This is a genomic window from Pseudomonas paraglycinae (assembly GCF_021601625.1).
GTDB classification, from domain to species: Bacteria; Pseudomonadota; Gammaproteobacteria; order Pseudomonadales; family Pseudomonadaceae; genus Aquipseudomonas; species Aquipseudomonas paraglycinae.
In genome coordinates this window covers 1-114,912 of record NZ_BQHR01000021.1, presented here as the reverse complement: position 1 = coordinate 114,912, position 114,912 = coordinate 1, and the positions used below count along the sequence as shown (strand labels likewise).

Genomic DNA, 114,912 nt, shown 5'->3' with positions numbered 1-114,912 from the left:
ACCCAGCGCAATGGCCGGGTCAAGTGGTGGGTGGCCTGCCGCGCTTTGCGGTCGCACCCATCGAAGATGGCCCCTTTTTACAGGTCGATTCTGGTGGCAGCAAGACCGTTTTAATGCCATCCGGTGAATGTGTGGCTTATGCCCGGTGAACGGCTGGCGAATGTCGGTGAATATCTATCCCGGCTTTCTTTTGCTGTTATGGCGTCCCATGCGTCCCACCTTCTTAAAACAAGGTGGGACGTCTGAAAGCCCCGCAGATTGGGGCTTTGCCCCACCGTCCTACTTTTATATCTCTTTTCTCGTGTATAGAGAGAATATTTAAAAACACGCGTGCGCGTGAACACGCGCATTGATGCCCGCTACGCATACACGGGCGGGAGGCATGAAAAAGGTGGGACGGTGGGACAGCCCAACAACGACGGGGCCTGCGCCCGTCCCACCACCGCAAAAAGCAGTGGGACGGAGGCAGGCCAGCGGGACGGCGTGAGCCAGAGTAATGCCCACGATCAAGCCGCTTCCCCCAGGAGGAAGTGCTCAACCACGATGTGAGCGTCATGCAGGCGCTGGTAGTAAAGGTTGCGTGTGCAGCCACTCTCAGCCAGACGCGCAGTCAGAGGCACATCAGGCTGGAAGTAATGCACCTGGACCACCGTCATCAACTCGGGATCAAGGCGTTTCTTGACGATGCGCTCGATGTCCAGGGAGGCCTCCAGCGGCACCCTGCTCCCGCGCCTTCCGCGCACAAGCTGGCCACCGCTTTCCATCATCATCGCGACCATGTTGCCGCCCGAGTAACCGGCGGCGACCTCATCGCTGTGCAGCTCCTGCGCCCATTGCTTGAGGGCCATATCGATTGCCTTAATCATCGAAGCACGGTTCCTCGAACTCAGGTTGTTCCAGCGCCGGCGCCCTGCCCCAACCCTCAGGTTTCTTGTACGCCCAAGGCCGCTGGCCGCTCTTGCTCAAGGCACCCAAACGGAACCGTCGCCACCCAAGCCGATGCAGGATCGCACCCACGCGCATCTGCTCAGGCTTGCCCCAGTGACCGGGATCGAGCTTGAGCGCCTGCCCCATCACTTCACTGCCGGTGGTGGTCTCGCCGATCTGCGATTCTTCGAGCCAGGTCAGGATGGGCGTTTCCCATTCGTCCACTACAAAGCGATCGTCCTGTTCCTCGCTGAACATCGGCGCTTCCTCTCGCGTTACCCACCAGAGATCGCCGGCCTCAAAACAGAACATCGCTTCGGCCCACAGCTGGTCGCGGATCTCGCGCAGCAACGCCACGTCGACCTTGGTACAGGCCACCGGCCAATAGCGGCGGTTGCCGGTGGCATCCTTGAGATACTCGTCCTGGTTGGTGGTACCGACGAAAACACACTGGCGTGGCACGTCCAGCGTTCTGCGGCCATAGCTTTCGCGGTAGGTGTCAGTCGATGCCGAGAAGAACTGCTTGGCCTTGGTGCTCTCGGCCTTGTTGAAGCTGTCCAGCTCGCCGAGCTCGACGATCCACTTGCCGCGGATCGCCTGAAAGCCGTCCTTGTCACCGAGAGCAAACGGCGTATCCATGAACCACTCACCGCCGAGCACGCTCATGGCGGTCGACTTACCGGCGCCTTGTACGCCTTCGAGGATCATCACCGAGTCGGCCTTGCAGCCGGGCTTCATCACCCGCGCCACGGCCGAGATCATCCAGCGTTTGCCGACCTTGGACGTGTAATCGGTTGCCTTCACCCCCATGACATCCGTCAACCAACGTTCCAAGCGCGGCACACGATCCCACTCGAGCTTTTTCAGGTACTCACGCACCGGGTGAAAGGCGTGGTCGTGCGCCACCACGCTCACCGCTTCAATCACGTGCGACGACTTCACACGCAGGTTGTACTGCTGTGCGAGCCACTTCATCACGCGCACGTCGTCGATGTCGGCCCACTCGCCGGTGCCACCGCCATAAGGCGCAGCACGCAGCTTGACGATCTTCGAGCTGAAGGCGCAGTAGCTGATTACCCCGGCCCAGCGTTCGTCGTGAGCGAGGATCAATTCGACGTTCTGCATGTGCGCGATCAGGGCGCCGCTCTCGCTGCGAGCCAGCTGATCTTTCCAGCCACCGGCAGCGGGTGGGCGGACCACGGCTAGCACTTGACGGCGAACAGCTTCGAGGCCTTCGGTGACGTGCAGGTCGTTGAAGTCAGTCCACTTGTCTTGACGCTCTATCGAGAAGATCGGCGAGACCACCTGGGCACCGACGATCAGGGCGGCGTTGCTCGCTTTCTCCTCACCCGGGTTCCACGCATCGCCGTTGGGCTTGGTGGTCTTCCAGTCGTCATCGCGGCAGATGATCAGCGGGCAACCCGCAAAGCGCTCGCGCATGACCTTGCACACTGCTAGCAGGTTGCCCGCATCGAAGGCCACGGCCACCGCAAGCGACGTCGCCATGTGCAGGCTGGCACCGGTGGCGTAACCCTCACACACCAGCACCGGTTCGCCCGGCACCGGATGCGGACCGAGCAGGTGGAACGTGCCCTCCTTTGCCATCCCGTAAGGCCAATAGGATTTGTCGCGGCCGGTGTCTTCCTGTTTGTTCGGGAAGATCACCTGCAGACCCATGATCTGATCACGAGCGTTTTTCATTGGGACCAACACGGCGCCGGTTCGTGGCGCGTAGCGGACGTTGATGCCGACGATCTGTTTGCGGTCCAGGTAATCGCTGCGCCCGGTGGTCGGCATGCGCTCGAACAAACCCTGCGCCCTTTTCGCGGCCCGCCGCGCAGCGTTGTTCGCGATTTCGGCGGCGCGGCGCTTGGCTTCTTCCTGGCGGGCGCGCATCACTTCGCGCTCTTCCGGCGACATTCGACCGGCCTTGACCTTGATCTTCTGCGTCTCGCCCGAACGCCAGTCACCGAAGGCGCCGAAGATCAGGGTGTCGCCCTTCTCCGTGCGCTGCTCGTGGACAACGTACCAGCCGTTCTTTTCCTTGCCCTTGTCCTGCGATGTCTTGCAGCGGGTCAGCTTGCCGAACACCAGCGGTTGCGCTGGCTCCAGACCGTAATCGGCGAATTGGCCCAATACCTCATCGAGCATGCTGAATTCCTCGTTCCGAAAGGGACTGGCAGCTGATGCACTGCGAGCAGCCCGGTTGAGCCAAGCGACGGGCTTCCGGGATCGGGTCGTCACAGGCTTCGCAGAACAGCAAGGAATGAGCAGTGCTTTCGGCTTTGGCAGCGCTGCGCGCCGCCATGGCCTGATCGATGCGTTCCTGCACCAAGTCGTTGGCGAAATCGGCGATGTCAGCCACGGTCAGCACCTCGCGTCGTCTGGTTGACGTAGGTGGCGCGGTTGAACAACCCGAGCAGCCCTTGAATGCCCCGGAACACCTGCAGGCGAATCGCCGCGAGTTCCTGATCGGTGACGACACCGTCGCCGATGCTCTTGGCCCAGGTCTCGGCGAGATCCGCGACTTGGCGGAAGTATTCGGCGATGCCGGTGGTGAGAGTCTCGGGCATGTCGTTGGTATAGGTGTCGGCCAGCTCCTGCCAGATCGTGTCGCCGACCAGCGCATGCACCGCATCAAGAATGCGGCGATCCTTGGTCAGTTCGAGGATCTCACCGAACTCCTGAATGTTGATGGAGTGGCTCGGATGGGTTGGCGATAGTTTGTGCTGCAGCGTGGTCGAGTTACGACCGGTCGTGGCTGCAATGGCAGCAGCGCCGCCCGGGTAATCGCGAGCGGCGTGGTACAGCGCTAAATCGAGCGGCAGGATTTCCCGCTGCGCCCGTTCCAGAGAACTCAGAGCGATACGGCTCATGGCATTAATCCTAAAAGTTGCCAGTGCCGCGCGACAGAAGTTGGTGATACATTTGCCGCGTGGTCTGGAGAGGACCAAAGCCGGCTAGGTTCGTAAGACCAACACCGGCACCGTGCCGGGGCGAACAATCCGTTGTTCACCCCTGGCGCAACAGCTGCCAGCTCTGTGGTAAGAACGGCAGCAACACCAAGGCTTCCGAGCCTTGGAAACGCGATGAAAGTCGGCGGCATGTGGTGTGCTCGCCTTCCGACATCGCGACCCGATAGCATTGTGGTGATGCTGTCGGGAGAAAACAGGCGACCTTTGGGTCGCCTTTTTTCTAGTTTTTTTGGCTGTTGATGAAGTTGATCGGAGCGGGAAAGACTTCTGGTAGATCCGGCCTTAGCTCATGTGCGGATAACGCTCCTCGACAAGCTTTTACAATCAACGGCACCTGCTTAACGGGGACACCTCGGCGCATCCAGTTGAACAGTCGCTGAGGACTAACTCCGATAATTCGAGCGAAAGCCGTAGGAGAGCCAGCAGTGCAACCTATCGCTCTCTCAAGAGCGGAAACGGGTACAGGCCCCACTTGGGGTGAATTGAACGAGCTCATAGATTTACCTCGACACACCAAACACGAAACAAACAATACGTTTGTTATCGGAATACTGCAAGCGGGGTAACATACTGTTTATGAAAACACGGCTGATATCCAACAACGCTGAGCGCTTTGTGAAAGCGCTGGAGCTGACCAACACAGGTGGTACAGAGCTGGCTCGCGTACTCGGGTTAGAAAACGACCAAAATATTACGAACTGGAAAAAACGAGGGGTACCGGCCAATAAAATAAGCGCAGTAGCACTTGCGCTCGGGCTGAGGAGAGAGTGGCTCGAATACGGTGATCTGCCGATGTTTACGGATGATGCCGAGATCGTTTACGGGGTCACGGATGATGGAGAGCCCTATGAAATGACCTCCATTGTTCCATGGAACTCTGATCACTCAATTGAAAAAGATGATCTGGTGTTCTTGCTGACAGACCAGAGCGGAGCGCCTATAGAATCGAGCCAGGTTGACATACACAGCGCTCACAAACGTCATGTCACGCTTGACGTAGCAACTCTTAGAGAATGCGGGGTCAACGCGAATAATGCTGTGTTCATGCTGAACGTTGGGAATAGTAATCAACCCCTTCTTCCTCATGGCGCAGTGCTCGGCATTGACAAAGCTTTTACACGAATTGTCGATAGTGAATTGTATGCACTGACGCACAACGGCACCTTGAGGGTGAGGTTCTTACAGCGGTTATCCAGCGGAGCAATCAGGCAAAAATGCTTCAATCGTGAAGAGTATCCCGACAAAGAATACTCAATGGATCAGGTTCTCGAACAACGGATTGTCATCCTCGGACGCGTGTTTTGGTGGTCAGTAAGCAGACCTTTAGGCTCAGCCTAATCTCAAGAAACCAAACAAACCGCGTTGACCAAGCAGCAAACATATTGTTTACTCGCCTCACTCTTTACCACAGAGCGAGGCAATACCTATGCGCACCACCGCTACCTTACATGTCCATCCGACATGCGTAAGCAATCGCAACCTGATCGAACAACTACAGCTCACAACAGGCTGTCTGGTCGTCATTCATAACAGCAAACCCAAGCTAGTCGCCAAGTCCTGCCAGCCCTCTCCTATCGATCCGAACGGTGGAGGGCAAGCGGCATGATCAAGTACAAGGTCGACAACCGCACACTGCAGTTGCTCAACGCCCAGGTCAACCTGACCGAGACCTTCAACCACGTCCTGCGAACAGCACCGAAGCGTGATTGCCTAGCGTTTCGCCTCAAGGCTGAGCGCGGCACAGTGGAAAGCACTTTTGTCGTCGAACTGGGCAGCGAACGCCACACGCTGACCCTGCACAACGACAAGAAGATGCACCTCAAACTCGCCGACTTCATCGAAGAGATTGCCAACGGTCCGTTCGACGCGAGCAACTCCAGCGACCTGGTACATCGCCCGCATGCCGATCGTCAATACGGCCGTTTTGATGTCCAGGACAAGCAGCGCGTGTTCGAACTGGTGCACACCGGCGGTGTGCTGAGCCTCGACATGGGTTTCGAGCTTCCCCTGCATGTGGCGCTGCATCGCACCCATTCACGCCGGGGCGTCACCGCCATCTTGAGCATCGGCAACAAGAGCCCGCATACGCGTTGCTTCACCCTGTACGACCCCGATGCCGAGATCTACGCAAAGCTCATTGAGTCCATCAACCACCTTGCTGCAGCCGCCACTCCTGCTGCGCATGCTGCTTGAGGAGCCGTTTATGGAACGCACCCTCGCCCAAGCAGCCACTCAACTCGGCCTCACTCGCCCCAAACTGATCGCTCTCATGCGGGAAAAAGGTCTGCTCAAGGGAAACCTGCCGGCGAACCCGAAGCGAGACAAAGCGTACCTGCGGGTCAAGGACAGTCCTTGGTATGACGAGAAACACGGAATGCAGTACAGCCAGTCGACTCGGGTGAAGCAGGCCGGTATCCGTTGGCTGGCCGAGCAGTTGGACATTGATCTTCCTGCCATCCCGGCAGATCGCCGTGACGTGGCCTAGGGAGTACGCCCGCCAGATCATTGCCATGCGCACACGTGAGGAGCGCAACGCCGCGCTCCTCGAAGTGCCCGAACATCTGCGCGAGCTGACCAGACGCCACTGCCTGAACGCCTGGAACCACCCGGCACGACAACAACGCAAGGAGGCTCGACAAGGCCATGAGTAACGCTGCACAGAACCCGCTCCGCCTGCATCCGGCGCCCGAATCGGCCACCGTCGAACTGCTCTATCGCATCTTCGGTGACGTCCTGATCCCGCTGGAAAAAGTCCGCGAGCAGTACTTTCGCAATCTCAACGAGCAGTCGTTCGTGACGGAGATCAACAGCGGCCGGATCCAGCTTCCGATCACCACGCTGGACACCAGCCGCAAGGCGCTGAAGTACGCGCACATCCGCCACGTCGCCTCGCTGATCGACATCCGCGCCTACAAAGCGGATGAAGACATGCAGCGACAGCAGGACGGCCAACACCCTGTTACCCCCACACCACTGACGGCCGTCACCACCGGCCAACGACAATCCCAGGAGCACACCACATGATGACCCCAATACAAATCGGTGCACTCGTCACCCTGATAGTTCTGGCCGCCCTTCTGCTCTGGGGCGGTTACATCATGGGCCGCAGCGATGGCCTGGAGACAGGCCTGCGCGAGGGTGAAGACATCCAGCGCGCCGCAAGCGCCAAAACCATCCGCGAGCTCCAGGCATCCCTGCAGTTCATCCGGGCCGATCACACGCGCTTGGCATACTCCTGCAAACGATTTGAAGCAGGTCCACTCTTCGGCCCGGCCGAGCACCAGGCGCTGGTCGATATCGGCGAGCTACTGCGGATCGCCGCTGAGACCTTCAGCGCCTTTCGTACCGGCAAGAAGCTTGAGCGTGACGCCCGCTCACTGCGCGAACAGGTGCTTGCGATGGCTGCGCAGCTGCAACCAGGAATTCAAGACAACAAGGTCGGACAACCGCTCTCCGGCGCCGCGCAAGTCACTGTGGAGGCTGCGTGAATGAGTTGGCTCTTTTCGCAGGCGCTGGTGGCGGAATACTCGGCGGACACCTCCTCGGCTGGCGCACCGTCTGCGCCGTTGAGCGTGATGCCTACGCCGCACAGGTTCTGGCGCAACGACAAGCCGATGGACTGCTCCCGCCTTTCCCGATTTGGTCAGACGTGTGCAGTTTTGACGGACGACCATGGAGAGGCCTTGTTGACGTGGTTTCGGGAGGATTTCCTTGTCAGGACATCTCGGTTGCAGGCAACGGCCTTGGTATCGGCGGCGCCCGCTCCGGACTGTGGCAGCAAATGGCACGAATTACCGATGAGGTACGACCGCGCTACGTCGAACTGGAGAACTCACCATTGCTTGTGGGAAGAGGACTTGCCGTGGTGCTCGGTGACCTTGCCGAAATCGGGTATGACGCGCGATGGGGTGTTATTAGAGCGGCTGACCTCGGCGCCCCTCATCAGCGGGACAGGATCTGGCTCATCGCAGAAGACACCCGTCAGACGATGGCCAACACCGGTGGCGAGCATGGCAAAGGGATCCTCCCCTGCCGCACTAACTCGCCGATCGGGAGCCGACCGCTCGAACGATCGCATGGATCACGCCGTGATGGCACTGGATGGTGGTCATCTGAACCCGGAATGGGCCGAGTGGCTGATGGGTTGGCCCATCGGGTGGACCGACTTAAGGCCATTGGCAACGGACAAGTTCCAGTCGTGGCAGCAACAGCATTCGAACACTTGTCAGGATTTGAAAATGGGTGAAGGCGCATGAAAACCTTATTTCTGCTAATGGCTCAATACAACGGGCAAACAATCATTTCAATTAATCAAGTTTGTAAAGACTATTTCACACACCTAACAACCGATATGTTTCAGCGCAAAGTAATGGCTGGTCAAATTCGAATACCTATCACGAGACTCGAATCCAGCCAGAAAAGTGCTAAAGGAATTCACATAACAGATTTAGCAGCGTATTTAGACTTGCAGCGGGAGGCCGCGGTAAAGGAATGCAACCAGCTCAACGGAATTCGCCGAGCCAGCTAATTCACTGCTTACCCCAGGCGCCCAGCTTCACGGGCGCTTGAATGATCCTCTCTAACCATGGCCATTCGGCATAGTGGTCACCCTTCCCGCGAAGATGGGTATACCTACGCAACGAGTTCCAGTCACGGTGCCCGGACACGCTGGCCACCCGCGGGATATCCCAATCCATCTCAAACAACCGACTAACTCCGTCGTGTCTCAGATCGTGGAAGTGAAGATCTTCAATCTCCAGAAACTTGCACGCCTTCGCCCAGGCCGTAGAGATCGACGAAGAGTTGTAGGGGAAAATTTCCGCACGCTCTTTTGGCATGCTTTGCAGAATTCTCCAGGCTTCGTCGGGTAGGTGGCACCAAACATCATTGCCAATTTTCTGCCCAGGGTTTTTCATATCTCTCACCAGCACCCGCTGATTCGACCCATCGACGTCGTCCCACACAATTCGGCTTATCTCATCCTGCCGACGCGTGGAAAAAATCGCGAAGCCAATCACCTTCAGCATGTTGATCGAACTAGGTCGACGCTGCTGCATACTGACGAAGTGCTCCAAAAGTTTATCTAGCTCGTCTTTGGCTGGACGGCGATCGCGCTCCCGGCTCTTCATGTTGTAGCCGAGCTTCCTTAACACCTTCCGAGCGTCCGGCATCGCGTGAGGGTCCACCTCATACCCCCAAGCGGGACGCGCAATCGAAAGGACAGCCCCAAGGTGCGCCAAATCGTTACCAGCCGTTTGCGGCTGGACGCCGCCGCCCTCTTTACTCATTCGCCAGAGTGCAAAATCCACCAAGCGCTGACTGTTGATAGCCGAATCAACGGTCTGGCCAAACTCCGTCGCCGCGATAGAATTTAGAGTGGCTTCCTTGGTTTTACCCAACGGCCGGACTTTCTCCATTTCATCCAGGTACTGCTTGATCATGTCCTGTACGGTGACGCCCTTGCGGTTCGCCCGCTCGATCGCACCAGGCTGATCTAGCTCTGCCTCACGTCGCCGCACCCACGCTTGTGCCGCCTGTTTCCGGGCGAAGGTCTGGCTCTCTTGGTAGACTTGCGCTCCATCGCGAAACAGGCGTATCTGTGCCGTGTAACTGACTGAGCCATCGGTGCGTTTTCGTGCTCTGATCGTTGCCATAGTCGACTGGTACAATTCCGAAAGTGGTTGGTACATTGTACCAGCGACATCGAAAAAACGCCTGAAAACGCTTAAAAACACGCTATAAATACGTTGAGCCAAATGGTACCAAATACCCACTCAAGCCCAGTAAACTCAAGCCCTGCGCTGTCTCGGCGGTTCTCCGTTGCGCCCATGATGGATTGGACTGACCGTCACTGCCGGTACTTCCTACGCATCCTGTCGAAAAACGCCCTGCTCTACACCGAGATGGTCACCACCGGCGCTTTGCTCAACGGCGATCACGAGCGCTTCCTCCGTCACAACGAAGCCGAGCACCCGCTGGCCTTGCAGTTGGGCGGTAGTGTTCCGCTGGATCTGGCCGCTTGCGCACGCATGGCGCAGGAGCACGGTTACGACGAGGTGAATCTGAACGTCGGCTGCCCGAGTGATCGGGTGCAGAACAATATGATCGGGGCGTGCCTGATGGGGCATCCGCAGTTGGTGGCGGATTGTGTGAAGGCGATGCGTGATGCGGTGTCGATTCCGGTGACGGTGAAGCATCGGATCGGGATCAATGGGCGGGACAGTTATGAGCAGCTGTGCGATTTCGTCGGGACGGTGCGGGATGCCGGGTGCACCAGTTTTACGGTGCATGCGCGGATTGCGATTCTGGAGGGGCTGTCGCCGAAGGAGAACCGTGACATTCCGCCGTTGCGTTATGACGTGGCGGCGCGGTTGAAGGCGGATTTTCCGGAGCTGGAGTTCATTCTGAACGGCGGGATCAAGACGATGGAGGCCTGCCATGAGCATTTGCAGACCTTTGACGGGGTGATGCTGGGGCGCGAGGCGTACCACAATCCTTATCTGCTGGCCGAGGTGGATCAGCAGTTGTTCGGCAGTACCGCACCGGTAATCAGCCGGGCCGAGGCGCTGGCGCAGTTGCGGCCTTATATAGCCGAGCATTTGCTGGCCGGCGGCGCGATGCATCACATCACCCGGCATGTGCTGGGCCTGGGCACCGGGTTCCCGGGGGCGCGCAAGTTTCGTCAGTTGTTGTCGGTGGATATCCACAAGGCCAAGGATCCGCTGGCGTTGCTGGATCAGGCGGCGGAGTTGCTGGCCGGGCGTTGATCGACGCTTGGAGCGTGTGGGCAACGAATGAGCGTTGCCCGGTGTTTTGCTGTACTGACAGGATGTCTTTTGGTTATGCCCACGTTCAGCTGTGTTTTATTCAAGCGTTTCACCCTCCTCGCTTTACTCTCGACTCTCTATGCAAGCGCCTATGCATCCTGTGATTTTGCGAAGGGGTGCGGCAACGGGGAAAATGGCCCTTTTCAATCTACCCAAATGTCTGGTTTTCTGGTTTTCACGACGACGATGGTCACAGTCGACGGGATGTCGGACATTTCCGGACTGAAAAAACGTGTGTATTCGGTAGAGGAAATAGAAGCGGCACGTTATTTCCTCGCCAGTGACGGCATGCTGCAAGGCGCGTATTTCACCTCGGCGTTGCAGCGGTTTCGTCAGGATTCGCCCGACTCTGAATTGAATGACCTCGCCGTCGCTGCGCTGCTCAGCAGTCAGTAATCAGCTTGCCGCCGCAGCCGTCCAGTTGACCCAACCAAATTGCCAGGTGGCAAGGATCAGCAAGCCGAAGGCGATGCGGTACCAGGCGAAGGTGGCGTAGCTGTGGTTTGCAATGAACTTCAGCAGGCCGCGCACGGCGATCATCGCGAAGATGAACGCTACGACGAAGCCCAGGGCGAAGACCGGCAGGTCGCTGCTCTGGAACAGTTCGCGGTACTTGTAGCCGGAATACACTGCAGCGCCGACCATGGTCGGCATCGCCAGGAAGAACGAGAACTCCGTGGCGGCCTTGCGTGACAGGCCGAACAGCAAACCGCCGATGATGGTGGAACCGGAGCGCGACGTGCCTGGAATCATCGCCAGGCACTGTACGCAACCGATCTTCAGCGCGTCGGCCCACTTCATGTCGTCCACATGGTCGACACTCACTACATGATCCCGCTGCTCGGCCCACAACATCACGATGCCGCCCACGACCAATGCAACGGCAACGGTGATCGGGTTGAACAGGTATTCATGAATCGTGTCGGCGAATAACACGCCGAGAATGACCGCCGGGAAAAAGGCGATCAGCAGATTGCGGGTAAAACGCTGGGCATTACTCTGGGTCGGCAGGCCTTTGACGATCTCGAAGATCTTGGGGCGAAACTCCCAGACCACGGCCAGAATGGCGCCCAGTTGAATGATGATATTGAACGCCATGGCGCGTTCGCCGCCGAACTCCAGCAAGTCGGCAACAATAATCTGGTGGCCCGTACTGGAAATGGGCAGGAACTCGGTCAGCCCTTCTACCGCCCCAAGAATCAGCACCTTGAACAAGGTCAGTAAATCCATTAATCCTCCGTCAGAGCGCTCTTTGCGGGCGCCCTGTTAAATGCATTCAGGCATTGAGTATCTGAAGTAAAACAATTGGCAGATGCACACCCATTGCCCGACTCGGGGACGGAGAATATGTCTTATCAAAAGCCACACTCAAGGCATGTTAATAAACGTCCGTGTGTGAACTTGTCGACGTTATAGCCAAAAGACAGGCCTGCCCATAAAATGTGACCCACCTCACACTGCTCTGATACGTATGCAGTTGAGTGATGGCCAAGGGACATAAAAACAGCTCGCGATAATTACAAAATAGTGGCACCATTCCATATTGCCACCATCTAACGGCCTCAATTCCGTTAGTTCACAGCCCCGAAAAAATCAACTAAAAGCTTGAATCGCTTAATTATTGTTAGAAAACTCGGGAGCCACGTCTAAAATTCGTCCAAATGTTACCAATTGTCAGTCACAGATGAGAACCGGTGCTTTAACATCCCGATGTCAGCACCTTTTCGAGTCAATGCATGATGCTCACAGGTAACTTAGCGACTAGAAGCCCGCGCCGCACAAGCGACGAACCAGGTGTTCTCACCCTGGGTCGTACCCGTGGCGTGGCTGAACACTTTAGCGCGCTAATCGCGAAGCATGTGCAGAGCGGTGTGGCTGTTGAAGCCGACGCCTACATTAGTTCATATCAGCACAACGAATATCACGGCCTGTATCGGGCGATCTTCATTATCATCGACAGCCCTCAGGCACTCGAAGATAACCTTGCGCTGGTGGAAAACCTGCGCAACGACAACTTGAAGCCGATTATTTGTGCAGTGATCACAGGTCGCGGCGCCCACAACAAGATCAAGTACTTTCTGGCCGGTGCCGACTTCTGTATCAAACTCAATACCTTGTCCGATGAAAGCGGCGAACTGCTGGGGGAGTTCTTCGACAGCGAAGAATGGCAACGCGATATCAATCTGGTGCTGGACCCCACCCGCATCTGCCTCTCGGACACCAGCAAGAAACTGGATATCTCCTTTGCCGAAATGAAGATCCTGCAAGCCTTTGCGCAGACCGGCAATCACATTCTCAGCCACGATGAAATCGCCAGTATCATGGGGCTGAACACCCAATTCTACGACCCTCGGGCGCTGGAAAAATCCATCAGCCGCTTGCGTGGGAAAATCAAGGACGTGTACGGTACGAACGCCATACAGAGCATTCGCGGGTATGGCTATCGTCTGATGAGGGGGTTGATCTCAACTCCTTGATTCAGGGAAAACACTCTTTTGCAGCATACGAGGGAACGTCTGATGCAACGCTTCAAACATCCGCTTTCTCATAGTTTTAACCGCGTCACATATCTAATAAAAAGCTGTCAATTGCATGAGCGCTGCAACACTTAAACATAACAATAAACCATTACTCTAACGCAGACCGAGTGGAACTTATCGAGGCCATCTTTGGGCCCAGACCCTGCCTGATCGATTAATTCCGAGGAAAACATTGCTCGCCTGCCATTATTTTTTCGCCAAATTTGGTGTGTACTTTAGGAGAGAGACATGGAAACCAGCACGACCCTCCCAAGAAAATACTTTGTTGTCGTGACTAACAGCTCAGCGTCGCAACGCGAACTCGAGAGCATTCTCTCCAGTGAGCGTTTCAATTCGTTTGGCACGTCTCAGGCACAAATGTTTATTGAAGGTGTTGCTTCGCCCTCTTCCACTCCGATGCTGATGGAGTTCACTTACCCACGCGGCACAAGGAAGCATGTCGCACCCAGCATTGAACATGATACCCAGCGCATATTGGCCACCCTCGAATCGGAATGGCTGGCAGCACAATCGGCGCATTCATTTCACAATTCCACGGCCATGTCCGAAAACCCTACTGACACTTCCCGAACGATCGAATCCGACGCGCCCTGCACCGAAGCCTGGCATCTGGACAATGATCAGGGTGCATTGACGAAAGAAGGCGTCGAGATCAGTCTCACCGGGCTTGAAACCGCACTGGTGCGCAAGATGCTGCACCATGAAGATCGTGTTGTCAGTCGCGACGATCTGATCCTCAGCATCGGCCGCGAGCCGGAGCAATACCGGGGACTGGAAATGTGCCTGAGCCGTCTTCAAGACAAATTCAAGAACGCCAGCAACGGTGAACGATTGTTTCGTGCCGTGCGCAATCGCGGTTATTGCCTGATCCAGGAAGTTGTTGCCTAAACAACATCCCTCACTACAAGACAAACAGATACAAGTGCGATTACAAAAATAAAAAAGCACTCTGTTTGGTTTCACCCCTCCCTGGTTATACCCGCCTCCTGACCCCACCTACGATAGCAAACACAATATTGATTATTCACCCCCTGCCTTTCGACCTTTTCTAACGTTTGAATATTGTAAATTTAAATAAGTTGGCACTGTGCCATCTTGTTAGAACTCGTCAGACAGCATCCCCGGCAATAACTTAGTCTATTGACTGACGACAGTTCCGCATTCCGGCGTTGTTACCTCAGGACACTGACTCAAACAACAATAACAAGTCTGCTTAACAACTCGGTTTTCTACTGTCGAAACCTGAACGGACGTCTTTTGGGGATATCGTATGGATCTTTCTCTTCGTATCAATCGAAACACCGGCCTCAAGGGACTGACCTTTTGGGGCCAATGGGCGCTGGCACAGAGTTTCATTGTTTCCCTGTTGTTCATACTGGCCGAACAGCACACTGGCACCGTCGAGTTCTACTATCGGATGTGCACGATCCTGGCGGTACTGGCCTCGGTGCCGGCTTATACCTTCAGCGGCGCGTATCGAAAGCGAGACAATTATTTGACCGGGCTGGGTCGACTGTTCATGGGCTGGTTCATGACCATGGCCGGGCTGGCGTTCATCGCCTTCATCTGCAAGGCCGATGCGCTGTTCTCTCGCCAGGTCATCCTTGAGTGGGCGGTATACGGTTTCCTCGGTCAGGCGCTGCTGTACGCACCGCTGCATGCGTTCTCGAAGTTCTACCAGCGGTCGCGCAAAAGCGAACACAAGACCCTGATCGTCGGCACCGGCGAACTGGCGTTGGGTCTGGCGAAGAAGTTGAGCCAGCACGAAAACCTGCCGCTGGTTGGCCTGGTCAGCAACGGCGATACCCCGTCGCTGGAAGCGGACGCCCCGCGCGTTGTCGGCGCCCAGGACGAACTGCTCGAGCTGATCCAGACCCACGACATCCGCCGCTTGTACATCACCCTGCCGCTGTCGGAAGCAGCCAAGATCGAGGCGATGTATGTGGACTTGCTGGATGCCAACGTTGACGTGGTCTGGGTGCCGGATCTGAATAGCCTGACGCTGCTTAATCACTCGGTGAAAGTCGTGGATGGCCTGCCGGCGATCTACCTCAACGAAAGCCCGTTGACCAGCCGCCCGACCGCAGCGCTGAGCAAAAGCCTGGTGGAAAAAGCAGTCGCCCTGCTGGCCATCATCCTGTTGAGCCCGGTGCTGCTGGCCGTGGCCCTGGCGGTGAAACTCAACTCGCCGGGCCCGGTGTTCTTCAAGCAGGATCGCCATGGCTGGAACGGCAAGGTGATCAAGGTCTGGAAATTTCGCTCGATGCGCGTTCACGATGACCGTGACGTCAAGCAGGCCAGCCGCAACGATTCGCGCATTACCGCGGTCGGTCGCTTCATCCGTCGCACTTCGCTGGATGAGCTGCCGCAACTGTTCAACGTGCTGCAAGGGCACATGGCACTGGTCGGCCCACGTCCGCACGCCGTGGCGCACAACAACTACTACTCGGGCAAGATCCTCGCCTACATGGCCCGCCACCGAATCAAACCGGGCATCACTGGCCTGGCGCAGATCAGCGGTTGCCGGGGCGAGACAGACACCCTCGACAAAATGGAAAAGCGTGTCGAGATCGACCTGAAGTACATCAACAACTGGTCGCTGTGGCTGGATCTGAAAATTCTGGTGAAGACGCCGTTCACCCTGTTGTCGAAGGATATTTACTGAGAAGCAGGGCTTGAGAAGGCAACACCGCAAGGGGACGAAAGTCCCCTTTTTTGTGGGCGGGATTTGGGGGTTGGCGGAGGGCTCTGCGGCCAAGGAGAGTCTGATGTTTTGATGTCGGCTGAACAGACGCCATCGCGGGCAAGCCCGCTCCCACAGGGATTAGGGAAATGCTGAAGATTGCGACCTCACCCACTAACCTGTGGGAGCGGGCTTGCCCGCGAAGGCGCCGGTTCATTCAACATCAGGTTTGAACCTGGAATACACCGACTCCCACCGCAATCATGGCTGGATCAAGATCCCCCTTCACCACAAACAAAAACGGGAGCCATCGGGCTCCCGCTTTTTCTTCCCGCTCTTCGGAACCTACTCAGTAATCTTCCCGAAGTTGCGGTAGAACATGTCCCCTTCCCGACTATCCGTCATGGAGTGCAGCTGGAAGCTGCGATTAAGCCGCGCGCCACCGTCACGGGTCAGCGGAGCCCACACCAGGTTGGCGCGGCGCATGGTAGACATGCTCATCATTTCGTCGAACGGGATCGACAGGTACAGCCCCTTGTCGAAACTACCCTCGCCATACTCGGCGCTGCCGGCGGTGGTGATCGTCGCCCAGGCGCCAAAGCGCACGCCGTTGAAGAACTCGCGGGAGATATCCACCGTGCCGCCAAAGTCGCCCGCCAGGTAACGCCCGACGCTGACCGCGGCCAACGTGTCGAACGGCAGGTCGGTGTAGCCGGTGATGTGGCCGGTCCAGACTGAGTAATCCTGCAGGCCGAAACCCTGGTCGAATTCACGCTGCCGCACATAGTTCAGGTCCGCACCGATCGACCAGCGCTTGCCGGTCGGACGAAACAGCACCTCGCCCCCGACCCCGGCGAACATCGACTCCAGATAACCGCCGTAGACCATGCCGTACAAATCCTTGTCCAGTTGTTCGGCGTGGCTGACCTGAAACAGCGGCATGGTGGTGTCCGACGTGGTCAGGTACTGACGCAAGTCGGTGCGCACGCGCGGCAGGCCGCTGGGGGCGTCGTAGGTGAACTTGTCGAAGTTGTTGATCAGGTTCTGACTCAGCAGACCGTTCCACCAGGTGTTGCGGTTGAAGCGGTACTCGGCGTCCAGATCCGCCGTGAACTGATAGAGCAAACCATCGGGGCCGCCGACGTTCTGTTTGAAGCCCAGGCCGACGCCGTAATTGAAGTGCTGCGGCGCTTCGGTGTAGAGGGTTTTCTCGTTGCGCGGCATCGCCGGGTTGATCTCGGTGGTGCGGTGCAGCGACTCCAGCGGTTCCTCGTTGTTGAGCACTTCGCGGAAGGTCTGCCGGGGCACGCTGGTTTCTTCCAGCGGCAGGTCGTAGCGTTTGTTGACCACAGTGAACCAGTCGATGTCGTCGTTGACGCTGTTGTCGAGAATCCGGCTCGCGCGGCCGACAGCCTTGGGCGAATGGAAATAGCGCTGCTGCTCGCCGTACACGATCAGTTCGGAGTCGCGCTGAGTGATGCGCTCGACCTTGTAGCCGGCGTTCTGCTGCAAACGCCGGGATACGTCGACCCAGTTGACCTCCTCCATCGTCGTGCTCGGCGCCTTCGCCGGCAGCGGTTCAGCCGGTGGGTCGAAGGTCTTGGCCGGGGCCTTGCGGCTGACGAAATTGGTGTGGAACGTGACGCCGAACATGGCCGTGTTGCCGCGCTCCCAGGCCGCGCTCACATCGACGGAATCGGTCACCTTGAACACCGCGCCGAGGTTGATCGGTGAGTCCTGCTTGATGATGTTGTCTTTGGGCTCGTGCTTGTAGTCGTTGCCTTCGTATTCGAGTTTCAGGCTGAGGCGGTCCCAGGGCGTCTGGTAACTCACGCCGCCGAAAAACGATGGCTTGCCGCGAAAGTACGAGCCGGCGTTGACGTCACCGGTGCCTTCCAGGTCCGGGCGGGTGTTGAAGCGGTCACTGATCGAACCCAACGGGTTGTCGACATCGCCGCGATTACCGATGTAACCCCACGCGATGCCGGCACTGAAATCGAAATTGTCATAGCGCTTGTTGGCGACGAAGAATTCACTGGCAAACAAACCGGTACCGCCGATGTCTCGAAAGCCCAGCGCCACTTCCGGCGCCCAGTGGCTTTCCTGCCACAGCCGGACTTTGGCGTCGACCGCCTTGTCCTTATAGCTCTGGCTGCCGCTCAGCGCTTCGGAACCGTAAGGACGGTTGGTGATGGCGGTGTAGCGAAACGAACCTTCCAGCCAGTCGAGCGGCTGCAACGAAACGCTATATCGGCTGTAAGGTTCGGTGCGGTTGGCGTTGACGCTCAACTCACCGGCGGGCGACATGCGCGCGGTCGGGGTCTGCAACAGACCGACGCCGCCGAAGTCATTCTGGGTAATCCGTGGCTCGGCATGCACCAGGCCACACGGCAATAACAACACAGCTGCAAAACGCAAATTCAACGAACCACCTCAGCCAACTGCGTGGCAATCAATTCGGCCAACTGCTGATTCAGTTCAGGGACAGGCGGATCCAGATCATCGTTTTTCACCGGCACCAGAATCTTGCTGCCGGCCACGGGCATCTGCCCGCTCTCGCGGTTCCAGTGGGCGATGCCGACCCGCCGCGATTCGCCGTTGGGCTGGATCAGCCACAGATAATCGGCATCGGCATCCGCCGTCAGCAACGTGCAGCCCTGCAGGTATTCGCGGGCCTCCTGCAACGGCTGATAAGGCAAGCGGCACGGCTCGGCGACGGCGCCCAGCACTTCGACTTCGTCGACCCGTTTCGGGTAGATCAGTTGATCGCCATCGTCGAGACGGATGTTGCGGGCGAAGCCGACTTCCACCGCCACCGGATCGAGATCGGCGATCTGCCGCCCGGTCACCGGCATCTGCCGGACCTGCTCGGCCAGGCGCTGTGCCAGCGCCGCTCGACTCGGCTTGTCGAACAACATGGCCATGCGCTGCAGCACATCCAGATCGAACAGCACACCGACCTTGAGCCGCGTCTGTTCCTCCAGCAGCGACTGACGCAACAGGACGCCCGCCAGCCAGTAGCCTTCGGCATTCGGCACGGCCTCGCCGATCACGTCGCGCAAGCGTCCGCCCGCCGGCAATTCGATCGGGCCCGGGTTGGCGACATCACCGCTGACGATGACCGCCGCCTCGCTGGCACCGGCAAGCAACATCAGGCACGCCGAGAGCGCTCTGAGCCGCTTCACGGGAGATGCCTGCGGTCAGGGGTCAGTTGCACGATCCTGACCCGCAACTGCGACGTCAGTTGCTGTTCACTCTGCACAATGAAACCGTCCACCGGATCGACCCAGTAACGGTTGGTTGCGCGCAGGCCGATGGCCGGCGCGTCAATCTGCTCATCGACGCGCAGCACGGAGTATTCCTTGTCGAGAATGTCGAGGGTTTCCAGGGATTTTCGGGAGAAGCGGCTGTTGACGATGATCCCGACTTCCTGGCCCTTGTAGAGGTCGATCCAGCGGCGACTGGTGTAGCCGTCGGTGATGCGATGCAGGCCCTGTTTGAACGGCGAGTCATCGGACAGACGCGTGCCGTCCAGATCGCCCTCCACGCCCAGGCCGACAGTGCGCATCGCCAGGCCGTCGCGCATCAGCAGCACCTGCTTGCCGGAGGCGACCCAGAACTGCAGGTCCTCGCGCTCGCGCACCAGCGCCAGCACCCCGGAGCCGGACGGTGTGGTCAGTTTGAGTTGGGGATACTTGACCCCGGCCACCTGCTCCGCCGACACATCGAGTTCATCCGGTCCGATGACGGCGGACTTGAGGTTGTTCAACGAAGCGCTCATCAGCGGATTGCAGCCACTGAGCAACACGGCCGCCATCAGGCACACGCCCACTTTCAACGTTTTCACAGTCGGCGGCCTTATTTGCTGTTGTTACTGTATTCGCTCCAGTTCTTCGCAGCGGAAGCCCCGGTCCCGACAATCGATGCCGACGGCACCAACTGGCTGATCAGGCGATTCCAGCGAGTCACGTTGGCAGGCCCGACATAGACCACGTCCTGAGGCCGCACTTCGAAGTGCGAGGCGAGCGCCATGGCGGTCGGCGATTCGGCTTCCAGCTGATAGATTTTCGCCGGCTCGACGTCGAGGTTTTCCACCCCGCGAATCACATACACGGCGTTGCCGTTGGAGGTGGTCTGGCTCAAGCCACCGACCGACCCGAGCACGTCGGACAGGTTCATGGTGGCGGTCTTGAAACTCAGCGCACGGGGCTGGTTGACCTCGCCCATCACGTAGATGCGCTTGTTGTCGTTGTACGGCAGATACAGCTGATCGCCTCCCTTGAGGTAGACGTTCTGCAATTCGGAATCCTGCTGATTGAGGGCGTCGAGATTGAGCGGATAGACCCGCCCGTTGCGCGTCAGCATCAGCCCGGACAAGTCGGCATTGTTGGTATCGACACCGGCCGAACCGAGGGCTTCGACCACGCTCAGCGGGTTGGTCGAAATCGCCTGGGGACCGGCCTTGGTTACAGCGCCCGAGACCACGACTTTCTGGCTGGCGAAACGCAACACCGCGACATCCACTTGCGGCTCGGCAATGAACGCCGAGAGGCGTTGCTCGATGTCCGAACGCAGTTGCTGGATGGTTTTGCCGGCGGCCTGGACTTCCTTGATGTACGGGTAATACAACGTGCCGTCGGAACGCACCAGACGACCGTTGGCATCGATCTGCTGTTGCGCACCCGAAGGGGCGGTCAGCTCAGGGTGATCCCAGACCGTGATGTACAGCACATCGTTGCTGCCGATGCGGTATTCGGCCGGGGTCGCCAACAACTCCGCCGGCACCGACTCACGCTTGTACGTGGCGCGGTTCATGGCGATGAGCTTGGGGGTGATCGGAATGAGCTCGACCCGGCTGCTTTCGCTGGCGCCCTGGCGCGTGATGCTACTGGTGCTCAGGTACTGGCCGGGGGAGAACATGCAACCTTGCAAAGCGATACTTGCCAACAATAAAAGAGAAAAACGACGGGTCATAATGGCACTACGCTATTCAAGGGCGAATCCAAAAACAAAGTCACCCGACTTTCGTCGGGCGACCCTGTACTGCACCAACAGATACTTCAGTTAGTTGTGCGTGCCGGTTGTACCCGTGGTACCGGTGGTACCCGTTGTACCGCCGTTGGCACTTCCACCACTGTTGGACGCCGCGACAGCACTGGCGACCATGGCAGTACTGGCAGCAGGCGCTGTAGAAGCCGCGACACTGCCAGATACGTTGGTCACTGCTGTAAGCGGCGCTTCAGCTGCGGAGGCCCAGTTGCTCAACATCGTCAACAGGGCGATCGCCATCACTTTCTTCATATCAACTCCTTTCTAACATCGCACCTGAACATCGGGTGTTGGTTAGAGGTGGTAGAGTTCAAGTCGCAAAAAGCGCGAACAAGATCCGTTGTTCTTTCACAGTCTTACCCAACTGATAAAAGTCGAACGGCAGGTTTATATCTACGGACTTGCAAAAGGCATTGCCAGTCTAATTTCCCGACGATATCTAACAACCTGACTGAAACTAACATTGCACTAAAACGCCATCATCCCTGATAACCCCGGGGATGATTCGATTGCCAGCGCCAGGTGTCGGTGACCATGTCCTGCAAGTTGCGTGTGGCTTTCCAGCCGAGTTCCTTCGCCGCTTTCGAGGCGTCGGCCCAGCTCTCGGCAATATCCCCGGAACGCCGTGGCATTACCCGGTAAGGCACCGGCTGCCCGCAGGCCTGCTCGAAGGCCCGCAGCACCTGCAACACGCTGTAGCCGTCGCCGGTGCCGAGGTTCCAGGTATGAATGCCGGTACGGTCGGCGATGGTTTGCAGGGCTTTCAGGTGCCCGTCCGCCAGGTCGACGACGTGGATGTAATCACGCACGCCGGTACCGTCGACCGTCGGGTAATCGTCGCCGAAGATCGACAACTCCTTGAGGCTGCCGACCGCCACCTGGCTGATGTAAGGCACCAGATTGTTCGGAATGCCGTTGGGGTCTTCGCCCATCTGGCCGCTGTGATGCGCGCCGATCGGGTTGAAGTAGCGCAGCAGCGCAATGCTCCAGCGCGGTTCGGACTGGCACAGGTCGCGCAGCACGTTCTCGACGATCAGCTTGGACTGGCCGTAGGGATTGGTCGGAGTGCCGGTCGGGAAATCCTCGCGGATCGGCATCTGCGCCGGCTCGCCGTAGACCGTGGCAGACGAGCTGAACACCAGCCGGAACACTCCCGCCGCTGCCATCGCCTGGCACAGCGTGATGCTGCCGCTGACGTTGGTTTCGTAGTATTCGAGCGGCTTGCGCACGCTCTCGCCGACAGCCTTGAGCCCGGCGAAGTGCAGCACGGCATCGATGGCGTGCTGCTGGAAAATCCGGTCCAGCAGGGCCCGGTCACAGACATCCCCGCGAATCATCAGCGCACTTTTGCCGCAAATGGCTTCCACCGCGTGCAAGGCGGCGTCGCTGCTGTTGCAAAGATTATCCAGAACTACAACTTCATAACCTGCTTCAAGTAGTGCAAGTGTGGTGTGCGAGCCGATATAGCCGGCGCCACCCGTTACCAGAATCTTCATAGCGCGGTCCATAAGTGGGAAAAGTGCCAACTCGCGTGTCAAGCACTGTTTGTTTAATGTGTGTCTTGATTCACACAAACAGCGCGACAACAACCAGAAACAAAAACAGTTCAATCACTGGCTATAAATATTTTTACAAGCCAAACTGTATTGCCTGGTACTTATTAGCACTCCCGCGCATTCATCACTATCAACGGATGCCGACTAAAAATAACCAATAACTGCAAAACCGACATCTCATAACATTGTCGTGTTTTACACTCATTGCTATTTGCCACTCATCTCCCGAGTCAGGTATTAAAGTACAGCTTCAATAACTTGCAACCTTTCGTTATTGCAATAAACGATGGCAGTGCGCCATGAATGACCAGGAAACTTTTATGATCCGTAAATGTTTGTTCCCCGCTGCCGGTTATGGCACGCGTTTCTTGCCGGCCACCAAGGCCATGCCCAAGGAAATGCTGCCGATCGTCAACAAGCCGTTGATCGAATACGCCGTTGAAGAAGCACGGGACGCCGGCCTGCAACACATGGCCATCGTCACCGGACGGGGCAAGCGCGCACTGGAAGACCACTTCGACATCAGCTACGAACTCGAACACCAGATTCGCGGCACCGAGAAAGAGAAGTTTCTGGCCGGCACTCGCGAGCTGATCGACACCTGCACCTTCTCCTACACCCGTCAGGTGGAAATGAAAGGCCTCGGCCACGCGATTCTCAGCGGCCGCCCGTTGATCGGTGACGAACCCTTCGCCGTGGTGCTGGCGGACGACCTGTGCCTGAACCTCGAAGGCGACGGCGTACTGACGCAGATGATCGAGCTGTACAGGAAATTCCGCTGCTCGATCGTCGCCATCCAGGAAGTCCCGCGCGACCAGACCCACAAGTACGGAGTGATCGCCGGCGAGGCGATTTCCGAGGGCATCTACCGGGTCAACCACATGGTGGAAAAACCGGCCCCGCAAGACGCACCGTCGAACCTGGCGATCATCGGCCGCTACATCCTCACGCCGGACATCTTCGACCTGATCGCCGACACCGAGCCGGGCAAGGGCGGCGAAATCCAGATCACCGACGCCTTGATGAAACAGGCGCAGAACGGTTGCGTGCTGGCCTACAAGTTCAAGGGTCTGCGCTTCGACTGCGGCGACGCCGAGGGTTACCTGCAGGCGACCAACTTCTGCTACGACAACGTTTACCTGAAGGGCCGCTGAGCGGCCCCCACTGATTCATTGCAGCACGCACATCCAACGAGGCAACCATGAACATTGCACAACATTCCGCAGAGATTGAACGTGAGGTGGACAACCTCGGGGTGATGAGCTGGTTATCCCGCCATCAGCCATTGCCCAGCGCCAATGGCCCGTGGCTGGGCACCCTGCTGCTGGTCGACCGCCTCGGCGTGTTTCCGTCGTCCGGGGACATACGCCGACCGATGCGTGATCCGTATCCCCTGCTCGCCCACCTGAAACGGATCTACGGCGAACAGGCGCTGGAGGTCGATGACCGCGACGGCCTGAAAGTGATTTTCAGCGACTGGCGTTTTCGCGTGCGGATTTGCTGCAACGACCCGGCGATCATCGTCAACGTGGAAACCCGTTGCGTGACGCAGTTGATGCCGCAGAAAACCGCAGAGCTGCTGAGCCATCTGGATCTGTTCGACAACTGACGGCTACTTCGAAGTCTCGCCACAGCTGTCCTGTGGCGAGACTTTTTGTTGCCCGCCCACGACCCAACGATAGAAGTAATCGGCAATCACCCGCCCGCCCGTGGCCGGCACCGGATGAATCTTGTCCGGCCCGATCATGGCCGCTGCGTAGCGTTTGACGTCCGTACCGAACGCGCATTGCAGATTGGCGTAACCCAGACGCTGCTCACGGGCCCAGGGCTCGATGACCTGCGCATAAGCCGACATCGGATAGGCGCTGGAGCGGGTGGTGTCCTGACGCAGGATCAGGTTGATGCTCGCTGCCGGTTGTATCTCGCGGAGCATGCCGACCAGCCCCTGAACATTCTGCAGATACTGCTCAGGCTTTACGCCAAAACCCTGGTCGTTGCCACCGAGCATGATCAGGTAAATGTCTGCGGGGATCTTCGACACCACGGCTTTCCACTGCGCCTGCCAGCGCGCATCGTCGTGATAGAAATCAGCGGACGCCGCGCCGGACGCGGCCAGTTTCGAGACCCGAACCCCGTTTTGATCGTTGCTCAGCCACAGACCGAACAGGGTCGGCGCGCCCTTCACCACTTCCAGTCTGAAAGCCCAATCGGTCGCGGACGACGTGCCGGGAAGCGGGACTTCCTGAACGCCCTCGCCTGCGAGTTTCAACGGCTGCCAGTCGGCGGAAGGTGACCAGCGATAACGCAATTCACTGGACTCACCGTTGCCGAGGTAGAGCAGTTTCGCCTGAGTGACGGCGGTGTTGATGGCAGGCGTCGGGCTGGCGTTGACTTGCAGCCAGGCGCCGGGGCGCCCAGTCACCGTGCGGCTGTCGGGGCTGGCCTGGCCGAGGCCGGAGACCTGCCAGTCGCCGCCGAAGTATTTCTCGCTGCTGCGGGTGTACTTGAAATGCGTGCCGCCCAGCGCTGCACCGTGGTTGAAGCCGACATAACCCGGCCCGGCAAACCCGACCTCCCCGGCCACCCGCTGCACCAGTTTGTTCAGGTAGAAATCCTGCCCGGCGCTGTAGCTGTCGCCGATCACCGAGATCGACAAGACCTTGCCGGCCTTGCCTTCACGCCACTGGCCAAACCGCTCGCGAGCGTCGCCGATCTGCACCACCGACGCCGCCACTGGCGGCACATCATCAACAGCCAGCATGGATCGCTTCCTTCATGGGATCTGCGCCACCGGCGCGATGGTCGCCGCCGGTTTCTTCTTGGTCGCGGCACGTTCGCCTAGGAACAGCACGGAGGTGAAGTTGAACCGGCTGAAAATCATCGACAACACCACCGGCCCGAGCAAGCCACACGTCACGCCGCAGAACACCAGCACGCTTTCGTCTTTCACGCCCAAGCGGCCGAGGATCGAGCGCGACGTAGCGGCGAACAATACGTGAAAGAGGAAAATCGCGTAGGAGTAACCGCCGAGCCAAGTCAGCGCCTTCGAGCGCATGTCACTCGACAGCAACGCAATGCACGACACGCAGCCCACCGCCAGGCCGATCAGGCTGCGGCGGTCGACGATCAGCTCGCGGTCCACCGACGCCACGTACAGCAGCGTCAGCGAGATCAGCACAAACACCAGCGGACCGATCACCTTGAACGTCTGCTTCAGCTCGCTGACTTTCTCCTGGCCGATCATGCCCGCCACGAAGAACGGCAGCAGATAAATCGCCCCGTTGATGCCGAACGCATCCACGGGAAACGGCGGCAACAGGAACACCGCCGCCGAGAAGGCGAACAACAGGTACAGGCGCGTCGGTGTACGCAGCAACCCGCGCCATTCCAGCAGGCCGACGAACATGAAAATGATGAACACCGCCTGCAGAAACCAGAAGTGGTTGATCGGCACGTAGAACGACAACAACGCATCCATCACGCTGACGTCCTTGTTCACGCCCGGCCCCACCGCCTGCAACACCGAGAACGGCACACCCACGCAAAACAGCGGCACGATCAGGCGCCGCACCTTGCCGCTGAAGAACGCGGAAAAGTCATTGCCGCGAATCTTGTAGAGGGAATAGATGTAGCCGGAGATGAAGGTGAACAGCGGCATGCGCACGTACACCATCGAATCGGCGATCACCCGGAACGGCGAGCCGATGTCGATTTTCAAACCACCGCCCAACGGCCCGATCACGTGATAAAGCACCAGCAACAGGCACGCCAGGCCACGCAGGGTTTCGATCTCCAGGGACTTTTTCTTGCTCGACATAAAGCACCCGCCTCAATTCAGAATTCTTGATTCAACCTTCACCGGTTTGTTCGCCCGCAGCATCAACCCCAGGCCCACGAACAGCACCGGCACCACCATCGAAAAGTGCCGGGCGAACGAACCGAAGTCCGGTTCGAACAAGCCTTGAACCAGCAGGAATGCCAGCGGAATCGCGATCAGTTCCTTGGGTTTGGTCTGGATCGGCGCGCCCTTGTAATCGGTCGAGGTGATGACTTTGAACAGCAGCAGCGCGGTCATGATCATCAACGCCACGAAGATCACCTGGCCCGGCCCGGACAGCAGGATCAGCTCTACGGGGAACGACAAGCGGAAGAAAATGATCATCGAGTCCAGGGCCTGCGAGACGAAGTCGCTGCCGCTGAGCCACGACACGATCAGCGATTTGGACCCCTCTTCGCCCGCCGTGCGCAGTTCGTTGTTGCTGGCGCGAATCGACGACACCGGAAAGCCCAGCGCCAACTGGATCGCCATCGCAACCGCCAGGTAGAACAGGAACAGCATCAGAAAGAAAGTCGTGCGCGAGACGTACTTTTTCATCACGCAGACGCCGACCCAGGACAGCGAAAACAGAATCCAGTAGGGCCGGATCAGCACGCCGTAGATCACCGCCGAGAGGAAAAATCCGCCGCGATATTTGCGTGTCAGCGAGCTGAACAGAATGCTCAACACCGCCACCGACACGATGATTTCCTTGGTCAGGTTTTCCAGGAAAAACGAACGCACGATGCCCCACAGGCACAGGGTTCCGAAGATGGTCAGCGGCATGCGCCGGAACACCACCACGGGAATCGCCGTGAGGAAAAAGTTGCAGAACATCCCGTAGGCCCAGGCGTTGGTCAGGTTGATCCCGGTGGGCCGCAGCAGGAACGCCGAACACTCGTAGGACGAGCGATCCGGCGAGAACGGGTTCCAGAAATTGCAGTTGTCGGCCCGCGCATAGGACGACCACAGGGTCATCGCATCCGGGCCCGGATCGCGCGGCACCAGCAGCGGCATCGCCACGGACAGAAACAGCCCGGTGAACAGGATCAGGAACGACAGCGACGAATCGAGACGGCGGCCGCGAAACTCGATGCACGGCAGTTTCAGGCCCATGACACGACAGCCTTTTTCGCGCGCGTGGCACGAGTCAGCAGCGCAATCACGGCGAGCTGCACGATGATCGCGAAGACGTTGCCCCAGGCCGCGCCGTAGATTGAATAATGCTTGATCAGCAGGTAACTGACCGGCACTGAAACCAGCAGACAAATGGCCGCGCTGGCCAGGGACACTCGACTGTTTTTCGAGGCGATCAACCCGCCCCAGACGATGTCACCAATGGCACGCAGGGCGAAGGAGAAAATCAGCACGCCGAGGATGCCGTTGTCCGGACGCGGAACGCTGGTGGCGACGTAATCGAGCACCACGTTGAAGAACAGATAAATCCCCACCGCGACTGCCGCCGACACCGCCAGCGAACGTGCGACCCACTTGTTCACGAACAACTGCCGGACCGTGAACGGTTGCTGATCGGCCTGATAACGCTTGGCGAGCAGCGGAATGCCGACCACCGCCACCACCGCGTAGGACAGCGCCTGCAAGGTGTTGGCCGCCGACCACGCGTACACGTATTTACCGAGGCTGGCGTAGGGTTCGAGGTCGATGATCAGAAAGCGCTCGGCATACTGACTCAGGGCGATCAGGCCAGTGCCGAGGTAAAACGGCAGCCCGGCTTTCCACACTGTGGCGGTGGCTAGCGTCCCCTCTTCCCGCCCGCGATGAACGTTCACCACGATCAGGTAACCGGCGACGATCACCAACACGTTGGCGATGACCCACAGCCACAACACGCTGGCGATTCCGGACACCCAGCCGAGCGCCATTCCGCCCACCGCCAGCAACGCCCAAAGTCCGGTCTTGATGAAAAACAGCAGCGCACCCGCCGTGGCTTTCTGTGCGGAAAACACGAACGAGTTGATCTCGAACGACAGGTGTTCGGTGAGCAGCACCAGCGTCACGCAAGCGATCAGCGCGGTGGTCGCCTCCACCGACTGGAACAGTGAATAAATCACCACCGTCAGCACCGACAACGCCAGGCCCACGGCCAGGTACAGCAGCAGCACCTTGTCCACGACCCGTCGCGAACTGCCGCCCACGCTGATCAGCCGATTGATTTCGGAACTGAAACCGACGCTGTAGAACTTCGACGCGATCAACGACGCCGCGACCACCACGCCGTAAAAACCCAGCGCCTCGTAACCGAGGTAATGGGTAATGGCGAGCACCAGCAAGAACTTCGCGCCCAGTGCCCCGCCCCGCAGCAACAGCCGGAATATCATCGAATGACGCCCTTGATGATGTCGTCCATGGCCACGGTTTTCGCCTCGATCTCGCGGCAGGTGTCGGTCAGGCGTTTGCCGAAATTCGACAGCGCGTCAGGCGCGTAAACCGTGTCGATGATGGTGTCGACATTGATGTCGCCGCCGTTGATGACCCAGTCTTCGACGCCCATGTCCTGATAGGCGCCGAAGCCTTTGCGTTCATAGCTGATGTGATACGCCGGCACACCCGAGAGCAGCGATTCGATCGCGCCGTGCAGGCGCACGGAAATCACCAAGTCCGGTTGATATTTGGCCAGTGTCGCCTTCAATGGCAGCAGGTCTTCGGTGATGCCCAGTTCGCGATAGAACGCGCCGTCATCGTTACCGCGCACGGCACTCTGTACGGCGCAGACCACTTTGCTTTTGTTCTTCAAGCGCTGCAGCAGCAATTTCAGGTTGGCCACGTAGGCGAGTTTCTTTTCCTTGCTCCACGCGGGCGGCTTGCGCAGTACCACGCACACCGTGGCCGGCGTCGAGGCGCAGCGGGTGAACTTGGGTTGCTGAAGGATCTTGCCGGCCAGAGCCTGCACCGCGAGGTCCGGTGCGCGGTAGACATTTTCACAGGCATCGAACAGCGCTGAGGAACGGTTATCGCGCACGAACACCGCATCGGCGCTGGCGTAATGGCCGACGATCTTGTCGCTGTCGCCGTGGAACGGCCCGATGCTTTGCGGCAGGTACACCGACGGCACTTTGCTGAGGATCGCGGTTTCCAGTTGCTTGGCGTGGCCGAGTTTCAGCTTGATGTGCTCGAAGGCACTTTTGGAGCGCATGTAGCCGCCGCCGACGCCGACGATCAGATCGGTTTTCTTCAACAGATCCGCCAGCCCCGCGTAGGACTGATTGAGGAACACCGCTTCTTTGACCCGGCCCAGACCCTTGGCCGCCATCACCGGCGCGTCGAAACGCGGGTGCGGCAGGTATTTGAAAGAGTCCGGATCGGACGCCACGACGCTGATCGCGGTGTCTTCGCCAAAGTTGCGCTGCACCAGCGCAATGGCCAGATCGACCAGCAGACCATCGCCGGAGTTGGAGGCACTGTAGCCATGCAAAATCGTTACGTTCATGAGCGGAGTTCTACTTAATAAGAGGGAGCGGAATACACGTCGTAGGTCTGGCGGATCATCAACGCGGCGCTGAAACGCTCGCGGACGATGCGCCGACCTTCGATGCCGAGGGCCGACAACGCAGGCTTCTGGATTTTCTTCAGGCGCTCGGCCAGCGCCTGGTGGTCACCGGCAGGGAACACGTAACCGGACACACCATGGGTCACCAGTTCGGGCAACGACGTGCAGTCGCTGGCGATCACCGGCAGGCCCAGCGCCATGCCTTCCAGCGGCACCATGGCAAAGCCTTCCCAGCGGCTCGGCACGATCAGCGCATCGGCTTTCTGATACAGCGCGTGCACTTCGGTCGGCGTTACCCACGGCAGGTATTCCACCCCGTCCAGCGGCGGACATTCGACGACGTCCTCGTTCACCGCACTGCCCACCACCGTCAGTTTCAGGTCGCTGCGTTTTGCTTCGCTGTAGGCCTTGAGCAACACGTCGAAGCCTTTCTGGTAGTCGAGGCGACCGACGAACAGCAGATGAATCGGCTCCGGATCAACGATCTTGCGTTTGTCATCCTTGTGATCGATGCCGTTGTAAATCAGCGTCATGCGCTTGCGCTCGATGCCAAACTTCGCGGCCTTGTCCAGTTCGAACTGGCTGACGCAAATGATCTTGTCCGTGACCTTCTGCAGCACGCGCTCGATCCCCGCATAGACTTTCTGCTTGATCGGCGAGCTTTCCATCAGGAACGAAAACGCATGGGGGCAGTAGACGATTTTCGGCTTGCGCCACGGCCGCAGGAGCACGCACACGCAACGGCCGATCACCCCGGAAAAGGTGCTGTGCAGATGCACCACATCGGGTTTTTCCTTGAGCAGGACCCGCGCCAGTTGCCAGGCAAAACGCAGCAGCGACGGCACATTCCGCCCGCTTCGGGCGAAGGTGCGGATCTGCTGTGCATCGATGCCGTGCAGTTCTTTCTTCTGATCGAGCGGGACCAGATACACCAGCTCATAGCGCCCGTCTTCGGGAGCCGCCGAAATCGTGCGGATGACCGTCGCCACCCCGCCTTTGATCGTTTCCGCCACGTGCAGTATTTTTTTCACAACCCACCCACTTTCATGCCTGTAAGGACCGTCGCTGAGATTCAGGACTGGTCGGACGCGTATTCGTAGTTGTAATAGCTGCCGTTGCCGTAATAGCTGGCCGCACGCTTCTCGACGCCGTTGAACACCGCGCCCTTCAACTCGATACCGTTCTGGGCGAAACGACGGATCGTCATTTCGATTTCCTTGGCCGGGTTCACCCCGAACCGCGCGACGATCAGGCTGATGCCGGCTTCGCGACCGACAATCGCCGCATCGGTCACGGCCAGCAGCGGTGGCGTGTCGATGATCACCACGTCATAGCGCTCGCTGAGTTGCGCCAGCAGTTCGCGGAAATTGGCGTGCATCAACAGTTCGGAAGGGTTGGGCGGAACCTGGCCACGGCTGATGAAGTGCAGGTTGTCGACCTCGACCTTGTTGATCGCCTGATCGAGGGTGCAGCGCTTGACCAGCAGATCCGACAAGCCGTTGGTGATCGGCGTGTTCAGCGTCTTGTGCAGATGCCCCTTGCGCATGTCGGCGTCGATCAGCACCACGCGCTGCCCGCTTTGCGCCATGACCGCCGCCAGGTTGGAAGAGACGAAGGTCTTGCCGACCTGCGGGCTCGGGCCGGAAATCATGATGCGGTTGTTGGTCGAATCCAGCGCCGCGAAGTGCAGGCAGGTGCGCAGGCTGCGGATCGACTCGATGGACAGGTCCGTCGGGTTGCGCAGGGCCAGCAGATACGCCGGCGTGTCCGCCGCGACTTTGGCCCGGACTTTTTTGCTGTCCTCTTCCTGTTGCAGGGCGCTGTAGGGGATCGACGCGTAGACCGGCAAGCCGAGCTGCTCGATGCCTTCCGGCCCTTCCAGGCCCTTGCTCAGGGATTTGCGCAACAGCACCAGCGCCACGCCGACGAAGGCGCCGAGGAAGGTGGCGATCAACACGATCAGGGCTTTTTTCGGTTTGACCGGGCTGGTCAGGTCGACGTCCGCCGTATCCACCAGGCGCACGTTACCCACGGCACCGGCGCGAATGATGTCCAGCTCCTGGGATTTGTTGAGCAACTGGGTGTAGATCTGCGAAGCGACTTCGACATCGCGGGTCAGGTTGAGCAGTTCCTGCTGCGTGGCCGGCAGGTCCTGCACCTTGCCTTCCAGCGAACGCTGCTGCTGGGTCAATTCACCGATCTGGGTCATCAGCGCGCGGTAGGCCGGGTGCTGTTTGGTGAACTTGCGATCCATCTCCGCCTGTTGCAGTTTCAGCTCGGAAATCCGCGTTTCGAGCGCCACGGACTGGCCGAGCACCGATTGGGTTTCCAGCGAGATGTTCACGGTCTTGCCGTGGGTCTGGTAGGCGTTGAGCGCATCGCTGGCCTTGGCCAGATCGCGTTTGACCTGCGGCAACTGGCTTTGCAGGAAGGCCAGGCTCTGCGCCGCTTCGGCCGAAGTGCGGCGCACGTTCTGATCGACGTACAGCGAAGCGATCTTGTTGAGGATCTTCACCGCTTCGGCGGCGTCGCTGCTGGCCAGGGCCAGGCGGATGATGCCCGACTCCTTGCCTTGCTCGGAGATGTCCAGCGCGTCCTGATAACCCTGGATGGTCACGATGCGCGGGTAGCGCACCACTTCGAAACGTGTCCCGGGGTTGGCCAACAGTTGCGCGACCTGCCCTTCTACGCCGTCCTGCGCGAAGGCTTCGCCCGCCACGCCGTCGACCAGCAGGTTGTCGTTGTCGTCGAGCAGTTGAAAGCGATGTTGTTCGCCGGCAATCAGGGTGAGTTTCTTGCCCAGCAGTTCCTTGGGCAGATTGAGCTTCGCAAACTCCAGGCGTTCACCGCCCCAGGCGTAGCTGCTCAGGCCGAAACGCGGCGGCGCGACGCTGAGTTCGCTCTCGCCGCGATAGCGCCGGGAAAGAAAGCCGCCGATCAGCGGAAAGGTGTTGGGGGTAACGTCGATGTCCAGGCGCAGATCGTCGACCGTCTTGCCGATCACCGCGCGGGATTTGATGATGCCGATTTCGGTCACCGACGGCGATTGCCCGCCGAGCATGCTGTTGAGGTCGGAAAAACCGAGCATGTCGTTCTTTTTCGGTTCGACCTGTACCAGCGCGTTGGCCAGATACACCGGCGTGGCCAAGATCGCATAGGCCACACCGGTCATCATGAACGCGCCGGTGAACGCACCGATCAACCACTTCTGATCGATCAGGCTGCCGAAGATGCCGAGAAGATCAATACTGTCTTGATCATTTTCACGGGTGCCGATTACTGACGGTAACTGCATAAGTCTTTCTTACCATTCACTGAACTGAAGAATATTCATCAACGCGCCAGGCGTTGCGCCCATGAGCTAACAGCATCTTCAATCAATGCATGGGCATGAATAAAAGCGGCTTGCCCCTGACGATACGGGTCCTGTATTTCTCGTTCGCTCTGCCACTTGCCCAGCAGAAACACTTTGCCCCTGGCGTGAGAGGCAATCTTCAGTACTTGATTAACATGTTGTTTTTCCATGACCAGAATCAGGTCTGATTCATTGACGATGTCCGCTGTCAGTTGCCGCGCCGTGAACCCTTCGGCACTGTGTCCGCGGTCTTCCAGCACCTGGCGCGCGGTCGACTCCATGCCTTCGCCGACCCGTGCAGACAGGCCTGCGGAGGTCACGCTGATCGCCGAAGGCGTCAGTGCTTTGCGCAACAGAAGTTCCGCTGTCGGACTTCGGCAGATATTGCCTACGCAAACGACAAGAATCTTTTTGAACAAGGTTTACTTTCCCGTGTAATGTCAATCGGCCAACATGCCTTGCACATTCGAATGAACCCGCAAGACCTTCCCTCACTCGGAAATAGATTCACCCTTAATACCGATGCATTAAGTACCACGGCCTCTAAAAGTCCCCCAACCAGAATTACCGGACTAAAAATAACTGTGATTTTCGGGCGAAAGTTTTCCGACAAAAAATAACATTCGTGCACTTCGCGCCCTCTTCGTCATCGAAATACAGGCAACGAGATAACAATTGGCTAGATGTCATTCTCATCAGGAGAGCAGACATGAAATCAGCACATCTCAAACATCTTGGTGCCGCCGCCCTGTTGATGCTCAGTGCTACCGCGCAGGTTCACGCCAGCACGTTGTTCCCGTCACTGCCCGCCAGAACCATCGGCGTTCAGGTCAAGATCCAGAACTTCACCCCGGCCGACGCCGAGCAGATCAAGGCGGCGGGATTCAGTTTCGTGCGCTTCGGCGTGTGGAGCGACAGCCTCGGCGCCAAGGCCTATCAGAAACAGATCAGCGATGCGTTCGCGGCGGCGAGGTCCGCCGGCTTGCCGGTCTTGATGACTGTGCGCGCCACCAAGCCGTTGACCGGCGACCTGACAACCGCCGGTGAAGCGTTCGCCAACGCGGTGAGCGGGCTTGAGCAAGTATGGAGCACACAACTGGTGGGGATCGAAATCTGGAACGAGCCGGATCTCGACACCTACTGGCCCACCGGAGACTTCAAAAACACCTTCGTGCCGTTCATGACGGCCATGTGCAAGACGCTGCAGGGCAAACCGCAATCGACGCCTCTGGTAGGCTTCGGTTTTGCCCGCCCGCCGACGGCCGGTTCCGCCTCGACCGTGGCACTCAACAGCATTCTCGGCACCTATCCTGAGTGCCTGGACGCCATTTCCTACCACCCCTACGGCATGACCGCGACACAGATCATTAACGCGCAGAACTTCATTCAGCAAAACTTCCGTCTGCCGGGCGTCATCAGTGAATGGGGCATCTCGGCGCTCGCTTCAAACGGTGGGCCGGAAGGGCAAGCCAGTAAAATCTCTGCGTTCATCGCGGATGTTAAAAAACTCAACATTCCGCTGACGTCGATTTATGAATGGAAGAACAGCGAGTCGGGGAGCAACGACCGGGAGAAGAATTTCGGCCTGCTGACCTCCGATGGCCAGCCGAAACCGGCACAGGCGGCGGTCTCGACGCATTTGAACGCCGATTAAGCCGTACAGCGGGTCGGTTGCTTTGAACCTGTGGTTCTTTTTGGCATCGTATTGATCGATAACGCGCCCCGCCTTTCAAACAGCCGTTTTCAGGTTGTTGCCACCGGGGCGCTCGATACGCCGACATGCCCTTGAGTGGCTGTCGGCGCTCGGGTAATGTCACCAGACCCATAGGACAGAGCACGCTCATGACTTCCAAGCTGGAACAACTCAAACAGTTCACCACCGTCGTGGCCGACACCGGCGACTTCGAAGCGATTGCCCGGGTCAAACCGGTCGACGCCACCACCAACCCTTCCCTGCTGCTCAAGGCAGCCGCGATTCCGGCCTACGCCGAACTGCTGAACGCCAGCGTGCGCGACTGCAAGGGCGATGTCGGCCTGGCCAGCGACCGTTTCGGCGTCGCAGTCGGTCAGGAAATCCTCAAGGTCATTCCGGGCCGCATTTCCACCGAAGTGGATGCGCGCCTGTCGTTCGACAAGGACGCAGTGCTCAAACGCGCCCACCGCCTGATCGAACTGTACGACAAGGCCGGCGTCGGCCGTGACCGCGTGCTGATCAAGATCGCCTCGACCTGGGAAGGCATCCGCGCCGCCGAGATCCTCGAGAAGGAAGGCATCCAGACCAACCTGACCCTGCTGTTCTCCTTCGCTCAGGCCGCTGCCTGCGCCGATGCCGGCGTGTTCCTGATCTCGCCGTTCGTGGGCCGCATCTACGACTGGTACAAGAAGGCCAACGGCAACGACTACACCGGTGCCGACGATCCGGGCGTGCAGTCCGTGACGCGCATCTACAACTACTACAAGGCCAATGACTACAAGACCGTGGTCATGGGCGCGAGCTTCCGCAACCTCAACCAGATCGAGCAACTGGCCGGCTGCGACCGCCTGACCATCAGCCCGGACCTGATCGACAAGCTGGCAGCCGACACCGGTAAGCTGGAACGCAAACTCGCTCCGGGCCATGCCGGCGAAGCGCGCCTGAGCCTCAACGAAGCGCAATTCCGCTGGTTGTCCAACGAAGACGCGATGGCCACCGAGAAACTGGCCGAAGGCATCCGTCAGTTTGCCCGTGACCAGGAAAAACTCGAGGCGCTGCTGCAAGCCAAGCTGTAATCGGCCGAGCGCAAATGCAAAAAGGGCGAACCCTCACAGGTTCGCCCTTTTTTGTGCCTCGCGTTCTGGCTGATCAGTGCCGTTCGAGGGCATTCACCAGGTCATGGAAGGCTTCGCGGTTGGAGTCGTTCAGGCCCATGAGGATCTTGTGCGCTTCGAGCACCTTGATCCGCACCACCTCTTCCGACTGATCCTGATCCGGCAGGTCATCGAGGCATTCCGGGCACGGCACGGGATGGTTGACGATATTGAACACCTGCTCGAAACCCATCGACTGCAACAGACGGGTGATGTCCTCGTGGGTGGTGACCACGGTCGGCAGCAAGCCGACCTTCTGCCGCGACAGGATCGACAGCTTGGCCAACAGGCCCAAGGTGGTGCTGTCGATGCTGCGGGTTTCGGTCAAATCGATCACGATCGCGTTGAAATTCAGCGCGGTGAAGATTTTTTCAATAGTCGCATCCAACGCCGAACACAGGGTCAGGCGAACTTCACCGACGAACTTCAGGACGAAGGTGCCGTCCTGCTCGGCGAACTGGATTCTACCGGTACTCATCAAAGATTCCTGCTCAACACCAACAGGGCGATATCATCCGGCATCTCCCCTAGCGTGGCCAATCCAAAAACCTGCCGCAGACCATCCAGGCTGCCGCCCGCCGACTTTACCTTTTGCGGTAAAGCGGCTTCTTTCTCTTTGAGTGTGGGCTCTGGCAAAAGATCCAGAATGCCATCAGACATCAGCGTCAGGCTGAACGTCGGTGGCAGTTCGAGCACGTGGTCTTCGTAGGTGGCTTCATTGAAAAGCCCCACGGGCAGACCGCGCCCCTCGAGGTAGCGAACACTGTCAGGCGTGTACAACACAGGCAACGGCAGATGGCCGCCGATGCTATAGGTCAACAAACCGGTCTCCTCGTCGATGACTCCACCGACCATTGTGACGTGTTTACCCAGCTTACAACTGATCAGCCCCCGGTTGATATGACCGAGGACTTCCGAAGGCTTGAATTCCGGCAGCGTGCCGTTGCGCTTGGATTCGAACAGCAGGCGCGTAGTCATGAACTTCAGCAGCACGGTGACGAACGCCGAAGAGGCGCCATGACCCGATACATCCGCCAGATAGAACGCTACCCGGCGCTCGTCGACCCGGAAGTAGTCGACAAAATCACCCGACAGGTACAGCGACGGGATGATCTGGTGCGCAAACCTGAATTCGTCGATGGCCCATGGACTTTCCGGCAGCATGTTCATCTGCACCTGGCGACCGGCGTTCTGGTCTTCCTGGAGCAGGTTCAGGCTGGCTTCGAGTTCGCGGTTGGCCTTTTCCAGTTTCTCGCGATAGCGCTGGTTTTCCAGCAGCAGACGCGCACGATCCAGGGCCCGGCGCACGGAGTGCTCGAGCACGGCCAGATCTTCGAGAGGCTTGATCAGGTAGTCCGCCGCGCCCAGGCGCAGGGCCTCGACCGCGTCGTTCATCACGCCGGCGCCCGAGACAACGATCACCGGAGTCTGCGGTGACCGCTCAGTGACCTGACGGATGAGTTCGAGACCGCCCATCTGCGGCATGCGCAGATCGCAGATGACCAAGTCGGGCGTGTCTTGCTCGAATACCTGAAGACCCTGCTGGCCGTTACTGGCCTGCAAGACGCTGAAACCACTGTCTTCCAAATAGGCCGCGAGGCTCGCGCGCACTACTTCGTCATCATCGATTATCAGCAGCGTGGCACTGGTTTTTGGCATGTGGGCAAACGGCGCCAGAATTAGGTTGGCGTAGCAGGCGGGGCAACGGCCCGGCGCAGACTACTGGATTCGCTTTCTAGCCTCTCTGCTGCACCGCTTCGGAGCGTTTGCCCCGCACACGGTTGCACCAGAGGTGCCCTTCTAAGGCGCAGACGGTACTCCCATCCTTCGAGCGTTTCAAGCATGCGCCGATGGTCGCTTGGAGACTTTGTTTGTCAAATCACTCGCAGTTATAAGAACGGCTTCAACCGTAACCCAATCATTGGACGCGCCCACAAAAAAGGCGACCTCGCGGTCGCCCTTTTGTACCGATCAATCGAGATCAGAAATCGTCTTCGACCTGCCCGTCCTTGACCTTGAACTCGCGGTTCTGCAGGTAGGCGTTGCGGATGAAGGTGTACTTGTCGCCGCTGATCAGCTTCTCGCTCGACAGCAGGCTGGCGCGGGTGTCGACGATGTTCAGGCCGAAAATCGAGTTACGTACCGGCACATCGTTGATGTAGCGGTACGGGCCGGTGAAGCTGTCGACGTACTTGGACGGCGCGTCGCGCAGGGTGCTCGGGCCCATCAGCGGCAGCATCACGTAAGGGCCGCTGCCGACGCCCCAATAGCCGAGGGTCTGGCCGAAGTCTTCGTCGCTGCGGTTCAGGCCCATTTTGGTGCCGACATCGAAGAAACCGAGCAGGCCGAAAGTGGTGTTGAAGATCAGGCGAGCGGTGTCGACGCCAGCGGCGGCCGGTTTGGCCTGAAGAATGTTGTTCGCCAGGTTGGTGACATCACCGACGTTGCGGAACATGTTGTGGATGCCGTCTTCCAGGAATTGCGGAGTAACAAATTCGTACCCCTGCGCCAGAGGCTTCAGCGCATAGGTGTCGACGAAATCGTTGAACTGGAAGATCGGACGGTTGACGCTTTCCCAAGGGTCTTCTTCCGTTGCGGCCTGCGCGGCGAACGGCACCAGCATCACGCTGGCACATACACAAAGCTGAGCAAGAGGATGGCTCCAGCGCATAGAAAACTCCTTGGATAGTACGGACGCAGCACCTGGGCCGCGGCGATTAGTGCGTCAGTATAAGACGGAAACGGCGCTTTAGGCAGTTCCCCCGGTGAAACCCACTGTAGGACGCTTCGTCATTGGCCTGTCATGCAACTGTCACCGACATTGCCTAGCCTGATCGCTATTTCAGGGACGTTTTCCATGCCTCAAGCCGAAGCCTTGCCCCTCGCGGCACCGACGCTGACCGCCGTGCTGTTCGGACTCAGTGGTTGTCTGGTGGACTTCGGCGCTCGCGCTCGTCATCACACCAGCGTCGGCCCGGAACACGCCGACGTCACACCCGGCGCCCTCGACAGCCTGCGCAGCCTGCAACGCCAGCAAATCCCCTGCGCCTGGCTTGATGAGCTGTCCACGGCCTGCACTCAGGTACTCTCATCGGCGCTACCTGACTGGATCAAACCGTCGCAACATTCGGCAACAATCAATCCGTGGCCGGCGCCCGATGCCTGCTGGCAAGCGTTGATGGGCTTGAATGTCGATCGCCTCGACGGTTGCGTGCTGGTCAGCGGCGAACCGCGCCTGCTGCAATCGGGTCTGAACGCGGGGCTTTGGACCATTGGCCTGGCGTCGTGCGGCTCGCTGTGCGGCCTGGCGCCGGGCGAATGGCAAGCCCTGAGCCAGAAGGAGCGCGAACAGCTGCGCGGCAAGGCGACGGTGCAGCTGTTCGGCCTCGGCGTGCACTCGGTGATCGATCATCTGGGCGAACTCGACACTTGTCTGGCGGACATCAGCCTGCGCCGTCTCAAAGGCGAAAAGCCCTGACCGGGATCATGCAGGTTGGCCAAGAGTGGATTAGTCTTAAGGAGAGACATAGACCTTTGGCGCACGGCTGCGGTCTATGCCAGTGCCTCTCGATAAAAGGAAACAACCATGCCCGCTCAAGAACTGCAGAAACAGCTCAATGCCCTGCGCGAGCAACTGGATCAAAATCCTCCGCTGACCGAAGCCGAGCGCGCTGATCTACATGCCCTGATGGAACAGATCGAACTGGAACTTGAACTGGAAACCAAAACCAAGGACTCCAACATTGCCGATGGCGTAAACCTTGCCGTTGAGCGCTTTGAAGTTGATCACCCCACCATCGCCGGCACACTGCGCAACATCATGAATTCCCTGGTCAGCATGGGCATCTGAAACCCGCGAATGCAAAAAAGCCCTGCCATCACTGGCAGGGCTTTTTCATGTCCGCGATGCGGGTTACTGACGAACCAGACGATGGTTCGGCAGTTGCACGCTTTCAGTGCTGCGATAAGGGTTGATGTCCAGCCCGCCCCGGCGCACATAACGCGCGAACACCGCGAGTTTTTCCGGTTTCAAAAGGCGCTGCAGGTCGAGGAAGATCCGCTCCACGCACTGCTCGTGGAAGTCCGAGTGCTGACGGAAGCTGACGATGTACTCCAGCAGGCTGGCGTGATCCAGCGCCGCGCCACGGTATTCCACCACCACGCTGCCCCAGTCGGGCTGACTGGTCACCGGGCAGTTGGATTTGAGCAGATGGCTGTGCACGCTCTCCTCCACCACCCGCGAATCGTCGCAGCGCAGCAGTTCAGGACGCGGGTGTTCGTAGTTGCTGACGCTGATATCCAGATCGTCGATGCACACGCCCGGCAGCGCGACAACGCCTTCGGCTTCGACGTCTTTCAGGCTGCGAACCCGCACGCCCACCGGTTTGCCGGCAGCAGCGGACAAGTCCTTGACCAGCGTCGCTTCAAGGCTCGCGATGTCGGCGAAAGGCGTCTGGTTCAGCGAGTTCAGGTAGAGCTTGAACGACTTGGATTCAATGATGTTCGGCGAATCCGCCGGAATGCTGAATTCACCGATCGCCACCACCGGTTTGCCCGACGGCAGCAGCCACGACAGTTCGAAGCAGTTCCAGAAATCCACGCCTTTATACGGCAGGGTTTCGGCGGTCAGGCCCAGCTCGGCCCATTTCGCGGTGCGCGGGATCGGGAACAGCAGGGACGGCGTGTACGTGGCGATGTATTCGCTGGATTTGCCCAGCGGCGAATGTTCGGCTGCGGGATGCATGGCGGAAACCTGACTGAAGAATCAGCGGATTCTACCAGCCTTTGCTCCCGCCTTTGAGTGCTTACTGACTGACTGTCAGTTTGCCGACCATTCCGGCCTGGTAATGCCCGGGAATGTTGCAGGCAAATTCCAGGTTTACCGCTTTGCTGAAGGTCCAGGTCAACTCGGCGGTCTTGCCCGGCTCCACCAGCACGCTGTTGGGGTCGTCATGCTTCATGCCGTGGCCCATCGAGCTGTGATCCATGCCCGCCATGTCGTGGGACATTTCCTTCATGCCGGTCGGCGTGAGCATGCCGCTTTGCTGCATCTGTAACATTTCCTGCTGATGTTTTGCATGCATCGCCGCGTCGCCGAGGTTGAATTCGTGCAGCAACTGGCCTTTATTCACCAGCACGAAACGAACGGTCTCACCGGCCTTGATCTCGATCGCCTTCGGATCAAAGCTCATGTCGCCCATCACCACTTCGATGCTGCGGGTGGCCTTGGCCGCCGGAGCCGGCTGGCCGAAGTCATAGGTGTGCGCCGGCGATGCCCACAGCGGCGAACTGAGCGCCAGCAGACACGCGGCAAGGGCCAGACGATTGCGCAAAAACATAGTCGTACTCCAACAAATCAAGGTTCAGCCTGTGGGAAACTCTAGCCCGCCTGCGCTGGCAGCGACCTGACAGGGAGATTACAACTTTGTCAGGTTGGCGCGCACCGCGTGAGCCCACGGTATAACGTCCTCGTTCCCGCAACCCGAGTCGCCCATGAAACTGCTCATCGTCGAAGACCAACCCAAAACCGGCCAGTACCTGCGCCAGGGCCTGACCGAGGCCGGTTTCAACACCGAACTGGTGGCCGACGGCACCACCGGCCAGCAATTGGCGTTGAGCGGCGACTATGCGCTGCTGATCCTCGACGTGATGCTGCCCGGTCGCAATGGCTGGCAGATTCTGCAAGCGGTGCGCAGCGCCGGTCTGGAAACGCCGATCCTGTTTTTGACCGCCAAGGACACCGTTGAAGACCGGGTTCACGGCCTCGAACTGGGCGCCGACGACTACCTGGTCAAACCGTTCGCCTTCTCCGAATTGCTGGCGCGGGTGCGCAGCCTGTTGCGCCGCGGCAGTTCCACGCCCCAGGAAACCAGTCTGCGCCTGGCCGATCTGAGCCTGGACCTGATCCGCCGCCGGGTCGAACGCAGCGGTCAACGCATCGACCTCACCGCCAAAGAGTTCGCTCTGCTGGAAATGCTTTTGCGCCGCCAGGGCGAAGTGCTGCCCAAATCGCTGATCGCCTCGCAGGTCTGGGACATGAACTTCGACAGCGACACCAATGTGATCGAAGTGGCGATTCGTCGACTGCGTCTGAAGATTGATGACGACTTCCCCCACAAGCTGATTCACACCGTACGCGGCATGGGTTACGTCCTTGAAGAGCGTGCCGACTGATGCGCCGACTGTCCTTGAGCGGTCGGCTGGCGCTTTTGTTCGCCGGCTGCACCGCCGTGGTTTCGCTGGTCGCCGGGGTCGTTTTCAATCGGGCCAGCGAGGGTCACTTCATCGAGCTCGACCAGCAACTGCTCGAAGGAAAACTGCTCAGCGTACGTCAGACACTGCTGAGTGGTAGCGACGCCGCGCACATCACCGATGAGTTGAGCCAACAGGGCGATGTCTCGCTGCGCATCAGCAGCCCTGAGGGACAACGCTGGTTCGGCCGTTCGTTGCATACGCCGGCGAATCTGCCGCAGCAACCCGGTCTGGCCACCATCAGCGACAACGGCACCGACTATCGCCTGCTCAACGCCGCGCTTGAACCGGAAAAACCGGATTCCCCGCAATTGACCTTGCTGCTGGACATCACCCACCACCAGCACTTCCTGCAACGCATGCAGCATCTGATCTGGCTGACCGTCGGCCTGTCGGCGCTGGCCACCGCGCTGCTCGGCGCCTGGGCGGCCCGCAGTGGTCTTCGCCCGTTACGCCGCATGAGTGCGGTGGCCCGTGGGATTTCGGCGCAATCGCTGAATGCCCGACTGCCGGAAGCGCGGATGCCCGCAGAACTCGCGGAACTGGCCCACAGCTTCAACGCCATGCTCGGACGCCTCGATGACTCCTTTCAGCGACTGTCAGCGTTCTCCGCCGACATCGCCCATGAGCTGCGCACCCCATTGTCGAACCTGCTGACCCACACGCAGGTCACTCTCACCCGCCCTCGCCCCCTCGAAGACTATCGCGAAGCGCTGCACAGCAACCTCGAAGAGCTGCAATGGATGGCGCAACTGGTCAACGACATGCTTTATCTGGCCAAGGCCGACCACGGCTTGCTGGTACCCAAGCGTGAACCGCTGGAGCTGGCGGAAGAAGCCGATGCGTTGCTGGAGTTTTTTGCGCCGCTGGCCGAAGACGCTCAGGTCAGCCTGAGCCGTGACGGTTATGGGCGGTTTGCGGGTGATCGCGCGATGTTGCGCCGGGCGCTGTCGAACCTGCTGGATAACGCGTTGCGCTTTACCCCTGCTAACGGCGAAGTACGCGTGCGGGTAGCCGAGCAGGCGAAATCCTTGAGCGTGACGGTGGAGAACAGTGGCGAAGGGATTTCTGCTGAGTTGCTGCCGCGCTTGTTCGACCGCTTCTACCGGGCGGATCCGGCGCGCCAGGAAGGCAGCAGCGAGCATGCGGGATTGGGGCTGGCGATTACTCAGTCGATCATCCGGGCCCATGGCGGGCAGATTCATTGCGAATCGGCTCAGGGCTGGACGCGGTTTGTGATTGAGTTGCCTCGAAGCTGATCGTTCCCACGCTCTGCGTGGGAATGCAGCCCGGGGCGCTCTGCGCCCCTTAAGAGCCGAACGCGGAGCGTCCGTTGATGCATTCCCACGCGGAGCGTGGGAACGAGCATCGCGTGAACTTACGAATAGCGCAACGCGTGCGCCGGTTCGATCTTCGCCGCTCGCCAGGCCGGGTAAACGGTGGCCAGGAAGCTGAGGATGAAGCCCGCCGAGCAGATCAACAGCACGTCGCCGCCCTGCAATTCCGATGGCAGGTTGCTGACGAAATAAACGTCCGAACTGAAGATGTGCTGCCCGGTCACTCGCTCGACCCAGCCCACCATCTCACTGACATTCAGCGCAGCAATCACGCCCAGCACGCCACCGATGATGGTGCCGACGATGCCGATCACCGTGCCCTGCACCATGAAGATCGCCATGATCTGCCGTGGTGTGGCGCCGATAGTGCGCAGGATCGCGATGTCCGCGCCCTTGTCGTTTACCACCATGATCAGGGTCGCGATGATGTTGAACGCCGCCACCGCGACGATCATCAGCAGCAACAGGCCGATCATGGTTTTTTCCATCTTCATCGCGCTGAACAGGCTGCCCTGGGTGTGGGTCCAGTCGTCAGCCTTGAAGTCGGCGCCGAGGCCGCTGGCGATGTCCGACGAAACCTTCGGCGCGGCGTACAGATCCTTCACCGCCAGACGCACGCTCTGCACCTGATTCGGCTCCCAGTGCTGCATGGTCGCGGCGTCGGAGACGTGGATCAGGCCCATGGAACCGTCGAGTTCGGCACCGACCTTGAACACGCCGACCACGTTCAGGCGCTGCATGCGCGGGGTGATGCCGCCCGGTGCGGTGCTGACTTCCGGCACGATCAGGGTAATCTTGTCGCCGACGTTGAGGCGGAAACGCCGGGCAGTGATTTCACCCAGCACTACGCCGAATTCACCAGGCTTCAAGGCATCGAGACGGCCCTGAACAATGTGCTGGGCAACGATCGACACCTTGCCTTCCTGAGCCGGGTCGACGCCGCTGATCTGGATCGGCTGCATCATGCCCTTGTAGGACAGCATGCCTTCCATCTCGGTGAACGGCACGGCGGCGGTCACTTCCGGGTTCTTCATCGCAGCGGCGGCCACTGGCTGCCAGTCGTCGATCGGCTTGACGCCGACGATGGTCGCGTGAGGCACCATGCCGAGGATGCGCGAGCTCATTTCGCGCTGGAAGCCGTTCATCACCGACAGCACCACGATCATCGCCAGCACGCCGAGGGCGAGGCCGATCATCGAGGTCATCGATATGAACGAAACAAAGCGATTGCGGCGCTTGGCGCGGGTATAGCGCGTGCCGATAAAGATCGATAACGGTCTGAACATTCGCTGGGGCACCGTATAAAAATAAAAGACCCGATGCCTTTTCAGGCACCGGGTTTCAAGCCGTCAGATGGGGGTCAGGCAACCTTCCTGCAATTGCAGGACGCGGTCCATCTGGCGAGCCAGGTTCATGTCGTGAGTCACCACCAGAAACGCCGTGCGCATCGAAGTGCTGAGTTCCAGCATCAGATCCTGAATGCCTTCGGCGGTGTGGGAGTCGAGGTTGCCGGTCGGCTCGTCGAGCATCACCAGCCCTGGATTGTTCACCAGCGCACGGGCGATGGCCACGCGCTGACGTTCGCCACCGGACAGTTCCGCCGGCTTGTGTTCCAGGCGATGGCCCAGCCCCACTCGCTCCAGCAACGCCGTGGCACGCTGACGCGCTTCCGGGATCGCGGTCTTGCCGATCAGCAGAGGCATGCAGACGTTTTCCAGAGCGGTGAATTCCGGCAGCAGGTGATGGAACTGGTACACGAACCCGAGGGCGCGGTTACGCAGCAGGCCACGCTTCTTCTCGCTCAGCGCCGAGAGTTCTTCACCGTCGAGCCAGACACTGCCCTTGGTCGGCGTGTCGAGACCGCCCAACAGGTTGAGCAAGGTACTTTTGCCCGAACCGGATTTGCCGACGATCGCCACCCGCTCGCCTGGATGCAGTTCCAGTTGCAGGTTGGCCAGCACTTCCACCGACTCCGGGCCTTCCTCGTAGGATTTGCCCAGGTTGCGGCAGCTCAAGATTGCTTTTTCACTCATGCCCGACTCACTCATAACGTAGCGCCTCCGCCGGCTGGGTGCGCGCGGCACGCCAGGCTGGATACAGGGTGGCGAGGAAACTCAGGACCAACGCAGCGGCGCAGACCATGACCACGTCCTGGCTCTGCACCTGCGACGGCAGGTAATCGATGAAATACACGTCGGCGTTGAGGAATTTGTGTCCGATCACGCCTTCGAGGGCCGAAATCGCGGCGCTGACGTTGAGCGCGGCGAAGATCCCGACCACGGCGCCGATGGCCGTGCCGACCACGCCGATCACCGTGCCCTGCACCATGAACGTGCGCATGATCGTGCCCGGCGTGGCGCCCAGTGTGCGCAGAATGGCGATGTCGCCCTTCTTGTCGTTCACCACCATCACCAGCGTGGAAATGATGTTGAACGCGGCAACGGCGACGATCAGCAGCAACAACAGGCCAATCATGGCTTTTTCCATGCGGATCGCCTGATACAGATTGCCGTGGGTACGGGTCCAGTCGCGGGCGTAGTAACGGTCTTCGCCGAGGCGTTGAGCGATGTTCCACGCCTCACGCGGCGCCTGGAACAGATCGTCGAACTTCAGGCGCAGGCCCTGTACCTGATCAGGCTTCCAGCGGTGCATCTTCGCCAGATCCTGCAGGTTGGTGACGCCCAGGTAACCGTCGAGTTCACCGGCGCCGACATGGAAGATGCCGACCACGGTGAAGCGTTTCATGCGCGGGAACATCCCGGCCGGGGTCACGCTGACCTCCGGCGCGACGAAGGTGATCTTGTCACCGAGGCCCACGCCGAGCTTGGTCGCGGCCTTGTCGCCGATCACGATGCCGAAGCTGCCCGGCGTCAGATCGTCGAGTTTGCCCTGCTTCATGAAGTTGTCGATGATCGAGACGTTGCGTTCCAGCGCCGGATCGATGGCATTGAGCAACACCTTGGACACCTGGCCGTTGTTGGTCAGCAATCCCTGCATCTGGGTAAACGGCGCAACGGCCGCCACCTGCGGGTTCTGCTTGACCTTGGCGGCCAGGCTCGGCCAGTCGTTGATGGCTTCACCGGACTCGATGGTCGCGTGGGGCACCATGCCCAGCACGCGGGTGCGCATCTCATGATCGAAGCCGTTCATCACCGACAGCACCACGATCATCACGACCACGCCAAGGGCGAGCCCGATCATCGAAGTCAGGGAAATGAATGACACAAAATGATTGCGACGCTTTGCACGGGTATAACGCGTGCCGATAAATACGAAGAGAGGTCTGAACATGTCGGGGCTTGTTCGGAGGGAAAAGGAACGTCCTTGTGGCGGGGGTCGATAACCAGCTTTACACTCAGACCACCGCCGCTACCATGGGTTCGCCATGTCGACATTAGATGAAGAAGATCGCCGCGAATACTACCGTATCGAGGACACGATCGCACTGGAAATTCGGCCCCTGTCCGCTCCCGAAGCCGCAGGCCAGGAAGTGTTGCAGGATGCTTCTCCACTGTTCAACCTGCTCAGCGAATTGCACCTGAGCGAATTCGAGTCGCAGCACCTGCTGCGCCAGATCAGCGAACGCGACCGCGCCATCGCGGCGTTCCTGAAATCCCAGAACAAACGCATCGACCTGCTCAGCCAGGTGGTCGCCCTGAGCGTGCTCGGCCATATCGGCGAGCCGCAACCGGTGATCATTTCCGAGGGCGGCATCGACTTCCAGCACCCGACCCCGATCGCCACCGGCGCCCACCTGTCGGTGAAACTGGTGCTGATGCCCCAGGCGCTTGGCCTGTTGCTGCGCGCACGCGTCACCCATTGCGACCGCAAGGGCGACGGCTACGACGTCGGCACCGAGTTCGAACACCTGACCGACGCCCAGCGCCAGTTGCTCGCCCGCTATATCTTGCAGAAGCAGGCCCAGGAACGACGTCTGGCCCGCGAACAGAACGAATCAGGCATCTAAATTAAGGAAGAACCGTGACCCTTATCTACGGCCACCGCGGCGCCAAGGGCGAAGCACCGGAAAACACCCTGAGCAGTTTTCAGGAATGTCTCAAGCACGGCGTGCGCCGCTGCGAGCTGGACCTGCACCTGTCCAAGGACGGCGAGCTGATGGTCATCCACGACCCGACCCTCAAGCGCACCACCGACCGGCGCGGCAAGGTGGTCGAGCACACCGCCGCCGATCTTGTGACCTACGACGCGCGCAAGGGCGGCCCGGGCTGGATCAAGCCATGCCCGATTCCGACCCTGGAAGAACTGTTCGAAAAGTGCGATTTCGAGCACTGGCAGCTGGAAGTCAAAAGCGCTTCGCGCACCCGCGCCGCGACCACCGTGCTGGCGATCCGTGAAATGGCGGTCAGACACGGGCTGCTCGACAAGGTGACAATCACCTCGAGTTCGCGGGAAGTATTGAAGGCTGCGCTGGATCTGGTGCCCGACGTGTCACGCGGCCTGGTGGCCGAATATGCCTGGCTCGACCCATTGAAGGTCGCGCAAAGTTACGGTTGCGAGATTCTGGCGTTGAACTGGACGCTGTGTACGCCGGAACGCCTGCAAAAGGCGCAGCGTCAGGGGCTGCATGTGTCGGTGTGGACCGTCAACGAGCCTGCGCTGATGCGCAGACTCGCCGACTTCGGCGTTGACAGCCTGATTACAGACTTTCCCGGTTTGGCCACTGCCACCCTCGGGAATTGCTGAAATCGGTCTCCCCGGCCGGCTCAGGCCACCGGCCGGAGCCCGTCAAAAAAGCCGATTGAGGCCGTCGTACGCCGCTACCCGATAGGCTTCGGCCATGGTCGGGTAGTTGAACGTCGTGTTGACGAAGTACTTCAGGGTATTCAGTTCGCCCGGCTGGTTCATGATCGCCTGACCGATGTGCACGATCTCCGACGCCTGATAACCGAAGCAGTGAACGCCCAGCACTTCCAGGGTTTCACGGTGGAACAGGATCTTCAGCATGCCTTGCGGCTCGCCGGCGATCTGTGCACGCGCCATGCTCTTGAAGAACGCCTTGCCCACTTCGTACGGCACTTTGGCCTGGGTCAGCTCCTGCTCGTTCTTGCCGATCGAGCTGATCTCCGGAATGGTGTAGATGCCGGTCGGCACGTCATTCACGAAACGCCAGCTGCCATTGTCGACGATGCTGCCGGCGGCCGAACGGCCCTGGTCGTGGGCGGCACTGGCCAGGCTCGGCCAGCCGATCACGTCACCGGCGCCATAGATGTTCTGCACGCAGGTGCGGTAGTTCTCGTCGACTTCGATCTGACCACGGCTGTTGACCTTGACCCCGATGTTTTCCAGACCCAGCTGGTCGGTGTTACCGGTACGGCCGTTGCACCAGAGCAAGGCGTCGGCCTTGATCTTCTTGCCGGACTTCAGGTGCAGGATCACGCCGTTGTCCACGCCTTCGACGCGGTCATACTCTTCGTTGTGACGCACGGTGATGTTGTTGTTGCTGAAGTGGTAGCTCAACGCCTGGGAGATTTCCGAGTCGAGGAAGCTCAGCAGCTGACCGCGGTTGTCCACCAGTTCGACCAGCACACCCAGACCGCTGAAGATCGAAGCGTATTCACAGCCGATCACGCCGGCGCCGTAAACGATCAGTTTGCGCGGGGTGTGGCCGAGGCTGAGGATGGTGTCGCTATCGTAGATACGCGGGTGGTGGAAATCGATGTCCGCCGGGCGATAAGGACGCGAACCGGTGGCGATGATGATGTGCTTGGCCACCAGTTTCTCGACCACGCCGTTGGCGCAGACCACTTCGATGGTTTGCTCGTCGGCGAAGCTGCCGGTACCGAAGAACACGTCGACGCGGTTACGGGCGTAGTAGCCGGTACGCGAAGCGACTTGTTTGGAAATGACTTTCTCGGCGCTTTTCAACACGTCCGGGAAGGAGAACCAGCGCGGCTCGCCGATCGCACGGAACATCGGGTTGGTGTTGAACTGCATGATCTGCCGCACCGAGTGACGCAGGGCCTTGGACGGGATGGTGCCCAGGTGGGTGCAGTTGCCGCCGACCTGGCGACGGCTGTCGACCATCGCCACCTTGCGCCCTGCTTTGGCGGCGTTCATTGCCGCGCCTTCTCCCGCCGGGCCGGAACCCAGCACCACCACGTCGTAGTTGTAGACAGCCATGCGTACTCCTCAGAACAGGCCGCGGTGCCAGCAGCACCGGCGGCTAAATCACGCCGAACGACGGCGCGAAGGAACAATTGGGGGCCAGTAGAAAACCCGGACACAGTCTATAGAAGCGTCAACGCCGCGCACATTAACCCTTGGTCGCGTCGTAGGCTACTTTTGCCTGCACTACAACGCCAGCTTTCGTACTGTTCTCAGTCAACTTTTGCGCCACTGAGCCGTTCGAAAGCGTGACTGGTGCGTGTGACGAAACCTGTATCGGCACGAATCACAAAGAATGCACCAATGTCGTGTTTTTCCGCATAGTCCCAGGCCCTTTCAGGCCCGAGAATCAGCAACAGCGTCGATAGTCCATCGGCCATCAGCGCTGAAGGATGAATTACCGTGACCGACGCCAGATCGTGTAGGACCGGCGCACCGGTCCGGGCATCGAAGGTGTGGGAATAGCGCCGGCCATCTTGCTGAAAATAGTTGCGGTAGTCGCCGGACGTGGACAGGCCATAGCCATCGACATTGATGACTCGCTCTGCCACCTGCTGATCGTCACGCGGTTCTTCCAGAGCGATACGCCATGGCGAACCATCAAGCTTTTTTCCGGACGCCTTGAGCTCGCCGGTGGCTTCGGCAAGGTAATCATGAATGCCCAGGGCCTCGAGCCGCGTGGCAATGGTGTCGACCGCGTAACCGGCGGCGATGCTGTTGAAATCCACCTCGACCGCCGCGTCCTTGCACAAGCGATCGCCGTCGATGCGCAGGTGCTGATGGCCGACCCGCTGCCGCACTTCGGCCAGCGCCGCCGCATCCGGGACTTTTTCTTCACGCCCTTGCGGGCCGAATCCCCATAGATTCATCAGCGGCTCAACCGTGAGGTCGTAGGAGCCTTCGCTTTGTTGCGACAGCTGCTCGCCCACGTGGATCAATTCAAGGATCGGTGCGGGCATGATCTGACAGCGATCAGCCGGCAATGCATTGAAGCGCGAGATGTCGGTGTCTGCGCGGTAAGTCGACATTTGCCGGTCGACGTCCGCGAGGATTTTTTCCACTTCGACACGCACCTCCTGCGGGGCAGGCAGATTGGCGTGGCGCACGTACTTGATCGAATAGGTGCTGCCCATCGTCGGGCCACCGAAAGTCTCAAGGGAATCGCCGTTGCCACAGCCGGCCAAAACCCAGCCCAGCAGCACGAGAATTCCCCACCGTCCAGTTAACAATTCTTCATCTCCCCGCAAAACCGCGCCGGCCATTATGGGCTACGAGCGCAACGCTTTCTTACAAGATTTAGAGTGAGTACCTACCCATGTCCTCCACGACCGGCAAAGGCAAGGCGATTTTTCGCGTTGTCAGCGGCAACTTTCTCGAGATGTTCGACTTCATGGTCTACGGCTTCTACGCCACGGCCATTGCCAAGACCTTCTTTCCCACCGACAGCGCCTTCGCGTCCCTGATGCTTTCCCTGGCCACTTTCGGCGCCGGCTTCCTGATGCGTCCGTTGGGGGCGATTTTTCTCGGCGCCTACATCGACCGTCACGGCCGCCGCCAGGGCCTGATCATCACGTTGGCCCTGATGGCGGCCGGCACCGTGCTGATTGCCTGCGTGCCGGGCTACGCCACCCTTGGGGTTGCCGCGCCGTTGATCGTGCTGTTCGGCCGATTGCTGCAAGGCTTCTCGGCCGGCGTGGAATTGGGCGGTGTGTCGGTGTATCTGGCGGAAATCGCCACGCCCGGCCGCAAGGGCTTTTTCGTCAGTTGGCAGTCAGCCAGCCAGCAAGCGGCGGTGGTATTCGCCGGGCTGCTCGGTGTCGGCCTCAACCACTGGCTGAGCCCGGAACAGATGGGAGAATGGGGCTGGCGCGTGCCGTTCCTGATCGGCTGCATGATCGTCCCGGTGATCTTCGTCATCCGCCGCTCGCTGGAGGAAACCCCGGAGTTCCAGGCGCGCAAACATCGCCCTACCCTGCAGGAAATCGTCCGTTCGATCGGTCAGAACTTTGGCATCGTCATCGCCGGCATGGCGCTGGTGGTCATGACGACGGTGTCGTTCTACCTTATCACCGCCTACACCCCGACGTTCGGCAAGGCGGAACTGCACCTGTCGGACTTCGATGCGTTGCTGGTGACCGTGTGCATCGGTCTGTCGAACTTCTTCTGGCTGCCGGTGATGGGCGCGGTGTCCGACAAGGTTGGACGTAAACCCCTACTGTTGGCGGCGACGATTCTGGCGATCCTGACCGCTTACCCGGCACTGTCGTGGCTGGTGGCGAACCCGAGCTTCAGCCACTTGCTGATCGTCGAGTTGTGGCTGTCGTTCCTGTACGGCTCGTACAACGGGGCGATGGTGGTTGCCCTCACCGAGATCATGCCGGTGGAAGTTCGTACGACCGGTTTCTCGCTGGCCTACAGCCTGGCGACCGCAACCTTCGGTGGCTTTACGCCGGCGGCCTGCACTTACCTGATCCATGTGCTGGACAACAAGGCGGCACCGGGGATCTGGCTCAGTGGCGCAGCCGTATTGGGCCTGATCGCTACGCTGGTGCTGTTCCGTGGCAACAAGCACGAACTGCGAACGGCACAAGCCGCCACCCCCCGCTGAGACAAATCGCGCACAAACAAAAACGCCCCGACCTAAGTCGGGGCGTTTTCATTTGCAGCTAAAGCTTAGCGCGGGAACGCTGGCGGGTTTACACCGGCCATGTCTTCCATCACGCGGATCACCTGGCAGCTGTAGCCGAACTCGTTGTCGTACCAGACGTACAGAACAACGCGGTTGTCTTGAACGATGGTCGCTTCAGCATCGACCACACCGGCGTGGCGCGAGCCCACGAAGTCGGTCGAAACCACTTCCTGCGAGTTGACGAAGTCGATTTGCTTGTGCAGATCGGAGTGCAGCGCCATGTAGCGCAGGTACTCGTTCATCTCTTCACGAGAGGCGGCTTTCTCAAGGTTCAGGTTGAGAATGGCCATCGACACGTTCGGCGTCGGAACACGGATCGCGTTACCGGTCAGCTTGCCGGCCAGCTCAGGCAGGGCCTTGGCAGCAGCGGTGGCAGCACCGGTCTCGGTGATCACCATGTTCAGCGCGGCGCTACGGCCACGGCGATCGCCCTTGTGGAAGTTGTCGATCAGGTTCTGGTCGTTGGTGTACGAGTGAACGGTTTCGACGTGACCGTTGATGATGCCGAACTTGTCATTCACGGCTTTCAGCACCGGCACGATGGCGTTGGTGGTGCAGGAAGCGGCGGACACGATCTTGTCGTCAGCAGTGATTTCGTTGTGGTTGATACCGTGAACGATGTTCTTCAGCTTGCCTTTGCCAGGCGCGGTCAGAACAACGCGGTCGATACCCGGGCACTGCAAGTGCTGGCCCAGGCCATCGGCATCACGCCATACACCGGTGTTGTCCACCAGCAGCGCATCTTTGATGCCGTACTGGGTGTAATCCACTTCGGTAGGGTTCTTCGCGTAGATAACCTGGATCAGGTTGCCGTTGGCGGTGATGGTGTTGTTTTCTTCATCGATGGTGATGGTGCCGTTGAACGAACCATGTACCGAATCGCGACGCAGCAGGCTGGCGCGTTTGGTCAGGTCGTTTTCGGCGCCCTTGCGCACCACGATGGCACGCAGACGCAGGCCGTCGCCGCCACCGGTTTTCTCGATCAGGATACGCGCCAGCAGACGGCCAATACGACCGAAGCCGTACAGAACAACGTCGGTGCCCTTGCGTGCCGAAGCGTTTTGCTGGCCAACCACGTCAGCCATTTCTTCGCGAACGAACTGCTCGGCGGTACGACCGTTGCCTTCGTTGCGGAATTTGTACGCCAGCTTGCCCAGATCTACCGAGGCCGCGCCGAGCTTGAGCTCGCTCATGGCCTTGAGCAGTGGGAATGTTTCGTGGACGGAGAGTTCGCTGTCGTCGGCAGAACGGTGGCGAGCAAAGCGGTGAGCTTTGAGAATCGCGATGACAGACTGGTTGATCAGGCTGCGGCCATAGATCGAGCTCACCACGTTGTTGTTGCGGTAGAGCTGACCGATAAGCGGAATCATCGCTTCTGCGAGTGCTTCACGGTCGATCCATTCACCAAGACACTGGTCGGGCTTCTGAGTCACGGTAACCTTCCACATGTAGGGGCAGAAAAAAGGGGCTACATTATGCCGCCGAGAACCTCTTGTAGCAATGCGCGCTTGTCGCGCAATCGGTAACAAAAATCCGTCCAAAAAAATAACGCTCCCCGCCAGCCCAGTAAAACCGGGGCTTCCAGCGCAGCCATTTTTTCGACGACTGTTAGACGATGTCTGTAACCCTCCGTAACACCACCAACATTTGGCACTACATAACCGTAAAAAAAGCGCTGGTTTTTATGGTTACCACTACATTTTTTCGAAACAGCGCAGATAGACGCATCCTGCAACTGACAGGCGGCACCGGACGCCGCTACAATTACCGACTTTGTCGCAACGCCTGGAGCTCAACCTTCCGTGCCTGTTCTGCGTCTACCGCTTCTCCCTGCCGCGGCAGGTAAACAGCACTGGGGCAACCTCCCCGGTGCCGCCCTGAGCCTGGCGATTGCCGAGGCTGCCAGCGCTGCCAAGCGCTTCACGCTGCTTTTGACCGCCGACAGCCAAAGTGCCGAACGGCTGGAGCAGGAGCTGAGCTTCTTCGCCCCGGATTTGCCGGTGCTGCATTTCCCCGACTGGGAAACCCTGCCCTACGACCTGTTTTCGCCGCACCAGGACATCATCTCCCAGCGCATCGCCAGCCTTTATAGACTGCCGGAGCTGGAACATGGCGTGCTGGTGGTGCCAATCACCACCGCCCTGCATCGTCTGGCGCCGACCAAATTCCTGCTCGGCAGCAGCCTGGTACTGGATGTCGGGCAGAAACTCGATGTCGAGCAAATGCGCTCGCGGCTCGAAGCCAGTGGCTATCGCTACGTCGACACGGTCTACGAGCACGGCGAGTTCACGGTGCGTGGCGCACTGATCGACCTGTTCCCGATGGGCAGCAAACTGCCCTATCGCATCGATCTGTTCGACGACGAAATCGAAACTCTGCGCACCTTTGATCCGGAAAACCAGCGTTCCATCGACAAGGTCGATTCGGTCAAGCTGCTGCCGGCCAAGGAATTCCCGCTGCAGAAAGACGCGGTCACCCGCTTCAAGGCGCGCTTTCGCGAGCGTTTCGACGTCGACTTCCGTCGCTGCCCGATCTTTCAGGACCTGAGCAGCGGCATCACGCCGGCGGGTATCGAGTACTACCTGCCGCTGTTCTTCGAAGAAACCTCGACCCTGTTTGATTACCTGCCACAGGACACCCAAGTGTTTTCGCTGCCGGGCATCGAGCAGGCGGCGGAAAACTTCTGGAACGACGTACGCAATCGTTATGAAGAGCGCCGCGTCGATCCTTCGCGTCCTTTATTGCCGCCGGCCGAACTGTTCCTGCCGGTGGAAGACTGCTTTGCCCGCCTGAAGAACTGGCCGCGTGTGGTCGCCAGCCAGCAGGACGTTGAAACCGGTGCCGGCCGCGAACGCTTCCCGGCGCAGGCGCTGCCGAATCTGGCGATCGAAGCCAAGGCTACCCAGCCGCTGGCCGCGCTCTCGGCATTCCTCGACGAATTTCCCGGACGCGTGCTGTTTACCGCCGAATCCGCCGGTCGTCGCGAGGTGCTGCTGGAGCTGCTGGATCGCCTGAAGCTGCGACCGAAAACCGTCGACAGCTGGCCGGACTTTGTCGCGAGCAAGGATCGCCTGGCGATCACCATCGCCCCGCTCGACGAAGGCCTGATGCTCGACGACCCGGCGCTGGCACTGGTCGCGGAAAGTCCGCTGTTCGGCCAGCGCGTGATGCAGCGTCGCCGCCGCGAAAAACGCGCCGACGCCAACAACGATGCGGTGATCAAGAACCTCACCGAGCTGCGCGAAGGCGCGCCGGTGGTGCACATCGACCACGGCGTCGGTCGCTATCTCGGCCTGACGATTCTGGAAATCGACAATCAGGCCGCCGAATTCCTGACCCTCGAATACGCCGAGAACGCCAAGCTTTACGTGCCGGTGGCCAACCTGCATTTGATCGCCCGTTACACCGGCAGCGACGATGCGCTGGCTCCGTTGCACCGCCTCGGCTCCGAGACCTGGCAGAAAGCCAAGCGCAAGGCCGCCGAACAGGTCCGCGACGTGGCTGCCGAATTGCTCGACATCTACGCCCGTCGCGCCGCCCGCGAAGGTTATGCGTTTGCCGATCCGAAGGCCGATTACGCAACCTTCAGCGCCGGTTTCCCGTTCGAAGAAACCCCGGACCAGCAATCCACTATCGAAGCCGTGCGCGAGGACATGCTTTCGCCGAAACCGATGGATCGCCTGGTCTGCGGCGACGTCGGTTTCGGCAAGACCGAAGTGGCCATGCGCGCTGCGTTCATAGCGGTACACGGCGGCAAGCAAGTGGCGATCCTGGTGCCGACCACCCTGCTCGCCCAGCAGCATTACAACAGCTTCCGCGACCGCTTCGCCGACTGGCCGGTGACCGTGGAAGTGATGAGCCGCTTCAAGTCGGCCAAGGAAGTGAACGCTGCGGTGGCCCAACTGGCCGAAGGCAATATCGACATCGTCATCGGCACGCACAAGCTGCTGCAGGACGACGTCAAAATCAAAAACCTCGGGCTGGTAATCATCGACGAAGAGCACCGTTTCGGCGTCCGTCAGAAGGAACAGCTCAAGGCCCTGCGCAGCGAAGTCGACATTCTTACACTGACCGCCACGCCGATTCCGCGCACGCTGAACATGGCAGTGTCGGGCATGCGCGACCTGTCGATCATCGCCACGCCGCCGGCGCGACGCCTGTCGGTGCGCACCTTCGTCATGGAGCAGAACAAGAGCACGGTCAAAGAGGCCTTGCTGCGTGAGCTGCTGCGCGGTGGTCAGGTTTACTACCTGCACAACGACGTGAAAACCATCGAGAAATGCGCCGCCGAGCTGGCCGAACTGGTGCCGGAAGCGCGGATCGGCATCGGCCACGGGCAGATGCGTGAACGCGAACTCGAACAGGTGATGAGCGACTTCTACCACAAGCGCTTCAACGTGCTGATCGCCTCGACCATCATCGAGACCGGCATCGACGTGCCGAGCGCCAACACCATCATCATCGAGCGTGCCGACAAGTTCGGTCTGGCGCAGCTGCACCAGCTGCGCGGTCGCGTTGGTCGTAGCCACCACCAGGCTTACGCCTACCTGCTGACCCCGCCGCGCCAGCAAATCACTGGCGATGCGGAAAAACGCCTGGAGGCGATTGCCAATACTCAGGATCTGGGCGCTGGCTTCGTGCTGGCCACCAACGACCTGGAAATCCGTGGCGCCGGCGAACTGCTGGGCGACGGCCAGAGCGGTCAGATTCAGGCCGTGGGTTTCACGCTGTACATGGAAATGCTCGAGCGCGCGGTGAAATCGATCCGCAAGGGCGAACAGCCGAACCTCGATCAACCGCTCGGCGGTGGCCCGGAGGTCAACCTGCGGGTGCCGGCGCTGATTCCGGAAGATTATCTGCCGGACGTGCATGCACGCCTGATCCTGTACAAGCGCATCGCTTCGGCCACCGACGAGGAAGGCCTGAAGGATCTGCAAGTCGAGATGATCGACCGCTTTGGCCTGCTGCCGGAGCCGACCAAGAATCTGGTGCGCATCACGGCGCTGAAATTGCAGGCCGAACAGCTGGGCATCAAGAAAGTCGATGGCGGCCCGCAAGGCGGGCGCATCGAGTTCGCGGCGCAGACGCCGGTCGATCCGATGACCCTGATCAAACTGATCCAGAGCCAGCCAAAACGCTACAAATTCGAAGGCGCCACGATGTTCAAGTTCCAGGTGCCGATGGAGCGCCCGGAAGAGCGCTTTAATACTGTGGAGGCGCTGTTCGAGCGCCTCATCCCGAAAACTGCTTGAAGGACGCCGCATGCGCCTGTTTCGCTCTCTGACTTTGCTACTGACTCTGGTGGCACCTACGGCGTTTGCCGATGACCTCTATCAGGTCGAAATGATTCTGGTACGCCAGAACGCCGTGCCGGCGATTGTCAGCCGCGCTGCACCGGAAGACTGGGCGGCTGGCGCTCAGCGTTTGGGCGATGACAGCAAACGCACCCCGGCGCTGAACGATGTTGTGACCAAACTCACCGCCAGCGGCGAGTACAGCGTGCTGATGCACAAAGCCTGGCAACAGACGCTGGGCGAGACACCGGCCAAAGTTGCGGTCAGCGAAGGTCAGGAGCAGTTCGGCCAGTTCCCCATCGAAGGCACGATTGAAATGAAGCTCGGGCGCTTCACCGACGTGAACGCCGACTTCTGGGTCAATCAGATCGACGCCAACGGCATGGTCACCGCCAGCGAGCGCCTGAAACAGGACAGCCACACCAAGAACGGCCAACTCAACTACCTCGACAACGGTCATCTGGCCCTGCTGATCAAGATCACTTCACTGACGGCGCCCGCGCCTCGGGAAGCGCCTGAAGTCGTTCCGGACTGATCGAAGTCCTTATGCCCCCGCCACTGAGTAAACCGCTGGCCTCCTCCTGGGTCAGCCGATTCAAGGAACAAAGCCTGGAGCGTGGCCGCCGCTACGCGCTGGAAAACCGGGTGCGATTCGTACAGGTCGGCGACGCGACCATTACCGCCAGCTGCGAAGGCTCTGGCGGTAACGTCTACCGTCAGACGATTCATCTGCGCGAGTCAGCCAAAGGCACGCTGCTGATGGTCGACGCCACCTGCACCTGCCCAGTCCACAGCAACTGCAAACACTGTGCGGCGGTATTGCTGCAAGTGCAGGAAACCCTCGAATACCCCGCCGCCGCCAAAGACGCCGAACTGCTGGAAAAACTCCAGGCCGTCCTCGAAAACCGCAGCCCGAAGGCGCCACCGCAAGTGCTGGTGGACAACGTGCAACCGGTGCCACGCCTGTGGCTGGCCAGCGTCGAATTCAGCGCGTTCGAACCGCGCAACGGCAAGATGCAGCGCTACATCCAGCACCGTGCGGCGCTGTCCTTCAGCTATCTCGACGAATACGTCAGCGGCCAGAAGAACAGCGACATTCTGATTCGCCAGGAAGCCCAGACCTTGCGGGTCAAACGCCACCCGGACGTCGAACAAAGCTACCGCGAGCAGCTGCGAATTCTCGGCTTCCGCATCGCCACCCGGCAGAGCAAGGCCCTGCCGGAAAGCGCCGGCGAACTCTACGAGATGGTCAACGACAGCGCGTGGCTGACGTTCACCCTCAACGATCTGCCGAAACTGCGCACCCAAGGCTGGGAGCTGTTGGTCGACGATGAATTCGGTTTCGACCTGACCGCCGTCGACGACTGGTACGCCACTGTCGAGCAGACGCCGGAACGCGACTGGTTCGATCTGGAGCTGGGGATCATCGTCAACGGTGAGCGCCTGAGCCTGCTGCCGATCCTGCTCAACCTGATGCGCTCGCACACGGAAATACTTAATCCGGAACGTCTCGCCCGCCGTCGCGACGATGAGCTGATTCTGGTGAACATCCCGCAACGCAACAGCGAGCACGGACCGTTGCAAGTCGCCCTGCCCCTCGGCCGGCTGAAACCGGTACTGGCGACCCTTGGCGAGTTCTATCTGCAGGAGCCGGGCGAAACCACCCTGCGCCTGAGCAAGGCCGACGCCACGCGCCTGAATTCGCTGGAAGGTATTCCGCTGCTGTGGGAGGGTGGCGAGCAGATTCGCAGCTTCGCCCAGCGCTTGCGTGATATCCGCGATTACAGTGCCAAAGCACCGAAGGGGTTGAATGCGACGCTGCGTCCTTATCAGCTCGAAGGCTTGAGCTGGATGCAGTCGCTGCGACAACTTGAAGTCGGCGGGATTCTCGCGGACGACATGGGCCTGGGCAAAACCCTACAGACACTGGCGCATATTCTCAGCGAAAAGAACGCCGGGCGTCTGGATCGGCCGTGCATGGTGGTAATGCCCACCAGCCTGATTCCCAACTGGCTCGACGAAGCGGCGCACTTCACGCCACAGCTCAAGGTTGTCGCGCTGTACGGTGCCAGCCGTAAAAAGCATTTCGAGCATCTGGCCGACTACGACCTGATCCTCACGACCTATGCGCTGCTGCCCAAGGATGTCGAGCGTCTGGCCCAGCAGCCGCTGCACGTACTGGTGCTCGACGAAGCGCAGTACATCAAGAACCCGAACAGCAAAGCCGCCCAGGCTGCCCGTGAACTCAATGCACGCCAGCGCCTGTGCCTGAGCGGGACGCCACTGGAAAATCACCTGGGCGAACTGTGGTCGCTGTTTCACTTCCTGCTGCCCGGCTGGCTCGGCGACGTCAAAAGCTTCAACGCCGATTACCGCGTGCCGATCGAAAAGCGCGCGAGCGAAGTCAGACTTCAGCACCTCAACGGCCGGATCAAACCATTCCTGCTACGCCGCACCAAGGAACAGGTTGCGACCGAACTGCCGCCGAAAACCGAGATCATCCATTGGGTCGAGCTCAACGAGGCCCAGCGCGACGTATACGAAACCATGCGTCTGGCGATGGATAAGAAGGTTCGCGACGAGATCACTCGCAAAGGTGTGGCGCGCAGCCAGATCATCATTCTCGAGGCATTGCTCAAGCTGCGGCAGGTCTGCTGCGACTTGCGCCTGGTCAACGACGCCACCCTGCCCGCTCGCGGCAGCACATCGGGCAAGCTCGACAGCCTGATGGAAATGCTCGAGGAGTTGTTTGAGGAAGGCCGGCGGATTCTGCTGTTCTCGCAGTTCACGTCGATGTTGTCACTGATCGAGGACGAGCTGAAAAAACGCAATGTCGCCTATGCGCTGCTGACGGGACAGACTCGGGATCGGCGAACGCCTGTGAAGGAATTCCAGAGCGGCAAGCGTCAGATCTTTCTCATCAGCCTGAAGGCTGGTGGTGTGGGTCTAAACCTGACGGAAGCGGATACGGTGATTCACTACGACCCGTGGTGGAACCCGGCGACCGAGAATCAGGCAACCGACCGCGCGTATCGTATTGGTCAGGAGAAGCCGGTGTTTGTCTACAAGATGATTGCCCGGGGCACGGTCGAGGAGAAAATTCAGCTTCTGCAGAAGGAAAAGTCCGACCTGGCGGCCGGCGTGCTGGATGGGCGCAAGGCCGGGGACTGGAAGCTGCAGAGTGATGATATCGAGGCACTGTTTGCGCCGTTGCCGGACAAGTTTGAAAAGCGCTGAGATCCTCAGCGCTTTTCATTCAAGTCATTGCGGAGCCAGAATCAGCCCTTGAGTACGCGCGCCAGCGTCGACTTCACCTTGCCCATGCCATCGTGCAATGCCTGCTCGATCTCGGCCATGGTGATCACTTCAGTGGTCTTGCCCGCCGCCGGGTTCACCACCAGAGACAGGCAGGCGTAATCCAGATCCAGCTCACGGGCCAGCGCCGCTTCCGGCATGCCGGTCATGCCGACGATGTCGCAGCCGTCACGCTCCAGACGCACGATCTCGGCCACGGTTTCCAGACGCGGGCCCTGTGTGCAGGCGTAAACGCCCTGATCGCTGTACTCGCAACCTTCAGCGGCCAATGCAGCAATCAGTTGCTGACGCAGCGGTTCGCTGTAGGGAAAGCTGAAGTCGATGTGTGTGACATGTTCCAGGTCATCGGCGAAATAGGTGTGCTCGCGACCGCTGGTGTAGTCCACGATCTGATGCGGCACGCAGAAATGTCCGGTGCCCATTGCAGGATGAATCCCACCCACGGCGTTGACCGCGATGATCGCTTCGGCTCCGGCCTGCTTCAACGCCCACAGGTTGGCGCGGTAGTTGACCTTGTGCGGCGGGAAGCGATGCGGGTGACCGTGACGAGCGAGGAACAGCACTTCCTTGCCGGCGTACTCACCAATCTGAACCTCGGCCGATGGCGCGCCATAAGGCGTGTCCACCGCCAGCGACTGACGAATGCTCAGGCCTTCCAGCTGGGTCAGGCCAGTGCCGCCGATGATTGCGTAAACCGTCATAACGAAAAATCCTTAATCGATCAGTTGAGCGTCTTTGAGCGCGCCGACAGCGGTCAGCCAGCGCGGATCCTGACGGTATTCGGTGTTGGCGAACGCCTGACCGCGCATACGTGCGATACGCGGCGACGGCTTGACCTTAATGCGCTGCGCGGCGCTCAGGGCCAGTTCGGCGGCCGCGCGATCGTTGCACACCAGGCCCATGTCACAACCGGCACTGAGTGCCGCTTCGATACGGCTGGCGGCGTCGCCAACTACGTGCGCGCCGGCCATCGACAGGTCATCGCTGAAGATAACGCCGTCGAACTGCAGCTCGCCGCGCAGGATGTCCTGCAACCAGCGCCGGGAGAATCCGGCGGGCTGCGCATCAACTTGCGGATAAATCACGTGAGCCGGCATGACGGCGGCCAGTTGCTTGCTGAGTCTGGCGAACGGCACGAGGTCGTTGGCGCGGATCTCTTCGAGGCTGCGCTCGTCGTTGGGGATTGCAACGTGGGAGTCGGCTTCTGCCCAGCCGTGGCCGGGGAAATGCTTGCCGGTGGCGGCCATGCCGGCGTTGTTCATGCCTTTGATGAAAGCGCCGGCGAGTAGCGCGGCGCGCTCCGGGTCGCCTTCGAACGAACGGGTGCCGACGACGGCGCTGCGCTGGTAATCCAGATCCAGCACCGGCGCGAAGCTCAGGTCGAGGCCGACCGCCAGCACTTCGGTGGCCATGATCCAGCCGCACTGCTCGGCCAGATACTCGGCGTTCGGGTTATCAGCAATGGCGCGCATGGCCGGCAAACGGACGAAGCCCTGACGTAGGCGCTGGACGCGACCGCCCTCCTGATCCACCGCCAGCAGCAGGTCCGGACGAATGGCACGGATCGCCGCGCTCAGCTCGCGCACCTGGCGCGGATGCTCGATGTTGCGGGCAAAAATGATCAGGCCGCCCACTTCGGGCTGGCGCAACAATTGGCGATCTTCGGCCGTCAGCCAGGTACCGGCGACGTCCACCATCAACGAGCCTTGCAGGCCAGCAGTCATAGAGATTCCTTGAAAACGAAAAACCCGTCGCCCACGAAATCACCACCTGAGGCATTGCCCGGCGGGTCGGTGATTTCAATGAGAAACGGGTTCAGAACGAGAGTCGACATGGGCGGCTAGCTTAGCGGATGTCAGCTGCCGCGCCCACCCATGGACGGTTAAACCTTGGCAGGTACCGGTGCGGACTTGCTGCGTGGTCGCAACTGCGCGGTGGCCATGGCCGTGTCGGTGACGCCGGTTTCGGCACGCATGCCGGCAGCCAGAAACGGCACCATCAGACGCATCACCTGCTCAATGGAGGTGTTGACGCCGAAGTCGGTCTCGGCAATCGCGCGTAGGGCTTTGATACCCGACATGCTGAATGCTGCGGCACCGAGCATGAAGTGCACGCGCCAGAACAGTTCGATCGGAGGAATTCGCGGGGCGGCTTCGTTCACCAAGAGCATGTAGCGACGGAACACCTTGCCGTACATGTCTTCCAGATAACGGCGCAAGTGGCCCTGGCTCTGACTGAATGCCAGACCGAGCAGGCGCATGAAAATCGACAGATCGTTGCCGCTGCGTGGCTGAACCACCAGCGCTTGCTCGACGAGGATTTCCAGCAGCTCTTCGAGCGAAGGCTTGTTCTCTGGCTTGGCCTGGCGGCGCTCCAGCTCTTTGTCGAGGCTGATGCAGAACGGACCGAGGAAGCGCGAGAAAACCGCCTGGATCAGCGCCTTCTTCGAGCCGAAGTGATAGTTCACCGCAGCGAGGTTGACCCCTGCCTTGCTGGTGATCAGACGCAATGAGGTTTCAGCGAAACCTTTTTCCGCGAACAGCTGTTCTGCAGCATCAAGAATGCGTTCAACGGTTTCCGACTGGGCCATGGCTACTCCGCCTGACAAACACTTGTTTGAAACATACGTTTCAGCCTATGCCTTGTCAAGCCTGCCAGTTCGTTTTGGGAATGGTCGGTCAGTTATTTAACCACAACAAGGACGCCACATTAATCAGCGTCGTCACTGACCGTCCGGCGGCATGGCAAAAAACGATCATTGCCAAGACTGCTTCACTGTATATAATCCCAGTCACTGTATAAAAAGACAGAGCGATCAATATGCTTAAGCTGACGCCACGCCAAGCCGAGATTCTGGCCTTTATCAAACGCTGCCTCGAAGACAACGGCTACCCGCCGACCCGTGCGGAAATCGCTCAGGAACTGGGTTTCAAATCGCCCAACGCGGCCGAAGAGCACCTCAAGGCGCTCGCTCGCAAAGGCGCAATCGAGATGACTCCCGGTGCCTCTCGCGGCATTCGCATCCCAGGCTTCGAAGCCAAGGTCGACGAATCCACCCTGCCGATCATCGGTCGAGTGGCTGCCGGCGCGCCGATTCTCGCCCAGCAGCACATCGAAGAGTCCTGCAACATCAACCCCGCCTTCTTCCATCCACGCGCCGACTATCTGTTGCGCGTCCACGGCATGAGCATGAAGGACATCGGCATTTTCGACGGCGACCTGCTGGCGGTTCACACCACCCGCGAGGCGCGCAACGGTCAGATCGTGGTTGCGCGGATCGGCGACGAAGTTACCGTCAAACGCTTCAAGCGTGACGGCAGCAAAGTCTGGCTGATTGCCGAAAACCCCGAGTTCGCCCCTATCGAAGTCAACCTGAAAGACCAGGAACTGGTGATCGAAGGCTTGAGTGTCGGCGTAATCCGCCGCTAAAGGAGGCTTTATGCAGTTCCCACACGTACCTCAGCAAACACAACTGCCGTTGTTCGAGGCATTTCTGGCGCAGCCCCTCGCCCCCATCCTCAAAGATGTCGTCGAGCGTCCGTGGAATACCGAACCTGAAGCGTTCAGCGAGCTGTCACTGCGCGGCGCGACCGGGAACTGCCTGAGCCTGCTGGCACCGATTCTTCGCGAACTGAGCGAGGATCAGGACGCACGCTGGCTGACCCTGATTGCACCGCCTGCCAGCCTGACCCAGACCTGGCTACGGGACGCAGGATTGAATCGCGAACGCATCCTGCTGTTACAACCGCGCGGCGCTCAAAGCGCCCAGCAACTGGCCTGCGAAGCATTACGCCTGGGCCGCAGCCACACGGTCGTCACGTGGCTGAACACACTGAGCGCAGGGTCACGGCAACAGCTGATCAGCGCCGCCCGCACCGGGGACGCTCAAAGCCTGAACATTCGTTTGGGGTGATTCAGCAACAATGCGCGCCATGTAAAGCGCAGGGCTTCTCCAGGGATAGAGAAGCCGATCTGGAGCAGTAACTGACAGACAGCGGATCAATGAAGAACCCGCGGCCCCTCATCCTTATCGAATTCGCCTTCAACCATACGCCCCGCCATTTGCACGCCGACGCTCAACATCGCCTTGGCAATTTCAACGTGCTGGCCCTGCAGAAACGCCTTGGCATCCTCGGAGAAATCCAGAGTCACCAGAGAACCCTCGTCCTCGGCTCTGCGCAGTTCGATTCGGCCGTCTGGTAGCTCGACAATTTCTAGAAAGGACGTTGGCATATAGGTCTGTTCTCCACGAAAGGCAGGGATTATATAGACATCATTCAGGCTTCGCTCGGGATCTTGACCAGCAGCACGCCTCTCGTCGCCGCCAGTCCAAAGTTCCTCAGCACTCGTTCAAGCCTTCACGGAAGCGAATCGCCAGCCCTTTGAGGTTCTGCCGCCAGCTCTCGAGCTCTTCGCGGCTCAGCTCTTCAACCACCTCTTCTTCATCCAGATTCACGGTCTGAATCAACGGCTGCGTCACATCGCCCTTCGGTTTGTGTGGCACCCGTGGTGGCTGAAACAGCGCCGAGTGCGCAGCCAGCAATTTAGCCAGCCAAGTCTCCGGGTTGCCTGCCAGCTCAATCATTTCCGCCAGCTCTGGAATGGCAATCGACTCCAGCACTTCGCGGGTCAGCAAGGCTTCCGCCCGCGACGCATTGGCTTGCGGCAGACGGTAGAAGCCGGCGATTTCATGACACAGCCCCAACAACGCACCGTAGAGATGAAACAGTGCGGATTCGCGCCCGGCCTGAATCAGCGCCAGCGAATTCATCGCCCGCCCCTCTTCGGCCCTGGCCAGCGCTTCCAGCGACAAACCCGCGAAATAGATCTTCTGATTGGTACGGGTATAGAGCTCGTGGGCCATGTCGGCACTCTCCACAACGAAATAATTGCTTCACACAGGCCGGACAGTGTCATGGATCAGCCGATCCGACCGCAAGCATTAAACAAAAAGGCCGCATGAAAACCCGAAGGTTGTCATGCGGCCTTTTGTGTTGAAGATGCCCAGTCAGGACACCTTCAGATCAACGCCTGCTCAAGCCTTGGCTTTCGCCGGACGCTTGTCTTCAACCGTCCACTTGCCACCGTCAAAGAACGCTTTCCAGCCTGTCGGCTTGCCGTCGACTTCGGTCTGAACGTATTGCTCCTTGGTCTTGCGGCTGTAGCGGATCACGGCTGGCAGACCATCCGGATCCTTCTGCGGCGCTTCACACAGGAAGTGATACTTCGGATCGATCTCGTCCTTGTGCGGCAGAATCTCGATCACCAGCGGAGCACGGGTCTCGCGGTTTTTCGGGAACTGGCTAGCCGCCAGGAACAGGCCGGAAGCACCGTCACGCAGAATGTAGGTGTCGTTGACCTTTTCGCATTTCAGCTCAGGCATCTTCACCGGATCCATCTTCGGCGGCGCCGCGTCACCGCTCTTCAGCAGCTTGCGGGTGTTCTTGCAGGTCGGATTGGTGCAACCGAAGAACTTGCCGAAACGGCCGGTCTTGAGCTGCATCTCGCTGCCGCACTTGTCGCATTCCAGGCTCGGACCTTCGTAGCCCTTGATGCGATAGCTGCCCTCTTCGATCTCGTAGCCGGCGCAATCCGGGTTGTTACCGCAGATGTGCAGCTTGCGCTTCTCGTCGAGCAGGTAGGCGTCCATCGCCGTGCTGCAGATCGGGCAGCGATGCTTGCCGCGCAGTACCAGGGATTCCGACTCACCCTCGTCATCCGCCGCGATTTCGTCGCCCGGCACCAGGTTGACGGTGGCCTTGCAGCGCTCTTTCGGCGGCAGGCTGTAGCCCGAGCAGCCGAGAAACACGCCGGTCGATGCAGTACGGATCTGCATTGGACGGCCGCAAGTAGTGCATGGAATATCGGTCATCACCGGCTGGTTTGCACGCATGCCGGCTTCCGGATTCTCCGCCACTTCGAGTTTTTTCTTGAAGTCGCCGTAGAACTCGTCCAGCACGTTTTTCCAGTCGCGCTCGCCCTGAGCCACGTCATCGAGATTCTCTTCCATGCCGGCGGTGAAGCCGTAGTCCATGAGATTCGAGAAGCTTTCCGACAGACGCTCGGTAACGATGTCGCCCATCTTTTCCGAATAGAAACGACGGTTGTGCAGGGTCACGTAGCCGCGATCCTGAATGGTCGAGATGATCGCTGCGTAGGTCGAAGGACGACCGATGCCGCGCTTTTCCATTTCCTTCACCAGGCTGGCTTCCGAATAACGGGCCGGCGGCTTGGTGAAGTGCTGGGACGGATCGAGTTTGATCAGCTTCATCACGTCGCCCTGCGCCATGTCGGGCAAAACGTCGTCATCGCCAGGCTTGGTGATTTGCGGCAGCACGCGGGTGTAACCGTCGAACTTCAGAATGCGGCCCTTGGCGCGCAGCTCGAAGTCGCCGGCAGCGACGCTGACGGTAGTCGACAGGTACTGCGCCGGCAGCATCTGGCAAGCCAGGAACTGGCGCCAGATCAGCTCGTAGAGGCGCTCAGCGTCGCGCTCCATGCCGGCCAGCTTGGCTGGCGTGGTGTTGGCGTCGGAAGGGCGAATCGCTTCGTGAGCCTCTTGTGCGCCTTCCTTGCTGCTGTAGACGTTCGGCGACTCTGGCAGGTACTTCTTGCCGAATTCGGTTTCGATGTAATCGCGCGCCATCGCCACGGCATCAGCCGAGAGGTTGGTCGAGTCGGTACGCATATAAGTGATGTAGCCAGCTTCGTAGAGACGCTGGGCCATCATCATGGTTTTCTTCACACCGAAGCCCAAGCGGTTGCTCGCGGCCTGTTGCAGTGTGGAGGTGATGAACGGTGCCGACGGTTTGCTGCTGGTCGGCTTGTCTTCACGCTTGACGATGCTGTAGCTGGAGGATTTTAGCTTCTCCAGCGCGGCCGTGGCCTGCGCTTCGTTCAGTGGTTTGAAGGCTTCGCCTTTCTCGCGAGCCACTTCGAAACGCACGGTCGAACCTTTGGCGGTGCCGAGATCGGCATGCACTTCCCAGTACTCTTCCGGGTTGAACGCACGAATCTCACGCTCACGCTCCACCACCAGTTTCACGGCAACCGATTGCACGCGACCGGCAGACAGGCCACGAGCGATCTTGGCCCACAGCAGCGGCGAGACCATGTAGCCGACGACGCGGTCGAGGAAACGACGGGCCTGCTGCGCGTTCACTCGATCAATGTCGAGTTCGCCCGGCTCCGAGAAGGCTTCCTGAATCGCCTTCTTGGTGATTTCGTTGAACACCACGCGCTTGTAGCGGCTGTCGTCACCACCGATGGCTTCGCGCAGGTGCCAGGCAATGGCTTCCCCCTCGCGATCCAAGTCGGTTGCGAGATAGATGGTGTCAGCATCCTTGGCGAGCCGGCGCAGCTCTTCGATGACCTTTTCCTTGCCCGGGAGGATCTCGTACTTGGCTTTCCAGCCATGCTCGGGATCGACACCCATGCGCGAGACCAACTGCTTGCGCGCCTTCTCTTTCGGCGACAGCGCTGGCGCTTCGCCCGCAGCAGCCTTGCCGCGCTTGGCGGCAGGCTCCTTGCTGGCGCTAGCCGAACCGCTGGTGGGCAGGTCTCGGATATGGCCGATACTCGACTTCACCACGTATTGGTTGCCCAGATACTTGTTGATGGTCTTGGCCTTAGCCGGGGATTCCACAATGACCAGCGATTTGCCCATGGATCAGAAAATTCCTGAATTCTAGAAGTGAAAGGCGGTTGGCGCCTGACGCGGCACCGCTATATATAGTGGCTACAAGGTGAGGTCAAGCGCAGGGTTTTGCGCGCACTCGCCTTACGGCTTCGAAAAAAGGCTCGGTTCGGCTTGCACCAAAGCAAAGCGTGGGACCTGCTCCCCGTCAACCTCGACGGACTCCAGGAACATGCTCAAGGGACGCACCCAAAAGCCGTAATCGCCATACAGGGCTTGGTAAAAGACCACTTCTTCTTCGGTCTCGGAATGCCGCGCAACACTGAATACGCGGTACTGCGGACCTTTGTAATGTTGGTAGAGCCCAGGTTGTATCGGCATGCTTCGGCCCTCACTCAAATTTTTTCAAAATAAAAACAAAAATAAATCCGCAAAAACAAAAACCGGGGCACTTGGCCCCGGCTTCCATCGACGAGACGCTTAAACGCGTTCGAAGACGGTGGAGATGCCTTGGCCGAGGCCAATGCACATGGTGGCCACCCCGAAGGTGCCGCCATTCTGCTTCATCACGTTCAGCAAAGTGCCGGAAATACGGGCACCGGAGCAACCGAACGGGTGACCCAGGGCGATCGCGCCGCCGTGCAGGTTAACCTTCTCATTCATCTTGTCGAGCACTTTCAGGTCTTTCAGCACTGGAAGGGCCTGTGCGGCGAACGCTTCATTGAGCTCGAAGAAGTCGATATCGTTGATACCCAGGCCGGCACGTTTCAGTGCTTTCTGAGTAGCCGGTACCGGACCATAGCCCATGATGGCCGGGTCCACACCCGCTACCGCCATCGAGCGAATCACGGCCAGAGGCTGGATGCCCAGGTCTTGCGCACGCTGTGCCGACATCACGATCATGCACGAAGCACCATCGGTGATCTGCGACGAAGTACCGGCCGTTACGGTGCCGCCCTTTGGATTGAACGCCGGCTTCAGAGCCGCCAGACTTTCCAGGGTGGTTTCCGGACGAATGGTTTCGTCGTAGTCGAAGGTTTTCAGGAAACCGTTCTCGTCGTAACCCTGCATCGGGATGATTTCGTCCTTGAACTTGCCTTCCACAGTCGCCTTGTGGGCCAACTGGTGGGAACGCACGCCAAAGGCGTCCTGCTGTTCGCGGGTGATGCCGTGCATTTTGCCCAGCATTTCAGCGGTCAGGCCCATCATGCCCGAGGCTTTCGCCGCGTACAGGGACATGTGCGGGTTCGGATCGACACCGTGCATCATGCTTACGTGACCCATATGCTCGACGCCGCCAACCACGAAAACGTCACCGTTACCGGTCATGATCGCTTGCGCAGCAGTGTGCAGCGCGCTCATCGACGAGCCGCACAGACGGCTGACGGTCTGGCCGGCCGAGGTGTGAGGGATCTGGGTCATCAGCGACGCCATGCGCGCGATGTTCCAGCCTTGCTCCAGGGTCTGGTTGACGCAGCCCCAGATCACGTCCTCGACTTCGGCAGGATCGACCTTGGTGTTGCGTTCCAGCAGTTTGCTGATCAGGTGCGCCGACATGTCTTCGGCGCGGGTGTTGCGGTGCATGCCGCCCTTGGAGCGGCCCATCGGAGTACGACCGAAGTCGACAATCACGACGTCTCTAGGATTCAAGCTCATAAGTTCACTCTCACTCTAGTTGGGGGCGCTTAACCGAAGAAGCTCTGGCCGTTCTTGGCCATTTCGCGCAGCTTCGCGGTCGGGTGGTACAGCGCGCCCAAATCAGCGTACTGGTCGGCCAGGGCAACGAACTCGGCAACACCGATCGAGTCGATGTAGCGCAGCGCACCGCCACGGAATGGAGGGAAACCAATACCGTAGACCAGACCCATGTCGGCTTCGGCGGCGGTTTCGACGATGCCGTCTTCCAGGCAACGCACGGTTTCCAGGCACAGCGGGATCATCATCCAGTTGATGATGTCTTCGTCAGTGACTTCGCGCTGCTCGTAGATGATCGGCTTGAGCACTTCCAGTACCGACGGATCGGCGACTTTCTTCTGCTTGCCTTTCTTGTCGGCCTCGTAGGCGTAGAAGCCCTTGCCGTTCTTCTGACCCAGACGCTTGGCTTCGTAAAGCACGTCGATGGCCGAACGACGGTCGTCCTTCATCCGGTCCGGGAAGCCTTCAGCCATTACGTCGCGACCGTGGTGGCCGGTGTCGATGCCGACCACGTCCATCAGGTACGCCGGGCCCATCGGCCAGCCGAATTTTTCCATGATCTTGTCGATACGGACGAAGTCCACACCGGCGCTGACCAGTTTGGCGAAACCGCCGAAGTACGGGAACAGTACGCGGTTGACCAGGAAGCCCGGGCAGTCGTTGACGACGATCGGGTTCTTGCCCATTTTCTTGGCGTAGGCAACGGTGGTGGCGATGGCCAGCTCGCTGGACTTCTCGCCACGGATCACTTCCACCAGCGGCATCATGTGCACCGGGTTGAAGAAGTGCATGCCGACAAAGTTTTCCGGACGCTTGAGGGCCTTGGCCAGCAGGCTGATGGAAATGGTCGAGGTGTTGGACGCGAGGATGGTGTCCTCTTTGACCTTGTCTTCGACTTCCGCCAGAACGGCTTGCTTGACTTTCGGGTTCTCGACCACGGCCTCAACGACCAGGTCGACGTGACCGAAATCGCCGTAGGACAGCGTAGGACGAATGCCGTTGAGCACTTCAGCCATTTTCGCGGCGGTCATGCGGCCTTTATCAACGCGACCGACCAGCAGCTTGGCGGCTTCAGCCAGACCTTGCTCGATGCCGTGCTCGTTGATGTCCTTCATCAGGATCGGCGTACCTTTGGAAGCCGACTGATAGGCGATACCGCCACCCATGATGCCGGCGCCCAGTACGGCAGCCTGCTTCACGTCTTTGGCGATTTCGTCATAGGCCTTGGCCTTTTTCTTCAGTTCCTGATCGTTCAGGAACAGACCGATCAAGCTCTGCGCGGCAGAGGTCTTGGCCAGTTTCACGAAACCTGCGGCTTCGACTTCCAGCGCCTTGTCACGACCGAAGTTCGCGGCTTTCTGGATGGTCTTGATCGCTTCAACCGGGGCCGGGTAGTTCGGGCCGGCCTGGCCAGCCACGAAACCTTTGGCGGTTTCGAAAGCCATCATTTGTTCAATGGCGTTCAGCTTGAGCTTTTCCAGCTTAGGCTGGCGCTTGGCCTTGTAGTCGAACTCGCCGGAGACGGCGCGCTTGATCAGCTCAAGGGCGGCATCCTGCAGTTTTTCAGGGGCAACCACGGCATCGACGGCGCCGACTTTCAGCGCGTCTTCAGGACGGTTTTCCTTGCCGGCGGCGATCCACTCGATGGCGTTGTCGGCACCGATCAGGCGCGGCAGACGCACGGTACCGCCGAAGCCCGGGTAGATGCCCAGTTTGACTTCCGGCAGACCGATCTTGGCCTTGGTCGACATGACGCGGTAGTCCGCTGCCAGGCACATTTCCAGACCGCCGCCCAGGGCGATGCCGTTGATCGCGGCAACGGTCGGAACGTTGAGGTCTTCGAAATCGCTGAAGATCTTGTTGGCTTCGAGATTGCCAGCAACCAGCTCGGCATCCGGCAGCTTGAAGTTGTCGACAAATTCGGTGATGTCGGCGCCGACGATGAACACGTCCTTGCCACTGCTGACGATCACGCCCTTGATCGAAGCATCTGCCTTGATGGTGTCTACGGCCTGACGCAGTTCGTTCAGGGTAAGACGGTTGAACTTGTTGACGGACTCACCCTTGAGGTCGAATTTCAATTCGACGATGCCACTTTCAAGAGCTTTAACCGTGATGGCTTTACCTTCGTAAATCATCAACTGATCTCCACGATATGGAAGCTGAACAGTACACGTCGGACGCAGGCAAATGGCTCGGCAGGACGTTTTTTCGTCGATGCTGACACTCATCCACCCGGCACACCCGCCAACGCGATAGTCGGGATTCTGTAGGAGCAGTCTGCAATACAAACGCTCAATTCATACGCCCGTTTGATTTGGGTACGCCACCTTCACGGAATTTCCGACAATTGTCAATCGCCCTAAATACGGGTTGAAATTCGACTTTGCGGTCATTTCTGTAGGACGCAGCCCGGCCACACACGCTTGCATGTGAGGGCATTCATAAGATTAATAGTTAGAAAAGTCGCCCTAATTCACCGCAACCCTTGTTTAACAGGCTACGCTGGCTGGACTACGAAGGAAAACAGGCGCAGATTTGCTGACCGGATGACGTCGGTTCAACGCCAAAAAGAATTTCCGGCCTGCCTGGCCAACCCCGCCCGATGAATCATGTCGGGCTTTTTATTGCGCGTCTGCCGGACGTTTCGCACCGTTGCAGCGCGAAAAGTCCGCAAGTCATGCCAGCGCTTTCAGCGTGGCATCAATATCCAGCAAAACCGACGCATCCCCCTTCTCGCCCCAATAGAGGGCGATCATCTGCTTGTCCGCCTCGACTTTGAAAACGTTGCCCGGCAATTTCTCGAAATGATTCAGCAGCAGTGGATCCTCACAAACTTCCTGCCACTGATTCACCCAAACCCCCGGGGATTTCTGCCAATACGTCCAGCGCGCCGGCTGCTTGCCTCGGCGTGGCCGATGGTATTGAGCGCACGGGTTTGGCGGCTCCTGAGACATCCAGTGCGGCCACTCCTGAGGCGCCAGCTGCATGGCCAGACCGATACGTCGAGCCTCAGTGCGCAAGGCTATCCGGCCACTCTGTGCACGTGACGGACGCAACCACGCCAGCGGACTCAACACCACCAGCAGGATTGACACCACCAGCCAGACCGTCATATCTCTACTCCCGTTTTGTCATGAGCCCATTGCGTCACTTTGGAACCAATGCGCTTGAAACCAGCCATACTTAACAATATTGATCCCTCACGAGGAGCACCTCATGCCCTACCACCATATCCTGGTCGCCGTAGATCTGACCGAAGAGTGCGACCCTGTGATCCACCGCGCCCGAGAGCTGTCGGTGAGCAATGGCGCCAAGCTGTCGCTGGTGCATATCGTCGAACCGATGGCCATGGCCTTCGGCGGTGACGTACCGATGGATCTGTCACAACTGCAACAACAGCAATTCGATCAGGCCAAGGAACGCCTTGAACGCCTGAAGCACAAGTACACCGAGCTCGAAGGCGCCAACTGCCACCTGACCTACGGCCAGCCGCGTCAGGAAATCCACCATTTCGCCAAGGAACAGCAATGCGACCTGATCGTGGTCGGCAGCCATGGCCGGCATGGTCTGGCGCTGTTGCTGGGCTCGACCGCCAACGACGTGCTGCACGGCGCACCTTGCGATGTGCTGGCGGTGCATCTGGTCAAGCGCTGATCCCAGGCAATTGTGAAAAGCTAAAAAAGCCCGACGCCCATCACTGGACGCCGGGCTTTTTCATGCCTTGAAACAATCAGGCGTCCAGCTCGGCCCAACGCTCCACCAGTGCATCCAGCTCGGCCTGCAACTGCTCCAGAGAAGCGATCACCTTGGCCGTCTCGGCCGGCGGACGCTGATAGAAGCCGGCCTCGGCCATTTCAGCCTCGACAGCAGCAATCTGCTGTTCTTTAGCGTCGATGTCGCCCGGCAGCGCTTCCAGCTCGCGCTGAAGCTTGTAGCTCAACTTCTTCTTCGCAGCCGGGGCCGCAGCAACCGGCGCAGCGACCGGAGCCGGTTCGGCAGTGACCACCGCCGAATTCAGGTCGGCCTTGCCGGATTTGCTTTCGGTCACGCCCAGCAGTCGCGGCGAACCGCCCTGACGGATCCAGTCCTGATAGCCACCGACGTATTCGCGAACCTTGCCTTCACCTTCGAATACCAGGGTGCTGGTGACCACGTTGTCGAGGAATGCCCGGTCGTGGCTGACCATCAGCACAGTGCCGTTGAAGGTCAGCAGCACTTCTTCGAGCAGCTCGAGGGTTTCCACGTCGAGGTCGTTGGTGGGTTCGTCGAGTACCAGCAGGTTCGCCGGCTTGCTGAACAATTTGGCCAGCAACAGACGCGCACGCTCGCCACCGGACAACGCCTTCACCGGCGTGCGGGCACGCTGCGGGCTGAACAGGAAGTCGCCGAGGTAGCTCAGCACGTGGCGGCTCTGGCCGTCGATATCGATGAAGTCGCGACCTTCGGCGACGTTGTCGATCACGGTCTTTTCCAGATCCAGCTGATGGCGCAACTGGTCGAAGTAGGCCACATCGATCTTGGTGCCCTCTTCCACTTTGCCGCTGGTCGGTTGCAGACCGCTGAGCATCAGTTTCAGCAGGGTGGTCTTGCCGGTACCATTGGCGCCGAGCAGACCGATCCGGTCGCCACGCTGCAGCACCATGGAGAAATCACGGATCAGGAACGGACCGCCAGGATGCGCGAAGCTCACGTTATCCAGCACCATCACCTGCTTGCCGGACTTCTCCGCTGTTTCCAGCTGGATGTTGGCCTTGCCGGTGCGCTCGCGACGCTCGCTGCGCTCCACGCGCAATGCTTTCAGCGCACGTACGCGGCCTTCGTTACGGGTGCGACGGGCCTTGATGCCCTGGCGAATCCACACTTCTTCCTGGGCCAGACGCTTGTCGAACAGCGCGTTGGCGGTTTCTTCGGCGGCCAGTGCGGCTTCTTTATGGACGAGGAAACTGGCGTAGTCGCCGTTCCAGTCGATCAGGCCACCGCGATCCAGTTCGAGGATGCGGGTGGCGAGGTTTTGCAGGAAGGAACGGTCGTGCGTGATGAACAGCACGGCGCCCTGGAAATCCTTCAGCGCTTCTTCAAGCCAGGCAATCGCACCGATGTCCAGGTGGTTGGTCGGCTCGTCGAGCAGCAGCAGATCCGGCTCGGACACCAGCGCCTGCGCCAGCAGCACACGACGACGCCAGCCGCCGGACAGTTCGGCGAGGGTCTTGTCGGCCGGCAGTTGCAGGCGGCTCAGGGTGCTATCGACCAGAGTCTGCAAGCGCCAGCCATCGCGGGCTTCGAGGTCGTGCTGGACGTGCATCAGCTTGTCCAGATCGGCGTCGGTGACGATGTTCTGGCTCAGGTGATGGTATTCGGCGAGCAAGGCGCCAACGCCATCGAGGCCTTCGGCAACCACGTCGAACACAGTCCGCTCGTCGGCCACCGGCAGTTCTTGCGGCAATTCACCGATTTTCAGACCGGGGGCACGCCACACCGAGCCGTCATCAGGCTTCTGGTCGCCCTTGACCAGTTTCATCATGCTGGATTTGCCAGTGCCGTTGCGGCCGATGATGCACACCCGCTCACCACGGGCGATCTGCCAGGACACCTTGTCCAACAACGGCATCGCGCCGAATGCAAGGGACACATCGCTGAATTTGAGCAGGGTCATGAGCTTCTCCAAAAACCGGGCGCGCATTCTACCTGAATCGGGGCCCGAGCAGGCCGGCAATTTCGCCGCTGACGCACTCTGCACAACAATTGTTGCGAACTTGTGCTGCAAGGCCGGCAAAGCTTTCGCCGCCTGCTGGCAAAAGGCTAAGCTACAGACAATTCAGTGCGGGTTTTGGGCCGGCACTTGTCATGATTTCTCTGCCCGGATGTCTCATGCGCAGTCGCCTCTTCAGTGTTTTGTCATGTTTGCTGCTTTCCGCCGCTGCCGTTCAATCCGCCCAGGCGGTGGACCTGTCCACCCAACGCCAGTATTACGATGAAGCCAAGCGCGCCCTGGCCAAGGGCGACACCGGCCCGTATTTCCGTTACAGCCAGGCCCTCGCCGATTATCCGCTGGAACCATACCTGGCTTACGACGAGCTGACCGCCCGGCTGAAAACCGCCAGCAACGCGGAGATCGAAAAATTCCTCGCCGAACACGGTGACCTGCCCCAGGCCAACTGGATGAAGTTGCGTTGGCTGCGCTGGCTGGCCGATCGCGGCGACTGGGCGACGTTCGTCAAGTATTACGACCCCAAGCTGAATTTCACCGAACTCGACTGCCTGAACGCGCAGTACCAGATCAGCCACAACAAGAAGGCCGAGGGCTACGCCAATGCCGAGAAGCTTTGGCTGACCGGCAAATCCCAGCCCGCCGCCTGCGATGCGCTGTTCGGCATGTGGGCCGCCGAAGGTCAGTTGACCGAACAGAAACGCTGGGAACGCGCCAAACTCGCCGCCCAGCACCGCAACTACCCACTGGCCAACAGCCTGGTCAACGGCCTGACCACCCTCGCCCCGCGCGGTCGCCTGCTGGTGGACGTGGCGCAGAAACCGGAACTGCTCAATCAGCCGTCGCGTTTCACGCCGGCCGATGAACCGATGTCGGACGTGGTCAGCCTCGGTCTGCGCCGCCTCGCGCGTCAGGATCCGGACAAGGCCATGTCCCTGCTCGACGGTTATGCCAGCAGCATGCATTTCTCCCGCGATGAAAAAGTCGCGATCGCCCGGGAAATCGGCCTGACCCTCGCTCGGCGTTTCGACAGCCGCGCGCTGGATGTGATGACCAAGTACGACCCGGAACTGCGCGACAACACCGTGTCCGAATGGCGCCTGCGACTGCTGCTGCGCCTGGCGCGCTGGGACGACGCCTATCAACTGACCCGCCGTCTGCCGCAGGATCTGGCGACCACCAACCGCTGGCGCTACTGGCAGGCCCGCAGTCTGGAACTGGCACAACCGCAAAACCCGGAAGCGCAGACGCTGTACAAAAATCTATCGCGGGAGCGGGATTTCTACGGCTTCCTCGCCGCCGACCGCTCGCAATCGCCGTACTCGCTGAACAACAAGCCGCTGGTGCTCAGTCAGGCGCTGATCAACAAGGTGCGCAACACCCCAGGCGTGCGTCGTGCGCTGGAGTTCCACGCCCGTGGGCAGATCGTCGACGGCCGCCGCGAGTGGTATCACGTCAGCCGGCATTTCAGCCGCGACGAAATGGTCGCCCAGGCGAAACTGGCCTACGACCTGAAATGGTATTTCCCGGCGATCCGCACCATCAGTCAGGCGCAGTACTGGGATGATCTGGACATCCGCTTCCCGATGGCCCACCGCGACACTCTGGTGCGCGAAGCCAAGGTGCGCGGCCTGCATTCGAGCTGGGTGTTCGCCATCACCCGTCAGGAAAGTGCATTCATGGACGACGCCCGCTCCAGCGTCGGCGCCAGCGGCCTGATGCAACTGATGCCCGGCACCGCCAAGGAAACCGCGCGCAAGTTCAGCATTCCATTGGCCTCGCCACAGCAGGTGCTCGATCCGGATAAAAACATCCAGCTCGGCGCCGCTTACCTGAGCCAGGTGCATAGCCAGTTCAACGGTAACCGCGTGCTCGCCTCCGCCGCCTACAACGCCGGCCCCGGCCGCGTGCGCCAGTGGCTGCGTGGCGCCGACCACCTGAGCTTCGACGTGTGGGTGGAAAGCATCCCGTTCGACGAAACCCGCCAGTACGTACAGAACGTGCTGTCCTACTCGGTGATCTACGGCCAGAAACTCAACTCGCCGCAACCGCTGGTGGACTGGCATGAGCGGTATTTCGACGATCAGTGATCGGGGCGTGTTTCGCCGATAGATCGACGTAAACAAAAATGCCCGCATCGAGAGATGCGGGCATTTTTTATGGCGCTCTACTGGGTCGGTTACTTAGTCGGTTACTTGGTCGGTCGAAGCCTGATGACCATCACTGAACTGCAACGCCGCCAACCGCGCATACAACGGATTACTCGCAATCAGCTCCTGATGCGTGCCGATCGCAACCAGTTTGCCCTGATCCATCACCGCGATCCGGTCGGCGTTTTTCACCGTGGCCAACCGGTGGGCGATCACCAGTGTGGTGCGGTTTTGCATCAGGCTCGGCAGCGCTTGCTGGATCAGGTGTTCGCTCTGGGCGTCGAGGGCGCTGGTGGCTTCGTCAAGCAACAGGATCGGTGCATCCACCAACAGCGCCCGGGCGATGGCCAGGCGCTGGCGTTGGCCGCCTGACAGGCCGAGGCCGCCGTCGCCCAGGTGGGTCTGGTAACCGTCGGGCATCTGTTCGATGAAGTCGTGGGCGTGGGCAATTTTCGCAGCTTCCCGCACCTGCTCCAGCGTGGCGGTCGGGCAGCCGTAGCGAATGTTCTCTTCGACACTGCCGAAAAACAGCGCCGGAGTTTGCGAGACCAGCGCGAAGCAACGACGTAGGTCCAGCGGATCAAGGCTCGTCAGCGGCACGCCATCAATAAGGATTTGCCCTTCCCGGGGATCGTAGAAACGCAGCAACAAGTCATACACCGTGGACTTGCCCGCGCCGGAGGGCCCTACGAGCGCGAGAGTTTCGCCGGCGTTGATCGTCAGACTCAAGCCATCGACGGCGAGGCTTTCGGGACGCGAAGGGTAGGAAAAACGCACTTCCTGCAGTTCCAGCTCGCCTTCGACCCGTTCCGGCAACGTCACTAGTCCGGTGGTCGGGGGCTGGATGATGTTCTCCGAACGCAGCAGTTCGGCGATGCGCTCGGCAGCGCCGGCTGCTCGCTGCAATTCACCGATGACCTCACTCAACGTGCCAAACGCACTGCCGACGATCAGGCTGTAGAACACGAACGCCGCCAGTTCACCCGCAGAAATCCGCCCCGCAATTACGTCCATGCCGCCGACCCACAACATCACCGCGACGGCGCCGAGCACCAGCACGATCACCAGGGTGATCAGCCAGGCCCGCTGGAAAATCCGTTTGCGCGCGGTTTCGAACGCCTGCTCGACAGTACTGGCGAAACGCTCTTCATCCTGCACCTGATGGTTGTAGGCCTGTACGGTCTTGATCTGGCCAAGAGTCTCCGAAACATAGCTGCCAATGTCGGCGATCCGGTCCTGACTCAGCCGGGAGAGGTTACGCACGCGGCGGCCGAAAATCAGGATCGGCGCAATCACCAGCGGCAGTGCGATCACCACGATGCTGGTGAGCTTGGGGTTGGTGATGAACAGCAGCACCACACCGCCGATGACCATCAGCAAATTGCGCAGGAACAGCGACAGCGACGAGCCGATCACCGATTGCAGCAGCGTGGTGTCAGCGGTCAGCCGCGACTGGATTTCCGAACTGCGGTTGTCCTCGTAAAACCCGGGATGCAGGTACACCAGATGGTTGAATACCTGTCGACGGATGTCCGCCACCACGCGCTCACCGATCCACGACACCAGATAAAACCGCGCAAACGTGCCGACCGCCAGGCCGAATACCAACAGCATGAACAGGCCTATGGATTGATTGAGCAGGTGCGGCGACTGGGTCATAAACCCTCGATCGACCAGCAACTTGATGCCCTGCCCCATCGACAGGGTAATGCCGGCCGTGACGATCAGCGCGAGCAGTGCGCCGAAGGCCGGCCAGCGATAGGGAGCAAGGAAATGACTGGTCAGGCGCAAGGCCCGGCGGTGGCGCGAGGAAAGCATCGGGATCATTCAGATTCACGTCGTGTGCTGATGGATAGGGCCAGCCTACAGACTCAAATGGGGTGGAACTCTGTAAATCACAATGAGTCAGGTTAAATATGACCGGTCCGACTACTCCCTAGATGCTATTGGTCTAAGGTCCGGGTTGAGACAGACGGTCATTTCTGTTTGAGTGGAGATGCCGTTCCGGACCGACCGCAGGGAGTTGTCACAGCCTGGTCACCTGACGGTTTTAATCTAGGCACACAACCTGATGAGGAGACAGGCCATGTCCTTGCAAAACAGCAGCGATGACAAAATTGAAGTGATCCGCACCAAGCCCGGCCAACCTCTGGGTTGCTCGATCATCGATAAGGATGGGCGCGAAGTGCCAATCACTGAAGACATGATCCAGGACGCCTGCCGCGAACTGGAGAAGCGATTGGTCAAGCCTGCCGAACAAGAGTGATATCGCCACCGTCTTCCTGACCCGGCCCCTGCAGGCCGGGTTTTTTCTGCCCGCTGTTTATACGGCCACAGCGCCCAACGCGGTCACGATCTGGCGCAAGGCCGGCGAATCACCGTCGATCCGCACTTTCAAACCTTCGATCTCGCGTCGCGACGGATACTGTTTGCGCAGCAAATCAAACGCGGCACGTTGCTCACCGACGCTGCCCAGCAGCGTGCGACGGAAATCCGCATCGTCCCGGCGCGGGTCGTACACGCCACGGCACAACATCGCCAGCGCCCAGGCCGGATCGCTGTCGGCATGCAGGGAAACTTCCGACAACCATGGTGCCGGCAGCAGATCACCGAGCTGAATGCTGGCGGGCTCACCGATAAATTCGCAGTACGCCTGATAGATCTGCGCGGTGCCGCGCTGTTTGCCGTCGAGGCTGTAACCGGCAATGTGCGGCGTTGCCAGCACGCAGAGTTCGGCCAGCGCGACATCGACTTGCGGCTCGGCTTCCCAGACATCGAGCACCGCTTGCAAGTCTTCACGCTCCAGCAGCACTTCGCGCAGCGCGGAGTTATCCACCACCGGACCGCGAGCCGCGTTGATCAGCCAGGCGCCGGGCTTGAGCTGCTGCAAACGCTGCTCGTCGAACAAATGCCAGGTCGCCCCGTCGCCGCTGCGGGTCAGCGGGGTGTGCAGGCTGATCACGTCGCACTGCGCGATGATCTGCTCCAGGCTGACATAGTCGCCGCCCTCGGCCGCCTGACGCGGCGGGTCACAGACTTTCACGTTCCAGCCCAGGCCTTTGAGCACCTTGATCAGGCGCCCCCCGACTTCACCGGCGCCGATCACACCGTAAGTACGTTCACGCAAATCGACGCCTTCGATTTCAGCCAGGGTCATCAGGCTGCCGAGCACGTAATCGACCACGCCCCGGGCATTGCAGCCGGGCGCGCTGGACCAGGTGATCCCGGCCTCATTGAAGTAATCGAGATCCAGATGATCGGTGCCGATGGTGCAGGTGCCGACAAAACGCACCTTGCTGCCTTCAAGCAGTGCGCGGTTGACGTTGGTCACCGAGCGCACCAGCAATACATCGGCCTGTTCGACCGTGGCCCGGTCGATGGAACGGCCCGGTACCCGGCGAATCTCACCGAAACCGGCAAAAAAGGCATCGAGCAGCGGGATATTTTCGTCGGCAACAATCAGCATGGCGGGGCTCCTTGGGCGGATCGGCAGTGTAGGCGCTGGGACTGCGATGAGCCAGCAGGCTGTTCTTTCTTGATCGGTCGAAGGCGATTACAAATCCGCAACAGAGGATTTTTCCTGACCACAACGTCAGCGGCGTAGAATGCCCGGCCTTGCGCATCAACCCCTGTGGACGCTTTGCCTGTGAATTCCGTGACCGACCGCCCCGCTGCCGTTTCCCTCAACCGCCCTGCCCGGGTTCGCCTGGAGCTGAAGAATCTGCTCGGCCTGGCCCTGCCGATCATGATCGCGCAACTGGCGACCACCGCCATGGGCTTCGTCGATGCGGTGATGGCCGGGCGCGTCGGGCCGAAGGATCTCGCGGCCGTGGCGCTGGGCAACTCGATCTGGGTGCCGGTGTTCCTGCTGATGACCGGCACCCTGTTGGCCACCACGCCGAAAGTCGCTCAGCGCTTCGGCGCCGGCACTCACAGCGAAATCGGCCCGATCGTGCGTCAGGCCCTGTGGCTGGCTCTGGTAGTCGGACTGATGGCGACCACCATGCTGTTCAGCGCGGAACCGATCCTGCACCTGATGAAAGTCGATCCGGAGCTGATCGGCCCGTGCATGCAGTACCTGCACGGCATCGCCAGCGGTCTGCCAGCCGTTGCCTTCTACCATGTGCTGCGCTGCACCAGTGATGGCCTCGGCCGCACGCGGCCGGCGATGGTGCTGGGCCTGTGTGGGCTGGCGCTGAACATTCCGCTCAACTACGTGTTCATTTATGGTCACTTCGGCGTTCCGGCCATGGGCGGCGTCGGTTGCGGCTGGGCCACGGCCATCGTGATGTGGGTGATGGCGCTGGGTCTGGCCGGTTACGAGCGCTGGGCGCCGGCCTACAAGTCGAGCGAACTGTTCAGCCGTTTCGACTGGCCGCAATGGGCGGTGATCAAGCGTTTGCTGGCCATCGGTCTGCCGATCGGCATCGCGGTGTTTGCCGAGTCGAGCATTTTCGCGGTGATCGCGCTGCTGATCGGCAGCCTCGGCGCCACCGTGGTGGCCGGGCACCAGATCGCGCTGAACGTCAGCTCGCTGGTGTTCATGATTCCGTATTCGCTGGGCATGGCCGTGACCGTGCGCGTCGGCCAGGCTCTGGGCCGTGAAGAACCCCGTGAAGCACGTTTCGCCGCAGGTGTCGGCATGGGCACCGCGCTGGCCTACGCCTGCCTGTCGGCGAGCATGATGCTGCTGATGCGCGAACACATTGCGGCGATCTACACGTCGGATCCGATGGTGATTCACATCGCGGCGATGCTGATCGTGTATTCGGCGCTGTTCCAGTTTTCCGACGCGATTCAGGTTACTGCCGCCGGTGCGTTGCGCGGATATCAGGACACTCGCGTGACGATGATCCTGACCCTGTTCGCCTATTGGGGCATCGGCCTGCCGGTAGGTTACGCCCTCGGCCTGACCGACTGGCTCGGCGAGCCACGCGGCCCGAGCGGCTTGTGGGAAGGCCTGATCGTCGGCCTGAGCTGCGCGGCGCTGATGCTGTCGATCCGCCTGACGCGCAGTGCACGCAAACGCATTCGCATCAGCCGTTCGATGGGCTGACCGGCCATAAAAAAAGACCTGCACATGCAGGTCTTTTTTTTGCCTTCCGATCAACCGGACTTCTTGCGAATCCAGTACAGATAGGTCCCGGCTTCTTCGTGCTGCCCCACCAGTTCATGGTCGAGAAACACGCAGAACTTGGGGATGTCGCGACGGGTCGACGGGTCGGTGGCGATCACCTTGAGCAGGCCGCCGGGCACCAGGTCACGGATGTGCTGGTGCAGCATCATCACCGGCTCCGGGCAGTTGAGGCCCGTAGCGTCGAGGGTGCCGTCGACCGGCGTATTGATCATTTCACTCATGATTCACTCCTGAAACTGGCCGGCATTGTCGCCCAATGCCGGGTGTTCGGTCACCTGTCGCGCGCTCAGCGGGCTTTGGCTTTCTTCACGTCATGGCGGCGCAAATGGCAGGTCACTTCCTCGCGGTCGTGGTAAAGCTGCTTGCAGCCGATGTCGACCTTGATCCCGCGGGCCTTGAAACCGTCGGCGATGCGTTCGAGCAGGCGCTTCACTTCAGCGTAACGCTGCTTCATCGGCAACTTGAGGTTGACCACCGCTTCCCGGCAATGCCCCTCGCCGATCCACTCTTCGAGCATCGCGGCATTGCGCGCCGGCTTCTCGACGATGTCGCAGACCATCCAGTCCACCGGTTGCTTAGGTTTGAAGGTAAAACCGTCGGCCATCAAGTGCTGCACCAGACCGGTGTCCATCAGGCTTTCGGCCATCGGGCCGTTGTCGATGGCGGTCACCAGCATGCCGCGATTGACCAGTTGCCAGGTCCAGCCGCCCGGCGCCGCGCCGAGGTCGACGCCGGTCATGTCGCTGTGCAGGCGATCTTCCCACTGATCGCGCGGGATGAAGTGGTGCCAGGCCTCTTCCAGCTTCAGGGTCGAACGGCTCGGCGCCTCACGAGGGAACTTCAGACGTGGAATGCCCATCGGCCACATCGCCGAGTTACCGGCATCGGCCAGACCTAGAAACACTTCACGGCCGCTCTTGAAGGTCAGCAGCAGACGCGGCTTGCTGGCGTCCTCCACCAGTTTGCCGGCGCCGGTCAGGGCCTTGCGCAGCGGGCCTTCGAACTTCTTGCAGAAGTTCGACAGCTCCTTGCCATCGTTGGTGTCGACGACTTCCAGCCACAGGCTGCCACAGACCGGGAATTCCGCCATGTGCGCGAGGATCACGCTGATGCGGTCGGTTTCCGGCAGATCGATGAAAAAACCGCGCGCCCACTGGCGCGGGAAGATCAGCTCGGCGAAACGCTGACCGCGCATCAGGCGTTCGGCGCCGTCTTCTTCGGTGCAGACAAACTCGGCGCAAGCGGTGGCTGGTTTGGCCTTGGCGTAGCCGGCCACGTTCAGTCGGGCGGCGAGGTCGGAAATCTCCGAGCAGACTTCGCCTTCGAAGCCTGGCCGGCAATGCATGAATAGGGTGTTCATTCTTACTCCTGGGCAGAGGGCGATCATTCATCCCCTGCGCGATGCCCAGACCTGCGTTGAAGCAAAGCCTGTCACGAAAACCGGCGCATGATAGCCCATGTCGGAACCTTGGACTTGCCCATAGAGTCCAGTTATTAGCCAGCTACTGAAAACAGGGCTACGTTGATAGCTCTGCCCGTCCCCTCAGTCCGTAGCCGTGCGGACTCAAAGGAGTGATCGTAATGCCGTCCCTCGATAGTCTGAATTCACTGAAAACCCTGAAAGTCGATGACAAGACTTACCACTATTTCAGCCTGCCGGATGCCGCCAAGACCTTGGGCGATCTCGACAGGTTGCCGATGTCGCTGAAAGTCCTGCTGGAAAACCTGCTGCGCTGGGAAGATGAAAAAACCGTCACCGGCGCCGACCTCAAGGCCATTGCTGCGTGGCTCAAGGAACGTCGCTCCGACCGGGAAATCCAGTACCGCCCTGCCCGCGTGCTGATGCAGGACTTTACCGGCGTACCGGCGGTCGTCGATCTGGCCGCCATGCGCGCCGCCATGGCCAAGGCCGGCGGTGATCCGCAACGAATCAACCCACTGTCGCCGGTGGATCTGGTGATCGACCACTCGGTGATGGTCGACAAGTTCGCCAGCGCCAGCGCCTTCGAACAGAACGTCGACATCGAAATGCAGCGCAACGGCGAACGCTATGCCTTCCTGCGCTGGGGCCAGAGCGCCTTCGACAACTTCAGTGTGGTGCCGCCAGGTACCGGGATCTGCCACCAGGTCAACCTCGAATACCTCGGCCGCACCGTATGGACCAAGGACGAAGACGGCCGCACTTATGCCTTCCCCGACACGCTGGTCGGCACCGACTCTCACACCACCATGATCAACGGCCTCGGCGTACTCGGTTGGGGCGTCGGCGGGATCGAGGCGGAAGCGGCGATGCTCGGGCAACCGGTGTCGATGCTGATTCCCGAAGTGATCGGCTTCAAACTCACCGGCAAGCTCAAGGAAGGCATCACCGCCACCGACCTGGTGCTGACCGTGACCCAGATGCTGCGCAAGAAAGGCGTGGTCGGCAAATTCGTCGAGTTCTATGGCGACGGCCTCGCCGACCTGCCGCTCGCCGACCGCGCAACCATCGCGAACATGGCTCCGGAATATGGCGCGACCTGCGGATTCTTCCCGGTCGATGACGTGACCCTCGACTACCTGCGCCTGTCCGGCCGTCCGCCTGAAGTGGTGAAACTGGTCGAGGCCTACACCAAGGCTCAGGGCCTGTGGCGCCTGCCCGGTCAGGAACCGGTGTTCACCGATAGCCTGGCGCTGGACATGGGCAGCGTCGAAGCCAGCCTCGCCGGGCCTAAACGTCCGCAAGACCGTGTCTCGCTGCCGAATGTCGGTCAGGCGTTCAGTGACTTCCTCGACTTGCAATTCAAACCTACCAGCAAGGAAGAAGGACGCCTGGAAAGCGAAGGCGGCGGTGGCGTGGCGGTGGGCAATGCCGATCTGGTCGGCGAAACGGACTACGAGTACGACGGCCACACCTATCGCCTGAAAAACGGCGCCGTGGTGATTGCCGCGATCACCTCCTGCACCAACACCTCCAACCCCAGCGTGATGATGGCTGCCGGCCTGCTGGCGAAAAAAGCCGTGGAAAAAGGCCTGACCCGCAAGCCGTGGGTGAAGAGCTCACTGGCACCGGGTTCGAAAGTCGTCACCGATTACTACAAAGCCGCTGGGCTGACGCAGTACCTCGATCAGCTCGGTTTTTCGCTGGTGGGCTATGGCTGCACCACTTGTATCGGCAACTCCGGGCCGCTGCCGGAACCGATCGAAAAAGCCATCCAGAAAGCCGACCTGACCGTGGCTTCGGTGCTGTCCGGCAACCGCAACTTCGAAGGTCGGGTGCATCCGCTGGTAAAAACCAACTGGCTGGCCTCGCCGCCGCTGGTGGTCGCTTACGCCTTGGCGGGCAGTGTGCGCACCGACATCAGCAGCGAACCGCTGGGCAATGACCAGCAGGGCAATCCGGTTTACCTGCGTGACATCTGGCCGAGCAGCAAGGAAATCGCCGACGCGGTGAATCAGGTCAACACCGCAATGTTCCACAAGGAATACGCCGAAGTGTTCGCCGGTGACGAACAGTGGCAAGCCATCGAAGTGCCGCAAGCCGCGACCTACGTCTGGCAGGCGGATTCGACTTACATCCAGCACCCGCCGTTCTTCGACGACATTGCCGGGCCATTGCCGGTGATCGCCGATGTGAAAGGTGCGCGAGTGCTGGCGCTGTTGGGCGATTCGGTGACCACCGACCACATCTCCCCCGCCGGCAACATCAAGGCAGACAGCCCGGCCGGGCGTTACCTGCGCGAACAAGGCGTCGAGCCACGGGACTTCAACTCCTACGGTTCGCGCCGGGGCAACCACGAAGTGATGATGCGCGGCACCTTCGCCAACATCCGTATCCGCAACGAAATGCTCGGCGGCGAAGAAGGTGGCAACACGATCTACATTCCGACCGGCGAGAAACTGGCGATCTACGACGCGGCCATGCGTTATCAGGCCTCAGGCACGCCGCTGGTGGTGATTGCCGGGCAAGAATACGGCACCGGTTCCAGCCGCGACTGGGCGGCCAAGGGCACCAATCTGCTGGGGGTGAAAGCGGTGATCGCCGAAAGCTTCGAGCGGATTCACCGTTCCAACCTGGTGGGCATGGGCGTGCTGCCGTTGCAGTTCAAGCTGGATCAGAACCGCAAAAGCCTGAACCTTACCGGCAAGGAAACCCTGGATATTCAGGGGCTGAGCGGTGTCGAGTTGACGCCACGGATGAACCTGACCCTGGTTATCACCCGTGAAGACGGGCGTCAGGAGAAAATCGAAGTGCTGTGTCGCATCGACACCCTGAACGAGGTGGAGTACTTCAAGTCCGGCGGGATCCTGCATTACGTGTTGCGCCAGTTGATCGCCTCGTAAAACCTGCAGATGCAGAAACACCGCCAATTGGCGGTGTTTCTGTTTGGGCACGGCACTTTCCTGTGGACGAAAAAAAACCCGCCGAAGCGGGTTTTTCCCAAGACCATTATCGACTCCCTGTCGGCAGCGATCCTTGCTAATGGTCGATCATCCGTGATCCTGAAACACTCCCTGTGCTTCAGTTGATGAGGCTAGATTACGCTGTGGATCCAATCGGCAATAGTCGAAATAGCTACCATCGCGTGTAAGACATTCGCTATAGCGGGCCTTCCGAAAACCCTTAGACGTGTCAGGCATCGAGCGCAGAAGCCGCCAGCTGCGACTTTCAGCTGCCCTTTTGCCGCAGTTTGCTCGTCATCCTCCAGAAACCATGCGGCAGACAGTCCGGCGAACGCCAGTACCCATTGCAGCAGGCGTTTTCGCTCGATTCCCGCTGCTTCGCAGATCACGTCGACTTGTCTCCGAAAGCGCTCGGGGTCGGTGGCGGTGGGCAATTCCGGGTTGCAGATCAGGTTGGCATAGTCATAACCGCGCTCGCCCTGCACCCGCTTGGGGTCGATGGCCAGCCAGCCCCGTGGGCCGAAATCGAGGACGTTGTCGTGGTGCATGTCGCCGTGCAACACCACCACATCCTGCGGTTCGGCAAGCAAGGCCTGGGCGGTTTGCAGGCAATCGGCATATGGGCCGCCGTATCGGGCTGCGGCCACTCGTAATGAAGCGAACCAAGGCGTCAGTTCCACTAACGGCGGTGGCGGCGTTGGTCGCGGTGCGTGTAGGCGCGCCAGCGCTCGGCACATGATCCGCGTGGACTCGTCGTCCTCGCCGTTGAGCGCCATGTGCATCAGCGAGCGCTGGCCCATCGCCCGCTCCAGCAACAGGCCTTCGTCGTGATGGGCGAGCACCCGGGCGGCGCCGTCGCCGTCCCACCAGGTCATCAGCAGGTTGCCGTATTTTTCTTCGTCGTCCACCGCGACTTTCAGCATCGCCGGAGTATCGTCCTGACGCACCGGCAACAGGCGGCTGCCCGGGGTGATGATCGGCTCGCCGTCCGGCGCCAGCGCCCAGCGTTCCAGCCACGGCGTGAACAGGTCGGGATCAGCCACCTTCACGCTCGCGGGCCCGGTCACTCTCCGCGAGGAAGTGCTCAAGTCGACTCAACTGTTCCTCCCAGCCCCGACTGTCCATGTAGTACGCCTCTTTCTGACGCACGTCGGGAATGTGTGCAAAACCTGACTCGGAGACTTTCAGCAGCGTGCCGTTCTCGTAGTCCTGCAGTTCGAATCTGACCAGGGTGGTCGGTTCCTGCGAGTAGTCGATTTTCGGATTTACCGCATAGGGATGCCAGCGGAAGGAGAACAGTTGCTGCGGCTCGACCCGCTCCACCAGCACGTTCCAGAGCACATGTTCATAACCGGGGTATGTGACCTGCCCCTGCGTCCATTCGCCGGCGATAAACCGCCGGCCCTCCAGCGCAACGCCGAACCACTGGCCGAACGCTTCGGCATCGACCAGGGCGCGCCAGACATGGGAGCGCGGCGACCTGAGCATGATTTTACGTTCAAAGCTGTTGGGTACTGGTTTCATACGTCACCTCCTGTTTTGAACAGTAGGCTTGTATGACCACATGTCCAATCCGAAGTTGTATCAATCCGGTGCAACGGTCAGGTCTGATTGAAATATCCGGCAGTATTTTGCGGCGCCGGTTCGTCAGAATGCGCACGGATCAGCGCTGCGAAACTGATAACGTTCGCAGCGAACTGAACGACACAAGGACGTCATCATGCAGCCTTCTCTCCCCGAACGTTACCGTGGCGCCCTCCTCGGCCTGGCCTGCGGCGATGCCGTGGGAACCACCGTCGAATTCCAGCCGCGCGGCAGCTTCCAGCCCCTGACCGACATGGTCGGTGGCGGGCCGTTTCACCTGAAGCCCGGCCAATGGACCGACGACACCTCGATGGCGTTGTGCCTGGCGGAAAGTCTGCTGAACAAAAACGGCTTCGATGCCGCTGACCAGATGGGCCGCTATCTGAACTGGTGGCAATGGGGCTATCTGAGTTCGACCGGCGAATGTTTTGATATTGGCATGACCGTGAGTCAGGCGCTGGATCGCTATCAACACACCGGAGAGGCGTTTGCCGGCTCCACCGATCCCTACAGCGCCGGGAACGGCTCGTTGATGCGACTGGTGCCCGTGGTGCTGTTTTATTTCCCCGATGCCCGGAAAACCAGGCGATTCGCCGCCGACAGTTCACGCACCACGCACGCGGCGCCCGAGGCCATCGAATGTTGCCAGCTGTTTGCCGAACTGCTTGGCAAGGCTCTGGAAGGCGCATCGAAAGCGCAACTGCGCACCCTGCCGCAAACAGCCTTCAGTCAGCCCAAGGTGGCGGCGATTGCCCGGGGCGAGTACCTGCACAAGACCGAGCGCGACATTCGCGGCAGTGGTTACTGCGTCGGATCCCTGGAAGCGGCGTTATGGTGCTTCCAGCACACCGACAGCTTTGCCGCAGCCGTCCTGCAAGCGGCGAATCTGGGCGATGACGCGGACACCACGGCCGCCATCGTCGGCCAGTTGGCCGGCGCCTATTACGGCGTGCAGGGAATACCGTCAGGGTGGCTGGAAAAACTGCATGACGGAGAGGAAATTGCCGCGACAGCGGAGCGGTTGCTCAACGCATCGAGGCAGCATAAATCCTGATGGCGCCACGAAGTCGCTAAACTGCCCGGCACGTTCATTCACCAAAGCGAGATGACTCATGTCCCCACGCCTGCTTCTGGCCCTGACACCCTTTCTTTTCACTGCTGTTGCTCACGCTGCCGTGGACTGCGCCAATGCCAGCGATCAGGCGACGATGAATCAGTGCGCTGCGCAGGAAAACAAGGCGGCGGACAAGGAGTTGAACACGGTTTATCAGCAGATTACCGCCCGGTTGAAGGACAACCCTGATGGCAAGAAACTGCTGGTGAGCGCGCAACGGGCATGGATCGGCTTTCGCGATGCCGAGTGCAAGTTTTCGGCATCCGGCGTGGCAGGCGGGAGTGTTTATCCGTTGATCTACAACAATTGCATCGCCTCGGTGACAAAAACGCGAACCGAGGCGCTCAAACAGTATTTGAAATGCGAAGAAGGTGACATGAGCTGCCCAGTGCCCGGGGCCTGATTTTCGGGGCGGTTTAGAGAGCCCCTTCGCGAGCAGGCCCGCTCCCACATTTGAACCGCATTTCAAATGTGGGAGCGGGCCTGCTCGCGAAGGCGTCATCCCTGACGCCGCTAATTACCGAACAAAAATCTGCGCCGTGGTAATCGCCATATCCCCACCCGGCAATTTGATGCTGCCGGTCTGTTTCATGGTCTCGGCGTCAAAGATCGCCACGTCGTTGAAGGTCCCGGCCAGGTAAATCTTGCTCCCGTCCTTGTTGAACGAAATGCAGTAGTAGGAATGGTCCAGTGTCGCCGCCTGTATCAGCTTTTTCTGCTTGATATCGTACTTGGCCAGACGATTGAGCACGCCGAACATCAGGTTCGGATCCTTGGGCGAGCGCATACCGCTGAAGTAGATCTCGGTCAGCGGGCCGAAATCGGTGGTTTCGGTCTTGCCGGTTTTCAGATCGACGCTGAACAAGCCGTACAGGTATTCAGCGGTGGCCGGGTCCTGCTTCTTGTCCTTGAACCTGGCGGCGGTGTACAGCAGCGAGAAATCGTGGCGGTAAGTCTGCTGGTTCCACACGTAAAGCACGTCCGGCGCGCTGTAGTTCGGGCGTTTCCAGTGACGGCTGGGGATCAGCACGTCGAACTTGCCGCTCTTCACATCGACCTTGTACACATCAGCGCCAGCCACATAGAGCGTGCCGTCATCGCCGCTCTGCATGATCGTCAACTGCCGTGGCGCCGGGAAGCTGCGCACCGGTTTGGCGTCCATCCCGGCGTCGGTGGCGTAGACATCCAGACGCGGTTGTTTGACCTCGTAGCGGTCGTTGAGCATCTGGGTCGGGTTGGCGATGGTGTACAGCTCCTTGCCGTCATGGCTGACGGTAAAGGCGAACATTGACCGCGCTTTCTCCCCCGGCTGCTGGGTGATGCTGGCGTGGAACACCTGCTTGCAACTGTCCAGTTCGACACCGTAGACATCAGCGTAATGGTTGTTCAGCACGTACGCGGTCTTCCGATCCGGCGACAGCTGCACGGTGCCGGGGCCAAAGGCGTCAGGCATCTTGCAGGTCTTGTACAGGCTGTCGGTCGCCAGGTCGATGACGTGCAGGTTGTTCGGATAGTTAGTGGTCAACATGTACTCGTGACCGTCTTGTAGCGCGGTGTTCTCATCGGCCAGAACCGGGAGCGAACAGGCGCTCAGAACCGCGAGTGCGGCAAGGCCGCAGGCTTTGTTGAGGCTAGGCATGCTGGAATCCTTCTTCTTAGCGATCACTTGTCTTTCGGGAAGACAGTGCCGAGGTTGCGCCAGTTGTCGTTGGACGCCTGGGCATCCTTGTTCCAGTCCGGGTAGGTGCTCATCATGTCCGGCACCTGAGCCGGCCACCAGCACGGATCGGAGCAGCCGTAGAGGTCAGCCTCCATCGGCTGGCACAGCGACGACACCCCGCCGAACGCATCGATTTCCCAACCCGGGTCGGTGGTCGAGGCACAGCCGGCGACGGAGCTCATCGCCACCACTTCTTCGATGCGGTTCTCGTCCGCGGCCTGATCCAGCTTCAACGCTTTGTTATTGATTGCCTTGAGATGTTTCATATCAGTGAGCCTTGCGCGGAGTGATGTAGCTGCTGATGAACGCAGGGTTGTTGGCCATGATCCGGGTGTAGACTTCAATGCCGAAGTCGACCCAGTCACGCATCAGTTCGCAGTAGTGATAAGTCGGGTGCGCCGGATCGCCGTAGCGGGCATAACTCTCGTGGTAGCAGCCGCCGGAGCACAGGTTGCGGATCTGACAGTCATGGCAACCGGTGTTGGTGCGATCCAGGCGCTGGGACAGGAAGTCGTTCAACTCAACCTGCTTAACGCCGCTGTGGACGTTGCCAAAGGTCGGCAGCGACGAGCCGGTGAAGCGATGGCACAGGTTGAGTTCGCCCTTGTGATCGACCGCCAGCATCTTCAATCCGGCACCGCACGGCAGGGCTTTTTTGTGGCCTTCGTGGATATCGGTGATCAACTGATGCAGGTTGGAAAAACCAATGTTGCGGTGCTCCAGCGCAGCCTCCAGATAACGCCGACCGAGGCGTTTCATGCTGGCAAAGACTTCGATCAATTCGTCAGTGGTCAGGTTGAAGCTGCTGATATCGCCGGAGGTCACCGGAGCAAATCCGACCTCGGCAAACCCCAACTCGTTGAACAGGTGATCCCAAATGGTTTCAACGTCGGTGACGCCCGTGGTCAGGGTCACCCGCGCACCGACCGGACGGCTGTTGTAACGCGAAAGCAGCATTTCAGCCTTGCGCCGCACCACGTCATAGGTGCCCTGCCCGCCCACGGTGATGCGATTGCGGTCGTGCACGGTTTTCGGTCCGTCGATGCTCACTGACAAGCCGAAGCGGTGGGCATTCAGGTAGTCCACGGTTTCTTCGGTGAGCAGCGTGGCATTGGTGGTCATCACGAACTCGACGAACTTGCCGGCCTCGGCAAACCGCTTTTCGCAGTAATCGACCATGTACTCGATCAGCTTGCGATTGCTCAGCGGCTCGCCGCCGAAAAACACCACGGTGAACCGCTCTTCGTCGGGGGACTCACGCAGCAACATTTCCACCGAGGCGATGGCGGTTTCGACGTCCATCTTCTTGCCGGCGGACGGCTTGTCGAGGTCTTCCTTGTAGCAGTAGGTGCAGCTCAGGTTGCAGCCGGTGTTGACGTTGAGCACCACGGTGTTGATCGCCGTGCGCTCGACACGTTTGACCGCGATGTCCGGCGTCAGCGGCGAGCCGTCGCTGACCAGTTCCAGCGAAATCAGCTCGCGCAGGGTCTCGTTGATTTCCTCGCCGTTGAACCGCGCGCCGAGGCGCTGGATCAGGTCTTCCGAGGAGCAACCGGGGCCGCGCAACGCATCAATGATAGTCCCGGTCAGTTCATCGCTGGCGAACAGCGAACTGCTGGGGATGTGGAACAGCATGCGGTCGGCGTCGACGTGCACTTCGTGCAGATTACGTTCGACCAGATTCAAGATAGCGCCCATTGCAAACCTCCTGTGCAAGCCCCGCTTGGGGGACTTGCGGTCATTCCGAAAAGTGTCTGAATCGCTGTCGCTCAGCTCAACTCACGTTTCAACATCAGGGAATGGGTGGATTGTTCCAGCGTTGCACGGTGACGATCAGGTGGCCTTCGCCGGTCAGGGATTTCCCTGCGTCGTCGACGGCGGCGATCACCTTGAGGTTGCCGGCATTGTTGGTGGACATCTTGCGTGCCGGATTCGGCCCGGCATCGCCCGGGGTGAACACGCCCGCGTCGGTCTGCATGGTGCCGGCGAACTTGACGTCCTCGTCCTCTTTGGCGCGCTCGTCGAAGGCTTCGACTTTCCATTGCGCCGGGAACACGCCGATGCGATACGGCTTGCCGTCGGCACCCTTGCCCCAGGCTTCGGCATCGAAGCGGCCCTGGACTTTCGGCGTCGAACCGCCGCCCTCGCCGATCCGTGCCACCGAGAATTCCGGCACCACTTTGACCGAGGCGATCCTGCTGTACACCGACAGGCTCGGGCCTTTCAGGCTGCCGACGCTGACCGCGCGCAGGCCCGGCTGGGCATTCGCTGCCGCTTTTACTTTGACCTTGATCCGGTCGGCGTTCTGCTCGACCACTTCGACCACGTCCACGCCTTTACCGAAGTTCGGTTTGCCGCTCAGACCGCTGCCGATCAGGGTCACTTCAGTTTCGCTGCCTGCCTTCACATAACCTGGCTGCACCGCCAGCAAACGCTGCGAACCCTGTTTGGCGGCGACAAAGTCCAAACCGCGCTCATCGTGCTCGGCCTCGAACATCCGGCCCTGCATGGCGTTGCCTTGTGCGGCGAACACCTGACGCATGGTCACGCCATCGACGGTCACGTTGCCGCGCCATTCGTAGCCGCTGTAAAGGATTGCGCTGCCATCGCCGTTGAACGGGCTGCCGTCGGCGTACTGACCTTTGACGGCGACCTTGAAGGTGTCACTGCCATCGGCGGTGACGCTCATGGTGCCGGCCAATTCACCCTTGCCCGGCAAGTGGCCGCTGAAGCTCCAGTCGCCGACCAAAGCTTCCGCTTTCGGTGCGGTTTTGATCCAGGACTGCCACGCCGGGTTGTCCAGCGGATAACGCTTGGCCAGCAGCGGGACCATTTCCTTGCGGGCGATATCGAACCAGTCACGATCACGGGACATGGCCTGATATTCCAGCGACGGCCATTGACCGAGGTGGAAATTCACCAGACGTTCCCATTCCTGAGCCGGACGCCGTTGCAGGGCGATCCGCGCGCCGGAGTGGCAGCGTCCGCACATCTGCGCGGTTTTCTCGTCGAACTGCTCGACGGTGTTCAACCGCCGTTCCAGTGCGTAACGCACGCCATCGGTTTCGCTGGGCGCCAGGCCCTGGGTGTCGGCGAGGTATTTGACCAGCGTGCGACGGTCGTCATCACTGATCTGCAAACCGTGCATGGTCTGCATCCGGGCGATGCTCATCAGCCAGCCTTCCGGGGTCTTGCGCTGGTGGCTGATGCGGCTCAACTGGTCGCCGGCTTCAGGGGTGTGACAGCCCTGGCAGGTTTCCTTGAGGATGGTCTGGGCATCGCGGGCTGCCAGACTGTACGGCGAATGCAGGGCCACGCAAGCGGCCACGGCCAGCAGGCTGGCGCTCATGCCTGATCGGAGTTTTCTCTTCATCAACGTCGAACCTCGCACGGTGCTTTCTTATTGTTGTGGCTTATCGTTTTTATGGTTTCTGCCGTTCGTGGCGATGCACGAACGGAGGCAAGCGAAACGTCTGCTGTGAGCAATACACGGAGCGTGCCAGCTTGCCGATAAGCTTTTCAATCAAGCAGTTACGTGAAGATCAAGGCGAAGTGGCGGTGCCGCCGGTGCTTGCCGGCGTCCAATTTCGCGACAACTGTTGCAGTCTGAGACAAGCATAGTTGTTGCGGCGTCAGCGACATTGCGTCACGCGACAGATGACCCGGAGCTGACAGTATCCCCCATGAAAAACCTCCAGAAGAGTGACGCCTGCCGAACCCGCACGAAAACAAGCCCCGCCAATGACGGGGCTCTTGTATTGGTTGTTTACCCGCGCCTAGCGAACAGAGTTGTCCGGGTGAACCTTGTAACGCCCACAATGGTTGCAAACCATCGAGCATTCACAGTGGGCGCCGGCCTTGGCTGCCAATGCCGCGGAATCACGCTGGGCCGCTTGAATTCGACGATCCCGGTGATACGCATACATGAGCAGCATACTGACGCCCATACACCACAGCCCCACAATAAAAGCCGCCATCATTTTCCCTCCATCATGGCAACACCGAATGAGGTAACGATTACGCAAAAACTGGTTGAAGCCATCCACGCACCTGCCCGAATCGTATCGACATCGGTCAAGTCGCCGATCAATAGCGCCGCAATCCCTGTCACCAGAAATCCAGTCCCCACGCCCATCGTAAAATTGGTTAGCCATCGAATGGTTAAGTTGTTCATCGACATCCCTGTGAAGACACTGACCCGCCAAATCCGTGGCAGGAAAACCCTATACACCAAGCAACTTAGCTCGTACCTCATGCCTCCACCAGTCGGTAAAAACTGTCAGACGCGCGACTTTTCCTACACCTGAAACGGCCCGACTTCGCCAAGGCCCCGTGACAGCTGGATTGGCTTTGTAGGACGCGTATCTTGCTTCTCAACGGGTGTCGCGTTTTGAGACAAATTCACCCTCATTGCCACTCAAACTCTTCCTCCTTTCGCCCGTGCAACCGGGCTGTGCGCCACCTTCGAGCATTTGGCACAACCATTGCGAAAGCTCCTCTCGATCCCATCGAACAACAAGAGGTTTCGCCATGCCCCTGCCCTATCTGCTCCCTGCCACCTCGGCCTTTATCCAGCGCCCGCCACGCATGCTGATCGGCGGCGACTGGGTCGAAGCCACCGACGGCCAGACCATGCCGCTGCACAACCCGGCCACCGGTGAAGTGCTGTGCGTGGTACCGCGCGCCACGCCGGAAGATGTCGATCGCGCGGTGCTCGCCGCCCGGCAAGCCTTCGATGATTCAGCCTGGAGCCGAACCCGTCCGCGCGAGCGGCAGAACCTGCTGTGGAAACTCGCTGACCTGATGCAGCGCGACGCCGAGCTGCTGGCGCAACTGGAATGCCTGAACAACGGCAAGAGCGCGGCGGTGGCGCAGGTGATGGACGTGCAACTGGCCATCGACTTCCTGCGCTACATGGCCGGTTGGGCGACCAAGATCGAAGGTTCCAGCGTCGACGTTTCGTTGCCGCTGATGCCCGGCGATCAGTTCCACAGCTTCATCCGGCGCGAGGCGGTGGGCGTGGTCGGCGCCATCGTCGCCTGGAACTTTCCGTTGCTGCTGGCCTGCTGGAAACTCGGCCCGGCGCTGGCCACCGGTTGCACCGTGGTGCTCAAACCGGCCGACGAAACCCCGCTGACCGCGCTGAAACTGGCGGAGCTGGTGCTGGAGGCGGGTTATCCGGAAGGCGTGTTCAACGTAGTCACCGGCACCGGGATCACGGCCGGTTCCGCGCTGACTCACAACCCGCAGGTCGACAAGCTGACCTTCACCGGCTCCACCGCCGTCGGCAAGCAAATCGGCAAGATCGCCATGGACTCGATGACCCGGGTCACCCTGGAACTGGGCGGCAAATCACCGACCATCGTCATGGCCGACGCCGACCTGAAAACCGCCGCGGCGGGTGCGGCCAGTGCGATTTTCTTCAACCAGGGCCAGGTCTGCTGCGCCGGTTCGCGCCTGTATGTGCAGCGCAAGCATTTCGACAATGTGGTGGCCGATATCAGCGACATCGCCAATGCGATGAAGCTCGGCAACGGCCTCGACCCGAGCATCGATATGGGCCCGCTGATTTCCGCGCGTCAGCAGGAGCGGGTCTACAACTATATCGAAATGGGCCGGGAAAGCGGGGCGACCATCGCCTGCGGTGGCGAGCAGTTCGGGCCGGGGTTCTTCGTCAAGCCGACGGTAATTGTCGATGTCGATCAGCGGCATTCGCTGGTGCAGGAAGAGATCTTCGGGCCGGTGCTGGTGGCGATTCCGTTCGATGACGAGGCCGATGCGCTGCGCATGGCCAATGACAGCCCTTACGGATTGGGCGCGAGCATCTGGTCGAACGACCTGGCGGCGGTGCACCGGATGATTCCGCGGATCAAATCGGGATCGGTGTGGGTCAACTGCCACAGCGCGCTGGATCCGGCGCTGCCGTTTGGCGGTTACAAAATGTCCGGGATCGGGCGCGAGATGGGGTATGCGGCGATCGAGCATTACACCGAACTGAAGTCGGTGTTGATCAAGTTGTAATGACTGCGCTCACGGCTCAGGGTTTGAAACCCTGGGCCAACAGCCACCCGCGAACGGCTCGCCCCTGCTCAAGCGTCAATCCCGCCAACACCTGATCCGCCGGTTCATCGCGCAAGCGCCGCACCAGCGGAGCCAGCTCGACACCTTGCACATGCCAGATCCCCAGCGGTTGATCCGCCGTGATCACCACCTCGGCTTCATCGACAAACCCGTCACGCAACACCGGCATTCGTTCGATCCGCAACGCGGAAAAATCCACCGCAGCATGGGCCACTTCAGCGTCCGGCCACTGTCGCCGCGCCTGCCAGAACGGCCGATCGAGCCAGCGCCGTTCATCGGCATAAAAGTCCCGACCGATCCGCGCAAAGCGCAGGAACAACTGCTCCACACGTTGCCGGTGAAAACGTTGCGCCAGCGCCGCCCGCTCAGGTTTACGCAACAGCGTGTTGATCACCACCGGCGCCTGCAACGCCGAGGACAGCGACTGAAAGATCCCGTTGCCCGACAGCGGGTCCACTGCCATCGCTGCATCGCCGACACGAATCCAGTTTTCGCCACAGACCTTCGGGGCAAGGATCGCGGTGCTGCTGCGAGCGTGCAGTTGCAACTCCAATTCCTGCCCGCCGGCGAAGAAGGATTGAGTAAAATCCGAGGCCAGACGTCGCGCGCGGCAGTAATCGAGCAACTGCGCCTTGCCCGGCAATTGGGCGCTGGCCACATCCACTGTCCACTGCCAATAACACTGACCATCGTCCCGTCGAGCCATCCACGCCCAACCGTCCTCGAGGCTTTCCACGGCACTGGCAGTCACACCCGGCGTGCCTTGCCAGCGATTGAGCAGGCTGACCGTCTCCGGCCCGCGCAGACCTTTGCCCGACGCTGGCGCCTGTCGCCCACGGGCTTCCACCAGAAAATCTGCCGTCAGCCTCTGCCCGCCATCAAGTTCTACCTGATGGCCGTCGGCCGAGGACTGAACATTCAAAATCCGCCCTTCAATCACCTCAACTCCGGCCACCCGCAGATCTTCCCGCAAACCGCGATCAAAGGTAGGGCGATCCAGCAGAAACTCGATGTTCTGCGCATGCTGCTGACCGTTCCACGAAACCTGCCTTTGGGACGGCAACGTGGCGTTCGTCAAAGCATGATTCAACCCGGCACCGCGCAACGCCTCCAGCACCCGTTGCGAGACGCCTTCGAGCGCCGCAAACCGCCGCCATTCGCTGACCAGCGTCACGGGGTAACCCAGTCGTCGCAGCCCCAATGCAACCACTGCACCGGCCGGACCGGCACCGAGAATCAGGCTCGCAGTCATGGGCCGAAACGCCGTTCAGGACCACGATAACGAGCGTGCTGTTTCAGCCAGTCGATAACTTCGGCATTGCTCGCCTGCGGATGCTCCAGCAGATAACGGGCAATATGCCCGCTCAACGCTGCACACCCCAGACTGGCCCCGGACTGCCCCGGATAAGTGCCACGAACACACGCGGCAAAATCCGCCTGCGCACTATCGAGCCATGACCATTGCTCATCGGTGCAACGGGCATCGCCGGTCACCCGCAGCACCTGCGGATAACTCGCCGGAAACACCGCCGCGCCCTGTGCCGGGCTCGACGCACACAGCAACACTCCACGGGCCACCGCCGCCGCGCAGGCTTCGCGCAACAGGCTGCGATCCTGGCGCAGGCCGAGGCTCAGATTGATCAGCCGCACGTCCTGCGCCACCAGCCAGTCGATGGCCGAGGCGATCTGCAATGCACTGGTAACGCCGCGCTGATCGAACACCTGGGCCACGCAGATTTTTGCGGCCGGTGCCCGACGACTGATTGCTTCGATCACTGCGCTGCCATGCCCGAGAGGATCGTCGCGCAACTCCGATTCGGCCAGGCCATCCTCCAGCAACGAGAAACGCCGCCCGGCAATCACCTGCACCCGCTGCGCTGCCGAGTGTCCGCTGTCGACCACACCGATACGCAACTCAGGCTTCATGCAGCACCGTTTTCGAAATGAGCACACCGTCGAGCAATTCAAAGCGCAGATCGGCATCGGCCAGGGTCGACGGACGATGGCTTATGAGGATCCGCGTGCGCCCGGCAAACAAGCGGTCGATGGCTTCGATCACCTCGCGCTCGGTAGTTTCGTCGACGGCCGACGTGGCTTCGTCGAGCACCAGAATCAGCGGATCCTGCAACAGCGCCCGGGCAATCGCGATGCGCTGTTTCTGCCCACCGGACAATTGCTGACCGCGCTCGCCCAATGGGCTGTCGAGGCCTTCGGGTAACGACGCGATCAGGCTGTCGAGTTGCGCCAGCCGTGCGACTTCGGCGATGGCTTCGCGGCTGGCGTCCGGCACTGCGTAAGCCAGGTTGTCGGCGAGGCTGCCGCGAAACAGCACGATGTCCTGACTGACCACGGCGATGCGTCGACGCAGCTCGAACAGCTCCAGTTCACGCAGGTCCACTTCGCCGAGCAACACCCGCCCGGCCTGCGGATCGTGATGCCGTTGCAGCAGGTCGATCAGCGTCGATTTGCCGACGCCGGAGCCGCCGCTCAAGGCGACTTTCAAACCGTAGGGAATCGTCGCCTCGATGCCGCTCAACGTACTTGGGCGGCCCGGATGGCTGAAATGAACTGCATCGAATCGCAACTCGCCCGAAGTTGGAAAAGGCTTCGGCGCGGCTGGTGAAAACACCGTGGGTTCTTCGCCGCGCAACTCCATGACCCGACCGAGGCTGACGGTCATGCGCTGGATCGCCACGTACAACCCCAACAAACTTTGCACCGGCCCGACCGCCATCCCCAAATAGGTGGAAAACGCGATCAGCGCACCGAGTTGCCAGGTGCCCTGCACCACCCAATAACCGCCGATCAAAAACGCACAGGCGCGGGACAGCGAGGTCAATGTGCCGGGCACGGCCTGGGTAAAAAACTCGGTGACTTGCAGGCGCAGTAACTGGTTCATGTAGCCTTGCCCGAGGCTTTCCAGACGCCGCGCTTCACGCTGTTGCTGGCCGGCGGACTGGATGAATTTCATCACCGGCAAGGTCTCGACCATGAACGACGACATGTCCGCCGAACGCTCGCGCAACTGCCGCACATCGCGCTCGACCTTGCGCCGCATCCAGCGCAGCCACAGCACATCGAGCGGGATCAGTACCAGCGCCAGCAACGAGAGTTTCCAAGACAGAGTGAGCAGCATCACGATCGCCACCACCAAGCCGATCACGCTCGATACCGCCGAGAACAACGAGTCCACGGCAAAGCGCTGAATCTCCGCCACATCGCCGTCGAGCCGCGACATCAGATCGCCGATCCGGCGCTGACCGTAGAAGCTCGGCGAGAGCTTCTGCAAATGCCGGTAAAGGTCATCGCGCAGGGCAAACAGAATCCGCCCGGACAGGCGCGTGTGCAGATAGCGGTTGATCCCCGACAACGCCGTGCCGAGCAGTCCCGCGATGATCATCAACACCGCGATCAGTACCAGCATCGGAAAGTTGCGCGCCAGCAGCCCGTCGTCGATCAGCAGTTTGATCAGCCACGGCTGCACCAGCACCAGCAGCGACGCGCACACCGAAAGACCGAGCAGGCCGGCAATGGCCAAACGCTGCGGCCGCACGAAACCGTACAGCCAACGCAACGCCGCTTGCAGTGCGGCGGGGTTCTGGCTGTCGATCAGCCGCACGAACAGGCGCTGCATCACGAGCGCAACTGTTTGAGTTTGCGGTACAGAGTCGCGCGGCTGATGCCGAGGGCGTCGGCCGCGGCCGAGACGTTGCCCTGATGGGTGTCGAGGGACTGGCGGATCATCTCCAGTTCGTTCTCGCGAATGCTGCCGGTCTGGGGTTTCTCGGTGGCGGACAGTTCGTCGAGCATGCTGTCGGGCAGATGATCGAGGGTCAGCACCGTTTCACCGGGTTCGCGCATGGCCAAAGCGGTGCGCAAGACCATTTCCAGTTGGCGGATGTTGCCCGGCCAGTGATAACCCGCGAGCAGGCGATTGAGGTCGTCGTGCAGTACGGCGTTCGGCGCGTCGAGTTTATTCAGCAGCCGAGTGACCAGCGCGCTGAAGTCATCGCGCTCACGCAGGGCCGGGAGCATCACGCTGATGCCGTTGACCCGGTAGAACAGGTCCTCGCGAAATTGCTTGTCTTCGACCTGACGCTTGAGGTCGCGGTGGGTGGCGCAGATCAGCGCGACGTCGATGTCCTGCTCTTCCCCGGCACCCAGCGGCGCGACCTTACGATCCTGCAAAACGCGCAGCAAACGCGCCTGCAAGGCCAGCGGCATGTCGCCGATTTCATCGAGGAACAAGGTGCCGCCGTGGGCCTGTTGCAGGCGCCCGATCATGCCGCCCCGGCGCGATCCGGTGAATGCGCCTTCGCGGTAGCCGAACAGTTCCGACTCGATCAGGCCTTCGGGAATTGCCGCGCAGTTCACGGCCACGAACGGTTTGTCGCTGCGGCTGCCGGCCAGGTGCAGGGCACGGGCGATCACTTCTTTACCGGTGCCGGTTTCGCCGAGCAACAGCACCGGCAATTCATTGGCCAGACCTTGGCGAGCCATGCGCAGGGCTCGGGCGTAGCGAGCGTTGTTGCCGGCCAGTGCTTCCAGATCCGGCTGTGCCTTGGCGGTTTTCGCCACGCTGCGCGGCGGGCCGCCGAGGTTGACCGAACGCGCTGGGGCTCGCAGGGTCTTGTAGAAAAATTCACCCTTGGCGGTCTGCACACTGCCGACGCCGCCCTGTTGCAAACGGGTCAGCAATTGCACGCCATCGACTCCGAGAAACTCTTCGCAACGTTTGCCGACCAGCGCCGAACGCTCGGCCCGCAGCAACTGACAGGCCTGGGCGCTGACCGCCAGAATCTGCCCGCCGAGACTGACCGCGAGCAGGCCTTGCCATGGCGATTCGAGATACTGGCGGCGACTGTGGAAGGCGAGGACGATTTGATCGGGAAAGCTGTTGTTGAACACCCGGCTCTCGATCTGGCTGACCGCCATGCTCAGCAGCGCCGTGCTGTCGTGAACGCGGCCGAGCGGGCCTTCGCGGGTCAGGTCGAGGACGCCGAGAATTTCGCCTTGGGGGCAATGGATCGGCACCGAGGTGCAGGAGAAGTCGGTGAGGCGGTCGAGGTAGTGTTCGCCGCAATCGATCAGGGTGGGCCGCGCTTCGACCAACGCCGTGCCGAGGGCGTTGGTACCACGAGCGGCTTCGCTCCAGCAGGCGCCGAGGGTTATGTCCTGCAGACCGCTGCCCTTGAGCCGGTCGGCACGTCCCTCGACCGCAAGGATGGTGGCGTCTGAATTGGCGAGGATGATCAGGCCTTCCTTGCCCTGACGTTCGGCCAGGTAATCGATAGCCGGTATCGCCGCATCGATCAGCAGGCGATTGCTCGCCAGCAACACATCGAGACTGGCGCTCGACTCCAGTGCCAACTCATGTTTGCCATTGAAATGCACGCCGTGGCTCAGGCTGCGCCGCCACGAAGCATCGATCTCCGCACGCAACACGCCATCCGGGACCTGCCCTTCGAGATGGAGTTTTTCCCGGGCCAGCCGGGCTTCGTGGTGAGACTTGGGATCGGTTGTTTTTATAAGAGTCATCAAGCGCTCCGGAGCGGTCCGCTTTGCGCTTTTTTACATCAGCGCCCTGACGCCAATGTTTACGTTAACGTCAGGGCGATGGCAAGCACCACAGGGCGCTTCGTCAGGTGGATTGCCTCAGTGCTGCCACACCTCGCCATTCACGAAAAACGCCCGGGCGTTGTCTTCGAGACTTTCCAGGTGATAACCGCCCTCCTGCACGATCAGGCATGGCAGGCCCAGGCTGCGGATCCGCTCGCCCAGCACCGCAAAGCCTTCACGGGTCACGGCAACTTTGCTTTGCGGGTCCAGCTCATAGATATCGAAGCCCAACGACAGCACTAGCACCTCGGCGCCGAACTCGCGTACCGCGTTCAATGCGACGTCAAGTTGCCCGAGGAAGTCCGCTTCGCTTGAACCATGGGCCATCGGCAGATTGAGGTTGAAGCCCTCCCCCGCGCCGCTGCCGCGCTCGTCAGCAAACCCGGCGACGCCCGGATAGAAGTTGGTCGGATCGCCATGCACCGAGACGTAGAGCACGTCATCGCGGTCGTAGAAAATCTCCTGGATGCCCTGACCGTGGTGCATGTCGGTGTCGAGCACGGCGACTTTTTCAAACTTGTCGCGCAGCACCTGCGCCGCCACCGCTGCGTTGTTCACGTAGCAGAAACCGCCCGCCGCTTCGGCCCGGGCATGATGCCCCGGCGGACGGCACAAGGCGTAGGCTGCCGGCTCGCCATCAATCAACGCCTGCGCCCCGGCCACTGCGCTTTGCGCCGACCAGTAGGCCGAGCGCCAGGTCTGCTCGCCGACCGGGCAACTGCCGTCCGCCAGATAGCGCGCCGCCTGGGCGAGGATGCCGCGCAAGGCGTTGGGCTCGCGGACGAAGATGTTCGACATGACTTCATCGCCCCAGTCTTCGGGGATTTCTTTCCAGCGTGCGTGCGCTTCCTGAAGAAAGGTCAGATACGGCGCGCCATGCACCGCCAGCAACGGTGCGAGGCCGGCATCGGCGGGTTGCTCGACACTGAAGCCCAAGCCATGGGCGGCTTGCACCAGACGTTGCGCACGCTCGGGCACTTCCTGCGGCGTACGCATCTGCCCGCGCGAGTAATAGCTGCGTGGATGGTGGAGCAATTGTTCGGGGTGGAAAAAACTGCGCATGGTTCAGGTTCCCTGTTCGATTCGACCGGCGCGGGCCAGCACGGCGTTGAGCAATACATCGGTGCCCTGCTTCACGTCTTCGGGCAACACGTCTTCGGCTTCGTTGTGGCTCAGGCCGCCAACGCACGGGATGAACACCATCGCCGTCGGGCAGTAACGCGCGAGGTGAATCGCGTCATGGCCGGCGCCGCTGACAATCGACTGCTGAGCGTAGCCCAGCGCATCCACCGCCTCTTGCACGGCCGCCACACATTCGGCGTCGAACGGCGTGGCCGGGCTGATCCAGTGCGGGGTGATCGTCAGGTTCAGGCCTCGGCCGTCGGCGATGGCCTGCAAGCGGGCACGGACCTGTTGTTCCATGGCGGCAATCGCTTCGTCCCGGTGATGACGCAGATCGACGGTGAAATTCACCAACCCCGGAATGGTATTGCGCGAGGACTTGTTGATACTCAACTCGCCGACCGTGGTCAGGCCTTCGGGGGCAAAATCTGCGGCCAGACCTTCAATCGCCTGAATCATCCGCGCCACACCGTACAGCGCATCTTTGCGCAGCGGCATCGGCGTGGTGCCGGCGTGGGCGGCCATGCCTTCCACGCGCACATCGAGCCAGCGGATCGCCTGACCGCCCGTGACCACGCCGATGCTTTTGGCGTTGTCTTCGAGAATCGGGCCTTGCTCGATGTGCGCTTCAAAATACGCATCCACCGCGCCGCCCAACGGGCGATCACCGGCGTAACCGGTACGCTGCAAAGCTTCTGCGACGCTGATGCCATCGACATCACGCACCGCCAGAGCGGCGTTCAGCTCCATGATCCCGGTGAACACCGCCGAGCCGAACATGGCCGGGGTGAAGCGTGCGCCTTCTTCGTTGGTCCACACCGCCACTTCCAGCGGTTTGCGGGTCTGGATGTTCAGATCGTTGAGGCAACGCACCACTTCCAGCCCGGCGAGCACACCGTAGACGCCATCGAAACGCCCGCCTTCGGGCTGGGTGTCAAGGTGGCTGCCCATCATCACTGGCGCGGCGTCCGGATCGGTGCCGGCGCGACGGGCGAACAGGTTGCCGATGGCGTCCACGCTCAGGGTCATGCCGGCTTCGCGGCACCAGTGGGCGAACAGTTCGCGACCGGCCTTGTCTTCGTCGCTCAATGCCAGACGGCAGCTGCCGCCCCGGGCTGTCGCACCGATTTCGGCCATGGCCATCAGGCTCGCCCACAGGCGTTCGCCATTGATTTTCAACATGAGGTTCTCCTGAAATTCCGGGTCAGGCACGGGCCATTTCCGCGCGATGGGCGCTGGCGTGACGACGAGCGAGGGACAGCACGCAGATCAGAGAAATGCCGGCGATCAGGCTGTAGAACACCGCCATCGGCCACCATTGCCCGGTGAATTTGTGCGCCAGCATCGTGCCGATCAGCGGCGTCAGCCCACCGGCCACCGCACCGCAAATCTGATAGGCCAGCGAGATCGCGGTGTAGCGCACGCGGGTCTCGAACATGCCGCTGACGTACCCGGCAATCACCGCGTAGAACGAGGCCATGCACACCACCGCCAGCGCGATGCCGAGGATGATCAGCGGCGCCTGGGCCGAACTGACCAACACGAACATCGGGTACGGCGAGACCATCGCCAGCAGCGACACCAGACACAGGAAACGCGTCGCGCCGATCTTCTCCGCCGTCCACGCGGCCAGCGGCTGAATGCAGAACTGGATGATCGCGACGAAGAACAGGCATTCGAGAATCAGCGAACGCGGCAGCGCCAGTTGCTGAGTGGTGTAGGCGATCATGAAGGTGTTGGTGAAATACACCCCGGCGATGCCCAGCGTGTTGGCGCCGATGCACAGCAACAGCGGACGCCACGCGGTGCGCAGGACTTCCATCACCGGCGCCTGTTCTTTCTTGATCTGCTTGCTGGCCTGCTCGCGGCTGGCGAGGAATTCCGGTGACTCGTTCACGCCCAAGCGAATCGCCAGGCCCACCAGCAGCAACAGCGCACTGGCGAGGAACGGCAGACGCCAGCCCCAACTCATCAGGTCTTCTTCCGGCAAACGGGTGACCGCACTGAACGCCAGCAGCGACAAAATCAAACCCGCCGGGCTGCCCAGTTGCGCGAACGAAGCGAAAAAATTGCGCCGGCCCTTCGGCGCATGCTCGCCGGCCATCAACACCGCCCCGCCCCACTCGCCACCCACGGCGATGCCCTGGACGATGCGCAACAGAATCAGCAGCACCGGTGCGGTTGCGCCGATCTGCGCGTAGGTCGGCAACAGACCGATGCACACCGTGACCACGCCCATCATCAACAGCGTGATGATCAGCGATTTCTTGCGGCCGATGCGGTCACCGATATGACCGAAAATGATCCCGCCCAACGGCCGGGCAAAGAAGCCCACCGCGAAGGTGCCGAATGCGGCCATGGTGCTGAACAGCGGATCGTCGGAGGGAAAGAACAGCGCGCCGAACACCAGCGCGGCGGCGGTGGCGTAGATGTAAAAGTCGTACCACTCGATCATGGTGCCGATGAAGGCTGCGGCCGCCGCACGGCGCGGCTGGTTCGAAGCGTGGGGCTTCATGGGGTCGGGCTCCTTTGATTGTTTTTTTGGCAGGAGGAAAACGCTAAATCCGAGGCGCTCTGGCGGCGCCTGTCGTGGGGTGATTTATCGTCCCGGGGCTATGATTAGTCAATTTTCTATTTATTATTCCGATTATTACCTCATCTTATAATCGAGAGTCGCCATGGCCGAACGTGATGTGCAACGCCTGCTCAACGACCGCCTCGACTGGAACCTGCTGCGCACCTTTCGGGTGATCGGCCAGGAGCTGAGCATCAGCCGCGCCGCCGCGCGTCTGCACCTGACTCAACCGGCGGTGAGCCAGGCGCTCAAGCGTCTGGAGGAGCAATTGGGTCGCCAGTTGATTGCCCGACGCGGCCCGCGCTTTGCCCTTACCGAAGTCGGCGAGCAGATCTTCGAACTGGCCGGCGAGATCTACGGGCAGATGTCTCAGGTCAGCAGCCTGCTGGAGCAACCGGCCGACGAAGTGATCGGCAAAGTGCGACTGCTGATCATCAGCCGGATCTTTTCCGATCGCTTCGATGACTTCCTCGCCGACTTCCATAGGCTGTATCCACGAGTCGATCTGGAGGTCGACGTGATGCGCAGTTCGGACATCGTCAGCGCCCTCCAGGAGAAAACCGCGACCCTTGGCCTGAGCCTCAATCGCCGCCCGCAACCGCGTCTGGAACAGCGTCTGTTTCTGCGTCAGCGCTATGCGTTTTTCTGTGGCAAGCACCATGCACTGTTTGGCCGGCAGGACGTTGGTGAAGGCGACTTGCAGCGGGAGAACTTCGTCAGTTTCACCAGTGACCAGATTGGCGGCATGCTCTCGCCGCTGACGATTTTTCGCGATCAACAGGGCTTCAGCGGACGCATCGTCGCGTCATCGCCGAGCCTGGAAGAAGTGCGGCGACTGGTGATCGCCGGGTTCGGCATCGGCTGTTTGCCGGAGCACGTGGTGGCGGCGGACGTCGACGCCGGATTGCTCTGGCGCCTGCCGCCCCACGAGGGGATTGCCGATGTCGACATTCATCTGTTGTGGAACCGCGAGCAGCGCATGAGCCGCGCCGAAACGCTGTTCATCGAACGCTTGCAGGCCTGTCTGGCGGATCAGTAACCGAGCAGTCGATCCGCGCTGTTGAGCAAAGGCTCACCGGCATTCAGACGGCGGAAGTTCTCGGCGATCTGCTCGGCGATGCAATCGTGGGAGGCCGCCGAAGCCATGTGCGGGGTGATGGTCACGCCCGGGGTTTTCCACAACGGATGGTCGCTGGGCAGCGGTTCCTGTTCGAAGACATCGAGCAGCGCCCCGCGCAATTTTCCACGGGCCAGCGCCTGTTGCAGATCCTCGATGTTCAGGTGACCGCCGCGCCCGACGTTGACCAGTGCCGCGCCGTTGGCCAGCCGTTCGAAGGTCTGGCGATTGAGGATGCCGCGAGTCTCGTGGGTGAGCGGCAACAGGTTGATCAGCAACTCGACGCCGTCGAGAAACGGGTTGAAAGCTTCGCAGCCGGCGTAGGTCTGCACGCCCGATAAATCCTTTTTGCTGCGCGCCCAGCCCCGCACGTCGTAACCGGCACTGGCCAGGTCCTGGGCAATCGCGCTGCCGAGCGAGCCGAGCCCCATCACACCGATCCGAAACTCATGGGCCGGGCGTTGCAGCGGTCGCTCCCAATGCTGTTGGCGCTGTTGCTCCAGCACTTGATCGAAGCCGCGATGAAAGTGAATCACCGCCCAGCGTACGTACTCGGTCATGCCTTGGCGGTGGCCGGGATCAACCACGCGGCACACCGGCAAATCGGGGCAAGACGGATCGTGCTCCAGGTGATCGATCCCGGCGGCGACCGAGTGAATCACTTGCAGATTGGGTAACGCGGCGAGGCTGTCCGGCAGCGGAAACCAACAAGCCGCGATCTGCGCATTCGCCGCCCGGGGATCGTCGGCCAGCACCGCCGAAAGCTGCGGCGCGCGGCGTGCAAAGGCCTCCTGCAATTGCTTGAGCAACAGCGTGTCGCGGGACATCAGTGCAACGGTGTTCATGACAGATAGGACTCGCGCTGGGATTCGATCAGGGTCAGTGCGGCCTCCCAGGCCAGGTCGATGATGTTGTCCTGCTCATCACGGTCGAACTGCTCGGCGGTGTGGGCGCAGACTTCCGGCGACGGGAAATGCAGCTCGCAACCGCCGGCCAGCGCCTGCACTTGGGCCTGGCAGGCACGCTCCAGAAAGTGGATTTCCTGGAATGCCTGAGCCACGCTTGAACCACCGACCAGCAGGCCGTGATTGCGCAGGATCATCGCCCGGTGTGGACCGAGGTCGGCGATCAACCGATCGCGCTCGTCCAGCGACAAGGCGATGCCTTCGTAGGTGTGGTAAGCGAGTTTTCCGTAGAACTTCAGCGCGTGCTGACTGATCGGCAGCAGGCCTTGTTTCTGTGCAGCGACGGCCATGCCGGCAGCGGTGTGGGTATGGATCACGCAGTTCAGATCCGGCCGCGCCATGTGGATCGCCGAGTGGATCACGAAGCCAGCGGCGTTGACCCGATGCCCGGCGTATTCAGGGTCGACGATGCGTCCATCCTGATCGATACGCACCAGATCGGAAGCGCGCATGCGGTCGAAAATCACCCCGTAGCGGTTGATCAGAAAATGATGCTCCGGCCCCGGAATCCGCAGGGTGATGTGGGTGTCGATCAGGTCGGTCATGCGAAAGTGCGCGATCAGGCGGTACAGCGCGGCGAGCTCGCAACGGGCTTGCCATTCGATCGGGTCAATGTGGGCGGGCTTACTCACGAATACACCTCTTTGCTTGTGTGAAGGACGACCGGGTTGGCCCGCAGACGCGCGAGGCCACAGACACCGATCAGCGACAGGGCCGACAGCAGCGTGAAGAACACCGCCAATGGCAGCCACTGTCCGGAGAACTTGCTGGCCAGCAGCGTGCCGATCAGCGGCGTGGTGCCGCCGGCCAACGCGCAGCTCAGTTGATAAGCGATGGAAATACCCGAGTAGCGCAGATGCACCGGGAAGGCCTGGGTCATGTACCCGGCGATCACCGCATATAAGGCCGAGAGAATCACCACCGCGACGGCGATGCCGAGGGTCATCAACAGAATGTTTTGAGTGCCGACCAGCAGGAACATCGGGTACGGCGTGACCATGCACAGCAACGCCACCAGCATCAGGAATCGCCCTTCGCCAATGCGTTCGGCGAGCAATGCCGATACCGGTTGCGATAGCAGTTGAATGACGGTCACCAGAAACAGGCAGTCGAGAATGGTCGAACGCGGGATGCCCTGATATTGGGTGACGTAGGTGATCATGAAGGTGTTGGTGAAGAAGAAGCCGGCCGAACCGATGGTGACGGCGGCGGCGGCAAACAGGATCTGCCGCCAGCACTGACGGATCACGTCTTTCACCGGGTACTTCGCCGTCTCGTTGTTGTCCTTGGCCTTGGCGAATTCCGGCGATTCATGCACCCCGGAGCGGATCATCAGACCAACCATCATCAGCACGCCGCTGGCGAGGAACGGCAGACGCCAGCCCCAGGCGAGGAAGTCTTCCGGCGACAGCGACGTCACCAGTCGGAACGCGATCAACGCCAGCAGCAAACCCGCCGGGCTGCCGAGCTGGGCGAACGAGGCGTAGAAGGTTTTGCGTTTGGCCGGAGCGTGCTCACTGGCCATCAACACTGCCCCACCCCACTCGCCGCCGACGGAGATGCCCTGAATCAGGCGCAACACGATCAATCCGATCGGCGCCCAGATGCCGACGCTGGCGTAGCTTGGCAACAGACCGATACCCGCCGTGGCCAGGCCCATCAGCGCCATGGTCACCAGCAGCATTTTCTTGCGACCGAGGCGATCGCCCAGATGGCCGAACACCATGCCGGCCATCGGGCGGGCGATGAAGCCGACGGCGAAACTGCCGAACGCGGCGAGCGTGCTGGTCACCGGGTCGCTGCTGGGAAAGAACACCTGCCCGAGCACCAGTGCGGCAGCGGTGGCGTAGATGTAGAAATCGTAGAACTCGATGGTCGTGCCAATGAAGGCAGCGGCCGCGGCGCGACGCGGCTGAGCGGTGGTGTGCAGGCAAGAACCCTGTGTATTTATAGTTTTGGGCAGGTGTCGAGGCGGCTGACGCTCGCGCTCTGTGGCGCTTGTGGGCTTTATCGCTTCCGTGACAGGATTAGTCAATTTTCAAAAACTTATCTTTACTATTAGCGTGGCTACTACATGAATACTTCCAACTCATGGGTCGGTCGGCGTTTTCTCAATGACCGGCTGGACTGGAACCTGCTGCGCACGTATCTGGTGATCGGTCAGGAAGGCAGCATGAGCCGTGCTGCTGCGCGATTGCACATCACCCAATCAGCCGTCAGTCAGGCGTTGAAACGTCTCGAGGAACAACTGGATTGCGTGTTGATTGCCCGCAGCGGACGGCGCTTTGATCTGACGGTAACCGGGGAGGAAGTTCTGCGGATTGCGGCGGATATCTACGGCGATATTTCCCGTTTGGGCACCGTGGTCGAGAACCGTCATGACGACGTGGTGGGCAAGATCCGCATCCTCACCGTCAGTGGCGTGCAGGCGCGGCATTACGATGAGTTCCTTGCGGACTTCCACGAAACTCACCCGAAAATCGAGCTGGAAGTCGAGGTGATGGGCAGCTCGAACATCATCAGTTCATTGCTGCAAAAGACCGCTACGGTGGGAGTGGGATTATGTCGCCTGCCACAGCCTCGGCTGGAGCAACGAGTGCTGTTCCGAGAGCGCTACGCATACTTTTGCGGGCAGCGGCATCGACTGTTCGGGCAGCAGAATCTGACGCTGGAGCAACTGGCGGCGGAGAACTTTGTCAGCTTCACCAGCGATCAGCTCGGCGGCAATCTTTCACCGTTGACGCTGTTTCGTGACCAACAGGGGTTTACCGGCAAGATCGTCGCCTCCTCCACCAGTTTCGAAGAGATTTATCGTCTGATCTGTGCGGGGTTCGGGATTGGCTGTCTGCCGACTCACCTTGTACGGCGGGATGTCGAACAGGGTCTGCTGTGGCGCTTGCCGCCGGAGGACGGGGTGGTGGATTTCGATATCCAGCTGCTGTGGAATCGCGAACAGAAGATGACTCAGGCGGAAACGGTGTTCCTCGACAGCTTCCAGCACATGCTCAGCTTGCGTGAGCCTGTGCTGTGAAGCTGTGGCGGGTTAAACGTGGGGATCGCCCGGCGCCTTGGTCGGCGCCGCGTATTGCGGCTTGAGATGACCGTCCTGATCGAGTAGCCAGGCGTCCATGATCTGCCGCACCACAGGACCTGCGACTCGGCCACCGGCTTCGCCGTTTTCGATCATCACCGAGATGGCGATCTTCGGATGCTCGGCCGGGGCGAAACCGACGAACAACGCGTTGTCACGATGGCGCTCGAGGGTTTTCTCGCGGTTGTAGCGCTCGCCCTGCTTGATCGCCACCACCTGCGCCGTACCACTCTTGCCGGCGATGCGGTATTGCGCGCCGGCCGCCGCAGCACGAGCAATACCTCGGGCATCGTGCATCACCATCTGCATGCCGTGGTTGACCTGCTCCCAGTCACGCGGATCCTTGAGCAAGATGTTCGGCATCGGGTGTTCGTCCACTGGTGCCACCCCGTCGACGGTCTTGGCCAGATGCGGACGGTTCCAGATGCCCTTATTGGCAATCAATGCAGTGGCTTGAGCCAGTTGCAGCGGCGTGACCTGCATGTAGCCCTGACCGATGCCGAGGATCACTGTTTCGCCGGGGAACCAGGCCTGCCGGCGCGTGGCGCGCTTCCAGGCCTGGGACGGCATCAGGCCGGGAGATTCCTCGAACATGTCGAGTGAGACTTTCTCGCCGAGGCCGAACATCGCCATGTAATCGTGCAAGCGATCGATGCCGAGCTTGTGCGCCAGATCGTAGAAGTAGGTGTCGTTGGAACGCATGATCGCTGCGTCCATGTCCACCCAGCCATCGCCGCTATGGTTCCAGTTGCGGTACTTGTGGTCGAAGTCCGGTAGTTGGTAGTAGCCAGGATCGAAAACCCGGGTTTGTGGCGTGACGACACCAGCGTCTAGGCCAGCGATGGCCACTTCCGGCTTGATCGTCGAACCGGGTGCATACAGGCCGCGCAGTACGCGGTTAAACAACGGGCGGTCGATTGAGTCGCGCAGCGCGGAATATTCCTTGGAACTGATACCGGTCACGAACAAGTTGGGGTCGAAGCTGGGGTTGCTGACCATGGCCAGCACTTCACCGGTCGATGGGTCTAGTGCAACGACCGAGCCGCGACGGTCGCCGAGTGCGGCTTCGGCGGCTTCCTGGAGTTTGACGTCGAGGCTCAGGACGATGTTTTTGCCGGGTACCGGATCGGTGTGTTTTAGCACGCGCAGGACGCGGCCCTGAGCATTGGTTTCTACTTCCTCGTATCCGACGTGGCCGTGCAGCTGTGGCTCGTAGAAGCGTTCGATACCGGTCTTGCCGATCGATTGGGTGCCGCGGTATTCGACGGAATCGAGAGTCTTGGATTCTTTCTCGTTGATGCGGCCGACGTAGCCGATCGAGTGTGCGAAGTGTGCGCCCAGCGGGTAGTTACGAACGAATTGCGGCTCGACATCCAGGCCGGGCAAGCGGAACTCGTTGACTGCCAGCACGGCGATCTGTTCTTCGGTCAGTTCATAGAACAGCGTTACGGGTGTAAACGGGTGACGCGACTGCTTCATGGCCTTGTCGAAGACTGCGCGGTCTTCGGCGGGCAGGTGCAGGAGGCTAATGACTTCATCCAGCTCCTGGTTGACGTCGGTCGCGCGTTCGCGGGTGATGGTCAGGTTGTAGCTGGGACGGTTGTCGGCCAGCAATACGCCGTTGCGATCGTAAATCAAGCCGCGTGTCGGCGGGATCGGCAGGACATGGACGCGGTTGTTTTCGGAGATAGTCGAGTGGTAGTCGAACTCGACGACTTGCAGGATGTACAGGCGCACAACCAGGGCGCAACTGACAGCGAAGACGAACAAGGCACAGGCGATCAGGCGTTTGTTGACCAATCGCGTCTCTTTTTCGTGATCCTTGATAGGGATGGGTTCGGGCATTTCTGCAGCCACTCTTTGACAAAAAATGAGCGCCGATCCTTGGGCGTGACATCAGTCCGTTAAAAAACGAGCTGCACCATACCAAAAACGGAGCGGTCATTTCAGAGGGATTTCCCCAATGGTTGCAGTAACGGCGGTCGGACCACTTTCCTGCGGGCAAAACAAAACCCCAACTGCTTTCGCAATTGGGGTTTCGGAATTTAATCTTGACGATGACCTACTCTCACATGGGGAAACCCCACACTACCATCGGCGATGCATCGTTTCACTT

The 114,912-nt window shown here is 60.2% G+C and carries 104 protein-coding genes and 1 pseudogene; 40 read left to right on the top strand and 65 right to left on the bottom strand.

Going from position 1 to position 114,912, the window contains the following annotated elements; translation table 11 throughout:
• Positions 1 to 506: 506 nt before the first annotated feature.
• From L6D82_RS25295 to L6D82_RS28775, 5 genes are all read right to left on the bottom strand, one after another.
• On the bottom strand, positions 507 to 866 hold the full coding sequence (locus tag L6D82_RS25295; protein ID WP_093099975.1) for a PA0613 family protein: 360 nt from the start codon (positions 864 to 866) through the stop codon (positions 507 to 509).
• Positions 859 to 3,078 carry a VapE domain-containing protein gene (locus L6D82_RS25290; protein WP_236191884.1) on the bottom strand — a complete coding sequence of 740 codons (2,220 nt, stop codon included), beginning with the start codon at positions 3,076 to 3,078 and terminating at the stop codon, positions 859 to 861. The genes L6D82_RS25295 and L6D82_RS25290 overlap by 8 nt, the downstream gene beginning before the upstream one ends.
• A complete protein-coding gene (locus tag L6D82_RS25285) occupies positions 3,068 to 3,292 on the bottom strand; it encodes a TraR/DksA family transcriptional regulator (protein ID WP_093099971.1) in 225 nt (74 codons plus the stop codon). The genes L6D82_RS25290 and L6D82_RS25285 overlap by 11 nt, the downstream gene beginning before the upstream one ends.
• The gene (locus L6D82_RS25280; RefSeq protein ID WP_108224732.1) at positions 3,285 to 3,803 is read right to left on the bottom strand and encodes a phage regulatory CII family protein; all 519 of its coding nucleotides are present in this window, start codon (positions 3,801 to 3,803) and stop codon (positions 3,285 to 3,287) included. Before L6D82_RS25280 ends, L6D82_RS25285 begins: the two co-directional genes overlap by 8 nt.
• 319 nt (positions 3,804 to 4,122) lie before the next feature.
• Positions 4,123 to 4,398: a YdaS family helix-turn-helix protein gene (locus L6D82_RS28775; RefSeq protein ID WP_373870917.1), complete on the bottom strand. Its 276-nt coding sequence runs from the start codon at positions 4,396 to 4,398 to the stop codon at positions 4,123 to 4,125.
• Positions 4,399 to 4,478: 80 nt separating this feature from the next.
• Here L6D82_RS28775 and L6D82_RS25275 point away from each other — a divergent pair, with 80 nt between their 5' ends.
• The 9 genes and pseudogenes from L6D82_RS25275 (at position 4,479) to L6D82_RS25235 (ending at position 8,430) form a co-directional block, all read left to right on the top strand.
• The gene (locus L6D82_RS25275; RefSeq protein WP_093099965.1) at positions 4,479 to 5,240 is read left to right on the top strand and encodes a LexA family transcriptional regulator; all 762 of its coding nucleotides are present in this window, start codon (positions 4,479 to 4,481) and stop codon (positions 5,238 to 5,240) included.
• A gap of 264 nt (positions 5,241 to 5,504) precedes the next feature.
• Positions 5,505 to 6,095, top strand: coding sequence for a hypothetical protein (locus L6D82_RS25270; RefSeq protein WP_093099961.1), 591 nt, complete (start codon positions 5,505 to 5,507; stop codon positions 6,093 to 6,095).
• 10 nt (positions 6,096 to 6,105) lie between these two features.
• The gene (locus L6D82_RS25265) at positions 6,106 to 6,387 is read left to right on the top strand and encodes a phage antirepressor KilAC domain-containing protein (RefSeq protein WP_236191883.1); all 282 of its coding nucleotides are present in this window, start codon (positions 6,106 to 6,108) and stop codon (positions 6,385 to 6,387) included.
• Between the two features lie 25 nt (positions 6,388 to 6,412).
• The gene (locus L6D82_RS25260) at positions 6,413 to 6,553 is read left to right on the top strand and encodes a hypothetical protein (RefSeq protein ID WP_164486587.1); all 141 of its coding nucleotides are present in this window, start codon (positions 6,413 to 6,415) and stop codon (positions 6,551 to 6,553) included.
• The gene (locus L6D82_RS25255; protein WP_236191882.1) at positions 6,546 to 6,926 is read left to right on the top strand and encodes a pyocin activator PrtN family protein; all 381 of its coding nucleotides are present in this window, start codon (positions 6,546 to 6,548) and stop codon (positions 6,924 to 6,926) included. Before L6D82_RS25260 ends, L6D82_RS25255 begins: the two co-directional genes overlap by 8 nt.
• On the top strand, positions 6,923 to 7,390 hold the full coding sequence (locus L6D82_RS25250) for a hypothetical protein (protein ID WP_236191881.1): 468 nt from the start codon (positions 6,923 to 6,925) through the stop codon (positions 7,388 to 7,390). Before L6D82_RS25255 ends, L6D82_RS25250 begins: the two co-directional genes overlap by 4 nt.
• Positions 7,387 to 7,830 (top strand): annotated as a pseudogene (locus L6D82_RS25245) (DNA cytosine methyltransferase); the annotation flags it as partial. The gene L6D82_RS25250 and the pseudogene L6D82_RS25245, both read left to right, overlap by 4 nt.
• A 148-nt stretch (positions 7,831 to 7,978) precedes the next feature.
• Complete coding sequence (locus tag L6D82_RS25240; RefSeq protein WP_236191880.1) at positions 7,979 to 8,158, top strand: hypothetical protein; 180 nt, start codon at positions 7,979 to 7,981, stop codon at positions 8,156 to 8,158.
• The gene (locus L6D82_RS25235) at positions 8,155 to 8,430 is read left to right on the top strand and encodes a pyocin activator PrtN family protein (RefSeq protein ID WP_093099948.1); all 276 of its coding nucleotides are present in this window, start codon (positions 8,155 to 8,157) and stop codon (positions 8,428 to 8,430) included. Before L6D82_RS25240 ends, L6D82_RS25235 begins: the two co-directional genes overlap by 4 nt.
• 1 nt (position 8,431) lies before the next feature.
• On the opposite strand, the gene L6D82_RS25230 is transcribed toward L6D82_RS25235, so the two are convergent.
• Positions 8,432 to 9,556 (bottom strand): site-specific integrase, encoded by a 1,125-nt coding sequence (locus L6D82_RS25230; RefSeq protein ID WP_236191879.1) that lies wholly within the window; start codon positions 9,554 to 9,556, stop codon positions 8,432 to 8,434.
• Positions 9,557 to 9,658: 102 nt separating this feature from the next.
• On the opposite strand from L6D82_RS25230, the gene dusA reads away from it, so the two are divergent.
• Entirely contained in the window at positions 9,659 to 10,669 is a 1,011-nt protein-coding gene (dusA, locus tag L6D82_RS25225) for a tRNA dihydrouridine(20/20a) synthase DusA (RefSeq protein WP_236191878.1), read from the top strand.
• 75 nt (positions 10,670 to 10,744) lie between these two features.
• Positions 10,745 to 11,125: a DUF2388 domain-containing protein gene (locus L6D82_RS25220; RefSeq protein WP_236191877.1), complete on the top strand. Its 381-nt coding sequence runs from the start codon at positions 10,745 to 10,747 to the stop codon at positions 11,123 to 11,125.
• Here L6D82_RS25220 and L6D82_RS25215 read toward each other — a convergent pair whose 3' ends face one another.
• Positions 11,126 to 11,959, bottom strand: coding sequence for an undecaprenyl-diphosphate phosphatase (locus L6D82_RS25215; protein WP_103386753.1), 834 nt, complete (start codon positions 11,957 to 11,959; stop codon positions 11,126 to 11,128).
• A gap of 506 nt (positions 11,960 to 12,465) precedes the next feature.
• Here L6D82_RS25215 and L6D82_RS25210 point away from each other — a divergent pair.
• The 3 genes from L6D82_RS25210 to L6D82_RS25200 all read left to right on the top strand — a co-directional run bounded on the left by L6D82_RS25210 (position 12,466) and on the right by L6D82_RS25200 (position 15,934).
• Entirely contained in the window at positions 12,466 to 13,206 is a 741-nt protein-coding gene (locus tag L6D82_RS25210) for a winged helix-turn-helix domain-containing protein (protein ID WP_236191876.1), read from the top strand.
• Positions 13,207 to 13,497: 291 nt separating this feature from the next.
• Positions 13,498 to 14,157: a winged helix-turn-helix domain-containing protein gene (locus L6D82_RS25205; RefSeq protein ID WP_129973245.1), complete on the top strand. Its 660-nt coding sequence runs from the start codon at positions 13,498 to 13,500 to the stop codon at positions 14,155 to 14,157.
• Positions 14,158 to 14,539: 382 nt separating this feature from the next.
• Positions 14,540 to 15,934 (top strand): undecaprenyl-phosphate glucose phosphotransferase, encoded by a 1,395-nt coding sequence (locus tag L6D82_RS25200; protein ID WP_074689221.1) that lies wholly within the window; start codon positions 14,540 to 14,542, stop codon positions 15,932 to 15,934.
• Between the two features lie 363 nt (positions 15,935 to 16,297).
• Here L6D82_RS25200 and L6D82_RS25195 read toward each other — a convergent pair whose 3' ends face one another.
• The 6 genes from L6D82_RS25195 to galE all read right to left on the bottom strand — a co-directional run bounded on the left by L6D82_RS25195 (position 16,298) and on the right by galE (position 22,497).
• Positions 16,298 to 18,376 (bottom strand): YjbH domain-containing protein, encoded by a 2,079-nt coding sequence (locus L6D82_RS25195; protein WP_236191875.1) that lies wholly within the window; start codon positions 18,374 to 18,376, stop codon positions 16,298 to 16,300.
• On the bottom strand, positions 18,373 to 19,137 hold the full coding sequence (locus L6D82_RS25190; protein ID WP_371855520.1) for a capsule biosynthesis GfcC family protein: 765 nt from the start codon (positions 19,135 to 19,137) through the stop codon (positions 18,373 to 18,375). Before L6D82_RS25190 ends, L6D82_RS25195 begins: the two co-directional genes overlap by 4 nt.
• Positions 19,134 to 19,799 carry a YjbF family lipoprotein gene (locus L6D82_RS25185; RefSeq protein ID WP_129973242.1) on the bottom strand — a complete coding sequence of 222 codons (666 nt, stop codon included), beginning with the start codon at positions 19,797 to 19,799 and terminating at the stop codon, positions 19,134 to 19,136. The genes L6D82_RS25190 and L6D82_RS25185 overlap by 4 nt, the downstream gene beginning before the upstream one ends.
• 11 nt (positions 19,800 to 19,810) lie before the next feature.
• A complete protein-coding gene (locus L6D82_RS25180) occupies positions 19,811 to 20,926 on the bottom strand; it encodes a polysaccharide biosynthesis/export family protein (protein WP_172829496.1) in 1,116 nt (371 codons plus the stop codon).
• 90 nt (positions 20,927 to 21,016) lie between these two features.
• Positions 21,017 to 21,253, bottom strand: coding sequence for a hypothetical protein (locus L6D82_RS25175; RefSeq protein ID WP_003226528.1), 237 nt, complete (start codon positions 21,251 to 21,253; stop codon positions 21,017 to 21,019).
• A gap of 227 nt (positions 21,254 to 21,480) precedes the next feature.
• Positions 21,481 to 22,497, bottom strand: coding sequence for a UDP-glucose 4-epimerase GalE (galE, locus tag L6D82_RS25170; protein ID WP_039772766.1), 1,017 nt, complete (start codon positions 22,495 to 22,497; stop codon positions 21,481 to 21,483).
• A gap of 380 nt (positions 22,498 to 22,877) precedes the next feature.
• On the opposite strand from galE, the gene galU reads away from it, so the two are divergent.
• Together galU and L6D82_RS25160 are read left to right on the top strand one after the other, a co-directional pair.
• Entirely contained in the window at positions 22,878 to 23,711 is an 834-nt protein-coding gene (galU, locus tag L6D82_RS25165; protein WP_085613139.1) for a UTP--glucose-1-phosphate uridylyltransferase GalU, read from the top strand.
• A gap of 47 nt (positions 23,712 to 23,758) precedes the next feature.
• A complete protein-coding gene (locus L6D82_RS25160; RefSeq protein WP_085748361.1) occupies positions 23,759 to 24,166 on the top strand; it encodes a phosphohexomutase domain-containing protein in 408 nt (135 codons plus the stop codon).
• Between the two features lie 3 nt (positions 24,167 to 24,169).
• Here the strand turns inward: L6D82_RS25160 and L6D82_RS25155 are convergent, their stop codons facing one another.
• Genes L6D82_RS25155 through L6D82_RS25120 form a run of 8 tightly spaced genes read right to left on the bottom strand, consistent with a single transcriptional unit; the run spans position 24,170 to position 33,656 of the window.
• Positions 24,170 to 25,318 carry an SGNH/GDSL hydrolase family protein gene (locus tag L6D82_RS25155; protein WP_236191874.1) on the bottom strand — a complete coding sequence of 383 codons (1,149 nt, stop codon included), beginning with the start codon at positions 25,316 to 25,318 and terminating at the stop codon, positions 24,170 to 24,172.
• Between the two features lie 12 nt (positions 25,319 to 25,330).
• Positions 25,331 to 26,374, bottom strand: coding sequence for an acyltransferase family protein (locus L6D82_RS25150; protein ID WP_236191873.1), 1,044 nt, complete (start codon positions 26,372 to 26,374; stop codon positions 25,331 to 25,333).
• Positions 26,375 to 26,386: 12 nt separating this feature from the next.
• Entirely contained in the window at positions 26,387 to 27,490 is a 1,104-nt protein-coding gene (locus L6D82_RS25145) for a hypothetical protein (RefSeq protein WP_011335164.1), read from the bottom strand.
• Positions 27,481 to 28,713 carry an MATE family efflux transporter gene (locus tag L6D82_RS25140; protein ID WP_236191872.1) on the bottom strand — a complete coding sequence of 411 codons (1,233 nt, stop codon included), beginning with the start codon at positions 28,711 to 28,713 and terminating at the stop codon, positions 27,481 to 27,483. Before L6D82_RS25140 ends, L6D82_RS25145 begins: the two co-directional genes overlap by 10 nt.
• Positions 28,710 to 29,822, bottom strand: coding sequence for a polysaccharide pyruvyl transferase family protein (locus L6D82_RS25135; RefSeq protein WP_236191871.1), 1,113 nt, complete (start codon positions 29,820 to 29,822; stop codon positions 28,710 to 28,712). Before L6D82_RS25135 ends, L6D82_RS25140 begins: the two co-directional genes overlap by 4 nt.
• A gap of 14 nt (positions 29,823 to 29,836) precedes the next feature.
• A complete protein-coding gene (locus tag L6D82_RS25130; protein ID WP_236191870.1) occupies positions 29,837 to 30,913 on the bottom strand; it encodes a glycosyltransferase in 1,077 nt (358 codons plus the stop codon).
• Positions 30,914 to 30,954: 41 nt separating this feature from the next.
• Positions 30,955 to 33,177 carry a polysaccharide biosynthesis tyrosine autokinase gene (locus L6D82_RS25125; RefSeq protein ID WP_236191869.1) on the bottom strand — a complete coding sequence of 741 codons (2,223 nt, stop codon included), beginning with the start codon at positions 33,175 to 33,177 and terminating at the stop codon, positions 30,955 to 30,957.
• A gap of 38 nt (positions 33,178 to 33,215) precedes the next feature.
• A complete protein-coding gene (locus tag L6D82_RS25120) occupies positions 33,216 to 33,656 on the bottom strand; it encodes a low molecular weight protein-tyrosine-phosphatase (RefSeq protein ID WP_102718175.1) in 441 nt (146 codons plus the stop codon).
• Between the two features lie 290 nt (positions 33,657 to 33,946).
• Here L6D82_RS25120 and L6D82_RS25115 point away from each other — a divergent pair, with 290 nt between their 5' ends.
• Positions 33,947 to 34,891, top strand: coding sequence for a glycosyl hydrolase family 5 (locus L6D82_RS25115; protein ID WP_236191868.1), 945 nt, complete (start codon positions 33,947 to 33,949; stop codon positions 34,889 to 34,891).
• Between the two features lie 188 nt (positions 34,892 to 35,079).
• Positions 35,080 to 36,006: a transaldolase gene (tal, locus tag L6D82_RS25110; protein WP_236191867.1), complete on the top strand. Its 927-nt coding sequence runs from the start codon at positions 35,080 to 35,082 to the stop codon at positions 36,004 to 36,006.
• 73 nt (positions 36,007 to 36,079) lie between these two features.
• Here the strand turns inward: tal and rssC are convergent, their stop codons facing one another.
• The 3 genes from rssC to L6D82_RS25095 all read right to left on the bottom strand — a co-directional run bounded on the left by rssC (position 36,080) and on the right by L6D82_RS25095 (position 38,755).
• Positions 36,080 to 36,562: an anti-sigma factor antagonist RssC gene (gene rssC / locus L6D82_RS25105; protein WP_003226553.1), complete on the bottom strand. Its 483-nt coding sequence runs from the start codon at positions 36,560 to 36,562 to the stop codon at positions 36,080 to 36,082.
• Positions 36,562 to 37,743 carry a two-component system response regulator RssB gene (gene rssB / locus L6D82_RS25100; RefSeq protein WP_041475374.1) on the bottom strand — a complete coding sequence of 394 codons (1,182 nt, stop codon included), beginning with the start codon at positions 37,741 to 37,743 and terminating at the stop codon, positions 36,562 to 36,564. Before rssB ends, rssC begins: the two co-directional genes overlap by 1 nt.
• Positions 37,744 to 38,065: 322 nt before the next feature.
• Positions 38,066 to 38,755, bottom strand: coding sequence for an MlaA family lipoprotein (locus L6D82_RS25095; RefSeq protein ID WP_011335174.1), 690 nt, complete (start codon positions 38,753 to 38,755; stop codon positions 38,066 to 38,068).
• Positions 38,756 to 38,941: 186 nt separating this feature from the next.
• Between L6D82_RS25095 and L6D82_RS25090 the strand changes: the two genes are divergently transcribed.
• Both L6D82_RS25090 and L6D82_RS25085 read left to right on the top strand, forming a co-directional pair.
• Positions 38,942 to 39,562, top strand: a complete 621-nt coding sequence (locus tag L6D82_RS25090) for an HAD superfamily inactivated hydrolase PcrP (protein ID WP_102718173.1) — start codon at positions 38,942 to 38,944, stop codon at positions 39,560 to 39,562.
• A gap of 108 nt (positions 39,563 to 39,670) precedes the next feature.
• A complete protein-coding gene (locus L6D82_RS25085; RefSeq protein WP_039772780.1) occupies positions 39,671 to 39,934 on the top strand; it encodes a DUF4404 family protein in 264 nt (87 codons plus the stop codon).
• A gap of 63 nt (positions 39,935 to 39,997) precedes the next feature.
• On the opposite strand, the gene queF is transcribed toward L6D82_RS25085, so the two are convergent.
• Together queF and copI are read right to left on the bottom strand one after the other, a co-directional pair.
• The gene (queF, locus tag L6D82_RS25080; RefSeq protein WP_236191866.1) at positions 39,998 to 40,828 is read right to left on the bottom strand and encodes an NADPH-dependent 7-cyano-7-deazaguanine reductase QueF; all 831 of its coding nucleotides are present in this window, start codon (positions 40,826 to 40,828) and stop codon (positions 39,998 to 40,000) included.
• Between the two features lie 61 nt (positions 40,829 to 40,889).
• Complete coding sequence (copI, locus tag L6D82_RS25075) at positions 40,890 to 41,423, bottom strand: copper-resistant cuproprotein CopI (RefSeq protein WP_102688110.1); 534 nt, start codon at positions 41,421 to 41,423, stop codon at positions 40,890 to 40,892.
• A gap of 154 nt (positions 41,424 to 41,577) precedes the next feature.
• On the opposite strand from copI, the gene L6D82_RS25070 reads away from it, so the two are divergent.
• Together L6D82_RS25070 and L6D82_RS25065 are read left to right on the top strand one after the other, a co-directional pair.
• On the top strand, positions 41,578 to 42,258 hold the full coding sequence (locus tag L6D82_RS25070; RefSeq protein WP_007951608.1) for a heavy metal response regulator transcription factor: 681 nt from the start codon (positions 41,578 to 41,580) through the stop codon (positions 42,256 to 42,258).
• Positions 42,258 to 43,595, top strand: coding sequence for a heavy metal sensor histidine kinase (locus L6D82_RS25065; RefSeq protein WP_102688109.1), 1,338 nt, complete (start codon positions 42,258 to 42,260; stop codon positions 43,593 to 43,595). The genes L6D82_RS25070 and L6D82_RS25065 overlap by 1 nt, the downstream gene beginning before the upstream one ends.
• 119 nt (positions 43,596 to 43,714) lie before the next feature.
• Here L6D82_RS25065 and L6D82_RS25060 read toward each other — a convergent pair whose 3' ends face one another.
• The 3 genes from L6D82_RS25060 to L6D82_RS25050 all read right to left on the bottom strand — a co-directional run bounded on the left by L6D82_RS25060 (position 43,715) and on the right by L6D82_RS25050 (position 46,964).
• Positions 43,715 to 44,959, bottom strand: coding sequence for a lipoprotein-releasing ABC transporter permease subunit (locus L6D82_RS25060; protein WP_011335181.1), 1,245 nt, complete (start codon positions 44,957 to 44,959; stop codon positions 43,715 to 43,717).
• Positions 44,960 to 45,022: 63 nt separating this feature from the next.
• Positions 45,023 to 45,706: a lipoprotein-releasing ABC transporter ATP-binding protein LolD gene (lolD, locus tag L6D82_RS25055; protein WP_167443782.1), complete on the bottom strand. Its 684-nt coding sequence runs from the start codon at positions 45,704 to 45,706 to the stop codon at positions 45,023 to 45,025.
• A 7-nt stretch (positions 45,707 to 45,713) separates the two neighbouring features.
• Positions 45,714 to 46,964, bottom strand: coding sequence for a lipoprotein-releasing ABC transporter permease subunit (locus L6D82_RS25050; protein WP_039772786.1), 1,251 nt, complete (start codon positions 46,962 to 46,964; stop codon positions 45,714 to 45,716).
• A 94-nt stretch (positions 46,965 to 47,058) separates the two neighbouring features.
• Here L6D82_RS25050 and L6D82_RS25045 point away from each other — a divergent pair, with 94 nt between their 5' ends.
• Entirely contained in the window at positions 47,059 to 47,640 is a 582-nt protein-coding gene (locus L6D82_RS25045) for a PilZ domain-containing protein (protein WP_236191865.1), read from the top strand.
• Positions 47,641 to 47,654: 14 nt separating this feature from the next.
• Positions 47,655 to 48,377 (top strand): glycerophosphodiester phosphodiesterase, encoded by a 723-nt coding sequence (locus L6D82_RS25040; protein ID WP_007953017.1) that lies wholly within the window; start codon positions 47,655 to 47,657, stop codon positions 48,375 to 48,377.
• 42 nt (positions 48,378 to 48,419) lie between these two features.
• Here the strand turns inward: L6D82_RS25040 and sthA are convergent, their stop codons facing one another.
• Positions 48,420 to 49,814 (bottom strand): Si-specific NAD(P)(+) transhydrogenase, encoded by a 1,395-nt coding sequence (gene sthA / locus L6D82_RS25035; protein WP_007953019.1) that lies wholly within the window; start codon positions 49,812 to 49,814, stop codon positions 48,420 to 48,422.
• 197 nt (positions 49,815 to 50,011) lie between these two features.
• Positions 50,012 to 51,061, bottom strand: a complete 1,050-nt coding sequence (locus L6D82_RS25030) for an FAD:protein FMN transferase (protein WP_236191864.1) — start codon at positions 51,059 to 51,061, stop codon at positions 50,012 to 50,014.
• 53 nt (positions 51,062 to 51,114) lie between these two features.
• On the opposite strand from L6D82_RS25030, the gene tcuC reads away from it, so the two are divergent.
• Positions 51,115 to 52,407, top strand: a complete 1,293-nt coding sequence (gene tcuC / locus L6D82_RS25025) for an MFS transporter (RefSeq protein ID WP_236191863.1) — start codon at positions 51,115 to 51,117, stop codon at positions 52,405 to 52,407.
• 65 nt (positions 52,408 to 52,472) lie between these two features.
• Here tcuC and L6D82_RS25020 read toward each other — a convergent pair whose 3' ends face one another.
• On the bottom strand, positions 52,473 to 53,936 hold the full coding sequence (locus L6D82_RS25020; protein WP_007953026.1) for a glyceraldehyde-3-phosphate dehydrogenase: 1,464 nt from the start codon (positions 53,934 to 53,936) through the stop codon (positions 52,473 to 52,475).
• Between the two features lie 354 nt (positions 53,937 to 54,290).
• Between L6D82_RS25020 and mfd the strand changes: the two genes are divergently transcribed.
• From mfd to L6D82_RS25005, 3 genes are read left to right on the top strand one after another with little or no spacing between them, the layout of a single operon-like run.
• The gene (mfd, locus tag L6D82_RS25015; protein ID WP_236191862.1) at positions 54,291 to 57,740 is read left to right on the top strand and encodes a transcription-repair coupling factor; all 3,450 of its coding nucleotides are present in this window, start codon (positions 54,291 to 54,293) and stop codon (positions 57,738 to 57,740) included.
• Between the two features lie 10 nt (positions 57,741 to 57,750).
• Positions 57,751 to 58,317 carry a CsiV family protein gene (locus L6D82_RS25010; protein ID WP_007953029.1) on the top strand — a complete coding sequence of 189 codons (567 nt, stop codon included), beginning with the start codon at positions 57,751 to 57,753 and terminating at the stop codon, positions 58,315 to 58,317.
• 11 nt (positions 58,318 to 58,328) lie between these two features.
• Positions 58,329 to 61,019 carry a DEAD/DEAH box helicase gene (locus L6D82_RS25005; protein ID WP_134022739.1) on the top strand — a complete coding sequence of 897 codons (2,691 nt, stop codon included), beginning with the start codon at positions 58,329 to 58,331 and terminating at the stop codon, positions 61,017 to 61,019.
• A 41-nt stretch (positions 61,020 to 61,060) separates the two neighbouring features.
• Here the strand turns inward: L6D82_RS25005 and L6D82_RS25000 are convergent, their stop codons facing one another.
• The 3 genes from L6D82_RS25000 to psrA form a co-directional block, all read right to left on the bottom strand.
• A complete protein-coding gene (locus L6D82_RS25000; protein ID WP_007953033.1) occupies positions 61,061 to 61,798 on the bottom strand; it encodes an S-methyl-5'-thioinosine phosphorylase in 738 nt (245 codons plus the stop codon).
• Between the two features lie 12 nt (positions 61,799 to 61,810).
• Positions 61,811 to 62,809, bottom strand: coding sequence for a beta-N-acetylhexosaminidase (gene nagZ / locus L6D82_RS24995; protein WP_236191887.1), 999 nt, complete (start codon positions 62,807 to 62,809; stop codon positions 61,811 to 61,813).
• 170 nt (positions 62,810 to 62,979) lie between these two features.
• Positions 62,980 to 63,687, bottom strand: coding sequence for a transcriptional regulator PsrA (psrA, locus tag L6D82_RS24990; RefSeq protein ID WP_085613122.1), 708 nt, complete (start codon positions 63,685 to 63,687; stop codon positions 62,980 to 62,982).
• A 230-nt stretch (positions 63,688 to 63,917) separates the two neighbouring features.
• On the opposite strand from psrA, the gene lexA reads away from it, so the two are divergent.
• Positions 63,918 to 64,526, top strand: a complete 609-nt coding sequence (gene lexA, locus L6D82_RS24985) for a transcriptional repressor LexA (protein WP_007953044.1) — start codon at positions 63,918 to 63,920, stop codon at positions 64,524 to 64,526.
• Positions 64,527 to 64,536: 10 nt separating this feature from the next.
• Positions 64,537 to 65,010, top strand: coding sequence for an SOS-induced cell division inhibitor SulA (gene sulA / locus L6D82_RS24980; protein WP_085748343.1), 474 nt, complete (start codon positions 64,537 to 64,539; stop codon positions 65,008 to 65,010).
• 86 nt (positions 65,011 to 65,096) lie between these two features.
• On the opposite strand, the gene L6D82_RS24975 is transcribed toward sulA, so the two are convergent.
• The 7 genes from L6D82_RS24975 to L6D82_RS24945 all read right to left on the bottom strand — a co-directional run bounded on the left by L6D82_RS24975 (position 65,097) and on the right by L6D82_RS24945 (position 73,544).
• Entirely contained in the window at positions 65,097 to 65,330 is a 234-nt protein-coding gene (locus tag L6D82_RS24975) for a hypothetical protein (RefSeq protein ID WP_007953047.1), read from the bottom strand.
• Positions 65,331 to 65,436: 106 nt separating this feature from the next.
• Positions 65,437 to 65,961, bottom strand: coding sequence for a DUF6586 family protein (locus L6D82_RS24970; RefSeq protein ID WP_085748342.1), 525 nt, complete (start codon positions 65,959 to 65,961; stop codon positions 65,437 to 65,439).
• 171 nt (positions 65,962 to 66,132) lie between these two features.
• The gene (gene topA / locus L6D82_RS24965; RefSeq protein WP_007953057.1) at positions 66,133 to 68,763 is read right to left on the bottom strand and encodes a type I DNA topoisomerase; all 2,631 of its coding nucleotides are present in this window, start codon (positions 68,761 to 68,763) and stop codon (positions 66,133 to 66,135) included.
• Between the two features lie 114 nt (positions 68,764 to 68,877).
• On the bottom strand, positions 68,878 to 69,114 hold the full coding sequence (locus tag L6D82_RS24960) for a DUF1653 domain-containing protein (protein WP_007953059.1): 237 nt from the start codon (positions 69,112 to 69,114) through the stop codon (positions 68,878 to 68,880).
• Positions 69,115 to 69,213: 99 nt separating this feature from the next.
• Positions 69,214 to 70,389, bottom strand: coding sequence for an acetyl-CoA C-acyltransferase FadA (gene fadA, locus L6D82_RS24955; RefSeq protein ID WP_007953060.1), 1,176 nt, complete (start codon positions 70,387 to 70,389; stop codon positions 69,214 to 69,216).
• A 29-nt stretch (positions 70,390 to 70,418) separates the two neighbouring features.
• Positions 70,419 to 72,566: a fatty acid oxidation complex subunit alpha FadB gene (fadB, locus tag L6D82_RS24950; protein ID WP_085748341.1), complete on the bottom strand. Its 2,148-nt coding sequence runs from the start codon at positions 72,564 to 72,566 to the stop codon at positions 70,419 to 70,421.
• Positions 72,567 to 73,106: 540 nt separating this feature from the next.
• Positions 73,107 to 73,544, bottom strand: coding sequence for a hypothetical protein (locus tag L6D82_RS24945; RefSeq protein WP_236191861.1), 438 nt, complete (start codon positions 73,542 to 73,544; stop codon positions 73,107 to 73,109).
• A gap of 103 nt (positions 73,545 to 73,647) precedes the next feature.
• On the opposite strand from L6D82_RS24945, the gene L6D82_RS24940 reads away from it, so the two are divergent.
• On the top strand, positions 73,648 to 74,085 hold the full coding sequence (locus L6D82_RS24940) for a universal stress protein (protein WP_011335197.1): 438 nt from the start codon (positions 73,648 to 73,650) through the stop codon (positions 74,083 to 74,085).
• A gap of 76 nt (positions 74,086 to 74,161) precedes the next feature.
• Here the strand turns inward: L6D82_RS24940 and L6D82_RS24935 are convergent, their stop codons facing one another.
• A complete protein-coding gene (locus tag L6D82_RS24935) occupies positions 74,162 to 76,084 on the bottom strand; it encodes an ATP-binding cassette domain-containing protein (protein ID WP_011335198.1) in 1,923 nt (640 codons plus the stop codon).
• A 215-nt stretch (positions 76,085 to 76,299) separates the two neighbouring features.
• On the opposite strand from L6D82_RS24935, the gene L6D82_RS24930 reads away from it, so the two are divergent.
• Positions 76,300 to 78,228, top strand: a complete 1,929-nt coding sequence (locus L6D82_RS24930; protein WP_236191860.1) for a transglycosylase SLT domain-containing protein — start codon at positions 76,300 to 76,302, stop codon at positions 78,226 to 78,228.
• A 93-nt stretch (positions 78,229 to 78,321) separates the two neighbouring features.
• Here the strand turns inward: L6D82_RS24930 and L6D82_RS24925 are convergent, their stop codons facing one another.
• Positions 78,322 to 80,115 carry an ABC transporter transmembrane domain-containing protein gene (locus L6D82_RS24925; RefSeq protein ID WP_236191859.1) on the bottom strand — a complete coding sequence of 598 codons (1,794 nt, stop codon included), beginning with the start codon at positions 80,113 to 80,115 and terminating at the stop codon, positions 78,322 to 78,324.
• A 259-nt stretch (positions 80,116 to 80,374) separates the two neighbouring features.
• Here L6D82_RS24925 and L6D82_RS24920 point away from each other — a divergent pair, with 259 nt between their 5' ends.
• A complete protein-coding gene (locus L6D82_RS24920; protein ID WP_102688099.1) occupies positions 80,375 to 80,554 on the top strand; it encodes a PA1571 family protein in 180 nt (59 codons plus the stop codon).
• A gap of 57 nt (positions 80,555 to 80,611) precedes the next feature.
• Here L6D82_RS24920 and pdxB read toward each other — a convergent pair whose 3' ends face one another.
• On the bottom strand, positions 80,612 to 81,754 hold the full coding sequence (gene pdxB, locus L6D82_RS24915; RefSeq protein WP_129973223.1) for a 4-phosphoerythronate dehydrogenase PdxB: 1,143 nt from the start codon (positions 81,752 to 81,754) through the stop codon (positions 80,612 to 80,614).
• Between the two features lie 180 nt (positions 81,755 to 81,934).
• Here pdxB and L6D82_RS24910 point away from each other — a divergent pair, with 180 nt between their 5' ends.
• Positions 81,935 to 83,344 (top strand): MATE family efflux transporter, encoded by a 1,410-nt coding sequence (locus L6D82_RS24910; RefSeq protein ID WP_007953077.1) that lies wholly within the window; start codon positions 81,935 to 81,937, stop codon positions 83,342 to 83,344.
• 50 nt (positions 83,345 to 83,394) lie between these two features.
• Here L6D82_RS24910 and tusA read toward each other — a convergent pair whose 3' ends face one another.
• On the bottom strand, positions 83,395 to 83,646 hold the full coding sequence (gene tusA, locus L6D82_RS24905) for a sulfurtransferase TusA (protein ID WP_011335204.1): 252 nt from the start codon (positions 83,644 to 83,646) through the stop codon (positions 83,395 to 83,397).
• A gap of 65 nt (positions 83,647 to 83,711) precedes the next feature.
• Positions 83,712 to 84,785 (bottom strand): 23S rRNA (cytidine(2498)-2'-O)-methyltransferase RlmM, encoded by a 1,074-nt coding sequence (rlmM, locus tag L6D82_RS24900; RefSeq protein WP_085748336.1) that lies wholly within the window; start codon positions 84,783 to 84,785, stop codon positions 83,712 to 83,714.
• Positions 84,786 to 85,006: 221 nt separating this feature from the next.
• On the opposite strand from rlmM, the gene acnA reads away from it, so the two are divergent.
• A complete protein-coding gene (acnA, locus tag L6D82_RS24895; protein WP_236191858.1) occupies positions 85,007 to 87,748 on the top strand; it encodes an aconitate hydratase AcnA in 2,742 nt (913 codons plus the stop codon).
• Positions 87,749 to 87,939: 191 nt separating this feature from the next.
• Here acnA and L6D82_RS24890 read toward each other — a convergent pair whose 3' ends face one another.
• Together L6D82_RS24890 and L6D82_RS24885 are read right to left on the bottom strand one after the other, a co-directional pair.
• Positions 87,940 to 88,836 carry an aminoglycoside phosphotransferase family protein gene (locus L6D82_RS24890; RefSeq protein ID WP_236191886.1) on the bottom strand — a complete coding sequence of 299 codons (897 nt, stop codon included), beginning with the start codon at positions 88,834 to 88,836 and terminating at the stop codon, positions 87,940 to 87,942.
• A gap of 7 nt (positions 88,837 to 88,843) precedes the next feature.
• Positions 88,844 to 89,332, bottom strand: a complete 489-nt coding sequence (locus L6D82_RS24885; protein WP_039772808.1) for an SRPBCC family protein — start codon at positions 89,330 to 89,332, stop codon at positions 88,844 to 88,846.
• Between the two features lie 196 nt (positions 89,333 to 89,528).
• Between L6D82_RS24885 and L6D82_RS24880 the strand changes: the two genes are divergently transcribed.
• Together L6D82_RS24880 and L6D82_RS24875 are read left to right on the top strand one after the other, a co-directional pair.
• Positions 89,529 to 90,446 carry an ADP-ribosylglycohydrolase family protein gene (locus tag L6D82_RS24880; protein WP_236191857.1) on the top strand — a complete coding sequence of 306 codons (918 nt, stop codon included), beginning with the start codon at positions 89,529 to 89,531 and terminating at the stop codon, positions 90,444 to 90,446.
• Between the two features lie 58 nt (positions 90,447 to 90,504).
• On the top strand, positions 90,505 to 90,909 hold the full coding sequence (locus tag L6D82_RS24875) for a lysozyme inhibitor LprI family protein (protein WP_236191856.1): 405 nt from the start codon (positions 90,505 to 90,507) through the stop codon (positions 90,907 to 90,909).
• Positions 90,910 to 91,023: 114 nt separating this feature from the next.
• Here the strand turns inward: L6D82_RS24875 and peaD are convergent, their stop codons facing one another.
• From peaD to L6D82_RS24850, 5 genes are all read right to left on the bottom strand, one after another.
• Entirely contained in the window at positions 91,024 to 92,145 is a 1,122-nt protein-coding gene (peaD, locus tag L6D82_RS24870; protein ID WP_102718163.1) for a quinohemoprotein amine dehydrogenase subunit beta, read from the bottom strand.
• A gap of 23 nt (positions 92,146 to 92,168) precedes the next feature.
• Complete coding sequence (gene qhpC, locus L6D82_RS24865) at positions 92,169 to 92,492, bottom strand: quinohemoprotein amine dehydrogenase subunit gamma (RefSeq protein ID WP_008016081.1); 324 nt, start codon at positions 92,490 to 92,492, stop codon at positions 92,169 to 92,171.
• Between the two features lies 1 nt (position 92,493).
• Entirely contained in the window at positions 92,494 to 93,924 is a 1,431-nt protein-coding gene (peaB, locus tag L6D82_RS24860) for a quinohemoprotein amine dehydrogenase maturation protein (protein WP_085608195.1), read from the bottom strand.
• A gap of 94 nt (positions 93,925 to 94,018) precedes the next feature.
• Positions 94,019 to 95,599 (bottom strand): quinohemoprotein amine dehydrogenase subunit alpha, encoded by a 1,581-nt coding sequence (peaA, locus tag L6D82_RS24855; protein ID WP_085748331.1) that lies wholly within the window; start codon positions 95,597 to 95,599, stop codon positions 94,019 to 94,021.
• Between the two features lie 603 nt (positions 95,600 to 96,202).
• On the bottom strand, positions 96,203 to 96,400 hold the full coding sequence (locus L6D82_RS24850; RefSeq protein WP_236191855.1) for a hypothetical protein: 198 nt from the start codon (positions 96,398 to 96,400) through the stop codon (positions 96,203 to 96,205).
• 356 nt (positions 96,401 to 96,756) lie between these two features.
• On the opposite strand from L6D82_RS24850, the gene L6D82_RS24845 reads away from it, so the two are divergent.
• Positions 96,757 to 98,247, top strand: coding sequence for an aldehyde dehydrogenase family protein (locus L6D82_RS24845; protein ID WP_129973215.1), 1,491 nt, complete (start codon positions 96,757 to 96,759; stop codon positions 98,245 to 98,247).
• Positions 98,248 to 98,263: 16 nt separating this feature from the next.
• Here the strand turns inward: L6D82_RS24845 and qhpG are convergent, their stop codons facing one another.
• The 7 genes from qhpG to L6D82_RS24810 form a co-directional block, all read right to left on the bottom strand.
• Positions 98,264 to 99,559, bottom strand: a complete 1,296-nt coding sequence (qhpG, locus tag L6D82_RS24840) for a flavin-dependent monooxygenase QhpG (RefSeq protein ID WP_236191854.1) — start codon at positions 99,557 to 99,559, stop codon at positions 98,264 to 98,266.
• Positions 99,556 to 100,233 (bottom strand): subtilisin-like serine protease QhpE, encoded by a 678-nt coding sequence (gene qhpE / locus L6D82_RS24835; RefSeq protein WP_236191853.1) that lies wholly within the window; start codon positions 100,231 to 100,233, stop codon positions 99,556 to 99,558. Before qhpE ends, qhpG begins: the two co-directional genes overlap by 4 nt.
• Positions 100,223 to 101,941 carry an ABC transporter ATP-binding protein gene (locus tag L6D82_RS24830; RefSeq protein WP_236191852.1) on the bottom strand — a complete coding sequence of 573 codons (1,719 nt, stop codon included), beginning with the start codon at positions 101,939 to 101,941 and terminating at the stop codon, positions 100,223 to 100,225. The genes qhpE and L6D82_RS24830 overlap by 11 nt, the downstream gene beginning before the upstream one ends.
• Entirely contained in the window at positions 101,941 to 103,845 is a 1,905-nt protein-coding gene (locus L6D82_RS24825) for a sigma-54-dependent Fis family transcriptional regulator (protein ID WP_236191851.1), read from the bottom strand. The genes L6D82_RS24830 and L6D82_RS24825 overlap by 1 nt, the downstream gene beginning before the upstream one ends.
• 117 nt (positions 103,846 to 103,962) lie before the next feature.
• Entirely contained in the window at positions 103,963 to 104,988 is a 1,026-nt protein-coding gene (locus L6D82_RS24820; protein ID WP_236191850.1) for a histone deacetylase family protein, read from the bottom strand.
• A gap of 3 nt (positions 104,989 to 104,991) precedes the next feature.
• Positions 104,992 to 106,230, bottom strand: coding sequence for a Zn-dependent hydrolase (locus tag L6D82_RS24815; RefSeq protein WP_236191849.1), 1,239 nt, complete (start codon positions 106,228 to 106,230; stop codon positions 104,992 to 104,994).
• Positions 106,231 to 106,252: 22 nt separating this feature from the next.
• The gene (locus L6D82_RS24810; RefSeq protein ID WP_129973208.1) at positions 106,253 to 107,563 is read right to left on the bottom strand and encodes an MFS transporter; all 1,311 of its coding nucleotides are present in this window, start codon (positions 107,561 to 107,563) and stop codon (positions 106,253 to 106,255) included.
• 163 nt (positions 107,564 to 107,726) lie between these two features.
• Between L6D82_RS24810 and L6D82_RS24805 the strand changes: the two genes are divergently transcribed.
• Positions 107,727 to 108,662: a LysR family transcriptional regulator gene (locus tag L6D82_RS24805; protein ID WP_129973207.1), complete on the top strand. Its 936-nt coding sequence runs from the start codon at positions 107,727 to 107,729 to the stop codon at positions 108,660 to 108,662.
• Here the strand turns inward: L6D82_RS24805 and L6D82_RS24800 are convergent.
• The 3 genes from L6D82_RS24800 to L6D82_RS24790 are packed head-to-tail and all read right to left on the bottom strand — an operon-like array spanning position 108,656 to position 111,635.
• Positions 108,656 to 109,585: a 2-hydroxyacid dehydrogenase gene (locus tag L6D82_RS24800; protein ID WP_134022701.1), complete on the bottom strand. Its 930-nt coding sequence runs from the start codon at positions 109,583 to 109,585 to the stop codon at positions 108,656 to 108,658. The genes L6D82_RS24805 and L6D82_RS24800 overlap by 7 nt on opposite strands.
• Positions 109,582 to 110,337: a class II aldolase/adducin family protein gene (locus L6D82_RS24795; protein ID WP_064598177.1), complete on the bottom strand. Its 756-nt coding sequence runs from the start codon at positions 110,335 to 110,337 to the stop codon at positions 109,582 to 109,584. The genes L6D82_RS24800 and L6D82_RS24795 overlap by 4 nt, the downstream gene beginning before the upstream one ends.
• Positions 110,334 to 111,635 (bottom strand): MFS transporter, encoded by a 1,302-nt coding sequence (locus tag L6D82_RS24790; protein ID WP_134022699.1) that lies wholly within the window; start codon positions 111,633 to 111,635, stop codon positions 110,334 to 110,336. The genes L6D82_RS24795 and L6D82_RS24790 overlap by 4 nt, the downstream gene beginning before the upstream one ends.
• Before the next feature lie 144 nt (positions 111,636 to 111,779).
• Here L6D82_RS24790 and L6D82_RS24785 point away from each other — a divergent pair, with 144 nt between their 5' ends.
• Positions 111,780 to 112,736, top strand: coding sequence for a LysR family transcriptional regulator (locus L6D82_RS24785; protein ID WP_102688078.1), 957 nt, complete (start codon positions 111,780 to 111,782; stop codon positions 112,734 to 112,736).
• Positions 112,737 to 112,748: 12 nt separating this feature from the next.
• On the opposite strand, the gene mrdA is transcribed toward L6D82_RS24785, so the two are convergent.
• Positions 112,749 to 114,641, bottom strand: coding sequence for a penicillin-binding protein 2 (gene mrdA / locus L6D82_RS24780; RefSeq protein ID WP_236191848.1), 1,893 nt, complete (start codon positions 114,639 to 114,641; stop codon positions 112,749 to 112,751).
• Positions 114,642 to 114,912: the final 271 nt, after the last annotated feature.

Coding starts and splice junctions, on each gene's coding strand:
- qhpC (WP_008016081.1), bottom strand. CDS start 92,492: ATGAAACATCTCAAGGCAATCAATAACAAAGCGTTGAAGCTGGATCAG.
- L6D82_RS24960 (WP_007953059.1), bottom strand. CDS start 69,114: ATGCCGATACAACCTGGGCTCTACCAACATTACAAAGGTCCGCAGTAC.
- rssC (WP_003226553.1), bottom strand. CDS start 36,562: ATGAGTACCGGTAGAATCCAGTTCGCCGAGCAGGACGGCACCTTCGTC.
- tcuC (WP_236191863.1), top strand. CDS start 51,115: ATGTCCTCCACGACCGGCAAAGGCAAGGCGATTTTTCGCGTTGTCAGC.
- L6D82_RS25135 (WP_236191871.1), bottom strand. CDS start 29,822: ATGAACGTAACGATTTTGCATGGCTACAGTGCCTCCAACTCCGGCGAT.
- L6D82_RS25220 (WP_236191877.1), top strand. CDS start 10,745: ATGCCCACGTTCAGCTGTGTTTTATTCAAGCGTTTCACCCTCCTCGCT.
- L6D82_RS25020 (WP_007953026.1), bottom strand. CDS start 53,936: ATGTGGAAGGTTACCGTGACTCAGAAGCCCGACCAGTGTCTTGGTGAA.
- L6D82_RS24940 (WP_011335197.1), top strand. CDS start 73,648: ATGCCCTACCACCATATCCTGGTCGCCGTAGATCTGACCGAAGAGTGC.
- L6D82_RS25030 (WP_236191864.1), bottom strand. CDS start 51,061: ATGGCCGGCGCGGTTTTGCGGGGAGATGAAGAATTGTTAACTGGACGG.
- L6D82_RS25295 (WP_093099975.1), bottom strand. CDS start 866: ATGATTAAGGCAATCGATATGGCCCTCAAGCAATGGGCGCAGGAGCTG.
- L6D82_RS25210 (WP_236191876.1), top strand. CDS start 12,466: ATGATGCTCACAGGTAACTTAGCGACTAGAAGCCCGCGCCGCACAAGC.
- L6D82_RS24875 (WP_236191856.1), top strand. CDS start 90,505: ATGTCCCCACGCCTGCTTCTGGCCCTGACACCCTTTCTTTTCACTGCT.
- L6D82_RS25255 (WP_236191882.1), top strand. CDS start 6,546: ATGAGTAACGCTGCACAGAACCCGCTCCGCCTGCATCCGGCGCCCGAA.
- L6D82_RS24820 (WP_236191850.1), bottom strand. CDS start 104,988: ATGCGCAGTTTTTTCCACCCCGAACAATTGCTCCACCATCCACGCAGC.
- rssB (WP_041475374.1), bottom strand. CDS start 37,743: ATGCCAAAAACCAGTGCCACGCTGCTGATAATCGATGATGACGAAGTA.
- L6D82_RS24805 (WP_129973207.1), top strand. CDS start 107,727: ATGGCCGAACGTGATGTGCAACGCCTGCTCAACGACCGCCTCGACTGG.
- L6D82_RS25095 (WP_011335174.1), bottom strand. CDS start 38,755: ATGCGCTGGAGCCATCCTCTTGCTCAGCTTTGTGTATGTGCCAGCGTG.
- L6D82_RS24935 (WP_011335198.1), bottom strand. CDS start 76,084: ATGACCCTGCTCAAATTCAGCGATGTGTCCCTTGCATTCGGCGCGATG.
- qhpG (WP_236191854.1), bottom strand. CDS start 99,559: ATGACTGCGAGCCTGATTCTCGGTGCCGGTCCGGCCGGTGCAGTGGTT.
- topA (WP_007953057.1), bottom strand. CDS start 68,763: ATGGGCAAATCGCTGGTCATTGTGGAATCCCCGGCTAAGGCCAAGACC.
- copI (WP_102688110.1), bottom strand. CDS start 41,423: ATGTTTTTGCGCAATCGTCTGGCCCTTGCCGCGTGTCTGCTGGCGCTC.
- rlmM (WP_085748336.1), bottom strand. CDS start 84,785: ATGAACACCCTATTCATGCATTGCCGGCCAGGCTTCGAAGGCGAAGTC.
- L6D82_RS25180 (WP_172829496.1), bottom strand. CDS start 20,926: ATGACCCGTCGTTTTTCTCTTTTATTGTTGGCAAGTATCGCTTTGCAA.
- L6D82_RS25270 (WP_093099961.1), top strand. CDS start 5,505: ATGATCAAGTACAAGGTCGACAACCGCACACTGCAGTTGCTCAACGCC.
- L6D82_RS25085 (WP_039772780.1), top strand. CDS start 39,671: ATGCCCGCTCAAGAACTGCAGAAACAGCTCAATGCCCTGCGCGAGCAA.
- L6D82_RS25060 (WP_011335181.1), bottom strand. CDS start 44,959: ATGTTCAGACCGTTATCGATCTTTATCGGCACGCGCTATACCCGCGCC.
- queF (WP_236191866.1), bottom strand. CDS start 40,828: ATGCATCCCGCAGCCGAACATTCGCCGCTGGGCAAATCCAGCGAATAC.
- L6D82_RS28775 (WP_373870917.1), bottom strand. CDS start 4,398: ATGAGCTCGTTCAATTCACCCCAAGTGGGGCCTGTACCCGTTTCCGCT.
- L6D82_RS25250 (WP_236191881.1), top strand. CDS start 6,923: ATGATGACCCCAATACAAATCGGTGCACTCGTCACCCTGATAGTTCTG.
- L6D82_RS24885 (WP_039772808.1), bottom strand. CDS start 89,332: ATGAAACCAGTACCCAACAGCTTTGAACGTAAAATCATGCTCAGGTCG.
- L6D82_RS24815 (WP_236191849.1), bottom strand. CDS start 106,230: ATGTTGAAAATCAATGGCGAACGCCTGTGGGCGAGCCTGATGGCCATG.
- L6D82_RS25145 (WP_011335164.1), bottom strand. CDS start 27,490: ATGGGCCTGAAACTGCCGTGCATCGAGTTTCGCGGCCGCCGTCTCGAT.
- L6D82_RS24845 (WP_129973215.1), top strand. CDS start 96,757: ATGCCCCTGCCCTATCTGCTCCCTGCCACCTCGGCCTTTATCCAGCGC.
- L6D82_RS25045 (WP_236191865.1), top strand. CDS start 47,059: ATGTCGACATTAGATGAAGAAGATCGCCGCGAATACTACCGTATCGAG.
- L6D82_RS24975 (WP_007953047.1), bottom strand. CDS start 65,330: ATGCCAACGTCCTTTCTAGAAATTGTCGAGCTACCAGACGGCCGAATC.
- L6D82_RS25065 (WP_102688109.1), top strand. CDS start 42,258: ATGCGCCGACTGTCCTTGAGCGGTCGGCTGGCGCTTTTGTTCGCCGGC.
- L6D82_RS25175 (WP_003226528.1), bottom strand. CDS start 21,253: ATGAAGAAAGTGATGGCGATCGCCCTGTTGACGATGTTGAGCAACTGG.
- L6D82_RS25200 (WP_074689221.1), top strand. CDS start 14,540: ATGGATCTTTCTCTTCGTATCAATCGAAACACCGGCCTCAAGGGACTG.
- L6D82_RS25125 (WP_236191869.1), bottom strand. CDS start 33,177: ATGCAGTTACCGTCAGTAATCGGCACCCGTGAAAATGATCAAGACAGT.
- L6D82_RS25115 (WP_236191868.1), top strand. CDS start 33,947: ATGAAATCAGCACATCTCAAACATCTTGGTGCCGCCGCCCTGTTGATG.
- L6D82_RS25215 (WP_103386753.1), bottom strand. CDS start 11,959: ATGGATTTACTGACCTTGTTCAAGGTGCTGATTCTTGGGGCGGTAGAA.
- L6D82_RS24830 (WP_236191852.1), bottom strand. CDS start 101,941: ATGCAGCGCCTGTTCGTGCGGCTGATCGACAGCCAGAACCCCGCCGCA.
- fadB (WP_085748341.1), bottom strand. CDS start 72,566: ATGATTTACGAAGGTAAAGCCATCACGGTTAAAGCTCTTGAAAGTGGC.
- peaB (WP_085608195.1), bottom strand. CDS start 93,924: ATGGGCGCTATCTTGAATCTGGTCGAACGTAATCTGCACGAAGTGCAC.
- L6D82_RS24925 (WP_236191859.1), bottom strand. CDS start 80,115: ATGATCCCGATGCTTTCCTCGCGCCACCGCCGGGCCTTGCGCCTGACC.
- L6D82_RS24880 (WP_236191857.1), top strand. CDS start 89,529: ATGCAGCCTTCTCTCCCCGAACGTTACCGTGGCGCCCTCCTCGGCCTG.
- psrA (WP_085613122.1), bottom strand. CDS start 63,687: ATGGCCCAGTCGGAAACCGTTGAACGCATTCTTGATGCTGCAGAACAG.
- lolD (WP_167443782.1), bottom strand. CDS start 45,706: ATGAGTGAAAAAGCAATCTTGAGCTGCCGCAACCTGGGCAAATCCTAC.
- lexA (WP_007953044.1), top strand. CDS start 63,918: ATGCTTAAGCTGACGCCACGCCAAGCCGAGATTCTGGCCTTTATCAAA.
- L6D82_RS25005 (WP_134022739.1), top strand. CDS start 58,329: ATGCCCCCGCCACTGAGTAAACCGCTGGCCTCCTCCTGGGTCAGCCGA.
- L6D82_RS25010 (WP_007953029.1), top strand. CDS start 57,751: ATGCGCCTGTTTCGCTCTCTGACTTTGCTACTGACTCTGGTGGCACCT.
- L6D82_RS25240 (WP_236191880.1), top strand. CDS start 7,979: ATGGATCACGCCGTGATGGCACTGGATGGTGGTCATCTGAACCCGGAA.
- L6D82_RS24850 (WP_236191855.1), bottom strand. CDS start 96,400: ATGAACAACTTAACCATTCGATGGCTAACCAATTTTACGATGGGCGTG.
- L6D82_RS25235 (WP_093099948.1), top strand. CDS start 8,155: ATGAAAACCTTATTTCTGCTAATGGCTCAATACAACGGGCAAACAATC.
- qhpE (WP_236191853.1), bottom strand. CDS start 100,233: ATGAAGCCTGAGTTGCGTATCGGTGTGGTCGACAGCGGACACTCGGCA.
- L6D82_RS25265 (WP_236191883.1), top strand. CDS start 6,106: ATGGAACGCACCCTCGCCCAAGCAGCCACTCAACTCGGCCTCACTCGC.
- peaA (WP_085748331.1), bottom strand. CDS start 95,599: ATGAAGAGAAAACTCCGATCAGGCATGAGCGCCAGCCTGCTGGCCGTG.
- L6D82_RS25230 (WP_236191879.1), bottom strand. CDS start 9,556: ATGGCAACGATCAGAGCACGAAAACGCACCGATGGCTCAGTCAGTTAC.
- L6D82_RS25280 (WP_108224732.1), bottom strand. CDS start 3,803: ATGAGCCGTATCGCTCTGAGTTCTCTGGAACGGGCGCAGCGGGAAATC.
- L6D82_RS25160 (WP_085748361.1), top strand. CDS start 23,759: ATGAACATTGCACAACATTCCGCAGAGATTGAACGTGAGGTGGACAAC.
- tal (WP_236191867.1), top strand. CDS start 35,080: ATGACTTCCAAGCTGGAACAACTCAAACAGTTCACCACCGTCGTGGCC.
- L6D82_RS25050 (WP_039772786.1), bottom strand. CDS start 46,964: ATGTTCAGACCTCTCTTCGTATTTATCGGCACGCGTTATACCCGTGCA.
- L6D82_RS25090 (WP_102718173.1), top strand. CDS start 38,942: ATGCCTCAAGCCGAAGCCTTGCCCCTCGCGGCACCGACGCTGACCGCC.
- sthA (WP_007953019.1), bottom strand. CDS start 49,814: ATGGCTGTCTACAACTACGACGTGGTGGTGCTGGGTTCCGGCCCGGCG.
- L6D82_RS24800 (WP_134022701.1), bottom strand. CDS start 109,585: ATGAACACCGTTGCACTGATGTCCCGCGACACGCTGTTGCTCAAGCAA.
- L6D82_RS25205 (WP_129973245.1), top strand. CDS start 13,498: ATGGAAACCAGCACGACCCTCCCAAGAAAATACTTTGTTGTCGTGACT.
- peaD (WP_102718163.1), bottom strand. CDS start 92,145: ATGCCTAGCCTCAACAAAGCCTGCGGCCTTGCCGCACTCGCGGTTCTG.
- pdxB (WP_129973223.1), bottom strand. CDS start 81,754: ATGCTGATTGTTGCCGACGAAAATATCCCGCTGCTCGATGCCTTTTTT.
- L6D82_RS25260 (WP_164486587.1), top strand. CDS start 6,413: ATGCGCACACGTGAGGAGCGCAACGCCGCGCTCCTCGAAGTGCCCGAA.
- L6D82_RS25275 (WP_093099965.1), top strand. CDS start 4,479: ATGAAAACACGGCTGATATCCAACAACGCTGAGCGCTTTGTGAAAGCG.
- L6D82_RS25150 (WP_236191873.1), bottom strand. CDS start 26,374: ATGTCGAGCAAGAAAAAGTCCCTGGAGATCGAAACCCTGCGTGGCCTG.
- fadA (WP_007953060.1), bottom strand. CDS start 70,389: ATGAGCTTGAATCCTAGAGACGTCGTGATTGTCGACTTCGGTCGTACT.
- mrdA (WP_236191848.1), bottom strand. CDS start 114,641: ATGCCCGAACCCATCCCTATCAAGGATCACGAAAAAGAGACGCGATTG.
- sulA (WP_085748343.1), top strand. CDS start 64,537: ATGCAGTTCCCACACGTACCTCAGCAAACACAACTGCCGTTGTTCGAG.
- L6D82_RS24930 (WP_236191860.1), top strand. CDS start 76,300: ATGCGCAGTCGCCTCTTCAGTGTTTTGTCATGTTTGCTGCTTTCCGCC.
- L6D82_RS25000 (WP_007953033.1), bottom strand. CDS start 61,798: ATGACGGTTTACGCAATCATCGGCGGCACTGGCCTGACCCAGCTGGAA.
- tusA (WP_011335204.1), bottom strand. CDS start 83,646: ATGAGTGAAATGATCAATACGCCGGTCGACGGCACCCTCGACGCTACG.
- L6D82_RS24970 (WP_085748342.1), bottom strand. CDS start 65,961: ATGGCCCACGAGCTCTATACCCGTACCAATCAGAAGATCTATTTCGCG.
- L6D82_RS25290 (WP_236191884.1), bottom strand. CDS start 3,078: ATGCTCGATGAGGTATTGGGCCAATTCGCCGATTACGGTCTGGAGCCA.
- L6D82_RS24825 (WP_236191851.1), bottom strand. CDS start 103,845: ATGACTCTTATAAAAACAACCGATCCCAAGTCTCACCACGAAGCCCGG.
- acnA (WP_236191858.1), top strand. CDS start 85,007: ATGCCGTCCCTCGATAGTCTGAATTCACTGAAAACCCTGAAAGTCGAT.
- galU (WP_085613139.1), top strand. CDS start 22,878: ATGATCCGTAAATGTTTGTTCCCCGCTGCCGGTTATGGCACGCGTTTC.
- L6D82_RS25070 (WP_007951608.1), top strand. CDS start 41,578: ATGAAACTGCTCATCGTCGAAGACCAACCCAAAACCGGCCAGTACCTG.
- L6D82_RS24945 (WP_236191861.1), bottom strand. CDS start 73,544: ATGACGGTCTGGCTGGTGGTGTCAATCCTGCTGGTGGTGTTGAGTCCG.
- L6D82_RS25155 (WP_236191874.1), bottom strand. CDS start 25,318: ATGCTGGCTGTTGATGATGTGCCGCCAGTGGCGGCGTCGGTGGTGCAG.
- galE (WP_039772766.1), bottom strand. CDS start 22,497: ATGAAGATTCTGGTAACGGGTGGCGCCGGCTATATCGGCTCGCACACC.
- L6D82_RS24810 (WP_129973208.1), bottom strand. CDS start 107,563: ATGAAGCCCCACGCTTCGAACCAGCCGCGCCGTGCGGCGGCCGCAGCC.
- L6D82_RS24920 (WP_102688099.1), top strand. CDS start 80,375: ATGTCCTTGCAAAACAGCAGCGATGACAAAATTGAAGTGATCCGCACC.
- dusA (WP_236191878.1), top strand. CDS start 9,659: ATGGTACCAAATACCCACTCAAGCCCAGTAAACTCAAGCCCTGCGCTG.
- L6D82_RS25140 (WP_236191872.1), bottom strand. CDS start 28,713: ATGATATTCCGGCTGTTGCTGCGGGGCGGGGCACTGGGCGCGAAGTTC.
- L6D82_RS24785 (WP_102688078.1), top strand. CDS start 111,780: ATGAATACTTCCAACTCATGGGTCGGTCGGCGTTTTCTCAATGACCGG.